Annotated in this window: 66 protein-coding genes and 1 tRNA gene; 37 read left to right on the plus strand and 30 right to left on the minus strand. The window is 69.9% G+C overall.

The genetic code is table 11. From position 1 onward, the window contains the following. Window positions 1-1,057: 1,057 nt before the first annotated feature. From dnaN to AC0T5L_RS23270, 8 genes are all read left to right on the plus strand, one after another. Window positions 1,058-2,197 carry a DNA polymerase III subunit beta gene (dnaN, locus tag AC0T5L_RS23235; protein ID WP_476167600.1) on the plus strand — a complete coding sequence of 380 codons (1,140 nt, stop codon included), beginning with the start codon at window positions 1,058-1,060 and terminating at the stop codon, window positions 2,195-2,197. Window positions 2,198-2,292: 95 nt separating this feature from the next. Then, complete coding sequence (gnd, locus tag AC0T5L_RS23240; protein ID WP_476167601.1) at window positions 2,293-3,186, plus strand: phosphogluconate dehydrogenase (NAD(+)-dependent, decarboxylating); 894 nt, start codon at window positions 2,293-2,295, stop codon at window positions 3,184-3,186. A 120-nt stretch (window positions 3,187-3,306) separates the two neighbouring features. Then, window positions 3,307-4,440 (plus strand): DNA replication/repair protein RecF, encoded by a 1,134-nt coding sequence (recF, locus tag AC0T5L_RS23245; protein WP_476167602.1) that lies wholly within the window; start codon window positions 3,307-3,309, stop codon window positions 4,438-4,440. 73 nt (window positions 4,441-4,513) lie between these two features. Further along, a complete protein-coding gene (locus tag AC0T5L_RS23250) occupies window positions 4,514-4,987 on the plus strand; it encodes a DciA family protein (protein ID WP_476167603.1) in 474 nt (157 codons plus the stop codon). Window positions 4,988-5,463: 476 nt separating this feature from the next. Next, entirely contained in the window at window positions 5,464-7,401 is a 1,938-nt protein-coding gene (gene gyrB, locus AC0T5L_RS23255) for a DNA topoisomerase (ATP-hydrolyzing) subunit B (RefSeq protein WP_476167604.1), read from the plus strand. A gap of 78 nt (window positions 7,402-7,479) precedes the next feature. Beyond that, window positions 7,480-10,065, plus strand: a complete 2,586-nt coding sequence (gyrA, locus tag AC0T5L_RS23260; protein ID WP_476167605.1) for a DNA gyrase subunit A — start codon at window positions 7,480-7,482, stop codon at window positions 10,063-10,065. A 108-nt stretch (window positions 10,066-10,173) separates the two neighbouring features. Further along, window positions 10,174-10,935: a DUF3566 domain-containing protein gene (locus AC0T5L_RS23265; RefSeq protein WP_476167606.1), complete on the plus strand. Its 762-nt coding sequence runs from the start codon at window positions 10,174-10,176 to the stop codon at window positions 10,933-10,935. Window positions 10,936-11,133: 198 nt separating this feature from the next. Beyond that, a tRNA-Ile gene (locus AC0T5L_RS23270) sits at window positions 11,134-11,207 on the plus strand. A 348-nt stretch (window positions 11,208-11,555) separates the two neighbouring features. Here the strand turns inward: AC0T5L_RS23270 and AC0T5L_RS23275 are convergent. From AC0T5L_RS23275 to AC0T5L_RS23285, 3 genes are all read right to left on the minus strand, one after another. Beyond that, window positions 11,556-12,101, minus strand: a complete 546-nt coding sequence (locus AC0T5L_RS23275; protein ID WP_476167607.1) for a transposase — start codon at window positions 12,099-12,101, stop codon at window positions 11,556-11,558. A gap of 17 nt (window positions 12,102-12,118) precedes the next feature. Further along, entirely contained in the window at window positions 12,119-12,637 is a 519-nt protein-coding gene (locus AC0T5L_RS23280) for a winged helix-turn-helix domain-containing protein (protein ID WP_476167608.1), read from the minus strand. 480 nt (window positions 12,638-13,117) lie between these two features. Further along, window positions 13,118-13,945, minus strand: coding sequence for a universal stress protein (locus AC0T5L_RS23285; RefSeq protein WP_476167609.1), 828 nt, complete (start codon window positions 13,943-13,945; stop codon window positions 13,118-13,120). A 46-nt stretch (window positions 13,946-13,991) separates the two neighbouring features. Between AC0T5L_RS23285 and AC0T5L_RS23290 the strand changes: the two genes are divergently transcribed. Beyond that, window positions 13,992-15,464, plus strand: coding sequence for a potassium/proton antiporter (locus AC0T5L_RS23290; RefSeq protein ID WP_476167610.1), 1,473 nt, complete (start codon window positions 13,992-13,994; stop codon window positions 15,462-15,464). A 584-nt stretch (window positions 15,465-16,048) separates the two neighbouring features. Here AC0T5L_RS23290 and AC0T5L_RS23295 read toward each other — a convergent pair. From AC0T5L_RS23295 to AC0T5L_RS23320, 6 genes are all read right to left on the minus strand, one after another. Next, window positions 16,049-17,848 carry a GAF domain-containing SpoIIE family protein phosphatase gene (locus AC0T5L_RS23295; RefSeq protein ID WP_476167611.1) on the minus strand — a complete coding sequence of 600 codons (1,800 nt, stop codon included), beginning with the start codon at window positions 17,846-17,848 and terminating at the stop codon, window positions 16,049-16,051. Window positions 17,849-18,772: 924 nt separating this feature from the next. Further along, on the minus strand, window positions 18,773-19,627 hold the full coding sequence (locus AC0T5L_RS23300; RefSeq protein ID WP_476167612.1) for a SigB/SigF/SigG family RNA polymerase sigma factor: 855 nt from the start codon (window positions 19,625-19,627) through the stop codon (window positions 18,773-18,775). Window positions 19,628-20,917: 1,290 nt separating this feature from the next. After that, window positions 20,918-21,148, minus strand: coding sequence for a Scr1 family TA system antitoxin-like transcriptional regulator (locus AC0T5L_RS23305; protein ID WP_476167665.1), 231 nt, complete (start codon window positions 21,146-21,148; stop codon window positions 20,918-20,920). A gap of 267 nt (window positions 21,149-21,415) precedes the next feature. Continuing rightward, window positions 21,416-22,360 carry a DMT family transporter gene (locus tag AC0T5L_RS23310; protein WP_476167613.1) on the minus strand — a complete coding sequence of 315 codons (945 nt, stop codon included), beginning with the start codon at window positions 22,358-22,360 and terminating at the stop codon, window positions 21,416-21,418. A gap of 151 nt (window positions 22,361-22,511) precedes the next feature. Further along, on the minus strand, window positions 22,512-22,877 hold the full coding sequence (locus AC0T5L_RS23315; protein WP_476167614.1) for an MFS transporter: 366 nt from the start codon (window positions 22,875-22,877) through the stop codon (window positions 22,512-22,514). Next, complete coding sequence (locus AC0T5L_RS23320; protein WP_476167615.1) at window positions 22,832-23,770, minus strand: MFS transporter; 939 nt, start codon at window positions 23,768-23,770, stop codon at window positions 22,832-22,834. The genes AC0T5L_RS23315 and AC0T5L_RS23320 overlap by 46 nt, the downstream gene beginning before the upstream one ends. A 661-nt stretch (window positions 23,771-24,431) precedes the next feature. Here AC0T5L_RS23320 and AC0T5L_RS23325 point away from each other — a divergent pair. From AC0T5L_RS23325 to AC0T5L_RS23340, 4 genes are all read left to right on the plus strand, one after another. Continuing rightward, a complete protein-coding gene (locus AC0T5L_RS23325; protein ID WP_476167616.1) occupies window positions 24,432-24,833 on the plus strand; it encodes a hypothetical protein in 402 nt (133 codons plus the stop codon). A 307-nt stretch (window positions 24,834-25,140) separates the two neighbouring features. Then, window positions 25,141-25,344 (plus strand): cold-shock protein, encoded by a 204-nt coding sequence (locus AC0T5L_RS23330; protein WP_476167617.1) that lies wholly within the window; start codon window positions 25,141-25,143, stop codon window positions 25,342-25,344. 232 nt (window positions 25,345-25,576) lie between these two features. Next, window positions 25,577-26,980, plus strand: a complete 1,404-nt coding sequence (locus tag AC0T5L_RS23335) for a DEAD/DEAH box helicase (RefSeq protein ID WP_476167618.1) — start codon at window positions 25,577-25,579, stop codon at window positions 26,978-26,980. Between the two features lie 470 nt (window positions 26,981-27,450). Then, window positions 27,451-28,818: an MFS transporter gene (locus tag AC0T5L_RS23340; RefSeq protein WP_476167619.1), complete on the plus strand. Its 1,368-nt coding sequence runs from the start codon at window positions 27,451-27,453 to the stop codon at window positions 28,816-28,818. Between the two features lie 110 nt (window positions 28,819-28,928). Here the strand turns inward: AC0T5L_RS23340 and AC0T5L_RS23345 are convergent, their stop codons facing one another. Beyond that, window positions 28,929-30,743, minus strand: coding sequence for a glycoside hydrolase family 15 protein (locus AC0T5L_RS23345; RefSeq protein WP_476167620.1), 1,815 nt, complete (start codon window positions 30,741-30,743; stop codon window positions 28,929-28,931). 4 nt (window positions 30,744-30,747) lie between these two features. After that, window positions 30,748-32,535 carry a thiamine pyrophosphate-requiring protein gene (locus tag AC0T5L_RS23350; protein ID WP_476167621.1) on the minus strand — a complete coding sequence of 596 codons (1,788 nt, stop codon included), beginning with the start codon at window positions 32,533-32,535 and terminating at the stop codon, window positions 30,748-30,750. A 327-nt stretch (window positions 32,536-32,862) separates the two neighbouring features. On the opposite strand from AC0T5L_RS23350, the gene AC0T5L_RS23355 reads away from it, so the two are divergent. The 3 genes from AC0T5L_RS23355 to AC0T5L_RS23365 all read left to right on the plus strand — a co-directional run bounded on the left by AC0T5L_RS23355 (window position 32,863) and on the right by AC0T5L_RS23365 (window position 37,644). Then, window positions 32,863-35,958: an FAD-binding and (Fe-S)-binding domain-containing protein gene (locus AC0T5L_RS23355; RefSeq protein WP_476167622.1), complete on the plus strand. Its 3,096-nt coding sequence runs from the start codon at window positions 32,863-32,865 to the stop codon at window positions 35,956-35,958. Then, the gene (locus AC0T5L_RS23360) at window positions 35,955-37,067 is read left to right on the plus strand and encodes an enolase C-terminal domain-like protein (protein ID WP_476167623.1); all 1,113 of its coding nucleotides are present in this window, start codon (window positions 35,955-35,957) and stop codon (window positions 37,065-37,067) included. The genes AC0T5L_RS23355 and AC0T5L_RS23360 overlap by 4 nt, the downstream gene beginning before the upstream one ends. Before the next feature lie 115 nt (window positions 37,068-37,182). Then, window positions 37,183-37,644: a DUF4383 domain-containing protein gene (locus tag AC0T5L_RS23365; RefSeq protein WP_476167624.1), complete on the plus strand. Its 462-nt coding sequence runs from the start codon at window positions 37,183-37,185 to the stop codon at window positions 37,642-37,644. Window positions 37,645-37,711: 67 nt separating this feature from the next. Here the strand turns inward: AC0T5L_RS23365 and AC0T5L_RS23370 are convergent, their stop codons facing one another. Together AC0T5L_RS23370 and AC0T5L_RS23375 are read right to left on the minus strand one after the other, a co-directional pair. Continuing rightward, on the minus strand, window positions 37,712-38,176 hold the full coding sequence (locus AC0T5L_RS23370) for a hypothetical protein (protein ID WP_476167625.1): 465 nt from the start codon (window positions 38,174-38,176) through the stop codon (window positions 37,712-37,714). A gap of 10 nt (window positions 38,177-38,186) precedes the next feature. Beyond that, entirely contained in the window at window positions 38,187-39,845 is a 1,659-nt protein-coding gene (locus tag AC0T5L_RS23375; protein ID WP_476167626.1) for a catalase, read from the minus strand. A gap of 366 nt (window positions 39,846-40,211) precedes the next feature. Here AC0T5L_RS23375 and fdh point away from each other — a divergent pair, with 366 nt between their 5' ends. The 3 genes from fdh to nrfD are packed head-to-tail and all read left to right on the plus strand — an operon-like array spanning window position 40,212 to window position 45,459. Then, window positions 40,212-43,466, plus strand: a complete 3,255-nt coding sequence (gene fdh, locus AC0T5L_RS23380; protein WP_476167627.1) for a formate dehydrogenase — start codon at window positions 40,212-40,214, stop codon at window positions 43,464-43,466. After that, on the plus strand, window positions 43,463-44,356 hold the full coding sequence (locus tag AC0T5L_RS23385) for a 4Fe-4S dicluster domain-containing protein (protein ID WP_476167628.1): 894 nt from the start codon (window positions 43,463-43,465) through the stop codon (window positions 44,354-44,356). Before fdh ends, AC0T5L_RS23385 begins: the two co-directional genes overlap by 4 nt. Further along, entirely contained in the window at window positions 44,356-45,459 is a 1,104-nt protein-coding gene (gene nrfD, locus AC0T5L_RS23390) for an NrfD/PsrC family molybdoenzyme membrane anchor subunit (RefSeq protein WP_476167629.1), read from the plus strand. The genes AC0T5L_RS23385 and nrfD overlap by 1 nt, the downstream gene beginning before the upstream one ends. Window positions 45,460-45,463: 4 nt before the next feature. Here nrfD and AC0T5L_RS23395 read toward each other — a convergent pair whose 3' ends face one another. Continuing rightward, window positions 45,464-45,961: a phosphoribosyltransferase gene (locus AC0T5L_RS23395; protein WP_476167630.1), complete on the minus strand. Its 498-nt coding sequence runs from the start codon at window positions 45,959-45,961 to the stop codon at window positions 45,464-45,466. A 487-nt stretch (window positions 45,962-46,448) separates the two neighbouring features. Here AC0T5L_RS23395 and pdhA point away from each other — a divergent pair, with 487 nt between their 5' ends. Genes pdhA through AC0T5L_RS23410 form a run of 3 tightly spaced genes read left to right on the plus strand, consistent with a single transcriptional unit; the run spans window position 46,449 to window position 49,922 of the window. Then, a complete protein-coding gene (gene pdhA, locus AC0T5L_RS23400; protein ID WP_476167631.1) occupies window positions 46,449-47,534 on the plus strand; it encodes a pyruvate dehydrogenase (acetyl-transferring) E1 component subunit alpha in 1,086 nt (361 codons plus the stop codon). Window position 47,535: 1 nt separating this feature from the next. After that, window positions 47,536-48,528, plus strand: coding sequence for an alpha-ketoacid dehydrogenase subunit beta (locus tag AC0T5L_RS23405; RefSeq protein ID WP_476167632.1), 993 nt, complete (start codon window positions 47,536-47,538; stop codon window positions 48,526-48,528). Continuing rightward, complete coding sequence (locus AC0T5L_RS23410; RefSeq protein ID WP_476167633.1) at window positions 48,525-49,922, plus strand: dihydrolipoamide acetyltransferase family protein; 1,398 nt, start codon at window positions 48,525-48,527, stop codon at window positions 49,920-49,922. Before AC0T5L_RS23405 ends, AC0T5L_RS23410 begins: the two co-directional genes overlap by 4 nt. A 258-nt stretch (window positions 49,923-50,180) precedes the next feature. Here the strand turns inward: AC0T5L_RS23410 and paaZ are convergent, their stop codons facing one another. Beyond that, complete coding sequence (gene paaZ / locus AC0T5L_RS23415) at window positions 50,181-52,214, minus strand: phenylacetic acid degradation bifunctional protein PaaZ (protein WP_476167634.1); 2,034 nt, start codon at window positions 52,212-52,214, stop codon at window positions 50,181-50,183. Window positions 52,215-52,345: 131 nt separating this feature from the next. Then, the gene (locus tag AC0T5L_RS23420; protein ID WP_476167635.1) at window positions 52,346-53,260 is read right to left on the minus strand and encodes an AraC-like ligand-binding domain-containing protein; all 915 of its coding nucleotides are present in this window, start codon (window positions 53,258-53,260) and stop codon (window positions 52,346-52,348) included. A 206-nt stretch (window positions 53,261-53,466) separates the two neighbouring features. Between AC0T5L_RS23420 and AC0T5L_RS23425 the strand changes: the two genes are divergently transcribed. From AC0T5L_RS23425 to AC0T5L_RS23435, 3 genes are all read left to right on the plus strand, one after another. Further along, window positions 53,467-54,996 (plus strand): GMC family oxidoreductase, encoded by a 1,530-nt coding sequence (locus tag AC0T5L_RS23425; protein WP_476167636.1) that lies wholly within the window; start codon window positions 53,467-53,469, stop codon window positions 54,994-54,996. A gap of 100 nt (window positions 54,997-55,096) precedes the next feature. Beyond that, window positions 55,097-56,530, plus strand: coding sequence for an aldehyde dehydrogenase family protein (locus AC0T5L_RS23430; protein WP_476167637.1), 1,434 nt, complete (start codon window positions 55,097-55,099; stop codon window positions 56,528-56,530). A 96-nt stretch (window positions 56,531-56,626) separates the two neighbouring features. Further along, on the plus strand, window positions 56,627-56,761 hold the full coding sequence (locus AC0T5L_RS23435) for a hypothetical protein (protein ID WP_476167638.1): 135 nt from the start codon (window positions 56,627-56,629) through the stop codon (window positions 56,759-56,761). Between the two features lie 131 nt (window positions 56,762-56,892). Here the strand turns inward: AC0T5L_RS23435 and AC0T5L_RS23440 are convergent, their stop codons facing one another. Further along, window positions 56,893-57,411: a YbaK/EbsC family protein gene (locus AC0T5L_RS23440; protein ID WP_476167639.1), complete on the minus strand. Its 519-nt coding sequence runs from the start codon at window positions 57,409-57,411 to the stop codon at window positions 56,893-56,895. A gap of 247 nt (window positions 57,412-57,658) precedes the next feature. Here AC0T5L_RS23440 and AC0T5L_RS23445 point away from each other — a divergent pair, with 247 nt between their 5' ends. Beyond that, complete coding sequence (locus AC0T5L_RS23445) at window positions 57,659-59,533, plus strand: PASTA domain-containing protein (protein ID WP_476167640.1); 1,875 nt, start codon at window positions 57,659-57,661, stop codon at window positions 59,531-59,533. A gap of 9 nt (window positions 59,534-59,542) precedes the next feature. Here the strand turns inward: AC0T5L_RS23445 and AC0T5L_RS23450 are convergent, their stop codons facing one another. The 3 genes from AC0T5L_RS23450 to AC0T5L_RS23460 all read right to left on the minus strand — a co-directional run bounded on the left by AC0T5L_RS23450 (window position 59,543) and on the right by AC0T5L_RS23460 (window position 61,282). After that, window positions 59,543-60,373: an SDR family oxidoreductase gene (locus AC0T5L_RS23450; protein WP_476167641.1), complete on the minus strand. Its 831-nt coding sequence runs from the start codon at window positions 60,371-60,373 to the stop codon at window positions 59,543-59,545. Window positions 60,374-60,472: 99 nt separating this feature from the next. Next, entirely contained in the window at window positions 60,473-61,051 is a 579-nt protein-coding gene (locus tag AC0T5L_RS23455; protein WP_476167642.1) for a VanZ family protein, read from the minus strand. Window positions 61,052-61,060: 9 nt separating this feature from the next. Next, on the minus strand, window positions 61,061-61,282 hold the full coding sequence (locus AC0T5L_RS23460; RefSeq protein WP_476167643.1) for a hypothetical protein: 222 nt from the start codon (window positions 61,280-61,282) through the stop codon (window positions 61,061-61,063). 234 nt (window positions 61,283-61,516) lie between these two features. Here AC0T5L_RS23460 and AC0T5L_RS23465 point away from each other — a divergent pair, with 234 nt between their 5' ends. The 8 genes from AC0T5L_RS23465 to AC0T5L_RS23500 all read left to right on the plus strand — a co-directional run bounded on the left by AC0T5L_RS23465 (window position 61,517) and on the right by AC0T5L_RS23500 (window position 68,719). Beyond that, on the plus strand, window positions 61,517-62,383 hold the full coding sequence (locus AC0T5L_RS23465) for an AraC family transcriptional regulator (protein WP_476167644.1): 867 nt from the start codon (window positions 61,517-61,519) through the stop codon (window positions 62,381-62,383). A 4-nt stretch (window positions 62,384-62,387) separates the two neighbouring features. After that, window positions 62,388-62,792, plus strand: coding sequence for a VOC family protein (locus AC0T5L_RS23470; protein ID WP_476167645.1), 405 nt, complete (start codon window positions 62,388-62,390; stop codon window positions 62,790-62,792). A 211-nt stretch (window positions 62,793-63,003) separates the two neighbouring features. Further along, window positions 63,004-64,179, plus strand: coding sequence for a substrate-binding domain-containing protein (locus AC0T5L_RS23475; protein ID WP_476167646.1), 1,176 nt, complete (start codon window positions 63,004-63,006; stop codon window positions 64,177-64,179). Window positions 64,180-64,181: 2 nt separating this feature from the next. Continuing rightward, window positions 64,182-65,012, plus strand: a complete 831-nt coding sequence (locus AC0T5L_RS23480; RefSeq protein WP_476167647.1) for an ABC transporter ATP-binding protein — start codon at window positions 64,182-64,184, stop codon at window positions 65,010-65,012. Next, complete coding sequence (locus AC0T5L_RS23485; RefSeq protein ID WP_476167648.1) at window positions 65,009-65,758, plus strand: ABC transporter ATP-binding protein; 750 nt, start codon at window positions 65,009-65,011, stop codon at window positions 65,756-65,758. Before AC0T5L_RS23480 ends, AC0T5L_RS23485 begins: the two co-directional genes overlap by 4 nt. Continuing rightward, the gene (locus tag AC0T5L_RS23490) at window positions 65,755-66,654 is read left to right on the plus strand and encodes a branched-chain amino acid ABC transporter permease (protein WP_476167649.1); all 900 of its coding nucleotides are present in this window, start codon (window positions 65,755-65,757) and stop codon (window positions 66,652-66,654) included. Before AC0T5L_RS23485 ends, AC0T5L_RS23490 begins: the two co-directional genes overlap by 4 nt. Beyond that, the gene (locus AC0T5L_RS23495; protein ID WP_476167650.1) at window positions 66,654-67,787 is read left to right on the plus strand and encodes a branched-chain amino acid ABC transporter permease; all 1,134 of its coding nucleotides are present in this window, start codon (window positions 66,654-66,656) and stop codon (window positions 67,785-67,787) included. Before AC0T5L_RS23490 ends, AC0T5L_RS23495 begins: the two co-directional genes overlap by 1 nt. After that, window positions 67,784-68,719 (plus strand): alpha/beta fold hydrolase, encoded by a 936-nt coding sequence (locus AC0T5L_RS23500; protein ID WP_476167651.1) that lies wholly within the window; start codon window positions 67,784-67,786, stop codon window positions 68,717-68,719. Before AC0T5L_RS23495 ends, AC0T5L_RS23500 begins: the two co-directional genes overlap by 4 nt. Here AC0T5L_RS23500 and AC0T5L_RS23505 read toward each other — a convergent pair. Next, window positions 68,645-70,681, minus strand: a complete 2,037-nt coding sequence (locus tag AC0T5L_RS23505; RefSeq protein WP_476167652.1) for a helix-turn-helix domain-containing protein — start codon at window positions 70,679-70,681, stop codon at window positions 68,645-68,647. The two genes, AC0T5L_RS23500 and AC0T5L_RS23505, sit on opposite strands and share 75 nt — an antisense overlap. Next, entirely contained in the window at window positions 70,666-71,499 is an 834-nt protein-coding gene (locus AC0T5L_RS23510; RefSeq protein ID WP_476167653.1) for a 3-hydroxybutyrate dehydrogenase, read from the minus strand. The genes AC0T5L_RS23505 and AC0T5L_RS23510 overlap by 16 nt, the downstream gene beginning before the upstream one ends. Before the next feature lie 237 nt (window positions 71,500-71,736). Here AC0T5L_RS23510 and AC0T5L_RS23515 point away from each other — a divergent pair, with 237 nt between their 5' ends. Further along, the gene (locus AC0T5L_RS23515; RefSeq protein WP_476167654.1) at window positions 71,737-73,044 is read left to right on the plus strand and encodes an extracellular catalytic domain type 1 short-chain-length polyhydroxyalkanoate depolymerase; all 1,308 of its coding nucleotides are present in this window, start codon (window positions 71,737-71,739) and stop codon (window positions 73,042-73,044) included. Between the two features lie 82 nt (window positions 73,045-73,126). On the opposite strand, the gene AC0T5L_RS23520 is transcribed toward AC0T5L_RS23515, so the two are convergent. The 5 genes from AC0T5L_RS23520 to sigK all read right to left on the minus strand — a co-directional run bounded on the left by AC0T5L_RS23520 (window position 73,127) and on the right by sigK (window position 77,499). Beyond that, the gene (locus AC0T5L_RS23520; protein WP_476167655.1) at window positions 73,127-73,360 is read right to left on the minus strand and encodes a hypothetical protein; all 234 of its coding nucleotides are present in this window, start codon (window positions 73,358-73,360) and stop codon (window positions 73,127-73,129) included. Between the two features lie 215 nt (window positions 73,361-73,575). Next, window positions 73,576-74,070, minus strand: a complete 495-nt coding sequence (locus AC0T5L_RS23525; RefSeq protein WP_476167656.1) for a MarR family winged helix-turn-helix transcriptional regulator — start codon at window positions 74,068-74,070, stop codon at window positions 73,576-73,578. A 251-nt stretch (window positions 74,071-74,321) separates the two neighbouring features. Beyond that, window positions 74,322-75,962 carry an AMP-binding protein gene (locus AC0T5L_RS23530; protein ID WP_476167657.1) on the minus strand — a complete coding sequence of 547 codons (1,641 nt, stop codon included), beginning with the start codon at window positions 75,960-75,962 and terminating at the stop codon, window positions 74,322-74,324. 185 nt (window positions 75,963-76,147) lie between these two features. After that, window positions 76,148-76,891, minus strand: a complete 744-nt coding sequence (locus AC0T5L_RS23535; protein ID WP_476167658.1) for an anti-sigma factor — start codon at window positions 76,889-76,891, stop codon at window positions 76,148-76,150. Next, the gene (sigK, locus tag AC0T5L_RS23540; protein ID WP_476167659.1) at window positions 76,888-77,499 is read right to left on the minus strand and encodes an ECF RNA polymerase sigma factor SigK; all 612 of its coding nucleotides are present in this window, start codon (window positions 77,497-77,499) and stop codon (window positions 76,888-76,890) included. Before sigK ends, AC0T5L_RS23535 begins: the two co-directional genes overlap by 4 nt. A gap of 134 nt (window positions 77,500-77,633) precedes the next feature. On the opposite strand from sigK, the gene AC0T5L_RS23545 reads away from it, so the two are divergent. Both AC0T5L_RS23545 and AC0T5L_RS23550 read left to right on the plus strand, forming a co-directional pair. Then, window positions 77,634-79,241: a molybdopterin-dependent oxidoreductase gene (locus AC0T5L_RS23545; protein ID WP_476167660.1), complete on the plus strand. Its 1,608-nt coding sequence runs from the start codon at window positions 77,634-77,636 to the stop codon at window positions 79,239-79,241. Window positions 79,242-79,324: 83 nt separating this feature from the next. Next, on the plus strand, window positions 79,325-79,600 hold the full coding sequence (locus AC0T5L_RS23550) for a hypothetical protein (protein ID WP_476167661.1): 276 nt from the start codon (window positions 79,325-79,327) through the stop codon (window positions 79,598-79,600). A gap of 149 nt (window positions 79,601-79,749) precedes the next feature. On the opposite strand, the gene AC0T5L_RS23555 is transcribed toward AC0T5L_RS23550, so the two are convergent. The 3 genes from AC0T5L_RS23555 to AC0T5L_RS23565 form a co-directional block, all read right to left on the minus strand. Continuing rightward, entirely contained in the window at window positions 79,750-80,421 is a 672-nt protein-coding gene (locus tag AC0T5L_RS23555) for a hypothetical protein (protein WP_476167662.1), read from the minus strand. 190 nt (window positions 80,422-80,611) lie between these two features. After that, window positions 80,612-81,043, minus strand: coding sequence for a DUF6114 domain-containing protein (locus AC0T5L_RS23560; RefSeq protein WP_476167663.1), 432 nt, complete (start codon window positions 81,041-81,043; stop codon window positions 80,612-80,614). Between the two features lie 71 nt (window positions 81,044-81,114). Then, window positions 81,115-81,765 carry a DUF6230 family protein gene (locus AC0T5L_RS23565; protein ID WP_476167664.1) on the minus strand — a complete coding sequence of 217 codons (651 nt, stop codon included), beginning with the start codon at window positions 81,763-81,765 and terminating at the stop codon, window positions 81,115-81,117. Window positions 81,766-82,590 lie beyond the last annotated feature (825 nt).

Here is an 82,590-nt window from a genome sequence, read left to right on the forward strand (position 1 = left end):
CGGTCCTCCCCGCGGGGAGGACCGCCCCTCGCCTTGTCGACATGCCCACAGAACGACACGCACGTTGTCCACAGGCCCTCCTCGCCCCCGGCGAGAAGTTATCCACAGGGTTGTGTGCGTGAACGCCCATGTCTGGAGGGGTTCGCCGCCCCTGTGCCCGTCCGGGGCCGTTCGTACCCGACACGCACCGAATCCCCTGGTTTCCAAGGGGTGTGGAGACCCTGTTGCTCTTCCCACAACCTGCGCAAACACCAGTCGGCGCGATCGTGTCAACGAGCGATGCACACGATATGGAAGGCGCCTGTGGACAACCCTGTGCATAGCAACTTTGCCCAGATTCGGGCGTTCTGTGGAGGGGGCCGAAAAAAAATTTGGTGTCTTCTCTCCGAAGTTATCCACAGGAGAGGGGTCAAATCTGTGGACAACCCTGTGGACAACCTGTGGATAAGTGCGCCAACCCTGTGGGTAACTCACCTCCGGTCTGTGGACACAGTGACACGTCATCCGATGACCAAACCATCGGATGTTGTGGACAACCTGGGGAAAACCTGTGGATGAAGCTGTGGACAGCGTGTGGAAAACCTGTGAGCGGCTTCGTTCGTCCACAGACAGGCAGAGTTACCCACAGGGTTACCCACAGGGCCTGTGGACAGAAATTCGCACTCTGACCTGCAAGAAGAGGAGTTATCCACACTATCCACAGGCCCTACTACTACGGCGCTCCTTCAGTAACCAAGAGGGGGCTTCACAACCGCTCCGCGGAAAATCTGTGGATAAAGCTCCGAGTCCGGTGCGACGACGGTCCGGTCCTGAGCTGGCAGCGGCAGCGGGTGAATCCAGGTAACGTGTGGTCTCGCCCCTGCCATCCGCCGCCCGGATCCGGACGGTGACCCCTACGGGATCCGAGGCAGCTCCTGCGGCACCGACGGTGCCAGCGCATCGACGCGATCACCGTCCACAGCCCTGTTGACGGAGCCCTCGGCTGACCCACAGATCCACGAGCTGAAACGTTGAGGCTTCGACCGGCATCCCGGTCGTGCGGAAAGTGAGTCGGAAAGTGAAGTTCCGGGTCGAACGCGACGTACTGGCCGATGCTGTCGCCTGGACCGCGCGCACACTCCCGACGCGCCCCTCGGTCCCGGTGCTCGTCGGCATCCTGCTGGAAGCCGGAGAGTTCGACGGCCGCCAGCAACTGCGCCTGTCCGGCTTCGACTACGAGGTTTCCACCCAGGCCGCGGTGGACGTCGACGTCGAGGAGCCGGGCAAGGTCCTGGTCACCGGCAAGCTCCTGGCCGAGATCACCCGGAACCTCCCCGCACAGCCTGTGGAGATCGCTACCGACGGCCCCAAGGTCGTCGTCACGGGTGGCAGCGCGAAGTTCACCCTGACCACCATGCCGGTGGAGGACTACCCCACGCTCCCGGAGATGCCCGGTGTGAGCGGGACCGTCGGCAGCGACGCCTTCGCCGCCGCGGTCAGCCAGGTGGCCGTGGCCGCCGGGCGCGATGACACCCTGCCGATGCTCACCGGTGTGCGCGTCGAGATCGAGGGCGACACCATCACGCTCGCCTCCACCGACCGCTACCGCCTGGCCGTGCGGGAACTCACCTGGAAGCCGGAGAACCCCGACCTGTCCGCGGTCGCGCTGATCCCGGCCAAGACCCTCCACGACACCGCCAAATCGCTCACCTCGGGCGCCGAGGTCTCGATCGCCCTCTCCAGCGGTGACGCCGGCGAGGGGATGATCGGTTTCGAGGGCGGCGGCCGCCGCACCACCACCCGTCTGCTGGACGGCGAGTTCCCCAAGTACCGGGCGCTGTTGCCGGACGCCTTCAACTCCGTCGCCGAGGTCAGCCGCTCCGAGTTCGTCGAGGCCGTCAAGCGCGTCTCGCTGGTCGCCGAGCGCAACACACCGCTGCGGCTGTCCTTCTCCCAGGGCCAGCTGGTCCTGGAGGCCGGTACCGGCGAGGAGGCCCAGGCGGTCGAGGTCCTGGAAGCGGAGCTGGAGGGCGACGACATCCAGATCGCCTTCAACTCCGGCTTCCTGCTGGACGGGCTCGGCGCCATCGGCACCGACGTGGCCCGGTTGAACTTCACCACCTCGACCAAGCCGTCGATCCTCACCGGCAAGCCCGCGGAGGAGGGCTCCTCCCCCGAGTACCGCTATCTGATCATGCCGGTGCGTCAGCCGGGCTGACCGGCGACCGGTTCGATTGACTGGTACCTGCCGGACCCGGTCCGCGGCCCGGGACGACCGGCGTCCATCCACAGGCGGCGAAGGGGAGCACCACCATGCAGCTCGCAATGATCGGTCTCGGCAAGATGGGCGGCAACATGGCCGCACGTCTGAGGGACAAGGGCCACGATGTCGTCGGCTACGACGCCTTCTCCGAGGAGCGCGACGTCGACACCCTGGCCGAGCTTGTCGACCGCCTGGCGGCCCCGCGGGTGGTCTGGGTCATGGTCCCCGCGGGCGACCCCACGGCTTCCACCATCGCGGAGCTGGGCGACCTGCTCGCGGAGGGCGACCTCGTCATCGAGGGCGGCAACTCCCACTACGCGGACGACCGGGTCCGCGCGGAGAAACTGGCCGCCAAGGGCATCGGCTACCTTGACGCCGGTGTCAGCGGCGGTGTCTGGGGCCGCCAGAACGGCTACGGCATCATGGTCGGAGGCACGGCGGACGACGTCGAGCGCACCCGTCCCGTCTTCGACTCCCTGACCCCCGACGAGGGCGGCGGCTTCGTTCACGCCGGTCGGGTCGGCGCCGGGCACTTCGTCAAGATGGTCCACAACGGTATCGAGTACGGCATGATGCAGGCCTTCGGTGAGGGCTATGAGCTCATGGCCGCCTCCGGTCTGGTGGACGACGTCCCCGGCACGTTCGAGAGCTGGCGTGAGGGCACCGTGGTGCGCTCCTGGCTGCTCGACCTGCTCTCGCGGGCCCTGGAGGAGGACCCGGAACTGTCGCGGCTGCGCGGCTACGCCGAGGACTCCGGTGAGGGCCGCTGGACCGTCCAGGCCGCCGTGGACCACGCGGTCCCCGCGCCGGCGATCACCGCCTCGCTCTACGCCCGGTTCGCCTCCCGTCAGGAGGACAGCCCGGCCATGAAGGTCGTGGCGGCCCTGCGCAACCAGTTCGGCGGGCACTCCGTGACCAGGGCGGAAACCTCCGACGACGCCTGAGAGGCGTCCGCGCCGACCACACCCCTCCTTCCTCGGGAACGGGTCCCACGGGACCGTTCCCGAGGCCCGACCCACCCTTCCCCCGCCCGTTTCCGCGCCACCGCCCAGGAGGAAGGCCGGATGTACGTATCCCACCTGCAACTGGCCGACTTCCGGTCCTACGGCGAAGCCCTGCTGGAGATGGATCCCGGTGTGAGCGTGTTCGTCGGCGGCAACGGCCAGGGCAAGACCAACCTGGTCGAGGCGATCGGCTACGTGGCCACCCTCGGCAGCCACCGGGTCTCCTCCGACACCCCGCTGGTCCGCCAGGGCGCGCCCCGCGCGATCGTCCGAGCCAAGGTGGTGCGCGACGAACGGTCCATGGTGGTGGATCTGGAGCTCAACCCGGGCCGTGCCAACCGCGCCCGGATCAACCAGGCGCCCGCTGGGCGCCCGCGCGAGATCCTGGGGATCCTGCGCACGGTGCTGTTCGCCCCCGAGGACCTCGCCCTGGTCAAGGGCGATCCCGGCGAGCGGCGCCGCTTCCTCGACGACCTGCTGGTGGCGCGCGCACCCCGGATGGCGGGCGTGCGCTCGGACTACGACCGGGTGCTCAAACAGCGCAACGCCCTGCTCAAGTCGGCCTCCAGCCAGATGTTCAAGCAACGCTCGGCGCCCGACCTGAGCACGCTGGAGGTCTGGGGCGACCACCTGGCCGAGACGGGCGCCGAGCTGTTGGCGGCGCGGCTGGAACTGGTGGAGGAGCTGCGTCCGAGGATCGCCGAAGCCTACGCCGGGCTGACCGAGTCCGGCGGCCCGGCCGTCCCCCACTACCGGAGCGGGGCGGTCCCGGAGGGCGGCCAGTTGCCGGCCGGGCGCCCACAGCTCGTGGAAACCCTGCGCACGGCCATGGCGGAGGCCCGGGACCGGGAGCTCCAGCGCGGCATCAGCCTGGTGGGCCCGCACCGCGACGACCTGCACCTCCAGTTGGGTGACCTGCCCGCCAAGGGCTACGCCAGCCAGGGCGAGGCCTGGTCGTACGCGCTCGCGCTCAAGCTGTCCGCCTTCGACCTGCTGCGCTCCGAGGGCGACGACCCGGTCCTGATACTGGACGACGTGTTCGCCGAACTCGACAGCGAACGCCGCCGCAGGCTGGCCGAACGGGTACGCGGCGCCGAGCAGGTCCTGGTGACCGCCGCCGTCGCCAAGGACATCCCCGAGGAACTGGACGGAGCGCGGTTCGGCGTGCACGAGGGGGTCGTCAAGGGTGAGTGATCGTTATCCACACCCTGTGGACCACGGGCCGGTCTCCGGTGCTGCGACCCCCGGCGGACTCCGTCCGCAGCCTGTGGAGGGAACACGCCGCTCCCCCGACCCCGGGACGCCCCCTCCCCCTCCCGCGTCCGGCGCGGACCTCGCCCGCCAGGCGCTGGCGCGTGCCCGGGCCGAGGCCAAGGACCGGGGGGCGGTGCCGCGTGGCCCACAGCGCTCGCGTCGGCGTGGCCGGTTGCGGTCACGCAACGAGCCCCAGATGTTCGGCGATGCCGTGCGCACGTGGCTGATCGAGCACGGCTGGCAGGAGCAGGTGGCCATCGGCGGGGTGTTCGGCCGCTGGGCCGATATCGTGGGCGATTTCAACGCCGAGCACCTCCGTCCGGAAAGTTACTCGGAGGGCGAACTGGTCGTGGTGGCCGATTCACCGACGATGGCCAGCCACGCGCGAGCGATGACGCGGGACCTGATCCGCCGCCTGAACGAGGAACTGGGTGACGGAACGGTGGTCTCCATCAAGGTCCGCGGCCCCGGTTCCCGGCGTCGTTGAGGCGTATCCGGGCGGGGCGCGGGACCGGGCCGTCCGGTTTCTCCGTCCACGTCCTGTGGATATCCGCAGGTGAGCCCCTGTCCTCCGGACGGTGAACGCTCCGCGGTTCGGATACTGGCCGGTAACGAGGCGGGCACGACCCGTCGTTCGCCGTAACGCCACTCAACCGCATCGGGACTTGCGCGGAGGGCATCCCGCGTGTAGGGGCTCGTCTCCCGCCCTGAACGTTCGTTGTGAGGCGGCACAGGGCCGCCAATGCCACTTTGTCGCACTGCGCGGGGTATCATGGAGGCGGTTATTCAGACGCCTGTAGCCGGTACCACGCCCCCAGAAGAGGGTGGGCGGGCGGCCCCTGCGGCGGACGGTGATCCCCCAGGTGTCGCGGCACGACGACCCTCCTGGTCACCGTGCCGTGGGATGACCGTCGTTCGCACGGCCGCGGTCCGCAGGCGTCCCCAGCAGGAGGGTGTACCCACTTGGCCTACGACGCTCGATCAATCACGGTTCTGGAGGGGCTTGAAGCAGTACGCAAGCGCCCCGGGATGTATATCGGTTCCACCGGGGAGCGGGGCCTGCACCACCTGGTATACGAGGTGGTCGACAACTCGGTCGATGAGGCACTGGCGGGGCACGCCAGTGGTATCGAGGTGACCCTGCTGGCCGACGGCGGCGTGCGCGTGGCCGACAACGGCCGCGGTATCCCCACAGACCTCCACCCAGTGGAGAAACGGCCGGCTGTCGAGGTCGTGCTCACCACGCTGCACGCGGGTGGCAAATTCGACGGTAAGTCCTACGCGGTCTCCGGCGGTCTGCACGGTGTCGGCGTCTCCGTCGTCAACGCGCTGTCCAGCGCGCTCGAGGTGGAGATCCGTCGCGACGGCCACGTATGGCGCCAGCGTTACGAGACGACCGCGCCCACGGGCGACCTGGTCAAGGGTGAGGAGACCGACGAGACCGGTACCCAGCTCACCTTCTGGCCGGACACCGGCATCTTCGAGACGACGGCGTTCACGTTCGAGACGCTCGCCCGCCGCATGCAGGAGATGGCCTTCCTCAACAAGGGGCTGTCCATCACCATCCGCGACGAGCGGCCCGAACACACCGACGGCGGACCGAGGGTCAGCACCTATCACTACGAGGATGGGCTGTCCGACTTCGTCAAGCACATCAACACCAAGAAGGAGCCGGCGCACGCGTCGATCATCTCCTTCGAGGAGGACGGCGAGGGCATCTCGGTCGAGATCGCGATGCAGTGGAACCAGTCCTACACCTCGTCCGTGCACACCTTCGCCAACACCATCAACACGGCTGAGGGCGGCACCCACGAGGAGGGCTTCCGCTCCGCGCTGACCACCCTGGTCAACCGGTACGCGCGCGACCAGAGGCTGTTGCGCGACAAGGAGGACAACCTCACCGGCGACGACATCCGGGAGGGTCTGACCGCGATCATCTCGGTCAAGCTGGCCGACCCGCAGTTCGAGGGCCAGACCAAGACCAAGCTGGGCAACACCGAGGCCAAGTCCTTCGTCCAGAAGGTCACCAACGAGCACCTGCGCGGCTGGTTCGAGCGCAACCCCGGCGAGGCCAAGGACATCGTGTCCAAGTCCAGCCAGGCGGCGCGTGCCCGTATAGCGGCCCGGCAGGCGCGCGACCTCACCCGGCGCAAGACCCTGCTGGAGTCCACCTCCCTGCCCGGCAAGCTGTCCGACTGCCAGTCGACCAAGCCGGAGGAGTGCGAGGTCTACGTCGTCGAGGGTGACTCGGCCGGCGGTTCGGCCAAGGGAGGCCGCAACCCGTACAACCAGGCCATCCTGCCGATCCGGGGCAAGATCCTGAACGTCGAGAAGTCCCGGATCGACCGCATCCTCAAGAACGCCGAGGTCCAGGCGATCATCACCGCCCTGGGCACCGGCATCCATGAGGACTTCGACGCCGACAAGCTGCGGTACCACAAGATCATCCTGATGGCCGACGCGGACGTCGACGGCCAGCACATCCGGACCCTGCTGCTCACCCTGCTGTTCCGCTTCATGAAGCCGCTGGTCGAGGCCGGCCGCGTGTACCTGGCCCAGCCGCCGCTGTACAAGATCAAGTGGGACCACCGCGGCAACGACGCGGACTACGCCTTCTCCGACCCCGAGCGCGACCGCCTCATCGAGGCCGGGGTCGCCGCGGGGAAGAGGGACCCGCGGCCGCGCGACATGGTGCAGCGGTTCAAGGGTCTGGGCGAGATGAACGCCAACGAGCTGTGGGACACCACGATGGACCCCGACCGCCGGGTGCTGCTCCAGGTCAGCCTGGAGGACGCCGCCCAGGCCGACGAGATGTTCAGTGTGCTCATGGGCGAGGACGTCGAGTCGCGGCGCTCCTTCATCCAGCGCAACGCCAAGGACGTCCGTTTCCTGGACATCTAGAGGGATCCCGCGTCCGGAGCAGGAGGCCCCGGACGGTGAACCACGCTCAAGCAAGCTTCGTAGAAGGGATCGACATCCGTGACGGATGCGAATAACCCAGGCGTCCCCGAGGGACCTGAAGGGGCGGACTCCGCTTTGGAGGCCCCCTTGCGGCAAACCGACCGGGTCGAGCCGGTCGACATTCAGGTCGAGATGCAGCGCAGTTACCTCGAATACGCGATGTCGGTCATCGTCGGCCGTGCCCTGCCGGACGTGCGTGACGGACTCAAGCCGGTCCACCAGCGCGTGCTCTACGCGATGTACGACGGGGGGTACCGTCCCGACCGCGGGTACTTCAAGTGCGCCCGTGTCGTCGGTGACGTGATGGGTAACTACCACCCTCACGGTGACAGCGCCATCTACGACACCTTGGTGCGCCTGGCCCAGTGGTGGTCCATGCGGATGCCGCTGATCGACCCCAACGGCAACTTCGGCTCCGCGGGCAACGACCCGGCCGCGGCCATGCGTTACACCGAGTGCAAGCTCGCGCCGCTGGCCATGGAGATCCTCCGGGACATCGACAAGGAGACCGTCGACTTCCGGCCCAACTACGACGGCCGCTCCTCCGAGCCCGTCGTACTGCCCTCCCGGTTCCCGAACCTGCTGGTCAACGGCTCATCGGGCATCGCGGTCGGTATGGCCACCAACATTCCGCCGCACAACCTGCGCGAGGTCGCCAACGGGGTCAACTGGTACCTCGACAACCCCGAGGCCGGCGACGAGGAGCTGCTCGACGCACTCATCGCGCGGGTCAAGGGGCCGGACTTCCCCACTCGCGGGCTCATCGTCGGCAAGCGCGGTATCGAGGAGGCCTACCGGACCGGGCGCGGCTCCATCACCATGCGCGCCGTGGTCGAGGTCGAGGAGGACAGCCGGGGCCGACAGACCCTGGTCATCACCGAGCTGCCCTACCAGGTCAACCCGGACAACCTCGCGCTCAAGATCGCCGACCTGGTCAAGGACAGCAAGATCACCGGCATCGCCGACGTGCGTGACGAGAGCAGTGGCCGTACCGGCCAGCGCCTGGTCATCGTGCTCAAGCGCGACGCCGTGGCCAAGGTCGTGCTGAACAACCTCTACAAGCACACCCAGCTCCAGGAGACCTTCGGCGCGAACATGCTCGCCCTGGTCGACGGGGTGCCGCGTACCCTGCGCCTGGACCAGATGATCCGGCACTGGGTCAAGCACCAGGTCGAGGTCATCGTCCGCCGGACGCAGTACCTGCTGCGCAAGGCCGAGGACCGGGCGCACATCCTGCGTGCGCTGCTGCGGGCCATGGACCGCATCGACGAGGTCATCGACCTCATCCGGGCCAGCGCCTCGGCCGACGAGGCGCGCTCCGGTCTGCGGAGCCTGCTGGAGATCGACGACATCCAGGCCCGCGCCATCCTCGACATGCAGCTGCGCAAGCTCGCCGCGTTGGAGCGCAACGCCCTCACCGCCGAGTACGACGAGCTGATGGCGCAGATCTCCGACTACAACGACATCCTCTCCTCGGACGTGCGCCAGCGGGGCATCATCCGCGAGGAGCTCGGCGAGATCGTGGAGAAGTACGGCGACGAGCGGCGCACGCACATCATCCCCTTCGAGGGCGACATGCGCATGGAGGACTTCATCGCCGAGGAGGACGTGGTCGTCACGATCTCCCGCGGTGGATACGCCAAGCGCACGCGCATCGACAGCTACCGCGCCCAGAAGCGCGGGGGCAAGGGTGTGCGCGGGGCCCAGCTCAAGCAGGACGACATCGTCCAGCACTTCTTCGTCACCACCACCCACAACTGGATCCTGTGCTTCACCAACCAGGGCAGGGTGTACCGCACGAAGGCCTACGAGCTGCCGGAGGCCGCCCGCGACGCGCGCGGACAGCACGTGGCGAACCTGCTCCCGTTCCAGCCGGGCGAGGAGATCGCGCAGATCATGGCCCTGCGCGACTACGAGGCCGCCCCGTACCTGGTACTCGCCACCCGTGAGGGTCTGGTCAAGAAGTCCCGCCTGGAGGACTTCGACTCGGCGCGCGCGGCCGGCATCATCGCGATCAACCTGCGCGAGGACGACGAGCTGATCGCCGCCCGGCTGGTCTTTCCCGGCGACGACCTGCTGCTGATCTCCAGCGACGCCCAGGCGATCCGGTTCCCGGCCTCGGACGAGTCGCTGCGCCCGATGGGCCGCGCCACCAGCGGTGTGATCGGCATGCGGTTCCTGGAGGGTGACTACCTCTTGAGCATGGACGTCATCCGGCCCGACGACGGCTCCACGGACGTCCTGGTCGCCACGGAGAACGGCTACGCCAAGCGCACCCCGTCCGAGCAGTACCCGATGCAGAACCGGGGCGGCAAGGGCGTGCTGACGGCCAAGGTGGTGGAGGCCCGCGGCAAGCTGGTCGGCGCCATGATGGTCGACCCCGAGGTGGACGAGATCTTCGCGATCACCTCCGCGGGCGGGGTCATCCGCACCGGTGCCGCCGAGATCAAGCAGTCCGGCCGTACCACCATGGGTGTGCGCCTGATGAATCTGGACAACGGCAACAAGATCGTGGCCGTGGCACGCAACGCCGAGGCCGCCGAAGAGGAGGCCGTCGACACGGCCGAGACCTCGATCGCCGAGGAAGGCAACCCCCCGGCCTAGACTTCGCGTTAGGTCCCATAAGGTCCGCGAGGTTCGATTCTGTGAACCTCGCGGACACCGGTAGTGCCAATCACCCGTCCTCAATGAAAGTCCAGCGGTAACGTTTCTATGTCTGACAATCAGCGGAACACCACCACGAACGAATCCGACCCGGACACGGCGGAGACCGCCGGGGGAGGGGACGTGGAGACGGCCGAGAAGGACACGGTAGAGGCGGGGGCCACCGTGACCGCTGAGGCCGACGAGGCGTCCGGCGAGAAGGGCACCACCGAGGTCGAGGAGGAGTCCTCCAAGGAGGACGACGCCGAGACCGACGAGGCGTCCGGCGAGAAGTCCGGCAAGAAGAGTGCCGTCGAGACGACGGACGCGGAACCCGCCGCTCCCGTCGAACCGGCCGTGGCGGAGGACCGCACCGAAGCGGGGGGAACGCCAGTGTCCGAATCGAAGTCCTCGGTGTCTGAGAGCCCGAGCGCCGTGAAGGCGAGCCTGTCCAGCCGGAAGGCGCACCTGACGGTCTCCCGTGTGGAGCCCTGGTCGGTGATGAAGTTCAGCTTCGTCGTCTCCCTGGTGTGCTTCATCGTCCTGTTCGTGGCGGTCGCGGTGATCTACGCGACGCTGTCGATGCTGGGCGTCTTCGACGAGCTGACCAACATGATCAACGCGCTCCTGGAGGGCGACGGGGCGGAGGACGAACTCGGACTCAACCCGTCCACCTGGTTCTCCCCGGGCTTCGTGCTGGGGTACACCGGCATGATCGGCGCGCTGAACATCGTGCTGATCACCGCGCTGTCCACGGTGGGAGCGATGCTGTACAACCTGGTCGCCGACCTGGTCGGCGGCGTGGACGTGACGCTGTCCGAGGCCGAGTAGCGCCCGTTCCGGGGCCCGGTCCGGAGAATCGCTTCCGTGCCGGGCCCCACGCGTTCGCGGCCCCGTCCCGAGCACTCCCGTACGGGGGGTAAAATAGGAGGTGAAGAGGGACGCGCCAGTCGCTTCCCATCTCGCGTCCGCCCCATGCGACCGGTTCGCCCCGGTCCTGCGGATGCGGTAGAGTTCCACTCGGAACGAGGGCGTATAGCTCAGTCGGTTAGAGCGCATCCCTGATAAGGATGAGGCCCCAGGTTCAAGTCCTGGTACGCCCACACTGTTTGTGCAGTTGAGAGCCTTGTTCTCCACGTCGGAGAGCAGGGCTCTTCCTGTTTTGACCGTATCTGGCCGTGGAACCCCACGGCATCCCCTGACCGCGACCGTCATCTGGCGAATCCCCTGGTTCGGATGCGGCGCCTCGGGCGGGCAGAGCCTGGAACGGTCGCAGACGCACACGCTAGTGGACTGGCCGCAAACGTTGCGGGTGTGGAGCAGGAGGTTTCACGCCCGTTGATCTTGTACCTATAGCGAGGTTGGGCGCCGAAACACGCTACAAGTACAAGATCAACGCGGTAGGACCGGTTCGGCGAACCTTTGCGGTCGCCGCACTACTGAGTTTTTCGTTAGTTGTGCGGGGTTGGAAAGCGGATCTCCAGCCCCGCATGGGCCAGGAAGGACCATGGGAGCCGGTCGTCTTCACAGACACGGTTGATACCTCGCTCGGCTGCGTCGGCGACATCGGCCAAGTGGTCACCGGCCACGTTGGCCAACTCTCGCCCCTTGATGGCCGACCACAACATCTCCACCGGGTTGAGTTCGGGGGCGTAGGCGGGCAGCCGCTCCAGGGTGAGCCAGTCCTGGGCATCCACCCAAGCACGCATGGTCCGGCTCCAATGCGCGCTCAACCCGTCCCAGACCAGCACCACCCGCTCGCCCTCGTAGAAGAGCTTAAGCACCGCGATCAGCGCGTCGGTGTCATAGCTGCCCGGGCGCAGGTCAAAGCACAACCGGGCGCCGCGTCCGGGGTCGGCGGCGTGGTAGCCCAGTCCGGCGGCCATCGAGGCCTTCTTCCAGTTCAACCGGTGCGTAAGGGTGGGTGTGTGGCCGCGGGGTGCGTAGGTGCGGCGCACCTGGGGCAGCAGCGAGATGCCTGATTCGTCGAAGAACATGATCCATGCCCGGTTTTTCAGAGCCCCCTTTTGATGCGTGGCCACTCGTGGGCCACCCACCGGGCGATCTCGGACTCATCGCGCTCGGTGGCCTTGCGTTGGGGGCGTTGCAGGCTCCAGCCCAACCGGACGGTCAGCAGCCGCCACACCGCCGAGGAGGACAACTCCACCCCCGTCACCCGCTCCACCACCAGGCCCACGCGTTCCAGCGTCCACAACTGGGACTCGAACCCGTGGGCCTGGGCCCCTTCCTCCAGCGCGGCGCGCACCTGTTCCACCTGGGCATAGGTCAGTTTGGGCGGGCGCCCGGTGGCCGGGCGGCGGCGCAACGCCGTTGTCCCGTCCTGCTCCCACAGACGTTTCCAGCGCCGCACACTGTCCGCGCAGACGCCGAGTAGCCGGGCGATCTCGGCATGAGAGTGGCGGCCCTGGTTGAAGAGCTTGGCCGCGTGCATGCGCCGGGCTTCGGCCAACTGCGGGCGAGTCAGCGGCGGAACGGTTTCCTCAAGGGCAGAGGGCTGGGTGGTGAGGGGCATGCCGTGATGCTCGCACGACCGAGCCCCCCACACCCGCACAACTAACGAAAAACTCAGTAGGGAGTGTTTTTTAGAAGGCTTTCGGGTCAGTGAGCGGCCGTTTGGGCCATCTCTCGCAAGACGATGTGCGAAGTTCAGCCTGGTCGTGCTTCACGAGCGCGCAGGCGTAGCGAGAGGCGGCCCGGTGCCGCGAGGGACTGGAGCCGCAGGCTCTCCCTTGAGGGTGGTGGAGGGAGACGGGCGGGACCGAAATGATGCAAAAAACACGACCTAGCTGTGGGTGAGGCCCAAGCCATCACTCAGTGAGACCCGTGCTGTCTCATACCGGACGGTCCTATAGACGCCAAGCGAGGCCGAGATCGGCCCTGAGATCGCGAACGACATCACGGACCTGGTTCTCCAGACGCTGCCGTCCCTTGTCGCTCCAGCCCGCGGATCCGGCGCGCCCTTCGGGCGAGGCCACAAGACCGCATCCTGAACCTACGGAGCTCGGGTCATGAGCAGGGGGATCGGACTGTACTCCAGCACCCTGGAGCTGACGCTGCCCAACACGAACTTGGACAGGCCCACGCGAGCGTGACTGGTCAGGGTCGCCAACGCACCGGGACGTTGGCCGAACAGCTCGGTGAGGTGCTCGGCGGGATCGGCGCTGGTCACGACCGTGGCCCGGGCCGCCAGACCGCGCTCCTCCAAACGGCTGGCCGCTGCCAGCAGTGACGTTTCGAGGTCGGCCCCCTCGGACGGGGCGACGTGCACCAGTTCCAGCCCCAGCTTGAGCTGGCGGGCCCAACTCTCAGCGGCAGCCAGACTGGCCACATCGCGCGATCCCCCGTCCTGGCAGACCACGGCCTGTTCGAAGAGGGCGTCAGTCTCGCCCGGCTGGTAGCACGGACCCACCATCAACACCGGTTCGGGGACGCGGTGCAACACGTGCTCGGTCACGCTCCCCACCACCAGGCGTGAGACCCGGTCACGGTTGTGGGTCGCCATGCACACCACCGTGCCCGTCTCTTCGGCGACCGTGTCGACGATCACCTCACCCGCCCACCCCGAGCCCACCACGGAGACCTCGACGTGCTCATAGGCAAGGTCCGCGGCGATGTCGTCGATGTCCTGGGCCCACTTGCCGTTGACCCGGTCATACACCGTCATCAGTTCCACCGGAACCTGCAAAGCACGGGCGATCTTCAGCGCCGGGTCAAGGGCCGATGCCGCCTCGCGCGAGCCGTCCAGCGGCACCAGCAGACGCGTGATCGCGGACGGTGCCACCGCAGGCGGGTGCCTGCGCCGTCCCAGCCTCACCGCCACCGATAAGCTCCTTTCGAAACCACCACACCGCTGACGACGGGGGACAATGTCCGTTCAACTGCCTGCTGATGAATGGATTCTGGCAGCTGGACTCCTGCTGATAGCGGCCATCCTAGCCGCGGGGTTCGCCAGCCGGATACGTATGCCCGGCCTGTTGCTCTTCCTGGCCTTGGGCATGCTCATCGCCGACGACGGGCTGGGTCTGGTCACCGTGAACGATCCCCGCCTGGCCCAGATCGGCGGGACCATCGGCCTGCTGTTGATCCTGTTCGAGGGCGGTTTGACCACCAAGCCCGGCGACGTGCGCCGTGCGGCGGCCCCCGGGCTCTTGCTGGCCACGGTCGCCGTCGCCGTGACCGCCGCGGTCCTGGGGTGGGGCACCTACCTGTTGCTGGACGTGGAACCGCTCACCGCGTTCTTGATCGGCGCGGTCGTGGCCTCCACCGACGCGGCGGCGGTGTTCGCGATGCTGCGCAAGGCACCGTTGCCCCGCAGGCTCGCCTCCCTGCTGGAGGTGGAGTCCGGCGCCAACGACCCGATCGCCATCATGCTCACGGTCGGACTGATCGCGACCTGGCAGGGCACTCCCACCCCTACGGACTGGGTGGTGTTCGCCCTGGTGCAACTGGGCGGGGGGATCGCGGTCGGCGTCTTGGCCGGCTTCGCCGGTAGCTGGCTTTTGACCCGTATCAACCTGGGGCCCGCGGGTGTCTACCCCGTATTGGCGCTGGGGGTGGCCGGGCTCTCCTACGGTGCCGCCGCGATGCTGGGGGCGTCCGGGTTCCTGGCCGTCTACGTCACCGGCCTGATCGTGGGGGCACGCGCACCGTTGCACCGACGAGGGATCCGGACCTTCCACGAAGGGCTGTCCAACACCGCTGAGGTGGGACTGTTCCTCATGCTGGGGATGCTGGTCTTCCCCTCCGAGCTGCCCGCCGTCGCCGCGCCCGCGCTGGCCGTCACCGTGATCCTGGTGCTGGTGGCACGCCCGATGGCGGTGGTGGCGTCCCTGGTGTGGTTCGGCTACAGCTGGCGGGAGCTGGTGTTCATCAGCTGGGTCGGTCTGCGCGGTGCGGTGCCGATCGTGCTGGCCACCTTCCCGTTCGTGGCCGGTTATCCCGATGGTGCGCTGATCTTCAACGTGGTCTTCTTCGTGGTCCTGGTGTCGGCGGCGGTCCAGGGGGTGAGCATTCAGACGGTGGCCCGCTGGCTCGGGTTGGCCCGGGACGGCGACGACCATGCCCTCACCCCGGTGGCCACGGATTTGCCCCTCACTGACGTCAACACCGAGCTCATCGAGGTGCGCGCCACGCCCGGCCTGCACATCGTGGGTAGGCAGTTGGATGAGTTGGACCCTCCGCATGGACTGGTGACCACCATCGTGCGGGGCTCGCGTGTGCTCGTTCCGACCCCGCACACCCGGATCCGCGAAGGGGATCTGATCATCCTCGCCATGCCTCGTCGCCCCGATGCCAGCAAACTCGTCACGGCATGGGCCAAGGGAGAAACAACGCCGTGAGGCCTTCGCTGGGATTGTGAACCCGCGCGTGGAGTGGAGTTCCCTTCGAAAGGACCGAGCCTTGTCGGGCTCACGCGGGACTTTCGGCCTCTCCACCGTCTACGGCTCAGAGCTCATCTCAAAAGCCCTGCGAGACGGCTCCGGCCTTGGCATGCCCACTTACTTTGAGCGATGTGTTGCCCGACGGGTTGTGAGAGACCGTCCAACCCCTGCTGCCCCGCCACCGAAGACCGGCCGACCCCGCGTGGACCAACGTGCGGTGCTGACCACCGTGCTTTTCGTCCAGACCTCGGGCCGCTCCTGGGAGAAGACCGACGGCCTGTTCGGCGTCACCCGAACCACAGCGCACCGATGGTTGAAAGACCTGGACAGAGACGGGCCTGTGGCCCCGTATTCACCAGGCCATCCTGGACGAGCTGGGCAGACGCGCCCTGCTGGACTGGTCCCGCGCCACCGTCGACTCCCAGCCGAGCCGCGCCAAGAGAAGGGGAACACACGGGGCAAACCCCACTGACCGCGGCAAACCCGGCTCCAAGCTCCACCTGCTGTGCGACGACCAGGGCCTTTGGTGACCTGTTGAGGTCCTAGACTGCCGCCCCGTCAGTCAACCGCACCGCCAACAGGACGACGTCGTCGTCATGCGCGGCACCGGCGACCTTGTCAGCGATCTCTCCCAGCAGAGCAGACAGTGGCTCGCGGGTTCCGGATGCGAGCATGTACGCGGTGTGGGAGATGGCCGCGTCCAGATCGTGTCCCCGGTGTTCGACCAGCCCGTCGGTGAACAGCAGCAGAGTGCTACCCGGCTTCAACAGCCGCTGGTGGTCGGTACGGGGCCAGTCCGGGATATCAGGGTGGAAGAGCAGGTTGTGCTCGCCCAATTGATCAGTCTTGCCTTCGGCAGTGGCGACTAGGGGCGTCATGTGGCCGACGTTGGTCCAGGTCAATAGCCATCCCTCTGGCTGTGGTCTCAAGTAAGCGTGCAGCATCGTGCCGCTGGCGTGGACGCCCAGTTCCCGATTGGCGTGCTCGAAGGCTGTGATGGCCCGCACGGGCCCGTGCCCGGTGTGGTCTATGTCGGCTTGGCGCAGCATGCTGCGTACCTGGCCCATGAGCGCGGCGGCGTGGATGTCGTGGCCGGTGATGTCGCCGACGGTGAGCGCCACCGCCTCGCCCGCGTCGTTTCCGGGCAGGGGGTAGGCGTCGTACCAGTCGCCGCCCACCATGTCCTCCTGGGCCGCGGGGCGGTAGAGCGCGGCGATCTCTAGACCGGGGATGTCGGGGAGGTCGGTCAGCATGGCCTGCTGCATCGACCGGGCGGACTGCACGCGACGGTCCACGAACACCGCCCGCTCCACCGCGCGGGCGGTGTATCCGGCGAGGGAGCGCAGCATGGCGCGCTCCACCACGTCTATCTCGTGGGGGCTGTCCCACCCCAGCACGAGCGCACCCAGGGGTATGTGCGTTCCGGGAAGCGGGACGCACACGGCGCTGGACAGCCCCAGCAGGGAGAATGCGGCGCGCGCCTCGGGGCTGTAGTCCCGCAGCGCGTCGGTGTCGGGCACCTCCACGAGGGTGTTGGTGCGCACGGACAGGGTCGTGGGCCAGTCGCTGTCCAGTCCGTACTCCTCGTAGGCCACGTCCATGGTCGAGGGGTCCTCGGCGTCGATGACGCGGCGTATCCGGTCGTCCTCGACCAGTGCCAGCCCCACGTAGACGGGTTTGAGGTCGCTGGTGACCAGGTCCTTGATGGTGCGCCGCACCTGGGCCAGGCCGGTGGTGTCGGCCAGGTCGTCGGCGGCGCGCAACAGCAGCTGGGAGCGCTCGAAGGCGCGCTGGGCCTGACCTCGGACCTTCTGGGCGCTGCGCGTGAGGATGTGCAGGCGCAGTTCCCCGCTGCAGGCCAGACCCAGGTCGCGCAGTGTCTCGCGGTCCTGATCGCTCCAGGCGCGGGGCGCGGTGTCGACCGCGGCCAGGATGCCCAGCACGTTGTCCCGGTCGTCGGTCAGCGGCATCCCCGCATAGGCCACCATTCCGAGGCCGTCGATGGCACCGGAGACGCAGCCCGAGGGGGCGGACCGGACATCGTCGCACATGATCGGCTCGTCCGGGGCCGCCGCGTGACGGCGTAGCGAGTTCGGCAGCGGGCTCTGGCGGGAGGAGGCCCACGGCTCTTCCAGGCCCACCATGCCGGGGAAGACCAGGCGGTCCTCCTCCAGGAGCGAGACCAGCGCCACCGGGGCCCCGAGCGCGTGTGCGACCAGGCGTGCGAAGCGCTCCATGTCCTCGTGCGGCTCGGCGCCCAGACCGGTACGGGCTAGGGCGCGCAGGCGTCCGACGTCCGCTGGCGCACCGGTTCCACCGGGGACCATGTCGTCGTTGTTCACTCACTCCACCATCCCACGCTGTTCGACAAAGGCGGGCGTCCAGCGCTACGTACCGAGCGTATTGGCGTCCGACAATGATCGACGGACGAAGCAGCCACGTGACGATAACGGAAAGGGTGTGAGGAGCGTTCGATCCTCGGGCGGCATGCTCGGAGGAGTAGCAGCCCACGGCCGCCGCCGACCGTATCGCTCCGAGGAGCACCCTTCCTGTGGGGCAGAGCGCCCGGGTCTGTTCGCTGACACAGAGGCCGCGGGCGTCGTCGTCCCCTGCGCGTTGTCCGAAGACCACCCCGCTGGCAAACGCGAGGACACCGGGAGCGCGGACGTAAGCCCCTCAGCACGCGGGGCCTGGGGACCCGGACTCCAGGCGGGAAAGGAGAACGAAGGAGGAGACGTGCGGAGCTCGGGAGGCTGCGGTCCGGCGGGGGCGGCCGCGGTGAGAGGAGTACGTACCCTCAGAAACGACTTCGGAGGCCACCGAGGAATATTCCTTTTACCATATGCAAACTATCGGCCGATGCGCACCCATGGCAACCTCAGTAAGACGCACGAAATGCCGCTGCGCCTGGTGGGCCACCCCCGTGCGCCCACGAGGCACAGCAGCCATTTTTCCTGTCTGCCTCAGGTGGGTTTACACGGAAAAGAGGATCCCCTAAACCATCCACGAGCATACCAGGGCACTGGTCCTATGCCTGCGACGTTTCCTTCTCGATCCGTGCGTGTACAGACCACTCCCGGCGAGATCGAGCTGAGCATGGTCTTCCCCAGCTGAATCGTGAGCCGAGCCTTCGACCTGGTGGGCATGGCTCCGGCTGGCACCCGTCTACCAGAGCCTGTACGAGGCGCGCTTCGCCACACGCAAGTGTGTGCTCTCTGCCGGAGTCCGGCCCTCGTGGCGTCCTCCGACTATGTTCGGCGCCTCCTTCATGAGCGGGCGTTGCCCTGTGCCATCTCCTCGCGCAGCTGCCCCAGGACACCCTTGAGGAGACGGGACACATGCATTTGGGAGTAGCCGAGGCGGTCGGCGATCTCGGTCTGGGTATGGTCACCGAAGAAGCGCAGGAGGAGGATCTCTCGCTCGCGTTCGGGCAGGCGGGCCAGGGCGGGCTTGATCGACTCGCGCTGGACCACCAGCTCCAGCCCCTTGTCCTCGCTGCCCAAGTGGTCCTCCAACCGTGAGCCCTCTTGGCCGTCAGAGTTGGATGCATCCGGCGCGTCCAGCGACAGGGAGCGGTAGGACTCCGAGACCTGGATGAGCTCGCTGACCTCACCCTCGGGCAACCCCATCTGTTGGGCGAGGTCGCGGACCGTGGGAGTGCGCGCATGGGTCTGCTGGAACTCACCGATCACGCGTCGCAGCTTCGTCCGGTTCTCCTGGTGGCGTCTGGGCACGCGCACGGCCCAGGTGTGGTCGCGGAAGTGGCGCTTGACCTCTCCGGTGACCGTGGGCAGCAGGTAGGAGATGAACGGTTTGCCGCGGTCGGGGTCGTAGCCGTGGATGGCTTTGACCAGCCCCACCATAGCGGTCTGTTTCAGATCGTCCAGCTGCTCTCCTCGCCCCCCATAGCGGCGCGCGATCTTGTTGACCAGTGGTTGGTAGAGGACCACAACCCGCTCACGAAGTCTGGTCGCTTGGGGATCTCCTGCCTTCAGGCGTCCGAGTGCGGACAGGAGGTCCTCGGCCGAGGAGTCCTCGTTTAGGACCGGTCTGTGTGGTCTGGGGATGACGGGTGTGTGGTCGGTGGCCTTGTGTGACGTGTGGGAAGCGATGGTGGACAAGAGGAACCCCCTGGTGCTCTGTCCTGCTGTTGCCTGATGTCTGCCTGGGCGGCAGCGGTCCGACGGCACGGCCCCGCCCTTGGCCGAGGTAAGAAGCTGCGGTCCGGCGGGATGATCGCGGTGCGAGGGTTACGTTCCCTCAGAAATGGCCTCGAAATCCATGGAGCGAAATTTTTCTGTCATATAGAAAGTATCCTGCCAAGGGAAGGCATAGTTGACCCAACTAGGCAAGCGAAAGGCCGCTGTGTCCGTGGATATTCCCCTCGTTCCCACGGGCGCAGCGACCGCATTCTTCCGCTCAGATGGCGCCTTGTGCAGGTATTTGATAATCTACCCCACACGAACAAATCCAAACCCTATTGCCACACTTTTCTATTTATCGAACGTGTGTTCGGTATATTTTTGCTGGGCATGAAAGTATTGGCTCATAATAAATTTCCCTGGGTGCCGGTGCAAGGCCCTCGTTTTGCCTGTGAGGTCGGCATGTTAGGGCTTGTCGCAGTGGGGATCTGCGGGGCGGTGCCTGCGGGGTCCTTGGGAGCGCGCCACGGGGATGTCTTGAACCAGTAGCTTGAGCGCGGTGATGCCACCTGGGCTGACCGCCGAGACCGTGCAGAGCAGGGGGGAGGCTCTGGTGGCCGCACAATAAGTGGAATTGGGGTCCGGGCTTACCGTGATCAGTCGAGTTTGTCCCCGTGGCCCGCGACCAGTCCAACAGGGCACGTCGGCCCATCTCGTTCAGGACCGCCTGGTGGATCCGGGGGCCCAGGCCGTTCTCGACCCAGGTCTGAAACCAGCGGTGAGCGGTGGCGTGCTTGGCGCCGGATAAGCCATCCGCAGGTTTCCATGAGTATCCCGATATCTGGACGGACAGCACTGTGGTCAGTACAGAACGCTGGTCCAAGCGGAGATATCCGGTCTTCGAAGGTAGTGGCAGCAGCGGCTTCATGGCCTCCAGAGCTAATTTGTCAGTATATCACTCATGTGCGGTGATCGTGCTAACTCTATGGTCCTGCCGCTGGCATTTTGAGATGAGTTCTTAGGGTGCTCCGGCGTTCTGCCCCTCGGGGCGAAATGCGGGATCTCTGATTTTCGCGGAGGAGGTCTGGCTCCGTTCGCATCGGGAGGCGCTGGGACGCAAGTACGCCCTCCACCAGCACCCCGAAGACGGGTTTCCCTCGCTCAGCGTTCGCCAGGGACTCGCCGCTGGCCTGTACAGGGAACTCGTCGGCGCACGCCCCAACGCCCTGCCCGCAGGCAGAGTCGTAGTAGGTCTGCTCATCGAAGCCCTTACCCGCAGGAGGAGGGCTGAGGAGCCCACGAAGGCTGCGGAACCAGCAGACGATGAGTGAGTACGATCCTGAGTCTTCCTTTGCCCCGGGCCGGAGCGGATTCGTTGATGAACGCCCAGTAGCGGGGTGGGTCGAAACGGTTGAGGATGCTCTGGCGCTGGATCCGCGCGTCCACGTGGCGTCGACGGCGTCGACCTGCCGCCAAGTCGACAACGTGCCGAACCACCATGTCGACCCGTCTGGACCGCCGCCTCCCCCTCCGGAGGGACACGCGGCCCGCCCGGCCGGGCGGGCCGTCCAGGCGGGCCGTGCAGTTCTCCTCCGCGACGGCAGCGGACGTAAAGTCAGCCACCGCGCTTTCGATGGTGTCGATGCCTCGTCCCGTCCGGCGCCGATCCGAGCCAGGCGGTTGACGTCTTTCGTGCGGTGGCCGCTGCCGCCCCTCGGAGCCGTGGACGTACGGTCCTCCCCGATGTGTTGAGGGGCTGGGCGCGGATCACTTTCGGACGGACGAGAGGGCGACCCCCGCCAGGATCAGGGCCGTGCAGGCGACCTGGGCGCCCGTGATGGGTTCGGCGATGGTGAAGTAGGCGAGGACGGCGACGCAGACCGGCTGTAGGTAGTAGACGACCCCGGCGCGGGTGGCGCCGACCAGCTCCACGGCCTTGTTCCACAGGAAGAACGCCAGCGCCGAGGACACGGCTCCGATATAGGCCAGGGCGGACAGGGTGCCGGTGGTGGGAACGAAGCCGCCTTCCACGACCAGGGAGACGATCTGTGCGGGCAGCAGCATGACCAGTCCGAACAGGACGGTCGCGGCGAGGAACACCACGGCGGGGATCTGCTGGGGCTTGCGCTTGAGGAGGGCGGAGTACGCGGCGAAGGTGAGCATGGCCGCGAGCATCCACAGGTCCCCGGAGGCGAATTCCATGTGGATCAGCGCGCCGACATCCCCCTTGGTGATCAGGGCGACCACACCGGCGAGGGCGATGAGCATGCCGGTGATGCGCAGGGGCGAGAGGCGTTCTCCGCCGACGACGGCGAACACGGCGATCGCGACGGGGGAGGCCGCGGCGATGAGGGCGAGATTGGTCGCCGAGGTGGTGTGCCCGGCGATGTAGACGAGGGTGTTGAAAAGCGTGACGCCGAGCAGGCTGACGAGCGCGATATAGCGAACGTGTCGGCGGATGGTGCGGCGGTGCTCCCACAGGCCCCTGGCCGCGAACGGCGCCAGGACGGCCAGGGCGATCGCCCACCGCCAGAAAGCTGTTTGGACGGGAGGGATCTCGCCTGAGACGGCACGGGCGATGACGAAGTTGCCCGACCAGATGAGCGTTGCCGCCCCCGCTAGCACAGGGCCCGCCCATGCCGCCGACCACAGGGCGCGGGAGGCCGCTGATCCAGAGGGCCGTCGGGCGGAGGGAGGTTCGGTTGCGGTCAAGAGGGGGTGTTCTCCTTCGGGTCAGTGGTGGGGGCCGTGTGTCTGTCAGCTCCACCCGGCACTGTCGGCTGGGGCCGTGGCCCCGAACGGATCCGCCTGCGCCGGACAGTGGCCTGTGGGCTTGCCGGGGCTGAGACGCCGGGCGGCGTGATCACGGGGTGGAAGGTGCCGCCGGGCTGTCGCCCTCGGAGGCCCCGGCGGACACCACCTCCGCGATCCGGCGGTTGTTGAGCCAGGGCAGGACAGCCGGGGCCAGGAGGACGACGACCGCTCCCGCCACCGCGAAGGGCCACGACAGGCCGAGCGTCCTGGCCAGGAGACCGCCGAGGAGGGCGCCGATGGCGGCCGCACCCATGGAGAGGGTGCGAAATACAGCAGTAACCCGGCCCAGCATACGGTTCGGGATCAGACGTGCCCGCAGGCTGACGGTGGTGACCGACTGCGCCGTCACGACGAATCCGTCGACCGCCATCAGGGCGGTGAGCGCCACCACGTCGTCGACGAGACCAAGGCCCATGGTCGCGAGTCCGGAGGCGAGTGTCGTCCACAGGACGGCCGTGTCAGTGCGCCGATCCTCGCACCGAACGCGCCGCCGAGGACGGCGCCGACCGCTCCGCCCGCCAGCACGAAGCCGTAGGCCGCGGCGGTCGAGCCGAGCCGCTCCACGACGGTGAGGGCGAGCAGGCCGTAGACGGCCGCGCTGGCCAGGTTGCCGATGGTGAACAGGGCGCACAGGGCGATCAGCATCGGCGCATGAGCGAACCCTCTGATGCCCTCCCGTAGGTCGGCGGAGAAGGAGGAGGCCGGGGTGGCCGCCCGCCTGCGGTACATGGCGGGTAGCAGGAGCGTCAGCGCCAGGGCGACGGCGTAGCCGGCCGAGCCGAGGACGAAGGGCGCGGCTATGGCCATCCCCGTGAGCACGCTGCCCAGAGGCGGTCCGACGAAGCTGTTGGCGAGGGTGTAGGTGGCCTGTAGACGTCCGTTGGCCCGTTCCAGGTCGCGGTCGTGGACCATGCTCGGCACCAGGGCCGAGGAGGTGTTGTCGTAAAGCGTCTCGGCGAGGCCGAACAGGAACGCCAGCCCGTAGAGCATGGCTATGTGGAGATGGCCGGTGGCCAGGGCCGCTGCCAGCAGCCCGACTCCGACGGCTCTGAGAAGGCTCGCCGCGCGGAGCAGGAGCACGCGGTCGACGCGGTCCGCCAGCGTTCCCATCGGCACGGACAACAGGAGCCAGGGCAGGTACTGAACAGCGGTGATCGCGGTGATCGCGACCGGGTCCCGGGTGAGTGTCAGCGCCACCAGGGGGACGGCGGTCAGCAGGAGGCCGTCCGCGAGATTCGAGGTCGCGGTCGCCGCCCACAACCTCCGGAAGCGCTGCCACGCGCCGTGGTCCTGTTCCTGGCCGGACATGGTGGCCTTCCGGAGTCGACGACGGGGTGACAGCGGATCCGACAACGCACGGCCTCAGGAGCCAATGGGGGCAAAGAGCACAGCCGACCAGCGTTTTCGTGTGCTTTTCACTCCCCTGGCCGGGCGCGTTTCGCGGCCTTCCCCGGTTTCCCTCCGGATCCGCCTGAGCAGAGAACGCTAAAGACGGTGCGTGTGACGCGCAAACCGTTTTCTGGGGACATGCGGCCACCCGGGCGCAGAACGCGGACCGCCTCCACCACGGAATCTCCCGAACGGGGGCTGATCGCTGTCCGTCCCGAAGCGAAGGCCGGAAACAGTGTTATTCGCTCCCATGAAGGTGCTGTTCCGGGACTGGGGCGAGACCGTTCCGGCGGGGACCGTCCGCTTGTGTCGTCCGCGTGCGTCGTCGGCGTCGACCTGCCGCCAAGTCGACAACGTGCCGAATCACCATGTCGACTCGTCTGGACCGCCGCCCCGCCCTGGCAGAGGCTCCGGGAGCTCCGCGGCCTTCCGGCGGGCGGGAGCCGGGCCTCGGCGATGACCGGTCAGCCTTCGTGCGCCGTGATGGCGTAGCCCTCGGGGCCGGCGAAGGTGAACGCCCGGCCGAAGGGGTCTCCCCGGGCGGGCTGATGACGGAGACCCCCGCGGCGGCGATCCGGTCGTGCAGCTCCTGGGCGTCCGTGGTGCGCATCCGCAGGGCCACCCCGAGGCCTGGCCGAGCGACGCTGTCGAGGTCCACGCCCGGGAGCGGCTCGCGGACGGCGGACGGGACCGGCTCGGTGGTGAAAACCACCGCACCGGGAGGTGGGGCCGGTGCCCGCCGCAGTCCGAGGCGCTCTTCGCGGAAGGCGGCCGCGACGCGGACCTGATATCCCGGCCCGCCACCACCGACCACGGCCGTGCCCTTCCCGCGCATCTCACCGAGGAGGGCCGCAGCCGTCTCGCCGCGGCCCGGTCCACCGTCTACGCCATCGAACGGCGCATGGTCGACGCGATCCCGCAGCGGCGCCTGGACGCTCTCATCTGTGATCTTGACCGCATGGCGGCGGCCCTTGGTGATTGATCAGGGGCGGATGAGGCCTGGGCGGCGACGGTTTCCGTCGGGTGGGGCGGGTCGCGAGACCGAACCGCTCACGGCTCCGTCCGAGAAAGGTCCGTGTCGGCGAAACGGGCGGGCGGCCGCGCCCTCCGAGAAGCAATCCTGTGATATGTTCAAACGAGTTGCAGTTGTGGTTCCCGCTTGACTTTTGTGTCGGTCGGCCCCGTGGTCGGACCTTCTCCATCGTTAGCACCACTCGGGAAATCATCGCAGTGGCGTTGGGAAACCCGCACGGGGCGGAGTTTCCCATACTGATGTGAGGAAAGTCATAATGACTACTGGCACCGTCAAGTGGTTCAACAGCGAAAAGGGCTTCGGCTTCATCGAGCAGGATGGCGGCGGTGACGACGTCTTCGCCCACTACTCCAACATCGATTCTTCCGGTTACCGGGAGCTCTCCGAAGGCCAGTCCGTGCAGTTCCGGGCGACGCAGGGGCCCAAGGGCCTCCAGGCCGAGAGCATCACCGTGATCTAAGGAGCTCCGCTCCGTCCGACGGGGGCCCGCTCTTCGCGAGCCGGCCCCCGTCCGGTTCTTTGTTTCGGCTTGGTTTCTGGCCGTCGTCTGTCTCGACTGGCACCAGCCTTCCGCGCCCCGCCGCGTTTTCTGCATGGGTCGTGGACCACCGTCTTCTTGGCGCGCCACGCGCGCCTTTTCAGAGTCTGGCAGGGCCCATCACGCGTCGGGCACTGCTCGCGAAAGGTTTTACATGCGTGCACCGAACGGTTCCCGAACAGGGCACAGCCGTGGAACGCAAACCAGTCGCCCCGGCAATCGTCGTGGCCCCTCCTCCCGGTCCCCCCGGCAGGCTTCCTCCTCCCATGAGTTCGCTCCCCCGGTTTCCACGACCCCCGGGCTGCCGCCGGCCAGCAGTTTCGCCGATCTGGACCTGCCCGCGCAGCTGCTCGGAGTGCTGGAGCGCCAGGGACTGAGCTCACCCTCCGCCATTCAGGCCGAGACCCTTCCGAACTCGCTCGCGGGGCGTGACGTCCTGGGGCGCAGCCAGACCGGCTCGGGCAAGACGCTGGCCTTCGGCCTGCCCCTGCTCGCCAAGCTGGAGGGGCGGACCGCCCAGCCGGGTCGGCCGCTCGCTCTGGTGCTCGCGCCGACACGCGAGCTCGCCCAGCAGGTCACCGAGGCCCTCGCCCCCTACGCGCGCTCGGTCCGGGTCCGGTCGACGACCGTGGTCGGGGGCATGTCCCTGTCCCGTCAGGCCCAGGCCCTGCGACGGGGTACGGAGCTGGTCGTGGCCACTCCGGGGCGTCTGCGCGACCTGGTGGAGCGGGGCGACTGCCATCTGGACCAGGTGGGCACCACCGTGCTGGACGAAGCCGACCAGATGACCGACATGGGGTTCATGCCCCAGGTCACCGCGATCCTCCAGCAGATCCCCGCCGACGGGCAGCGCATGCTCTTCTCCGCGACGCTGGACCGCAACGTCGACACCCTGGTCAGGCGCTTCCTCCACGATCCGGTCGTCCACTCCGTGGACCCGTCGGAGGGCGCGGTCTCCACCATGGAGCACCACCTCCTCCAGGTGACCCCCGCCGACAAGCGCAACACCGCGACGCACATCGCGGCACGGGACGGCCAGGTGCTCATGTTCCTGGACACCAAACGCGCGGTGGACTCCATGGCCAAGCACCTGCTCGCCAACGGCGTGAGGGCCGCCATCCTGCACGGCGGGCGGTCGCAGCCGCAGCGCACGCGCACCCTCAAGCAGTTCAAGGACGGCACGGTTACCGCGCTGATCGCGACCAACGTGGCCGCCCGCGGTATCCACGTGGACGGTCTCGACCTGGTGGTCAACATCGATCCCCCGGCCGACCACAAGGACTACTTGCACCGGGGCGGGCGCACGGCCCGAGCGGGTGCCTCGGGCAACGTGGTCACGCTCGTCCTGCCCCACGAGCGGCGGGAGATGACGCGGATGATGGACCGCGCCCGCATCGACGCGCACACCGTGCGTGTCAGCGCGGAGGACCCCGAGCTGGCTCGGGTGACCGGCGCACGTACGCCCTCGGGCGTCCCGGTCATCCTCCCCGCGGAGCCCAAGGCACGTACCCGTGCCCCCGGCTCGGCCACACGGGGCCGCCGCCGCCCGCGGCGCTAGAACTGATCCGCGAGGTGCCGCGAACGACGGGACCCGTAGGTGTATGGGGCCAGGACACGATCGTGTCCTGGCCCCTTCGTCGTCAGAGGGGCGGCGACCTCGATGACCGGGGAACATGTCGAAACCACAGCGTCCGCGAACCGATTCGGCCGCATGTCGACTCGTCGACGCGCGGACATGTCGTCCGCCCAGGTTCCGGTTATGGCTGGTCAGCGGGCTCGCTGAACACCGACAGTGCCCTATATCCAACCGACCGTTCGGTCAGGACATAGCCTCCGAGCTGCGAAAAGCGGGACCCACTGTAGAAAGTGGACTGAGTCACATGGCATTGTGTCCTGAGGCTCAGGCCGATGTCCTGTATCTCCCTTCTGTCGTATGGAGGGGGTGGGTGGCCCCGCCATCGCGGTCACCACGGCCAGGAGTCTGTGAGCGGACCCGACCCCCGGTCGGCAGAGAAATACGGAGCACCAATGGCAACTTCCGACCCAGCGGCCCCAGGGCCGGACGGCGCTATCACGACCAAGGAGCGGCGCCGCGTCCTCGCGGGCACCATGGTCGGCACCACCATCGAGTGGTACGACTTCTTCATCTACGCCCAGGCTGCGGGCCTGGTGCTCGCCCCCCTCTTCATGGCGCCCCTGTCCGAAGCCAGTCCGGCGCTGGCTCAGGTGTTGTCCTTCGCGACCATCGGCATCTCCTTCCTCTTCCGGCCGCTCGGCGCTATCGTCGCCGGTGCCCTCGGGGACAAGTTCGGCCGCAAGCGGGTGCTCGTCGCGACCCTCGTCATGATGGGCCTCGCCACCTGCCTGATCGGTGTGCTGCCCACCTACGCCCAGATCGGCGTGGCGGCACCCACCATCCTGATCCTCCTGCGCATCATCCAGGGCTTCTCCGCGGGTGGTGAGTGGGGCGGCGCCGCACTGATGTCGGTGGAGCACGCGCCGGTCGGCAAGCGCGGTTTCTTCGGCGCCTACCCGCAGATCGGCGTTCCCTGCGGCATGATCATCGCGACCTTCGTCGTCTGGGTGATCACCGCGGCCATCGGCACGGAGGCGTTCTTGGAGTGGGGCTGGCGCATCCCCTTCCTCCTGTCCTTCCTGCTGATCATCATCGGCCACCTGATCCGCCAGTCCGTGGAGGAGTCCCCGGTCTTCAAGCTCATGCAGGAGCGCAAGGCCAAGGCCTCCGCACCTCTGGGCCGGCTCTTCAGGAAGAACAGCCGGGAGGTCGTCCTCTCCGCGCTGATCTTCATCGCCAACAACGCGGCCGGCTACCTCGTCATCGCCTACCTGGCGACCTACGCCTCCCGACCGGTCGAGGACTTCGGCCTCGGTATGGAACGGGGCCCCGTGCTCCTGGCGACCACCCTCGCCTCGTTCGGATGGCTCATCTCCACGCTGTACGGCGGCATCCTGAGCGACAAGCTCGGCCGGGTGAAGACCTTCCAGATCGGCTACGTGCTGTTGGCCGCCTGGTCCGTGCCGATGTGGTTCATGGTCGACACCGGCAACATCTACATGTACTTCGCGGGAGTCTTCGTCTTCACGCTGACCCTCGGACTGAGCTACGGTCCCCAGTCGGCTCTGTACGCGGAGATGTTCCCCGCCGAGGTCCGCTACTCCGGCGTGTCCATCGGCTACGCCATCGGCGCGATTCTCGGCGGTGCCTTCGCGCCCATGATCGCCGAACTCCTGCTTACCGAGACCGGCTCCTCCTGGACGATCGGCGTCTACATCATCGTGGCCGCCGCGGTCTCCTTCGTCGGTGTCTCGCTGGTCAAGGAGCCCAAGGGCGTTGACCTGAACGTGGAGGACACCGAGCCCACGCCCACGCGGTAGGGCGCGTCCCCGCCGGGGCGACAGGTCGGGAAACCGGCTTGTCGCCCCCGCGCTTTGTCACCCTGTCGACATGCCGGTCGCGGCGGACGCGGACGCGCGTCCGGGCGCGGTCACCCGCCCCCGGACCCCGCCCGCTGCTGTGCCGGGCCCCTGCGGTTCCGGTCCAGCTCGTAGGCGGTGTTGACCAGGGCGATGTGGGACAGCGCCTGGGGGAAGTTGCCGATCAGCCGACCGGTGTCCGTGTCGTACTCCTCCGACAGCAGCCCCACGTCGTTGCGCAGGGACAGCAGGTGCTCGAAGATCTCCCTGCCCTCCTCGACGCGGCCCTGCATGATGAGGTTGTCGGCGAGCCAGAACGTGCAGGGCAGGAACACGCCCTCGCCCGGGGGAAGGGCGTCCACCCTCTTGCTCGTCTCGTCCATGGAGTAGCGCTGGACCAGGCCGTCGCGGCACAGCTCCCGCTGGACGGCGTCCACGGTTCCCCGCATGCGTTCGTCGTCGGCGGGGAGGAAGCCGACGGTGCTGGCCATCAGGAGCGACGCGTCCAGGGTCGAGGAGCCGTAGTACTGGGTCAGGGTCCGGCGTTCGGGGTCGTACCCGTTCTCGCACACGTCCTGGAAGATCTCGTGGCGCAGGCGCTTCCAGTCGTCCAGCGGCCCCTCCAGGCCGAACCTCTCGACTCCACTGACGGCACGGTCCGCGGCGGTCCACGCCATGATCTTGGAGTGGGTGAAGTGCCGCCGGGGCCCGCGCATCTCCCAGATCCCGTTGTCGGGCTCACGCCAGTTCGATTCCAGGAAGTCCATCAGGGAGCGCTGGAGATCCCAGGCCGGCTCCTGCGGCGGGATCCCGTGGGACCTGGCCTGGTGGAAGACGTCCATCACCTCGCCGTAGACGTCGAGCTGCCACTGCTGAGCGGCCTCGTTGCCCGTTCGCACGGGGCGTGAGCCCTCGTAGCCGGACAGCCAGCCCAGCTCCAGCTCGGGAAGCCTGCGCTCCCCCTCGATCCCGTACATGATCCGCATCTGCCCGGGTTCCCCGGCGACCGCGCGCAGCAGCCACTCGCGCCAGTTGGCCGCCTCCCTCTTGTACCCCGACTCCAGGAGCGCGAGCAGCGTCAGAGTCGCGTCGCGGATCCAGCAGTAGCGGTAGTCCCAGTTGCGCACGCCGCCGAGGTACTCCGGAAGCGAGGTGGTGGCGGCGGCGACCATGCCCCCGCCGGGCGAGTGCGTCAGGGCCTTGAGGGTGATCAGCGACCGGACGACCGCGTCACGGTACACGCCGTCGTAGCTGCACCTGGACGCCCACTCCCGCCAGATGCGGTCCGTGTGCGCGATGAGCGCGTCGGCGTCGACCGGTTCCGGTTCCGGGGCACGGGCCGGCGTCCAGGCGAGGCTGAAGTCCACGCTGTCCCCCGCGGCGACCGTGAACTCGGTGACGGGCCGGGCCGGGGCCAGGACATCGAACTCCACTCCGGAGTCCAGATAACAGCTGTCCGGGCCCGCGATGAGGTGCAGTCGCCGTCCGTCCTTGCGCACCCACGGGACGATCGATCCGTAGTCGAAGCGCAACACGGCCTCGGACCGCATGCGCACACGGCCCTCCACACCCTCGACCCGGCGTACCAGGCTGGTGTGGTCCGAGCCGAAGGGCATGCAGTCGACCACCCGGACCACCCCGTCCGCGCACCGGAACTCGGTCTCCAGCACCAGGCTGTCGGCGCGGTACCGCCGCGCTGACAGCCTGTGCTCCCCCGCGGGGGCCATGGTCCAGTGGCCGTTGCCGGAGTCGCCGAGCAGGGCGGCGAAGCAGGCGCTGGAGTCGAAGCGGGGCAGGCACAGCCAGTCGACGCTGCCGTCGGTACCGACCAGGGCGGTCGTCTCCAGGTCGCCCAGCAACGCGTAGCCCTCGATGGGGAGAGCCAACCCGTCACCCCCCTCCCGGCAGGAAGTCCTGCGCCTTGGACTTGACCCCCTGCTGGACCACCTCCCATGCCTCGGGGTCGCCCTTGGCCAGGGCCTTGGCCATGCTCTCCATCTGGTCCAGCGTCGCGTGCGGCGGGATCGGCGGGATGGTCGGGTCGGTGACGAACTCGACCACGCAGGGCCGGTCCGCGGCCAGCGCCCGCTCCCAGGCGCCCCGCACGTCCTCCGGGTCGTCGACCTTGATCCCCGCCAGACCGATGCTCTCCGCGAACCCCGCGTAGGGGAAGTCGGGGATGCGCTGCGAGGGCACGAACTGCGGCGAGTCGCCCATCGCGCGCAGCTCCCAGGTCACCTGGTTGAGGTCGCCGTTGTTGAGCACGGCGATGATGACCCGTGGGTCGGACCAGTCCTTCCAGTAGTGGCCCATGGTGATCAGCTCGTTGATGCCGTTCATCTGCATGGCGCCGTCGCCGACGAGCGCGATCACCGGCTTGTCGGGGTGGGCGAACTTCGCTCCCGTGGCGTAGGGCGCGCCCGGGCACATCGTGGCCAGGGTCCCCGACAGGGACCCGCGCATACCCTTGCGGAACTTCAGGTGCCGCGCGTACCAGTTGGCCGCCGAACCGGAGTCGGACGTCACCATCACGTCGTCGGGCAGCAGAGGCGACAGCTCGTGGAAGACGCGCTCGGGGTTGACCGGTGTGGCGTCGACGTGGGCGTGCCGTTCGAGGACCTGGTTCCAGCGCTGGACGTTGTCCTCGATCTTCTCCCGCCACGAGCGATCGGTCTTGCGCTCGACGAGCGACGACAGCATCCGCAGCGTCTCCGCGGCGTCGCCGACCAGGTTGCACTCGAACGGGTACCGCATGCCGACCATGCCCGGATCGATGTCGATCTGGACCGCGCGGGCCTGGTCGAACTCGGGCAGGAACTGGCTGTAGGGGAAGCTGGAGCCCACGACGAGCAGGGTGTCGCAGTCCCGCATCAGCTCGTAGGAGGGCCGGGTGCCCAGCAGCCCGATGGCACCGGTCCCGAAGGGCAGGTCGTCGGGAAGGACGTCCTTGCCCAGCAGCGCCTTGGCCACCCCGGCACCGAGCTTCTCGGCCATCTCGACGACCTCGTCCGCCGCTCCCCTGGCGCCCTGGCCCACCAGCATGGCGACGCGCTCACCCGAGTTGAGGATCTCGGCGGCCTGCGCCAGCCCCTCGGCGGACGGAGTGGACCGCGATTCGGGAATCCCGAGGCTGGAGGGCACCATCTTGAACTCGTGCTCGGGCGCCGAGTACGGCAGTTCCTGCACGTCCGCCGGGATGATGACCGCCGTGACCGTGTGCTTGCTCGCGGCGATCCGGAAGGCCCGGTCCAGCACGTTGGGCAGCTGTTCCGGAACGGTGACCATCTGGATGTACTCGCTGGCCACGTCCTTGTAGAGGGACATCAGGTCGATCTCCTGCTGGTAGGAGCCGCCCATCGCGCTGCGCGCGGTCTGACCGATGATCGCCACCACCGGGACGTGGTCGAGCTTGGCGTCGTAGAGGCCGTTCAGCAGGTGGACGGCGCCAGGTCCCGAGGTGGCCGCGCATACGCCCACCTTGCCGGAGAACTTGGCGTACCCGGTGGCCTCGAAGGCCGACAGCTCCTCGTGCCGTGACTGGATGAAGCGCGGCTTGTTGTCAGCTCGTTCCCACGCCGCTAGCAGGCCGTTGATGCCGTCGCCCGCGTAGGAGAAGACGTTATCGACCTCCCATTCCCTCAGACGCTTCAGTACGTAGTCGGACACCAGTTCCGCCATGGCCGCTTCCCTCCCGAGATCGACACCGTGTTCGGCACCGCGCTCGCGGCGCCCCCCGCCCGCTTCCGCGCAGGCGCGCTTTCGTCCCTCGTCCTTCGAACGCGGGGGTGCTTCGCTGGCGCGACTACCCCGCCCGCCGAGTTCGCATTCACCTCGGAGGTCATCAGCCGGTAATTCCTCCGCCACGTGTGGCGACGGCGGCGTTTGTCCGGCTTCCCGGTCGGTTAGTGGCGGTGTACGGTCCGCGGCCTCCGTGGCCACGGACCGCTCCTCTCGCGCTCCCACGTGCGACGGACCCGCACCACGTCGACGGAACGGACGACTGACATGGCCGTGGACCTGCCCGCACCCTCTCCCCGGCGGGGGATCGCGCCGACGGATGTCGACACCGAAGCGCTGTTTCGGGACCTCACCGCGCGGGTGGACGGAGAGATCCGCTTCGACCGGGGATCGCTCGCCACCTACTCGACCGCCGCCTCCAACTACCGGCAGGTCCCCATCGGGGTCGTCGTACCGCGGACGGTCGAGGCCGGAGCCGAGGCGGTGGCGGTGTGCCGTGAGTACGGCGCGCCCGTGCTGTCCAGGGGCGGCGGCACGAGCCTGGCCGGCCAGTGCAGCAACGTCGCGGTCGTGATCGACTGGTCCAAGTACTGCACGCGCGTACTCAGCGTCGATCCGGGCGCGGGCACCGCCGTCGTGGAACCGGGCATCGTGCTGGACGCCCTGGACTCCTATACGAGCGGGGTGCGGGACAGGATGGTCTTCGGACCGCGGCCCTCCACCCACAGCCACTGCACGATCGGCGGGATGATCGGCAACAACTCCTGCGGATCCAGTGCCCAGGCCTACGGCAAGACCGTGGACAACGTGATCCGGCTGGAGGTGCTGACCTACGACGGGTGCCGGATGTGGGTGGGGGCCACATCGGACGAGGAGTACGAGCGGGTCGTCGCCGAGGGAGGACGCCGCGCCGAGATCTACCAGGGCCTGAGGCAGGTGCGGGACCGCTACGCCATGGCCGTCCGGCGCAGGTTCCCCGACATCCCCCGCCGTGTCTCGGGATACAACCTCGACTCCCTGCTGCCCGAGAACGGGTTCGACCTGGCCGCGGCGCTCGTCGGCTCCGAGGGCACCCTGGCGACGGTCCTGCGTGCGGAGGTGCGCCTGGTCACCGAGCCCGCGGCCATGGCGATGGCAATGTGCGGATACTCCGACATCTTCGCCGCCGCCGACGCCGTCCCAGAGGTTCTGGAGCACGAGCCCTACGCCCTGGAGGGGCTGGACGACAAGCTGATCGGCTACGAGAGGCGCAAGCACCTGCACCCCTCGGCGGTGGCGCAGATGCCCGAGGGCTCGGGATGGCTGATGGTGCAGTTCGGCGGCGCCGACCAGGAGGAGGCGGCCTCACGGACCAGGGACTTCGTCGACGCCATGCGCGCCTCCGGCAGTGTGCTGGGGAGCCGTGTCTTCGACAGCCCCGACCGCCTGGCGGAGATGTGGAAGGTGCGGGAGGCCGGGCTGGGCGCCACGGCCCGGGTCCCGGACGAGCCCGACACCTGGGAGGGGTGGGAGGACTCCGCGGTGCCGCCGGACCGTTTCGGCGACTACCTGCGCGACCTGTACGCACTGATGGAGGCGTTCGGTTTCGCGGACCGCTCCTCGATGTACGGGCACTTCGGACACGGGTGCCTGCACACGCGCATCCCCTTCAACCTGCGCTCACGTGTGGGCATCGACGGCTTCCGACGGTTCGTCGAGCGCGCGGCCGACCTGGTGGTCTCCTACGGCGGATCGCTCTCGGGCGAGCACGGCGACGGCCAGTCCCGCGCCGAACTGTGGCCGAAGATGTTCGGCCCGGAGCTGATGCCCGCCTTCACCGAGGTCAAGCGGATCTTCGACCCGGACGACCGGATGAATCCCGGAAAGCTCGTCTCCCCGGGCGCAGGCGGTCCGGAGCGGCTCGACGAGAACCTGCGCCTGGGTACCGACTACCAGCCCGCGCGGACCGACACCTACTTCGGGTATCCGCACGACGACGCCGACTTCGGCAGGGCCGTGCTGCGCTGCGTGGGGGTGGGCCAGTGCCGCAAGGACAGCGGCGGCGTCATGTGTCCCAGCTACCGCGTGACACGGGAGGAGGAGCACTCCACCCGCGGACGCGCCCGGCTCCTCTTCGAGATGCTCGAAGGGGACGTGATCCAGGAGGGCTGGCGCTCGGAGGAGGTCAACGACTCCCTGGACCTGTGCCTGGCCTGCAAGGGGTGCAAGACCGACTGCCCCGTCAACGTCGACATGGCCACCTACAAGGCCGAGTTCCTCGCACACCACCACGCGGGCCGGCTGCGGCCCGCCGCGCACTACAGCCTGGGATGGCTGCCCGTGTGGGCCCGGGCCGCGTCCCTCGCCCCCGATCTGGTGAACGCGCTGAGCGCGGTCCCGTCCCTCACCCGCCCGGGCAAGCGGCTCGGCGGGGTGGCCGAGGAGCGGCCGGTGCCCGCGTTCGCCCCGGTCCGCTTCAGCGACTCCCTGCGTCGACGCGGTTCGAAGGACGGCGAGCGCGGTGAGGTGATCCTGTGGCCGGACACCTTCACCGACAACTTCCACCCGGCGGTCGGGGCGGCGGCCGTCCGCGTACTGGAGGCCGCCGGCTTCCACGTCAGGGTGCCGCAGCGGACCCTGTGCTGCGGGCTGACCTGGATCTCCACCGGCCAGCTGGGCGTGGCGCGCCGGGTGCTGAAGCGCACCGTCGCGGCGCTGCGCGACGACATCCGGGCGGGCACCCCCGTCGTCGGCCTGGAGCCCTCGTGCGCGGCCGTCTTCCGCGCGGACGCCCCCGAGCTGTTCCCGCACGACCAGGACGTCGAGAGACTGAGATCCCAGTTCTTCACGCTCTCGGAGTTCCTCCTCCGGTACGCGCCCGACTGGGAGCCTCCCCGACTGGGCCGCATGGCCGTCGTCCAGCGGCACTGCCACCAGCACGCGGTCCTGGGGACGGAGGAGGACAGGCGGCTGCTGGGACGTGCGGGCGCCGAGGTGGACCTCCTCGACGTCGGCTGCTGCGGCATGGCGGGCAACTTCGGTTTCGAGGAGGGGCACTACGAGGTGTCCATGGCCATCGCCGAAGCAGGGCTGCTGCCCGCGGTGCGCCGCGCCGACCCCGGCGCCCTCCTGCTGGCCGACGGGTTCAGCTGCCGTACCCAGATCGAACACGCCGACACCGGGCGCGGGGCAGTCCACCTCGCCGAGGCGCTGGACCTTTCCATGCGGGACGCGCTGCCGTCCCACCACCCGGAGCGGGCCGCGACCCGCTTCGCGTCCCCGCGCCGGGTTCCCGCCTATGACGCGGGCGAGATCCAGGAGGCGGCGGAGCGCGCGGGACAGCGCTCCAGCGGCGGGGGCCCCGGGGGGCGGGGACGCTCATGACCAGGGCACCCGACCCGGCCGTCACGGCGGTGGACACGGCCGTCTACACCGTTCCCACCGACCGGCCCGCGGCGGACGGCACCCTCACCTGGGACTCCACCACGATGGTGCTCGTCCACGTGAGCGGTGGCGGCCGCGAGGGGCTGGGATGGACCTACGGCCCCGCCGCCTGCGCCGCCGTCGTCCGCGACCTGCTCGCGGAGCACGTCAGGGGCCGTCCCGCGCTGGACGTGCCCGCTGCCCTGGAGGCCATGGTCCGCGCCGTGCGCAACGCGGGCAGGCCCGGAGCGGTCGGCTACGCCGTCTCAGCGGTCGAGACCGCGCTGTGGGACCTCAAGGCGCGCCTGCTCGACCTCCCCCTGTACCGGCTGCTCGGCGCCGTGCACCAGAGCGCGCCGCTGTACGGCAGCGGCGGGCTGACCAGCTACACCGACGACGTGTTGCGAGGACAGCTGGCGCACTGGGTGCACGAGCGGGGCTTCGACCGGGTCAAGGTCAAGATCGGGGAGTCATGGGGCAGCCGCGAGGGACGCGACCTGGAGCGGCTCCGCCTGGCCCGCGAGGTGGTCGGCCCCGAGACCGCGCTCTTCGCCGACGCCAACGGGGGATACACGGCCAAGCAGGCGATCCGGTTGGCCGCACCGATGGGCGATCTGGACGTGCGCTGGCTGGAGGAACCGGTCTCCTCCGACGACCTCGACGGGCTCCGGAGGGTCCGGGACGCCGTCCCGGCCGATGTGGCCGCCGGGGAGTACGGCTTCGACCTGGCCTACTTCCAGAGGATGTGCGCGGCCGGGGCGGTGGACTGCCTCCAGGCCGACGTCACCCGGTGCGGCGGCGTCCTGGAACTGCAACGCGCGGCCGCCGTGGCCGCCGCGCACGGCCTTGAGGTGTCCGGGCACTGCGCGCCCTACCTGCACCGACACGTGGCACTGACCCTGCCGAACCTGCGCCACCTGGAATGGTTCCACGACCATGTGCGCATCGAGACCCTCTTCTTCGACGGCACCGACCCGCCGTACGAGGGGACCCTGCGACCTGATCCCGACCGCCCGGGCCACGGCCTCATCCTTCGGGAGGCCGATGCCGAGCGCTACCGCACCGGCTGATCCCCTTCTCCGAGAGTGAGGGAAGGAGTGATAGATGTAACTCAGAGTGATTGTTTGATGGCGCCTCTGTCACCGCTGGGTGAAAGAGGCGGACGCGACCACGGTGGAGGAAACCATGTCCGAACAGATGCCATCCCAGGGCGAGACCAGCCTGTCCAGGCGGCCGGTCCGCCTCGCCGCGCTCATCGTCGGCATCGTCTTCCTGTTGGTGGGCCTGATGGGGTTCATCCCCGGCGTGACCACGAACTACGGCCAGATGCAGTTCGCCGGCCACGGCTCCGAGGCCCACCTGCTCGGGCTCTTCCAGGTGTCGATCCTGCACAACCTGGTCCACCTGGCCTTCGGCGTGGCCGGGGTGGCGATGGCGCGTACCGCGGCCATGGCGAAGCTCTTCCTCGTCGGCGGCGGTGTCGTCTACCTGGTGCTGTGGCTGTACGGCCTGGTGGTCGACCTCGACAGCGCGGCGAACTTCGTGCCGCTCAACAACGCCGACAACTGGCTGCACCTGGGACTGGGCGTGGGCATGATAGCGCTCGGGTTCGTCCTGGCACCCGTCGGCGGGGCCGCTAGGCGCTAACGCCGCCAGCGACACGCAGAACGGGCCCCGGGAGTCTCCCGGGGCCCGTTCGCGTTCTCACCTCGTGTCAGTGCCGGTCCAGCCATTCGTAGGCGGCACTGGCGGCGCAGGCGTAGACCGAATGGTGCAGCAGGTCCACCGCGATCTCCCCCGGCCCCCAGCGCCAGGCCGGGGGCGCGGTACCGGTGGTCGGAAGGACGACCTGCTCGCCGCCCCACACCAGTGCCAGGTGCGCCGCCGCCGCGGCGGGCCCGTGCAGCCCGGCGGCGCCGATCAGTCCTCGGACCGCTCCCCACGAGGTTCCGTAGCCCCAGTGGACCACGGTGTTGAACCTCTGCTCGCCCGAGGAGTCCCTGGGCCGCACGCCGAGCACCTTCCCCGCGGCGTCGGCGGGGGAGGAACTGCCTCCCCTGCCGCGCAGCCTCGCCTCGGCTGTGCTGGAGACCGTCATGGCGGCGGTGCCGACCAGACCGGCCAGCAGTCCCCTGCCCACGGCGGACGAGGTTCCCGCGAGCGCTCTCGTCGGTTTCACGCCGCCCACCTCAGCGCTCGACCCTGTGGCGCTGGTTGGGTACACAGTGGGTCATCGTCAGCCCCGACACGTCCCGGGTGCCGTTTCGGCCCAGGTTGGCCAGGCGCTGGCGGTCCTCGTCGGTCAGGGTCTGGCTCTGGAGCGGGTCCAGGTGCGCCACGTCCTCGGGTCCGATGCCCAGCCTCTTGCCGACGCGCAGTCCCAGGTCGTCCTCGACCAGGAGGAGGTGCCAGACCATCCGCTCCTGGATCGGCCGGTCGCACTGGGAGAACAGCGTCGCGAAGTTGTGCACGAGGTCGTCGCGCTCCCACTGTTCCATCAGCAGGTAGCGCTGCCCGGCCTGCTTGTAGTCGTTGGTGCGCACGATGCGCTTGCGGGTGAGCCTCCCCCGGATCTCCGGCCCCTGCTCGTCATGTGTGGGGTACTGCCCCTCGCGCAGACCGCCGGTGATGGACGGCTCGTAGTTGACGTGCGGGCTCTCCCCGTCCGTGTCCTGGTAGAAGGCCATCAGGCCGTCGCGCTGGTTGGTGTGCACGCTCGTGTTCTTGGCCTGGTTCACCGGCAGTTGCAGGTAGTTGGGACCCACCCGGTAGCGCTGTGTGTCGCTGTAGGAGAAGGTGCGGCCGACCAGCATCTTGTCGTCGGAGAAGTCCAGGCCGTCCACGAGCACGCCGGTGCCGAAGGAGATCTGCTCGTTCTCGGTGAAGTTGTTCGACACGTTGCGGTTGAGCACGATCCGGCCCACGGGCTTGGGCGGGAAGTCCTGCTCCGGCCAGGTCTTGGTGTCGTCCAGCGGGTCGAAGTCGAGCTCGGTGTGTTCCTCGTCGCTCATCATCTGTACGAGTAGCTCCCACTCGGGGTAGTCGCCCCGGTCGATGGCCTCGTGCAGGTCCTTGGTCGCGTGCCCGGTCTCGTCCGCCTGGACGTTGGCGGCGTCGGCCTCGGTCATGCTCCGTACGCCCTGCTTGGGCATCCACGTGTACTTGACCAGGACCGTCTCGCCCACGTCGTTGACCCACTTGTAGGTGTTGACGCCGAAGCCCTGCTGGTGCCGGTAGTCCGCCGGGATGCCGCGCGGGCTGAACAGGTTGACCAGCATGTGCATGCACTCGGGTGTCTGCGACATGAAGTCGAAGATGCGGTTCGGCTCCTGCCGGAAGGTCACCGGGTCCGGCTTGAGGGCGTGGATCACGTCGGGGAACTTGATGGCGTCGCGGATGAAGAACACCGCGAGGTTGTTGCCCACCAGGTCCCAGTTGCCCTCCTCGGTGTAGAACTTGATGGCGAATCCGCGCGGGTCGCGGTTGGCCTCGGAGGAGTCGCGGCCGCCGATGACGGTGGAGAAGCGCAGCGCGATGTCGGTGCGCTTGCCCTGGTCCTGGAGGAGCTTGGCCCGCGTGTAGCGGCTGATCGGCTCCTCGCCCCACTTGCCGTAGGCCTCGAAGTAGCCGAACGCGGTCACGCCACGCGCGTGCACCACCCGCTCAGGGATGCGCTCCCGGTCGAAGTGGCTGATCTTCTCCAGGAACTGGTAGTTCTCCAGAGTGGCGGGTCCCCGCTCACCGACCGTGCGCTGGTTCTGGTTGTCGTAGACGGGATGGCCCTGGCGGTTCGTGAGCACCTCGCGGTCGTCTCCCGGCGCCGACCCCTGGCTGGATACGTCGGTCATGTGACTGGTCCCCCCACCAAGTCGTCACGTTCGCTCTTCAGGCTTCCCCTGCCCACCGCCGTGTCCGGAAACCCACGGCAGAAGAAGTTCTTACCAAGTGCGGGCCGCGCGGAACCCTTTCTGACCAGGAGCTACGCGGAAGGGCCCGTCCAGGTGTTCCGACTGCGGTGTTTCACGTGAAACACCGCCACGCCGCACCTTCCCGCCGCCATGGGATCCCCACGGGTCCGCCACGGGCGGCGTGTCCTCGCCGACCGGCGAGGCTCCTCGCCGCACTGTGGAAACCCGTACTCATGGTCCTCGTGCCCGTGGGTAGCGGGATACCTGGAGACATCGACGGGCCCGGGGGCCGATGCGGAGGCGAGCATGGGGATACGCACGTGGATCGAGTCGTGGCCGGTCTACCGGCAGCTCACCGGCGAGGACCGGATGGGACTCGGAGCCGCCGCGAAGTCCGAACGGTCGGAGAACCTGGGGGCCCGCACCGAGAGCGCCGACAGGGTCGTGCAGTCGGTCTGCCCCTACTGCGCGGTGGGCTGCTCCCAGAACGTCTACGTCAAGGACGAGAAGGTCGTCCAGATCGAAGGGGACCCGGACTCACCGGTCAGTCGGGGGCGCCTGTGCCCCAAGGGGTCGGCCAGCCTCCAGCTCACCACCGGCTCCTCCCGCGTGGACAAGGTCCTCTACCGCCGTCCGTACGGGACCGACTGGGAGGAGCTCGACCTCGACACCGCCATGCGCATGGTGGCCGAACGGGTCGTCCGCACCCGGGACGAGACCTGGGAGCAGGAGCATGACGGACGCCGGGTGGCCCGCACCCTGGGGATCGCCAGCCTCGGCGGAGCCACACTGGACAACGAGGAGAACTACCTCATCAAGAAGCTCCTGACCGCGCTCGGCGTCATCCAGGTGGAGAACCAGGCCCGGGTCTGCCACAGCTCCACCGTCGCCGGGCTGGGCACGAGCTTCGGCCGCGGCGGGGCGACCATGTTCCTCCAGGACCTGCAGAACTCCGACTGCATCGTCATCGAGGGCTCCAACTTCGCCGAGGCCCACCCGGTCGGCTTCCAGTGGGTCATGGAGGCCAAGGCGCGCGGCGCGGTGGTCATCCACGTCGATCCCCGCTTCAGCCGCACAAGCGCCCTCGCCGACCTACACGTCCCCATCCGCGCGGGCACCGACATCGCCTTCCTCGGCGCGATCATCAACCACGTCCTCACCGAGGAGAAGTACTTCCGCGACTACATGCTCGCCTTCACCAACGCCGCGACGATCGTCGGCGAGGAGTTCCAGGACACCGAGGACCTGGACGGCCTGTTCTCCGGATTCTCGGAGGAGGACAAGAGCTACGACGCCAGCACCTGGAGCTACGAGGGGGCGGAGGTGGCCGCCGCCTCCGGCAACCGCAACCAGCTGTTCAAGGAACGGCTGGAGGAGTCCCTCGACACCAGCCGTGCCGGGCGTCCCGAACAGCAGGGCTCCGGCGGCGCGGTGATCCGGGAGGTTCCCCAGGAGGACCCGACGCTCACCGACCCCCGCTGCGTGTTCCAGGTCCTCAAGCGTCACTACTCGCGCTACACGCCGGAGATGGTCGAGGAGATCTGCGGTATCCCGCAGGAGACCTTCCGCAGGGTGTGCGACCACCTCACCAGCAACTCGGGTCGGGACCGCACCAGCGCGTTCTGCTATGCCGTGGGCTGGACCCAGCACACCGTCGGCTCCCAGTACATCCGTGCCGCCTCCGTCCTCCAGTTGCTGCTGGGCAATATCGGGCGCCCGGGCGGCGGTATCCAGGCGCTACGCGGACACGCCAGCATCCAGGGGTCCAGCGACGTGCCGACCCTGTTCGACCTGCTGCCGGGCTACCTGCCGATGCCGCACGCCCACGAGGAGCAGTCCCTGGACACCTACATTCTGGCCGCGGGTAACCCGCGCAAGGGGTTCTGGGACGGGATGCGGTCCTACACCGTCAGTCTGCTCAAGGCCTGGTGGGGAGAGAGCGCGACGGCTGACAACGACTACTGCTTCGACCACGTCCCCCGACTCACGGGGTCCCACAGCCACTACGACACCGTGATGGCCCAGATCGCCGGGGACTGCAAGGGCTACTTCCTCATGGGGGAGAACCCCGCCGTGGGGTCGGCCAACAGCCGGGCCCAGCGCATGGGCATGGCCGAACTGGACTGGTTGGTCGTACGCGACTTCTCACTGATCGAGAGCGCCACCTGGTGGAAGGACGGTCCGGAGATCGAGTCCGGGGAGAAGCGGCCCGAGGACATCGGTACCGAGGTGTTCTTCTTCCCCGCGGCGGCGCACACCGAGAAGTCGGGCACCTTCACCAACACCAACCGGCTGCTCCAGTGGCACGACCGGGCCGTGCTGCCCAGCGGGGACCAGCGCAGCGACCTCTGGTTCATGTACCACCTGGGCCGGATCACCCGCGAGATCCTCGCCGACTCCGACGACCCCAAGGACCGTCCGATCCTCGACCTGACCTGGGATTACCCGCTGGAGGAGGACGGTGAGCCCGACGCGGCCGCGGTCCTGCGGGAGATCAACGGCCACGACGCCGAGGGCCGCCCGCTCACCGTCTACACCGAGTTGCGAGACGACGGGTCGACGTCCTGCGGCTGCTGGATCTACTGCGGCGTCTTCAAGGACGGGGTGAACCAGGCGGCACGCAAGAAGCCCCACACCGAGCAGGACTGGATCGCCGCCGAGTGGGCGTGGGCCTGGCCGGACAACCGGCGCGTCCTCTACAACCGCGCGTCCGCGGACGAGAACGGCGAACCCTGGAGCCCCCGGAAGAGCCTCATCTGGTGGGACGCGGAACAGGGCAGCTGGGTCGGGCACGACACGCCCGACTTCGAGAACCGCAAGGCGCCCGACTACCGTCCGCCGGAGGGCGTCGAGGGGGTGGCGGCGCTGAGCGGCAGGGACGCCTTCATCATGCAGGCGGACGGCAAGGGGTGGCTGTACGCGCCCGCCGGACTGAACGACGGTCCGATGCCCACCCACTACGAACCGCAGGACACGCCGTTCGCGAACCCGCTGTACGGCCACCAGCGCAACCCGACCCGGCTGACGTACCCGCACGAGTACAACCGGTACCACCCCGCTCCCGGCACCCCGGGCGCGGACGTCTTCCCGTACGTGGTGACCACCTACCGGCTCACCGAGCACTTCACCGCGGGCGGGATGAGCCGGTGGACGCCCTACCTCTCCGAGCTGCAACCCGAGTTCTTCTGCGAGGTCGGCCCCGAGCTGGCCGAGGAGCGCGGCCTGGAACACGGCGGCTGGGCCACCATCGTCACAGCGCGAAACGCCATCGAGGCCCGGGTGATGGTCACGGACCGGATGGCCCCCCTGCGGGTGCAGGGGCGGGTGGTCCACCAGATCGGGATGCCCTACCACTGGGGGCCCAACGGGTACTCGACGGGTGACGCGGCCAACGAGCTGATGTCGATGTCCCTGGACCCCAACGTGCACATTCAGGAGGTCAAGGCGATCACGGCCGACATCCGGCCGGGCCGCCGCCCCAGAGGGCCCGAGCGCCTCGACCTGGTGCGGGAGTACCAGGAGCGGGCCGGAATCACGGAACAGACGGGACTGGAGGTGTGAGCGTGTCCTCAGAGAACGGCGGAGGCGAGAACCCCGAACGGGTCGGCTTCTTCACCGACACGAGTGTGTGTATCGGCTGCAAGGCGTGTGAGGTCGCCTGCAAGGAATGGAACATGGTCCCCGAGGACGGCCTGGACTTCACGGCCATGTCCTTCGACAACAGCGGAGGGCTCAGCGCCGACACGTGGCGCCACGTGGCCTTCATCGAGCAGCGCGAGCCCCTCGGCTTCCAGGACCCCGGCGGCGTCGGCCGTCCCGGCGCCGTAGACCTGGGCATGCCGTCCTTCGAGCTGCCCGGCGCCGCCACCGGAGCCGACGAACGGGGTGAGTTCCGCTGGCTGATGTCCTCGGACGTGTGCAAGCACTGCACCAGCGCCGCCTGCCTGGACGTGTGCCCGACCGGCGCCCTGTTCCGCACCGAGTTCGACACGGTGGTGGTGCAGGAGGACATCTGCAACGGTTGTGGGTACTGCGTCCCCGCCTGCCCCTACGGAGTCATCGACAAGCGTGAGGACGACGGTCGGGTCTGGAAGTGCACCCTGTGCTACGACCGGCTCGGCGACGGCATGGAACCGGCCTGCGCCAAGGCGTGCCCCACGGACTCGATCCAGTACGGCAACCTCGACGAGTTGCGCGAGCGCGCCGAGAAGCGCCTGGGTGACCTGCAGGAGGCCGGGGTGTCCTCCGCCCGCCTGTACGGCGAGGACCCGTCGAACGGGGTGGACGGCGCGGGCGCGTTCTTCCTGCTGTTGGACGAGCCCGAAGTCTACGGGCTGCCGCCGGACCCGGTGGTGACCACGCGGGACCTTCCGTCGATGTGGGCACACGCCGGTGTCGCGGCCGCCGCGTTGCTGGTCGGAGCGGCCGCGGCGTTTACGGGGAGGCGCTGATGAACACGTCGGACGTGACCAAGCAGGGCATGCGCGGGCAGCGCCCGGGCCGGGAGGCGATCACGGGGGCCGCGGACGTCGTCGGGGAGGAGCAGCGCCGCCAGCGCGGCGGCGGACGCCGCCGGAGGAGGGGCCGCGGTGAGCCCACCCGGGTGCCCGACGCCGAGTTCCGGTCCTACTACGGCAAGCCCGTCCTCAACCAGATCGTGTGGGAGGCCCCCGACATCGGCGGGTACCTGTTCCTGGGCGGGTTGGCCGGCGCCTCCTCGGTGCTCGCCGCGGGTGCCGAGATGACCGGACGTCCGGACCTGGCCCGGCCGCTGAAGTACACCGCCCTGGGTGCGATCTCCGGTTCCACGGCCGCGCTCATCCACGACCTGGGGCGGCCGGATCGCTTCCTCAACATGCTGCGGGTGTTCAAGCCGACCTCGCCGATGAGCGTCGGGTCGTGGATCCTCATGGCCTACGGTCCCCTCGCCGGGGTCGCCGCCGTGACCTCGGCCACCGGCTGGTTTCCGCGGACCGGCCGTGCCGCCACCCTCGGTGCCGGGGCGGTGGGTCCGCTGGTGGCCACCTACACGGCGCCGCTCGTCTGCGACACCGCCGTGCCCTCCTGGCACGACGGCTACCGGTACATGCCGTTCGTGTTCGCCTCCTCCGCCGCCGCGGCGGCGGGCGGGGCGGGCCTGCTCACCGCTCCCCTGGCGCAGAGCGGGCCCGCGCGCCGAGCGGCCGTGGGCGGTGCCCTGCTGGAGACGGCGCTCTCCAGCACCATGGAGCACCGGATGGGGCTGTCCGGCGAGCCCTACCGCGAGGGGAGGGCGGGTGCCCTCGTCCGCACCTCCAAGGCGCTCACCCTGGCCGGGGCCGCCGGCGCGGTCCTCGGCCGCCGCAGCCGCCTGGCCTCCGCGCTGAGCGGTGCGGCCCTGCTCGCGGGGTCGGCCTGCACCCGCCTGGGGGTCTTCTACGCCGGGAAGCAGTCCGCCGCCGACCCCAAGTACACGGTGGTGCCGCAGCGCCGCCGGATGGCCGAGCGGGAGGCCGCACGGGAGGGCGGAGGCGGAGCCGACGCCGTTCCCCCGGCGAGGGAGCCCGGGGACTGACGGGTCAGGCGTCGCGGACCTGGTCCGGACGGGAGACCACCGGGGGCTCCACCGACCAGGGGAAGTTGATCCACTGGTCGGTGTGCTTCCAGACGTACTCGCACTTGACCAGTGACTGCGGCTTCTCGTAGATCACGGCGCTGCGGACCTCGGCGACGTGCTCGGCGCAGAAGTCGTGGACGAGCTTGAGGGTTTTACCGGTGTCGGCCACGTCGTCGGCGACGAGGACCTTCTTGCTGCCGAGGTCGACCAGGTTGGGCACCGGAGGGAGCATGACGGGCATGTCGAGCGTGGTGCCCACTCCGGTGTAGAACTCCACGTTCATGACGTGCAGGTTCTTGACGTCGAGCGCGTACCCCAGGCCCCCGGCGACGAAGAGGCCGCCGCGAGCGATGGAGAGGATCATGTCGGGCTCGAACCCGTCGTCGGCGATCGTGTGGGCCAGGTCGCGGATCGCGGTGCCGAAGAGCTCATAGCTCAGGTTCTCGCGCTCGTCGCTCACGGAGTTCCCCCTCTTTTTCCCGGTGGTGTGGTGTGCGCTCCCGTCGGATTCCGCGCAGGTGGGGGAACCCGGGGCACCGCTTCATGCTAGTGCGGTGACCGCCTGGGTCGGGGCGCTCCCCGTCCAGGCGCCCGACAGCGATGACCTTGCCCGTACTGGCGACCTCGGCCGCCGACACTGCCAGTAGGGGCAAGATCATCCGGTGAACGCCCCACCCCGTCCGACGCGGCGCTCTGGCGACGTGTCACCCGGTACCAGAGGTACACCGCCGACACGGCCTCCTCGTGCGGTGGGTCGACGAGGACGGCGTCCTTCGACCACCTGTCCACGGTGTGCGGTGTTCTGGGTCACATGGTTGGACGAATTGCTCGAAAATCCCCGATTATGTGCGACGTTTTCTTGAACTTTTCGCCCATGTAGCGAACATATGGCAACAAACACCACCATGTGTCTGTACATATATTTCTGACACAGGAGGTTGGAAGCCATGGCTGATGACCGGGACCTTCTCCCCTCCGAGCAGCCGGTACGGCTGCTCGACGAGACCGGGAGCCCGGTGTCCGGGGCCGCCCTGCCGTTCCCGGGCCCGGAGCGGCTGCTGGCCGCGTACGCCTCCCTGGTGATCGGCCGCCGCGTCAATGACCAGGCCGGCGCCCTCGTGCGACAGGGCCGCCTGGCCGTCTACCCCTCCTCGCACGGACAGGAAGCCTGCCAGACGGGCGCGTCCCTGGCCCTGGCGGAGAGCGACTGGCTGTTTCCGACCTACCGAGACACCGCGGCCGTGATCGCGCGCGGGGTGGACCCGGTGGAGGTCCTCACCCTGCTCAAGGGCGACTGGCACGCGGGTTACGACCCCCACGCCCACAAGGTGGCGCCGCAGGCGACGCCGCTGGCCACCCAGCTGCTGCACGCGGTGGGCGTCGCGCACGCCGCGCGCCTGCGGGGTGAGGACACGGTGGCCATGGCGCTGTGCGGCGACGGGGCCACCAGCGAGGGCGACTTCCACGAGGCGATGAACTTCGCGGCCGTGTTCAAGGCCCCGGTGGTGTTCTTCGTGCAGAACAACGAGTACGCCATCTCCGTGCCCCTGGCACGGCAGAGCGCGGCCCCGTCACTGGCCCACAAGGGCGTCGGCTACGGGGTGAACGCCGAGCGGGTGGACGGCAACGACACCCCCGCCGTGCTCGCCGTGCTGGACCGTGCCGTGGCCGCCGCCCGGTCCGGAGGGGGACCCCAGCTGGTGGAGGCGCACACCTACCGGATGCAGGCCCACACCAACGCCGACGACGCGAGCCGGTACCGCAGCCAGGAGGAGGTCGACCCCTGGGAGGCCAGGGACCCGCTGCTGCGCATGGAGAGCTACCTCAGGAGGAAGCGACTGCTCACCAAGGCCCGCAAGGCCGAGATCACCGGGAAGGCGGAGGACGTGGCCACCGCCATGCGCGAGGGCGTATCGAAGGACACCGACCCCGAGCCCGCCGAACTGTTCGCGCACGTGTTCTCCACCCCCACGCCGCAGCTGGACGAACAGGCCGCCTTCCTGGCCGACGAACTGAGCAGAGAGGGCAACTGACATGGCGACCGACCCCACCAAGCTCTCCATGGCCCAGGCCCTCAACCAGGCCCTGCGCGACGCCATGACCGAGGATGAGACGGTGTACGTCTTCGGCGAGGACGTCGGCCCCCTCGGCGGGGTCTTCCGCATCACCGACGGACTCACCGCCGAGTTCGGCGAGGACCGCTGCTTCGACACACCGCTCGCCGAGGCCGGCATCGTGGGCATGGCCACGGGCATGGCGATGAACGGCATGCGCCCGGTGGTGGAGATGCAGTTCGACGCGTTCGCCTACCCGGCCTTCGAGCAGATCGCCAGCCACGTGGCCAAGACACGCAACCGCACCCGTGGCCGGGTCAGCCTGCCCATGGTCATCCGTGTCCCCTACGCGGGCGGTATCGGCGGTGTCGAGCACCACTGCGACTCCTCCGAGGCCTACTACGCGCACACGCCCGGCCTGACCGTGCTCACCCCGTCCACACCCGCTGACGCCTACTTCCTGATGCGCGAGGCGATCGCCTCCGACGACCCGGTCGTGTTCATGGAGCCCAAGAAGCTGTACTGGGGCAAGGGCGAGGTCGACCTGTCGACCCCCGAACCGCCCATCGGCAGGGCCGTGGTGCGCCGCCCCGGCACCGACGCCACCCTCATCGCCTACGGGCCGTCGGTGCCCACCGCGTTGGAGGCCGCCGAGGCCGCCGCCCAGGAGGGCCGCAGCCTACAGGTGGTGGACGCGCGCTCCCTGGTGCCCTTCGACGACGCCACCGTGTGCGAGGCGGTGCGCTCCACCGGACGTGCCGTCGTGGTCGCCGAGGCCAGCGGGTACGCCAGCGTCGCCTCGGAGATCACCGCGCGTGTGACCGAGCGCTGCTTCCACTCCCTGGCCGCACCGGTGCGCCGCGTCACCGGTTTCGACATCCCGTTCCCGCCACCGAAGCTGGAGCGCTTCCAGCTGCCGAGCGTGGACCGGATCCTGGATGCCGTCGACGACCTTCAGTGGGAGGACCAGTGACGACGCAGACCTTCGACCTTCCCGACCTGGGAGAGGGACTCACCGAAGCCGAGGTGGTGCGGTGGCTCGTCGCCGTCGGCGACACCGTGGCCGTCGACCAGCCGATCGTGGAGGTGGAGACCGCCAAGTCGATCGTGGAGGTCCCCTCGCCCTTCAAGGGCACGGTCAGTGCGCTGCACGGCGAGGAGGGCCGTGTCATGGAGGTCGGCAAGCCGCTGATCAGCGTGGCCGACGGCTCCGACGCCGCCGGGGGCGGACCCGCCGCCGCGCCGGCGTCGGCGGAGGGCGAGCGGTACCGCGAGGAGGAGCGCGCCGGAGCGGGATCGGGCAACGTGCTGATCGGCTACGGCACGCCGGAGACACAGGGCTCCGGGCGCCGCCGCCGTCCGCGCGGCCGCCCGCCAGCGGTCCCGGCTCAGCCCGCCGTGCCCGCCGCCGCCCCCGGGGACGGCGCGCCGTCCCCGAGCGTCACGCGTCCCCCGCTGGTGACCTCGCCGCTGGTGCGGCAGATGGCACGCGAGGCCGGACTGCGCATCTCCGAGGTCGACGGGAGCGGACCGGGCGGGCTCATCACCCGGCGCGACGTGCGCGCCGCCATCGAGGCGGCCCGGGCTCCGGCCGGACCCGCCGCGGAGCGCACGCGGGACGAGCCCGCCTCCGCCACGCGGCCCGAGCCCGTCCCGGCTGGTGCCGTGGACACGCGCACGGGGCTGGTCGAATCCCAGCGCGTACCCATGAGCGGGTTCCGCAAGAGCGTCGCCGCGTCGCTGTCCCGCAGCCGCAGCGAGATCCCCGAGGCGACCGTCTGGGTGGACGTGGACGCGACCGAGCTGGTCCGTCTGCGCCAGTCCGACCCGTCCGGACCCGGCTTGCTGTCCTACGTGGCGAGGTTCGTGCTCGCCGGTCTGCGCGCCTACCCCGAACTCAACGGGTTGGTGGACACCGAACGCGGTGAACTCGTGCAGTACGACGGCGTGAACCTGGGCCTGGCCGTGCAGAGCGACCGGGGCCTGGTCGCTCCGGCGGTCATGGGCGCGCACCGGCTCACCACCCTGGAGCTCGACGCGCGGATCAGGCGGCTCACCGCCGCCGCCCGGGAGGGGAAGGCATCCTCGGCCGAGATGACCGGCGGTACCTTCACCCTCAACAACTACGGGTCGCTGCGGGTGGACGGCAGCGCCGCCATCATCAACCACCCGCAGGTGGCGATCCTCGGCCTCGGCAGAATCCTGGACCGGCCGTGGGTCGTGGACGGCGAGCTGACCGCACGCAAGATCACACAGCTGTCGTTCGCCTTCGACCACCGCGTGTGCGACGGCGGGGCCGCCGCCGGCTTCATGCGCGTGGTCGCGGACGCCATGGAGAACCCGGCCGCGGCCATCGCCCGCCTGTAGGCGCGGGCCACCCAGAACGAGCGCCCCGGGGAGTCGGCACCCCGGGGCGCTTCCCGTTCGTTGACGCACCTGCGCACGTGGTGCGTCCGGGCAGTGTGTTCGCTGCCCCGGTACCCCGCCGCTCGTGAGCTTGACCGTGACGCGGGGACCGGTGGACACGGCGGTGCCCCCGGCCGTATCGCGACCGGGGGCACCGCCGTGTCGACTCGCCTACATGGACATTCGTCTACAAGGCCACCTGTCCACAGGTCCGTCTGCCTACTCCTCGCCCTTGGCGACCAGGGTGAGTACGTCGTAGGTGGCCACGGCCTCGCCGTCCTGGTCCGTGACCAGGGCGTCCCAGCGCACCTCGCCGTAGTCGGCGTTCGTGCGCGGCGTGATCTGCTTGGCGGTCAGCGTCACCCGGATGGTGGAGTCCTCCTTCACCGGGGTGAGGAAGCGCAGGTTGTCCACGCCGAAGTTGGCCAGCACCGGCCCCGGGGCCGGGTCCACGAACAGGCCCGCCGCCAGCGACACCACCAGGTAGCCGTGCGCCACGATCCCGCCGAACAGCGGGTTGGCTGCGGCGGCCTCCTCATCGGTGTGCGCGTAGAAGGTGTCGCCGGTGAACTCCGCGAAGTGGTCGATGTCGGCCCGGGTGACGGTGCGCTCCGCCGACCGGATCGTGTCGCCGATCCGCAGCTGCGACAGGTCCTTGCGGAACGGGTGCACGTCGCCCACGCTGCGCTCCGACCCCGTGGTCCAGTGGCCGGTGATCGCGGTGACCATGTCCGGGGAGGCCTGCACGGCGGTGCGCTGCATGTGGTGCTTGACGCCGCGCACGCCGCCCATCTCCTCGCCGCCGCCCGCGCGTCCGGGACCGCCGTGCACCAGGACGGGAAGCGGGGAGCCGTGGCCGGTGGACTCCTTGGCGCCGTCCCGGTTCAGCACCAGGATGCGCCCGTGCCAGGGCGCCACGCCCAGGACGACCTCGCGGGCCACGTCCGGGTCGTTGGTCACCAACGACCCCACCAGGCTGCCGCTGCCGCGGGCGGCGAGTTCCACGGCCTCGGCGACACCGCCGTAGGTGATCACGGTGCTGACCGGGCCGAAGGCCTCCACATCGTGGGGCTCCTGGGCACCGGGCTCGGCGCGCAGCAGGATCGGGGACATGAACGCGCCGGCCTCGGCGTCGGCACCGACGACCTCCACGTTCTCGGGGTCGCCGTAGACGATATCGCTGGAGGCGCGCAGCGCCTTGACGGCCTTGCGGACCTCCTCGCGCTGGTCGCGCGAGACCAGCGCGCCCAGGCGCGTGTCCGGGTCGTCCGCCGCGCCCACGACCACCTTGGACAGGCGGTCGGTCAGGGCTCCGGTGACGGCCTCGGCCATCGACTCGGGCACGATGACCCGGCGGATGGCGGTGCACTTCTGCCCGGCCTTGACGGTCATCTCGGCGACGACCTGCTTGACGAACAGGTCGAACTCGGGGTCCTGCTCGGACACGTCCGGGCCGAGGACCGAGCAGTTGAGGGAGTCGGCCTCGACGTTGAGCTGCACGCCGCCGCTGACCACGTTCGGGTGGTTGCGCAGGATGGCGCCGGTGGCGGCGGATCCGGTGAAGCCCACGATGTCCTGCGGGCCCAGGTTGTCGAGCAGCCCCTTGTGGGTGCCGACGAGGAGCTGGAGGGAGCCCTCCGGCAGCAGGCCGGACTCGATCATCCGCCGTACGACGGCGACGGTGAGGTAGGCGGTCTGGCCGGCGGGTTTGACGATGCTCGGCAGTCCGGCGAGGAACGCGGGGGCGAGCTTCTCCAGCATGCCCCACACGGGGAAGTTGAAGGCGTTGATCTGCACGGCCACGCCGGGACGGGACGTGTACACGTGCTGGCCGACGAACGTGCCCTGCTTGCCGAGCTGCTCCAGGGGGCCGTCCATGATGACGGTGGAGTTGGGCAGCTCGCGGCGGCCCTTGCTGGAGAAGCTGAAGAGCGTGCCGAAGCCGCCGTCCACGTCCACGGCGGTGTCGCGCCTGGTCGCGCCGGTCCGGTGCGAGAGCGCGTAGAACTCCTCCTTGTACTCCATCAGGTGCTTGGCGACCTCCTTGAGGAGGTTCGCGCGCTGGTGGAAGGTGAGCGCACGCAGCGCGGGACCGCCGACGCGGCGCGCGTGGTCCACCATCCCGGCGACGTCGGGTCCGTTCGCGGAGATACGGGCGACGGTCTCACCGGTGTTCGCGTCGGCCAGGGGCGTGCCCTCGTCCGTGGGGGTGAACCACGTCCCCTGCGCGTAGCTTTGCAGTGTTTCGGACACCTGACGGTCCTCTCCTCGGGCTGTGGGTCTCTTGCGAACAGTATTACAGACCGATCGGTCAGTAAATAGTGCCCGGGGGGTCGTACCGCTTCCCAGCTGGGGCTTTCGCCCCTGAAACGGGCCAGGGGCCCTCAGTCCGCCTCGGCGCGGATGTCACCTGCCGTCACACCGAACTCCGAGCGCAGCATCCGTCCCAGGTGCCCCGAGTCCAGCACCCCCCACCTCGCCGCGATCGCCGACGCGCTCCGGTCGGCCAGCAGCGGGTCCGCCAGGTCCCGCCGGATGCGCACCAGCCGCTCCGAGCGGATCCACCGTGCCAGGGTGAAGCCCTGATCGCGGCACAGCTTGTACAGGTATCGGGCCGACATCCGGTGCGCCGCCGCCACCGACTCCACCGACAGGCCCGGATCGGACAGGTTCGCCAGACAGTACGCCCGCACACGGGCCAGCGGGTCCGTGCCCTCGTCGCCGGGTGCGTCCGCGAACGCCGCGCACACCAGCGACACCAGCGCCGACGCCAGGTGGTGCCGCGCCGCGCCGCCCGCCTCCTCCTCCAGCCCGGACGCCACACCCTGGAACAGTGACGAGACGATCCCGCGCAACCCGCTGTCCGCGCGCACCGGTATCGCCACCCGGCGCCGCAGCAGGTCCGCGTGTGCCCCGAACAGGGCACTCGGCACCCCCGCCACCACGGTGTCGTACGGCTCCCAGAACGGCAGCTCGTAGGGGCGCCCCGTCTCGTACACCACCAGGTCGCCGGGGTCGAGCATGCACCGTCGCCCGGCCTGGCTCACGCCCGCACGGCCCGAGACGTGCCACGCCACCTTGATCAGGTCCGGATCCGACGAGCCGATCACCCCGGGGTCGCGCCGCACCACCACCGGATCGGCCCGGATGCGGGTCAGCACCAGCTGGTCGACCCTGGTGGAGGTGAACGCGCCGTGGAAGGGGTGGTCGCCGACGGCCCGCATGCGCAAAGGCGCGAAGGCCCGGGAGGCCTCGGCCTCGAAACGGTCGATCCAGTCGGCTGACTGCACGGTCTCCACGCCCTGCTCCCTTCCCCCACGCGTCTGACATGCGCGCGTCTCCGCGCCCGGGGCTGACCGGATGTTATCCCCGTCACTCTCGGGCGGACAAGGCGCCCGTGCCCCGTGCGGGAAACGGCGAGTGGCGGTGCGGGAAACGGCGGTCCGCGGAGGCGGCCCCGGCGTAACTTCTGCGCAGCCAGCAAAGAGCCCGGGAAGGGAACGCCATGGACACAGCCAGCCCCGCCGAACACGACTTCGTGGTCGTCGGCTCCGGCTCCTCCGGCAGTGTGGTCGTCCGACGCCTGCTGGACGCCGGGCACACGGTGCACGTCGTCGAGGCAGGCCCCGCCGACGGCGAACCGGGGATCCACGACCCGCGCGGCTGGCCGGGCCTGTGGCACTCCCCGCTGGACTGGGCCGTGATGACCGTGCCGCAGAAGCATGCGGCGGGCCGCTCCCTGCACTGGCCTCGTGGCCGGGTGCTTGGCGGGAGCAGCTCTCTCAACGGGATGATCTACGTCCGCGGACACCGGGCCGACTACGACTCCTGGGCCTACGCCGGGTGCACCGGATGGGACTGGGACTCGGTCCTGCCCCTGTTCAAGCGCTCGGAGGACCACGTCGACGGATCCGGTCCGTGGCACGGGTCCGGCGGGCCGCTCCCGGTCACGCGCATCGCCGACCCGCACCCCGCCTCCCGCGCGTTCGTGGAAGCGGCCGCCGCGCTGGGCCACCCCGTCACCGACGACTTCAACGGGGAGCGGATGCTCGGCGCGGGGTTCAACCACGCGACCATAGCGGGGGACGCGCGGATGAGCGCCTGGCGCAGCTTCGTGGAACCGGTCCGGTCCCACCCCGGCCTCACCGTCACCACCGGTGCCCCGGTCCACAGGGTGCTAATGGAGTCAGGCCGCGCGGTCGGCGTCGAGTACGAGGCCGACGGCCGCGTACGGCAGGCCAGGGCGACGCGCGAGGTCGTGCTCAGCGGAGGGACGATCGGCTCGCCCCAGGTCCTCATGCACAGCGGGATCGGACCCGCCGACCACCTCACCGAAGTGGGCGTGGACGTCGTCCTCGACCTGCCCGGCGTCGGTGGGAACCTGCACGACCACCTGCTGGTCAGCAACATCTACGAGGCCAGCCGCCCCCTTCCCCCCGGTAGCGGGAACCTGCTGGAGAGCCAGCTGTTCGCCAGCACCGACCCCGCACGCGCGGTCCCCGACCTCCAGCCCCTCTTCATCCACATGGTGCTGCCCGCCGACGGCTACCCGGTGCCCGAACACGGCTACACCATCGCGCCCGGCATCGTCCGTCCGCTCTCGCGGGGCACGCTGCGGCTGGCCTCCGACGACCCGTCCGCCCCTCCCCTGGTGGACCCGAACATCCTGTCCGAGCCGCACGACCTGGAGTGCCTGGTCGACGCGGTGGAGATCTGCCGGGAGATCGGCGCCTCGGCCGCCTTCGACGACTGGCGCGAGGCGGAGGTGGCCCCCGGGCCGGACGCCCGTACCCGGGACGACCTGCGCGACTACGTCCGGCGTGCGGTCACCACCTACCACCACCAGGTCGGCACCTGCCGCATGGGCCCGGACTCCCTCTCCGTGGTGGACCCGGCGCTGCGCGTCCACGGCGTCGGGGGGCTGCGGGTGGCGGACGCCTCGGTCATGCCCTCCGTTCCCTCGGGGAACACCAACGCACCGGCGATCATGGTCGGCGAGAAGGCGTCCGACCTCATTCTCGCCGACCACCCGTGACGGCCACCGCACACCCCGGGCCCACGCGTGGCCCGGGCACACACGGCCCGAAAGACCCACGAGCACCGCGAGCGACGCGGGCGAGAGACGAGGTGTTCCGATGAGGACCGACATGCTGATCGACGGAGAGTGGACCACCGGAACCGGCGGCGGCTCCCTCCCCACACTGGATCCGGCCACCGGCGAGACCATCGCCCACGTGCCGGAGGCCGCCGGGGCCGACGTGGACGCGGCGGTGGACGCCGCCTTCCGCGCGTTCGGGTCGGCCGCGTGGGCGGGCATGCTCCCCGCCGAGCGGGCCAGGCTCATGCTTCGCCTCGCCGACCTCCTGGAAGCCGACGCCGACGCGTTCGCCCGCATGGAGACGACCGACCAGGGGCAGCCCCTCGCCGTCAGCTCCGGGTTCGCCGTCCCCAACGCGGTGGAGCATCTGCGCTACTACGCGGGCTGGGTCACCAAGATCACCGGCGTCACCGCGCCACTGTCCGTCCCGGACGTGGACTACCGCACGCGTCGCGAACCGCTCGGTGTGTGCGCGCTCATCACCCCGTGGAACTTCCCGCTGATGATCCTGGTGTGGAAGCTCGCCCCCGCCCTGGCCACCGGCAACACCGTGGTGGTCAAGCCGGCGGAACAGACCCCGCTCACCACCCTGCGCCTGGCCGGACTGGTCAGGGAGGCGGGTATCCCCGACGGCGTCGTCAACGTGGTCACCGGAGGCCCCGAGGTCGGAAGGGCGCTGGTCCGCCACCCGAGGGTCGCCAAGGTATCGTTCACCGGTTCCACCGGGGTCGGCCGCGAGATCGCCGCCCAGGCCGGGCGCGAACTCAAGCACGCCTCCCTCGAACTGGGCGGCAAGGCCCCTTCGATCATCACCTCCGACGCCGACATCGACGCCGCCGTCGCGGGCAACCTCATGGGCGGCCTGCTCAACTCCGGCCAGGTGTGCGCCGCCTACACCCGCTTCTACGTCGACTCCGCCCGCCATGACGAGTTCGCCGAGAAGCTCGCCGCGGGTGCCGCCGCCATGAAGCTGGGCCACGGCCTGGCGGAGGACACCCAGATGGGCCCGCTGGTCTCCGCGGAGCAGCGCGACCAGGCCGAACGCTACGTGCGGATCGGCCAGGAGGAGGGCGGCCACCTGCACGAGCGCGCCCCGCTGGACGGCGACACCGGATACTTCGTCCGTCCCGCCGTTTTCTCCGGGGTCACCGACGACATGCGCATCGCGCGGGAGGAGGTCTTCGGCCCGGTCCTGTCGGTCCTGCCCTACGACGATCCCGACGAACTGGTCGCCCGGGCCAACGACACCGACTACGGGCTCGCCGCCGTCATCTGGTCCCGCGACATCGGCGTCGCCAACCGGCTCGCCGCACGGGTCCGGGCGGGAACCGTGTGGATCAACATGCCGCCGGCCCTGGACGCCGCCGCGGCCTGGGGAGGCATGAAGGCCTCCGGGCTCGGCAGGGAGATGGGATGGTCGGCGATCGAGGCATTCACCCAGGTCAAGAGTGTGTGGACCAATCTGGCCTGACCGGACTGGTGCGGCGCGCGGGGCGGGGACCGCGCGCCGAAACCGTATCCGTCCGCGGCCCGGGCCGCGGACGGATACGTCCTGGAGCGGCGGATCATGGGCGTGCCGCTCTACCACGAGACGGTCGCGGTGGAGTCGGACTCCGTCCCGGACGAGGACCTGCCGCAGGTGAACCAGTACACGGTCCTGACCGAGTCCGCGTGGGCGCCGGGGGTCGGGGACACCCTCTGACGGGGCGTCCGGGACCGTGACGACTCGTCGCCGTGTCGACATGCGCGCCGACATGGCGACGAGTCCGCAGGTCGACGTGTCGACAAGCGGTGGGAACCGCACGGCCGGGCACCGGCGCCTCCCGGCCGCCGCTATCTGGTGAGCGACAGGACCTGGGCGTTCGGGAGGTCGGCGAGCAGCTTGCCGGGCACCAGGAGCTTGGAGCGGCGCAGGCCGCTGCCCACGATCATCCCGGTCCCGTCGGCGACGGCCTCGTCCACCAGGACGGGCCATCCCCCCGGCAGGCCGAACGGCGTGATGCCGCCGTACTCCATGCCGGTCAGCCCGGTGGCCTCGTCCATGGGCGCGAACGAGGTCTTGCGTGCGCCCAGCCGGCGGCGGACGGTCCCGTTGACGTCGGCGCGCTGGGTCGCCAGCACCATGCACGCCGCGTAGGACACCTCGCCGCCGCGCTTGGCGGCGACCACCACGCAGTTCGCGCTGGTCTCCAGAGGCATCCCGTACCGCTCACAGAACTCCGCGGTGTCCGCGAGGTCCGGGTCGATCTCCGCCACCCGTGCGTCGTCGAGCCCTCGCACCGTGGCCAGGACCGGAGAGGCCAGCAGCTCCGGACGCTGGTCCGCCCTCACCCAGTGCAGTTCGTCGGACATGGCACACCTCAATGTCGTCGAGAAGATCGGAGACCGTCGGAACCCGCTCCCGCGGAAAGGCCGTCGAGGAGGATCCACGGCCAGGTTAGCGCTCCCCTGACCACTGCCCGGCGGAGCCGGTCAGGGCCCAGACCACGTGGTCGTCATTCGTTTCGAGAGGAAGGCCCGGCACCACTGGCCGTCCCTTGGCCGCAACCGGTCTGATAAAGGGCGATATGCGAGGAATCTGGGACATAGAATCCGTCGCATGGAGACCCCCGCTCCCGATCCTCTCTTCGGTATCACGCTGCACGAGCGCTACATCCTCGGCAAGCGCCTCCGCAGCTGTGCCTCAGGAACCGTCCATGTCGCGCACGACCTGGGCGCCGACCGGACCGTCATGGTCACGGTCCTGCACTCATGGCTGGTGCACGACCACGGCGCCGTGCACGCGTTCCTGGAGCGGGCCCAGACCCTGGAGGGAATCTCCCACCCGGGACTCGCGCGGACCCTCGGCCACGGGCGGGACGGCGACCACGTGTACGCCGTCACCGAGTACCTGTCGGGAGAGACCCTCGCCGACGCTCTGAGCGGCGGTGAGCTCCGCTACCCGCCCCACGCGGCCCTGACCATCGTGGCCGGTGTGCTCACCGTCCTTGACGTCACCCACGGGTCGGGCCTCGTGCACGGAGACCTGGGCCTGGACAAGGTCGTGGTGGACGGTGAGGGCGGGGCGCGTGTCACCGGCTTCCCCCTGCTCTTCGACGCCGAGGAGGACGCCGGACCGGAGACCCGCACCGACGTGCACGCCGTCGGGCGGCTCCTCCACACGCTGATGACCGGTGTGTCCGTCGGTCCGGACACCGACCAGCTGCGGCCCTCGTCCGTCATCCCCGGCCTGCCGTCCGACCTGGACATGCTGGTCGCCAACGCCACCGACCCCAACCCGCGCTACCGTCCCCGTGACGCGGGCCAGTACCTCACCGTCGTCGAACAGGTGCTGCGGTCGCTCCCCCACTCCCGCTCCGGCCCCGCCGCCGACGACACCCGGCCGATCCCGGTCGTCACCGACGCACCGGAGGAGGACCGGGAGGACCGAGGCGCGCCGGCCCCGTCGTGGCGGCGCGTTCCCGTGCTCGTCGGCGCGGGCGTGTTGGTCCTGGTGCTGTTCGCCGCCGGCTGGGCACTGGTCCCGGACAGCGGCGCCGAACTGCCCGACGTCGTGGGCACCACCACCGAGGAGGCCGAGGAGCGCTTGGCCGCGCTCGACCTGGATCTGCGGGTGCGGTTCGAGGAGACCTACAGCGACGCCGTCGACCCCGGATCGATCACCGACAGCACACCCTCCGCGGGCAGCACCGTGAAGCAGGGCGCCGAGGTCATGCTGTGGGTCTCCGCCGGTTCGCAGTTCGCCGAGGTCCCCGACGTGGTTGGCGAGACCGAGAACGACGCGCGCAACGTGCTGCGCGAGTCCGGTTTCACCGACATCGAAGTCGTCCAGGAGCACTCCGCCGACGAGCCGCCGGGCACCGTGCTGTCCACGGAACCCGCGACGGGCGCGCGCGGCGACCGCGAGGAGCCGGTGGTCCTTCACGTGAGCGAGGGCGTCATCGTCCCCGACCTGGTCGGAATGGCTCAGGAGGACGTCGTCGCCGCCCTGACCGGGCTCGGGCTCACGTGGGAGGTCGTCGAGGAACACCACGAGACCGTGTCCGTCGGCGAGGTGATCGGGCAGGCCCCCGAGCCCGGCACGATCCTGCCCGAGGAGGGCACCGTCGCCATCACCGTGTCCACCGGCCCGGACCCGGAGGAGGAAGAGGACGAGGAGGAGGAAGAAGAGGAGGAGCCGGACGAGGACACCGCCGACGCCGCCGACTCCTCCTCCGAGGACGAGGACGACGGCGACGACGGCCGGGGTGACAGGGGAGACCGCGGCAACGGCAACGGCGGTGGCCGCGGCGACCGGGGCGGGGAGTCCGACAGCCCCTGCGACGCGCCGGAGTGGGACCCGGTCACCACCTACGACCGGGGCGACCAGGTCCAGTACCGGGGCCGCGTGTACGAGGCGCGCTGGTGGCACCAGGGGGTGTCGCCGGTCGACAGCGGCGAGTGGGGAGTCTGGGAGGACAAGGGCTCCTGCTGACCCGCGGGGTCAGCGCCCGGTGAAGTCCCCGGAGCGCTCGCGCGCCCACTCGCGGAAGGTCAGCGCCGGCCGGCCGGTGACCTCCCGCACGTGGTCGAAGACCGGTTCCGGGGTGTCGACGAGGGAGGCCCAGTAGGCCATCCCGTCGGTCGCGTAGACGGCGCCCATGGTCTCGGCGATCTCGGCGCGCGCCTCCTCCTCGGGCTGTTCCTCCCAGTGCACCGGCAGGCCGGTCTCCTCACTGATGACGCGGATCTGGTCGGCCTGGGGCAGTGACTCGGGGCCGGTGACCGTGTAGATCCTGCCCGCGTGCGACCCGTCCAGCAGGGCCCGCACGGCGACCGCCGCGACGTCCCGCTCGTGGACCAGGGAACGCGAGGCCCCGCCGAACGGGGCGCGGACCGTGCCCGCGCGGACCTGGTCGGCCCAGACCAGCGTGTTCGTGGCCAGGCCGGTGATACGCAGGAAGGTCCACTCCCGGCCGGAGTCGCGCACCGCGGTCTCCACCTGTCCCCACACGCTTTCGGGGTCCTTCCCCGCCACCGCCGAGAAGTACACGACCCGCGGCACATGTCGGGTGAGGGCCGCCACGGTCTCCCTGATCCCGTCGGTACCGAAACCAGGCCAGAGCAGGTACGCCCCGGCGGTGCCCTCGGCGGCCGCCGCCACGGCCTCGGGGTCGGTGATGTCGCCTCTGACGACCTCCACCCCCTCGGGCAGCCGGGCCCTCTCCGGCTTCCGGGCGAGCGCCCGCACGGGGACCCCCTCGGCGAGCAGCCCCGCCACCACGTGGCGTCCGGTGTTCCCCGTGGCCCCGGTAACCAGGATCGGCTCTGTCATGGTTCTTCTCCTGTCGTAGTACGGGCCCGGCTCCCAACGTCCGGGCGGGCACCTCCCTGGTGCTCGGGAGCCATGCTCTTTCCTCAACTAATGTTGAGGTCAAGTCGGTGCGGGGGAGTCCTCGCCGCCACCGGAGGCAGTCGAACGGTCGCGGAGCTGGCGTCCGGACCGCTCACGCCACCAGAGCCAGGTCAGCGCCGCCCCCGCGAGTGCGCCGGAGCAGTTGAGGATCACGTCGTCCACCGAGGCGGTGCGTCCGAGGAAGTACTGGAGCACCTCCACGGTGACCGACACCGTTCCCGCCGTGGCCAGGACCCTGGGGAAACCTGCCAGTCTCCGCTCCAGGGCCAGTGGCAGCAGTGCTCCGAGCGGAACGAACAGGGCGATGTTGCCGAAGTTCTGGTAGAGCCCGGTCATGCCGAGTCCCGACTGCCCCATGTCGGAGAAGGGCACGAGCACGATGTCCTCCCCGCCGCCGCCCGGGTTCACCAGGGTGAGGACGACGACGGGCGCGAGCGCGCACAGGGCCAGGGTGTCGAACACGCTGTTGAGGACGGCCCTCCTCCACGGTCGGCCGCGGAGTATCCGGACCCCGGAGATGACGGCGGCCAAGGCCGCGGCCACGGGGGAGAGCGCGGCCGCGTCACTGATCAGGTTGGTCACCGTTGAGAACCACATGGGGGCAACCTACGGCCCGGGGGGCCGCTCCGTCAGGGCCGAGGACGCCTCCCTGTGCTCCTGGTGGAGACGGCCCGCGTAGGCGGCCCACGCCACCAGGACGACACCGGCCACGGCGTAGCCGGCGAGCCCGGACCAGGCGAGGGGGAGGTATACGCCCAGCAGGACGGAAGCGCTGACCAGGAACGCGAAACCGAGGTGGGCGAGCTTCTTCTTCTCTGGTTTTTCCATCAACTGTCCGAACCTCCATGAGGATTTGTCGACGCGGAAACCGGTCGCACTAGCCGTACCCGTGTCGGCGGCGGTGCAACGGCGCGGGCGACACCTGACGGTGCGCGGGAGCGGAGCCGCGACCGCGCGCGACGGACCTCTGGCTCGGCATCCCCGCGGACCCAGCGGAAGGCCACTGGTCACAGGCCTTTGACCACCGGATCCACTCCGAAACCGTGTGCTAGCTTCGTTGGTGTGGACAGGCAGGAACAGGCCCCGCGTTGGGATTTCGCCGTCGCCCCGCCGCACAGCGCACCGGGAGCCGTCTCGATGGTCGGCTACCGGGGCCTGGACGTGCCCGAGACTCCGCACCGAGGCCTTCCGTCGTCTTCGCTGACGTTCATCGTGGCCCTGGACGAGGGCGTCGAGGCCGCGGACACCGCCGAGGGACTGGCCCACGCTCGCCCGAACCCCCTGGTCCTGGGCGGCCTGCACGTGCGGGCAAGCCACGTCCGCCAGCGCCCCGGCCAGGCCGGTGTGCAGCTCGCGGTGCATCCCCTGGCCTCCCGCTCGCTCTTCGGGGCGCCCAGCGCCGAACTCAGCGTGAGCGACTTCGACGGCGCCGACCTGCTGGGAAACCGAGCCCTCGAACTACACGACCGCCTGACCCGCACCAGCGGCTGGCGTGAGGTGTTCACCCTGGTGTCCTCCTACCTGCTCCGGCGCTACCGCGACCACGACACCGCCGGTCCGCGCCCGGAGGTGGCGCACGCATGGCACCTGTTGGAGCGCAGCCGGGGCCGCGTTCCGGTGGATTCGCTCGCCCGCGCCGTCGGGGTGAGCCCGCGCCACCTGGGCACGCTCTTCCACCGGGAGGTCGGGCGCTCCCCCAAGACCGTGGCGATGCTGATGCGGTTCGAGCACGCCAAGACACGTGTCGTCGACGAGGCGCGGCTGAGCGGCCGTGCCGACCTGGCGGCCGTCGCCACGGAGACCGGATACAGCGACCAGGCCCACCTGAGCCACGAGTTCGCCCGCTTCACCGGGGTGCCGCCGGGAACATGGCTGGACGAGGAGTTCCGAAACATACAAGACGGCGGTCACGCGCACTCCCCAGACTGAGTTCATGGCTACTACGAATCCGACCGTCTGGGTGACTCTGCAAGCAACCGACGCCCCAGCGCTGATCGAGTACTACGTCGACACCTTCGGTCTCGTCCTCTCAGCGAGGTACGACGGTGACGGAACCGTCGACCACGCCCAGCTGAACTGGCCCGAGGGCTCGGGCGGCGTCATGCTCGGCAGCCACCGTCCCGGTCGCGACTGGTCGCGTGAGCCGGGCACGATGGGCTGCTACGCGGTGACCTCCGACCCGGACGCCCTGTACGAACGCGTCCTGGACCGGGGAGCCGACATTATCCGGCCACTCGCGGGAACCGACTACGGCGCCCGCGAGTTCGCGGTACGCGACCCGGAGGGCAACCTGTGGTCGTTCGGCGACTACCCGGGTGAGCCCTTCCGGGCGGACTGAACCTCCGCGGCGCCCGGCCCCGGCCCGCGCGGGCCGGGCGTCCCCGTTCCGACCCGACGACACATGTGGGTTCCCGGTACACCGATTCGGGACCGAATGTATGTGCTCGCTACATGTGAAACGGGTCACCCCGGTTCTACCTTCGGGTTGGCACCCATCCCCCAGCTCGGGCGGCTGTGTCGGACAGACGGGTGCCGACTGGAGGAGAGAAATGCGCAAGATCCCCCTGACCGCCGCCCCCTGCGCGGTCGTCCTCGCCATGACCGCCTGCGGAAGCCCCGGCGAGGCCGCCGGGGGAGGCGAGGACGAACCCGTCAAGGTAGGTATCGTCTACTCCGCCACCGGACCCCTCGCCAGCTACGGTGACCAGTACAAGCAGGGCTTCGAAGCCGGGATCGACCACGCCACCGACGGCACCATGGAGATCGACGGACGCCCCGTCGAGGTCGAGTACATGGACGATGCCGGCGATCCGACCAAGGCGGTCTCCGCCGCCCGCGAGCTCATCGGCACCGGCCACGACATCATCGCCGGGTCCACCGCCTCCGGTATCGCCGTCCAGGTCGCCCCGCTCGCCGAGCAGAACGAGATCCTCTTCATCTCAGGTCCCGCCGCCACCGACGCCGTCACAGGGATCAACGGCAACACCTTCCGTTCCGGCCGCCAGACCTACCAGGACATCCTCACCGCGGGCGCCTTCATGGACGACCCCGACGGCGCGGACGTTCTGGTGTTCGCCCAGCAGAACGCCTTCGGCCAGGACAACGTCGACGCCGTCACCGAGGTCCTCGAAGGGGAGGGCGCCGCCGTCGACAGCGTCCTGGCCCCGCCGGACACCACCGACCTCACCCCCTTCGCCGAGCAGGTCAGCCAGGCCGGCCCCGACCTGGTCTTCGTCGCATGGGCGGGCGAGACCGCCTCCGCCATGTGGCAGGCCCTGGACCAGCAAGGCATCCTCGACTCCACCGAGGTCGTCACGGGCCTGGACATCAAGCCGTCCTACCCGGTATTCGGCGAGGCGGGCGGGCGCATCTCCTTCCTCTCCCACTACTTCGACGGCGCCTCCGACACCGAGACCGCCCAGACCATGAAGGAGGCCGTCGAGGCCGGCGGCGGCACTGTCGACCTCTTCACCCCCGACGGCTTCACCGCCGCCCAGATGGTCGTGCACGCCGCCGCCTCCGGGGACGGCGTCCAGGACCGTGTCGAAGCTCTGGAGGGCTGGACCTTCGACGGCGTCAAGGGCGAACTCACCATCCGTGCCGAGGACCACGCCCTCATCCAGCCCATGTACCAGGTCAAGCTGGCCGGAGAGGGTGAGGACGCCCGGCCCGAGCTGGTGGCGGAGATCCCGGCCGCCGACGTCGAGCCCGCGGTCGCGGAGTAGGCATGGCCTCCGAAACCACGGAAACCACCGAAACCGCGGGGACCGCCGTACCCGGCTCCGACCCGCCCGGCACCGGTACCCCCGGTACCGTCCCGGGGCTGGCCCTGGAGCACCTGAGCTGGTCGGTCGGCGGCGCCGTCATCGTCGACGACGTCACCATGCGCGTGGACGAGGGCGAGTTCGTCGCCCTCATCGGACCCAACGGCGCGGGCAAGACCTCCCTGTTCAACCTGGTATCCGGACTGACCCGGCCCACCGGCGGCAGCGTCCGACTCGGCGGTGCCGACGTCACCCGGTACGCGCCGCACCGCCGCGCCCGGCTCGGCATGGGCCGCACCTTCCAGACCTCCAGTGTCTTCGGCGACCTCGCCGTGGGCGCCAACGTCGGCCTGGCCGTCCAGGCCCGCACCGGCGAGTCCCGCCGTTTCTGGCGCGGGGCCACCCCTGACGGCGGTGCCGAGGCCACCGCCGTCCTGGACCTGGTCCACCTCTCCCACCGGACGGACGCCCTAGCGGGCGACCTGTCCCACGGCGACAAGCGCAAGCTCGAACTCGCCCTCCTCCTGGCCCGCCGGCCCCGCCTGATCCTCCTGGACGAACCCATGGCCGGGGTCAGCGCGGGAGAGATCGGCGAGCTCACCACCGTCATCAGGGACGTGCACCGCGAACAGGGCTGCACCGTCCTCATGGTCGAACACCACATGGAGGTGCTCCTAGACATGGCCGAACGCCTGGCCGTGATGCACCACGGCGCGCTGCTGGCCTTCACCGACCCGGACTCGGCCATGGCCGCCCCCGAGGTGCAGGCCGCCTACCTCGGGGACGGGGCGTGAGCGCCGGGGAGCCGCTGCTGGACGCGGCCGACCTGCACGTGTGGATCGAGGGGTCGCACATCCTCCAGGGGGTGTCCTTCGCCATGCCGGACCGGGGCGTCACCGCTCTCCTGGGCCGCAACGGCGTCGGCAAGACCACCACCGTCAAAGCCCTGCTCGGACTGGTGCCGCGCACCGGACGGGTGGATTTCGACGGAGCGGACATCACCGCCCACCCCACACACGCCATCGTCACCAGAGGCATCGGTTACGTGCCCGAGGAACGCGGGATCTTCTCCGCCCTCACAGTCGCCGAGAACCTGCGCATCGCCGAGCGCCACCCCGGCAGGCCCCGCTACGACCTCGTCCACGAGCTGTTCCCCGAGATCAGGAAGCGGGCAGACCAGCCCGCGGGCACCCTGTCCGGCGGCCAGCAGCAGATGCTCGCCATCGGGCGGGCCCTGCTCAACGACAACAGGCTCCTCATCGTGGACGAGCCCACCAAGGGCCTCGCGCCCCGTATCGTCCGCGAGGTCGCCGACGCCGTCGCCCTCGCCGCGGAACAGGTGCCGGTGCTGCTCGTGGAGCAGAACCTGTCCCTGGTCCGCCGGGTCGCCGACCGGGCCGTGGTGCTCGACGCGGGCCACGTGGTCCACACCGGGCCCGCCCCGGAACTGCTCGACGACGCCGACCGAACCCGCGAACTCCTCGGCGTGGCCCGCGCGGCCGCCGGCCCCTCCGGAACCGAAGGGAGGCGGACCGCGTGAGCACCGTCATCCTCCTCACCGTCACCGGGCTCGGCCTGGGCGCCCTCTACTTCCTCATCGCCTCCGGGCTCTCCCTGATCTTCGGCCTGATGGACGTGCTCAACTTCGCGCACGGTGCCTTCCTGGCCATCGGCGCCTACGGAACCTGGTGGGCCGCCGGGTACCTGCCCGGGGCCGGGCCGGCCGGACCCGGCTTCCTGGTCGCCGTCGCCTTCGGCGTGGCCGCGGGCACCCTGGCCGCCACCCTGGTCGAGCTCTGCGTCATCCGCCCGCTCTACGGCAGGCACCGCGAGCAGATCCTCGCCACGGTCGGCCTGAGCCTGGCCGTCCCCGCGCTCATCCAGGCCGTCTGGGGCGCCGACCCGCTCACCTTCCCCAAGCCCGAACTGGTGAGCGGCACCGCCGCCGTCCTCGGCGTGAACATCCCCAAGGACCGCTTCCTGCTCGTTCTGGCCGCCGTCGCCGTTTTCGCCGCCCTGTGGCTGTTCAACTCGCGCACCCGCTACGGGCTCATCGTCCGCGCCGGAGTACAGGACCGCGCCATGGTCACCGCTCTCGGCATCGACGTGCGCAGGTCCTTCACCCTGGTGTTCGCCATCGGCGGCGCCGCCGCGGCCCTGGCCGGGGCGCTGGGCGGCCTGTACTTCGGCGTGGTCACCCCCACGCAGGGGATGTCCCTGCTGATCTTCGCGTTCATCGTCGTGGTGATCGGCGGGGCCGCCTCCCTCACCGGTTGCGCGGTCGCCTCCGTCGCGGTCGGCCTCATCCAGCAGTTCGCCAACTACTACACCGTCGCCGGGCTCGGCGACATCGCCGTGGTCATCGTCCTGGCCCTCGTGCTGCTCACCAGGCAGGGCGGTCTGACCGCGAAGAAGTCCGCGGAGAGGGTGGCATGATGACCGACACCGACGTGGCCGCCCAGGCCCCCGGTCCCAGCGCACGCGGCGGCGCCGCGCCGCCGGTCACGGGCGTCGTCCGCGGGCGCCGACGCCTGCCCGCGTGGGCGGTCCCGGCCGCCGTCCTGGCGGTGGCGCTGTCCCTGCCCTTCTCCACACTCCGGATACCGGGGCTGTTCGAAGGCGCCCTCAACAGTCCGCCCACCCTGCACCTGCTCGCGTTCTGCCTGGTCTTCGGCGGCCTGGCCACCAGCTACGACCTGCTCTACGGCCGGGTGGGGCTGCTCTCCTTCGGCCACGCCCTCTACTTCGCCTGTGGCGCCTACACCGCCGCGCTGCTCATGCGAGTGGTCGAACTCCCGCTCCTGTGGTCGGCGCTGATCGCGGTCGTCGGCGGAACCCTGCTGTCCCTGCTTCTCGGCGCAGTCTCACTGCGCGTCAACGGCATAGCCCTGGCCATGGTCACCCTCGCCTTCGCCCAGGCCGGGTCCATCCTCATCTCCCGGGACCCGGGCCGCCTGACCGGTGGTGAGGAGGGCCTGTCCCTCAACACCGCCATGGTCCCGGACGCGTTCGTGGGCGTGGCCAACACCGCCAACCTGTACTGGGCGGCGGTCGCCTACGCCGTGGCCGCCGTCGGCGTCGTCTGGTGGCTGACCGCCTCCCCGGTCGGCCGCGTCTGGCAGGGCATCCGCGCCAACGAGCAGCGTGTCGCCGTCCTCGGCGTCAACCCCTACCCCTACAAGCTCGCGGCGTTCACCGTCGGCGGCGGCCTGGCCTCCCTGGGCGGAGTCGCCTACCTGTTGGTCACCGGAGGCGCCACCCCCGCCATCACCACCGCCGAGTTCACCCTCACCCTGCTGGTGATGGTGGCCCTGGGCGGAGCGGGCACCCGCTGGGGCCCGCTGCTGGGCGCCGTCCTGTACACCTACGCCGACCACCGCCTCCTCCAGCTGGGCGGCTCCGACGCCTTCGCCGCGCTACCCGCGTGGATCGCCGCGCCGCTGTCCCAGCCCCTTTTCATCCTCGGCGCGCTGTTCGTGCTGATGGTGTTCTTCTTCCCCGGCGGACTCGTCGCCCTCCCCGGACGCGTCCGATCGGCCCTGCGCAACAGGAAGGACGCACGGACATGACCGACACCACCTCCTGGACGGACGGGGACGAGTACACCGTCCCCGTCCCCGGAGGCGAGCCGGGGCGTGCGGCACCCGTCGAACACGCCCTGGCCGTCACCCGCTGGGGCGACGGACCCGGGACCCCGGTCCTGGCCGTCCACGGCATCACCGCCAACGGTCACTCCTTCGCCCGAGTCGCCGCCGAACTGTCCGGGCTCGGCGGGCCGCCGCTGATCGCACCCGACCTGCGCGGACGCGGGCTCAGCGGGCATCTGGCCGGTCCGCGTGGCCTGGCCGCCCACGCCGACGACATGATCGCCGTACTCGACAGCCACGGAATCCACAGCACCGTCCTGGTCGGCCACTCCATGGGCGCGTTCGTCGCCTGCCTGGCCGCCGTACGCCACCCCGACCGGGTGTCCGGACTGCTGCTGGTGGACGGCGGGCACGGACTCCCCGTACCTCCCGGAACCGACATCGACGCCGTGCTCGGCCCGGCCATGGCACGCCTGCGCACGACCTTCGAGGGTCCCGACCACTACCGGGACTTCTGGCGGCGCCATCCCGCCTTCGAGGGGCGCTGGAACACCTGGACGGACCACTACGTCCTACGCGACCTAGCGGGAGAGCCGCCCGCCATGCGCTCGGCCTGCGACGAGGAGGCCGTGCGCGCGGACGGTGAACAGGTCCTCGCCGACCCCGACGCGCTCGGTGCCGTCCACCGCCTGCCCTGCCCCGCCCGCATGCTGTGGGCGGCACGCGGCCTCATGGACGAGAGCCCGGGGCTGTACACACCCGAGCGGCTGGCCGACCTCCCCGAGGGCCTGGTCACCGTCGAACTCACCGACGACAACCACTACAGCCCGCTGTTCTCCTCAACCGCCGTCCTGGTCGCCCGCCAGGTCCACACCCTTGTCCAGCAGTCCGTGCAGGTGCAGGGCGAGCTGTAGCTCCAGTGCCCGGCCGGGGCGCTGCCAGTCCGCCCCGATCAGCTGGCTGATCCGCTCCAGGCGCTGCGCCACCGTGTTCACGTGGATGTGCAGCTCCTCCTTGGCGCGCGACAGGTTGCCCCCGGCCGAGAAGTAGGCCCGCAGCGTCTCCACCAGGAGCGTGCCCCGCTTGGCGTCGTACTCCAGCAGCGGACCCAGGGCCGCCGACACGAACCCCGGCACGTCCCGGTCCTGGCTCAGCAGCAACCCCGAGAACCCCAGGTCCCCGGTGGCGGCCACGCCCCCCTCCCGGCCCAGCGCACGCAGCGTCTGGAGGCACCGGGACGCCTCGGCGAACGCGTCACGAAACGACGCCGGGCCGGACGTCGGACCGGCCAGCCCCGCCGTCACCGGGCCGTTCGCCGCGGCCGACAGTTCGTCGGCCACCCGGCGCCCCACCAGGGACGGGTCCGTTCCGGGCAGCGCCAACACCAGGCGGCCCGAGCGGCTCCCGGCCAGTCCCCCGGTGGTCTCGGCGACATGGGTCGCCGCCGAGCGCAACCGCCCCGGGTTCGCGCCCGGCGCCTCCGCGACCACCAGCACGTGCGGGCCGTCCAGGTCCGCGTGCAGCAGCGACGCCCGCTGCCGCAACGACACCGGGTCGCGCGCGGGCACCTCGAGCAGCTCGTCCAGCAGGTCTCCGCGCACCCGGTGCTCGGTCTCGCTCACCGAACGCCGGATGAGCAGCAGCAGCGCCGTCACCATCGCGGACCGCTCCAGTACCCGCTGGTCGGTGGAGTCCAGCTCCACCCCGCGCAGCACCAGCGTTCCCAGAGGCTCGGTCCCGGTCGAAGCCGACGCCACCCACGCCTGTCCCGCCCGTACGGCACGGCCGCTGACCAGCGACGAGCGCACCGCGTCGGTCAGAGCCCCGTCACCCGAATCCCACGGCGCACCTCCCCGAGCGGCCCCCTCCACCACGCCCCGCGGACTGGCGGTCACCGACTCGTCCGAGGTCGCGTCGTGGATCAGCACCGCGCCGCCCAGGACCTCGGCCACCGCCGCCGCGACCTCACGCACCCCGCCGCCGCGCAGCACCAGGTCGGTCAGCCTGTCGTGCGCCGCCGCCGACCGCTCCACCGACGCCGTGTGCCGCTGCAACCGCTCGTTGACGGTGTGCAGCTCGTCCAGGGCACGCCGCGTGTCGTCGATCAGGTTCGCGCTGTCGATCGCGATGGCCGCGTGTGCGGCCAGCGACGACAACAGCGCCACCTCCGAGTGCGCGAAGGGGCGTTCGCGCCGGTTCGCGGCGAACAGCACGCCCACGTCGCGCCCGTTCATCTTCAGCGGTACGCCCAGGATGGCCACCAGGCCCTCCTCGCGCACCGCGTGGTCGATGTTCTCCGCGTGCACGAACCTCGGGTCGGTGAAGTAGTTGGCCGTCACGTACGGCAGGGCCGTGGTGGCCACCAAGCCGCCCAGCCCTCTGCCCGACGCCAGCCGCAGCTGTTGGAACGACGCCGAGACCGATCCCGACGTCACCCGCATGTAGGTGCCGCCCGCCTCCGGGTCGCTCAGCGTCAGGTACGCGACGTCGGTGCTCAGCAGGTTGCGGGCCCGCTCCACGATCGCCTGCAACACCTGGTCCAGGCTGCGCATCCCCGCCAGGTCGTTGGCCGTCTCGAACAGCGCGCCCAGCTCCGACTCGCGGCGCTGCCGGTCGCGCATCACCGACCGGACCCGCAGCGCCGTCAGTTTCGCGGTCTCCAGGGCGGCCACCGCGTCCGGATCGTCGCCGCGCGCCCGCGCGCGCAGCACCGGACGCTCGTACTCCACGGCCGGGGCGTCGCGCAGCAGAAGGTCCAGGAAGAACGCCTGGCCGTCGGGGCCCGCCGGGCCGTTCTCGCCCGGAACGCCGTGGGCGGGGACCGCGGGTCCGGGGTCGGGGGTGCCGGAAGTGGTGGTGTTCAGCTTGCGCTCCATGCTCCGTCCACGGGCAGGGAGGCGCCGTTGACGAACGACGCGTCCTCACCGCACAGGTAGGCGACCAGTTCGGCGACCTCGGAGGGCTCGATCAGCCGCTTGAGCGGGGTCCTGGCCAACAGGACCTCCGAGACCACGCGCTCCTCCGGGATGCCGTGCGCCGCCGCCTGGTCGGCGATCTGCCTCTCCACCAGCGGCGTGCGCACGTATCCGGGGTTCACACAGTTGGAGGTCACCCCGTGTGCGGCGCCCTCCAGGGCGACCACCTTCGAGAAGCCCTCCAGGCCGTGCTTGGCGGTCACGTAGGCCGATTTGTAGGCCGAGGCGCGCAGTCCGTGCACCGAGGAGATGTTGACGACGCGGCCCCACCCCCGTTCGTACATGTGGGGCAGGGCGCCGCGCACCACGCGGAACGGCGACTCGACCATGAGACGAAGGATGAGGGAGAAACGCTCCGGAGGGAAGTCCTGGACGGGCGCGACCGTCTGGACACCCGCGTTGTTGACCACGATGTCCACGCCCCGGGCGGCCTCCTCGGCCGCGTCGAGATCGGTCAGGTCCAGCTGCACCGCCTCGCCGACGCCCCGGTCGGCCAGAGCGCTCAGCCCCTCCCCGTCGAGGTCGACCAGTCGAACCCCGGCCCCGGCGTCCGCCAGGCGCAGGGCGCAGGCCCTGCCGATGCCGCTGGCCGCCCCGGTCACCAGGGCGGTCCTTCCCGTGAGGTCGACCCGAGTGGTGTGGGGGACCCCCGTGGTTTCGGGGGCGGGGGACTGGGTGGCCTGCCGCGCCGTGCCCGACAGGAACTCGTGCGTCGTCATGGCAGCAAACTAGGCGTGCCCCCCCGGGAGGGGGGATAGGGGTGACGGACACACCCCAGGCCGGGGGAATGTGGCCGGCACCCATGGGTTCTGCCCGGACTGTGGGTTTCCCACCGGTGGCGGCCCTGTGACCGGGGTTACGTGGACATGTCGCACCGGTCACGGCGGGTCTAGGCTCCCAGCCACGGTTCGTCGGACCCCGCCCACCGTTCGAAAATCCTCTCGGAGGCACCCCCCATGGACTCCACAGCGTCGCCCGCCCACCACCCTCCGCCATCCTCAGCCGGCGCCTACGGCGCGGTGCTCCTCAAGCGGCGGCAGGCCGCCCTCTCACTCACAGCGGCCCTGGCCACCGTGGCCGCCATGGTCGCCGCCCTGCTGATCGCCCCGGCCCCGCGCGCCTCGGCCGCCACGCTCACCCCCGTGTCCTCGTTCGGCGCCAACCCCGGCAACCTGGCGATGTACACCTACGTGCCCGACGGGCTGCCCGCCGACGCGCCCCTGGTCGTGCTGCTGCACGGCTGCGCGCAGGACGCGACCGCCTACCACGACCACTCCGGATGGGCCGGACACGCCGACGAACACGGCTTCGCCCTCGTCTACCCCGAACAGAGGCAGGCCAACAACGCCACCAGCTGCTTCAACTGGTTCGAGCGCGGCGACACCGCCCGCGACTCCGGTGAGGCCCGGTCGGTGCGCTCGATGGTCGAGCACACCGTGTCCGCCCACGGACTGGACACCGGCCGGGTGTACGCCTCCGGGCTCTCGGCGGGAGGCGCCATGGCCGGGGAGCTCCTCGCCGCCTACCCCGACCTGTTCGCCGGGGGCGGCATCGTCGCGGGGATCCCCGTGGGCTGCGCGAGCGGCATGATCGACGCCTTCAGCTGCATGAACCCCGGAAAGACGCAGACCCCGCAGCAGTGGGGCGACGCCGTACGCGCCAAGAACCCCGGATGGGGCGGCCCCTGGCCGCGCGTCGCCGTCTGGCACGGCACCTCGGACACCACGGTGGCCCCCGCCAACGGCGACGCCAACACGAGCCAGTGGACCAACGTCCACGGGCTGTCCGGCGGACCCGATGCCACCGAGCAGCTGCCCGGCTCCACCACCGCCGCGTACTACGGAGGTGACGCCGTCAACGCGTCCGTCGCCCACTACACGGTCTCCGGCATGGGCCACGGCGCCCCCGTCGACCCGTCCACCGGCTGCGGCGCGGCGGGAGCCTACTTCCTGGCCACCGTCTGCTCGACCGGGTACACGGTCGACTTCTGGGGCATCGGTGGCGGGAGCGGCGGGCCCGGACCCGATCCCACGGACCCGCCCACGGAAGAGCCCACGGACCCGCCGACCGAGGATCCCGGACCCGGTGTGTGCGTGACCGACGACAACTACTCCCACGTGTCGGAGGGCCGTGCGGTCCAGCGTCTCGGACGGACCTACGCAGTCGGCTCGGACGACCCGCTCGGCCTGTGGAACGTCTACGTCACCGCGTCGCTGACCGAGACCTCGCCGGGTTACTGGGAGCACACGCCCGAAGGCTGCTAGACGGCGATGATCTTGCCCTTACTGGCACTCTCGACCGCCGACGGTGCCATTGGGGGCAAGATCATCCGGTGAGGGCCCCTGCCTAGAGCTCGTCCCGGCTGCGCGCCAGACGCCCGAAGTGGCCCACGCTCGCACCGAGCGCGAAGTGCGCCGCCTGGTGCTCGGTCATCGGGACCACACCGGCGGGGACGGTCACCCGGAAGGGGAACTCCTCGTCCGGCCGGATCCGGAAGTCGTCAATCACTCCCTGGGAGAGGAGCATGGTCAGGGCTTCGCGGACTCGGCCGCTGCGGTTGTCTGACGCCCAGATCGACATGGCCCCAACCCTAGTCCCGCGAGGGCCGGCCCTCAGAGGAACGGGGACACGGGCGGCGTATACGAGAACCGGTTCCGGAACGGATGAGGGCGGGCCGTGACCACGACCCGCCCACCCTTCGGGACGGACACGACCCCCGTGGTGCCCGTCCCCGCCGCCGACCGCTGCCGCCGGTGTCCCCCGACGGCGGCAGCGATGACGGAGTCCTTCCCGCCTCAACCGTCCTCGGGCAGGCGGGCCTCCCCCGCGATCACGTTCGCGGTCAGGCGGCGCAACGCCAGCCTCGTGGCCTCGAACTCCTCCTCGGGGAGGTCGATGACCCTGCCGATCGCCTCCGGAATACCCTCGGCACGCGCCCGCATCCGTCGGCCCTCCTCGGTGAGGTTGACGCGTACGGAGCGCTCGTCCTGCGGGTCGCGGCCGCGGTGCAGCAGTCCTCGGCCCTCCAGCCGCTTGAGCAGCGGTGTGAGGGTGCCGTAGTCCAGCTGGAGCACGGTGCCGAAGTCCTTCACCCAGCACTCGCCGCGCTCCCAGAGGAGCATCATCACCAGGTACTGGGGATAGGTCAGACCCAAAGGCTCAAGCAGAGGCCGGTAGAGGTTGGTGACCGCACGAGAGGCAGCGTAGAGCGCGAAGCACATCTGCTCGTCGACGGCGGGAAGAGGGAAGCCGCCCGCGGGGGCAGGGGATCGGTCGGGCATCGTCATCATGGTAGTTACCTCTCCCATGATATTCAAAGCCCACAATTACCTTGCGCACAAAGAAAAATGGTACGGAGTCCTGAGTGGAGCCCCGGTGCGTGTCCTGCCAGGTCGAAAGGGGTGCCAGCGCCGCGCCGACGTTGTGCGCCAGCGCCGCGCCGACGTTCCTCCCCGCTCCGTCCCCCCAAATCCCCCGACCGCACGCGACGGGGGAGGGGAAGGGGAAGCACCGGGGCCCGGTCCGCCAGGACCCGCGCGGCCTACCGGCGTGGCGCCTGGTACGGCAGCAGGCGTTTGACCACCTTGCCCGTCGCATTGCGCGGCAGCCCGTCCAGTACCACCACATCACGCGGCACCGAGAACCGGCCGAGCAGGTCACGCACGTGCATCCGTACCTTGTTCGGGTCCACGTTCCCGCCTTCGTGGGGCACCACGAAGGCCGCGAACCGCTGCCCGAACTCCTCGTCCGGCACACCCGTCACCACGACCTCACGCACCTCCGGAAGCGTCAAGATCGCCTCCTCCAGCGGGCGCGGGAACACGTTCTCCCCGCCCGAGACGATCATGTCGTCGTCCCGGCCCGCCACGTGCAGCAGCCCGTCCGCGTCCACGTGTCCCCGGTCACCGGTCTCCATCAGCCCGTTCGCGACCCTCTTGCCCCGGCCGTTCGTGTAGCCGTCGAAGAGCATGTCGTTGCCGACGTAGATCGACCCCTCGGCCCCTGGCGGGACCTTCGCGCCGTCCCCGTCCAGAACCTCGATCCGTGTTCCCAGAGGCGGACGGCCGGCCGTGGTGGGGGACCTGCGCATGTCCTCGGGCGTGGCGATCGTCGCCCACGACACCTCGGTCGATCCGTACAGGTTGTAGAGCACGTCCCCGAACGCGTCCATGAAGTCCGTGATCAGCTGCGGGCTCATCGCCGAACCGCTACACGCCACGACTCGCAGCGACGAGGTGTCGTACCGCTCGCGCGTCGACCTTGGCAGGTCCATGATCCGCCGCAGCATCACCGGAGCCGCGAACAGCGCCGTGCACCGCTCCTTCTGCACCGTCCGCAGCACGTCCTCGGGCTCGAACAACCGACGCATCACCAGGGTCGCCCGCATCGATATGCCCAGCTGTACGCCCGCCAGCCCCCACGTGTGGAAGACCGGCGCCGAGACCAGGATGCGGTCCGAGGAGCGAAGGGGGATACGGGACAGCACCGACGCCGCGTCCTGCGGCCCCTTCGGGGTCGGTCGCCGCGCACCCTTGGGCGTTCCCGTCGTCCCCGACGTCAGCACGATCAACCGGCCCGGACGCTCCGGCGGCTCCGGTTCGGCCTCCGTGGTCTCCTCCGCCCGCCACGGCAGCCGCGGCCCCTCGACCGACGGCTCACCCCAGGCCGCCACCCGTGCCACCTCCGGTGGCAGCTCCGCGCACAGGCCCTCGAACTCCGCGTCCGCGATGATCACCGACACCCCGTTGTCCGCCACCGCGGCGGCCAGCTGGTGCGCCGACAGCCCGGTGTTCAGCAGCACGGTGTCCGCGCCGAGGCGACCGCAGGCAGCCATCGCCTGCACGAAACCACTGTGGTTGCGGCACAGCACGCCCACCCGCGCGTCCTGTCCCACCCCCGCGCGGTGCAGTTGCCGGGCCAGCTCGCTCCCGCGCAGGTTCATCTCGCGGAAGGTCGCGGGTCCCCGCTCGTCCACGATGGCCACGGCGTCGGGCACGCGCTCGTTCGCGGCGGCGTAGCCGCCGGCGATCGTGGCGCCCCAGGTGCGCAGGGCCCGTAGCTGGCGAACGATCCTGTCGGGGCGTCCGGGGCTGAGCACACCGGCGCGGACCAGGATCCGCACCGTCCTGAGGGCTTGGAGCAGTCGTTGGGTCGCGGACGGTTCTTCGGCGTTGGGCGCCATGGTGTCTCCGAGGGGCGGACGGGGACGGGCGAAGCGTTCCGCGCCTGCCCGGGGAGCCTTCGCCTCGTGACTCCCCGGAAGTACTGCGACCGTAAGTGAGGAGCCCCCGCCGTTTCTCCGTCCCGGGGTGAGTCCCTACCCGCGCGTAGTTGTCACCCCGGGACGAGACCGCGGGCCCACCTGGGTCACATGTCGATCGACATCTGCTTCCCCGTCGGTTCCGGGGTGCCCTCCTCCGACTCCAAGGACACGCGCAGCTGGTCCGGACTCCCCATGTCCTCGGCCATCCCCGAGTGCCGGTCGTCCGCCGACGGCTCGAGCATCCCCGCCGAACGCACACCGCTCTCGTCCGCCCACCACATCTGGTAGGCCATCCCCGGCGGCGCGGACGGCAGTCCCTCCACCACCAGCATCGCCGCGTCCATCTCATAGGAGGCGAAGAGCGTGGCCCGCGCGTCCCCGAGCGGGGCCTCCACCATGTTCGTGTCGGAGGCGGCGAGCAGCTTCTCCATCTCCGCCGCGTGCCGGGCCTCGGAATCCATCCGCTGGCTCACCGACACCAGCGACCCCGCGAGCACCACGGCGAGCAGCGCGCACGCCGCCGCCACCGTCCACGGCAGCCACCGGGACCGATCCGGCAGGAGTACCACCCCGGCACGCGGGCGACGCCGCCTGCGCTTCGGCTCACCGGCCAGCGGAGGAAGCTGGCGGGTCCGTAGGGCGGCCTCGTGGATCGCCTCCCACACTTGTGGCCGCGGCTCCCGTGTCTCCGACCCGGCCAGGCGCACCGCCGTCTCCCGGAAGTCCGCCAGGTCGCGGCGGCAGTCCTCGCACTCCTCCAGATGCCGCTCGGCGGCCTCCGCCTCCTCCGGGTCCAGGGCGTTGACCGCGTACCCCGCCGTCAGCCCGTGCGTACCCGCCTCGCTCATATGCCCACCCCCAGGCAGTCGCGCAGCCTGATCAGGCCGTCACGCAGTCTTCCCTTGACCGTGGTCAGCGGGACATCCAGCAGGTCGGCCGCCTGCCGCTGCGTGTACCCCGTGTAGTACGTGAGCCGGACCGCCTCCCGCTGGGTCTCGGTGAGCCTGCGCAGGCACCGCCGTACCTTCTCCCGCTCCAGCCGGTGCTCGACCTGCTCGGGGACCGAGTCCAGCGGGGTCGTCCTGGGCTCCAGGCGCCCGGCGGCGGCGAGCCGGGTCGACGCCGCCTGCTCCGAGCGCACCCGGTCCACGGCCCGCCGGTGCGCGATGGTCAGGATCCATGCCGACACGCTCCCCTTCGACCGGTCATAGCGGGCACAGGTCCGCCAGATCTCCAGGAACACCTCCTGGCAGATCTCCTCGGCTTGAGCCTCGTTCAGCATGACCCGGCGGGCGATGCCGAAAACCGGACCGGACAGCCGCTGGTAGACCCCCTCGAACGCAGCCAGGTCGCCGATGGCGGCCTGCTGGAGGAGCCGCGCCAGGGGTTCGTCCCGCGCGCCTCCGCTGCCGGGGGGTTCGGCCTCCCCGTGTTCCCACTCGGCCGTCCGCTTCATCGGCCACCACCTCTTCCATGCCCTCCACAGGCATTCGGCGCCGTTGTCGTGCCGGTGACCCCAGAATGGCGGACTTTACCTACTCGTTATCATTTTGGCCGTCGCCCCCTTCGGCTCCGCACCGAACCGGGGGTATGTCCGACACCATTCGCAGCACCCGCCGAGGACCGGCCGCCGTCGCAGGGCTCGTGGCCGCCGCCTCCGCGCTGGCCGTGGCCGAGGCCGTTGCCGTGGCGCTGTCGCGTCCCACCAGTACGCCCCTGCTGGCGGTCGGGGACGCGGTCGTCGACCTCGTGCCGCTGCCCGTGAAGCAGTTCGCCGTCGACACCTTCGGCACAGCGGACAAACCCGCCCTGCTCATCGGAACCGCTGCGGTCCTGGCCGCGGCGGCGGCCCTGGTCGGGGCGGCCGCCGGAAGCAGGAGGGCCCTCGGCTCGGCCGGGATCGCCGTATTCACGGCAGTGGGCCTGGCAGCCGTGCTCACCCGACCCGTGAGCGGACCGCTCGACGCACTGCCCACCCTGGCGGGGGCCGTCGCCTGCACTGGAGTCCTCCTATGGCTGCTCAGCGCCGCGGCTGACCGTGGCACGCCTCTCCGGGGCGCGGGCGGCCCCGGCCCGTCCACCGGTGGCGAGGACGACGTACCCGCCGGGTTCGACCGTCGCCGGTTCGCACTCCTGGCCGGGGCCGCGGCCGCCGCCTCCGCGGGCACGGGTGCCGGCGCACGGCTTCTGACCGGTTCGGCGCACGCCGCCCACCTCACCCCTGACAGCGCGGTGCTCCCGCGCCCGGGTGACCGGGCCGCTCCGCTCCCCGACGGCGCTGACCTGGAGCTGGACGGACTCGCGCCCTTCTTCACCCCCGACACCGACTTCTACCGGATCGACACCGCCCTGTCGGTGCCGCGCATCGACGCCTCCACATGGTCCCTGCGCATCCACGGCTCGGGGATCGGGAGGGAACGGGTCATCACCTACGCCGAACTGCTGGACCATCCCGACCTCAGGGAACGCGACATCACCCTGGCCTGCGTTTCCAACCCGGTCGGTGGGTCCTACGTCGGCAACGCGCGCTGGATCGGCGTGCCGTTGGCCTCCCTGCTCACCGAGAGCGGAGTCCGCTCCCCCGCCGACGGCGGACCGGCCGACCAGCTCGTCTCGCGCTCCCATGACGGGATGGCCATCGGCACGCCCGTCGCCGACGTCATGGATGGCAGAGAGGCCATGCTCGCGGTCGGCATGAACGGGCATCCGCTGTCCTACGAGCACGGCTTCCCCGTCCGCATGGTCGTCCCGGGTCTGTACGGATACGTGTCCGCCTGCAAGTGGATCACTGACATCGAGCTGACCACGTTCGATGCCTTCGACGCCTACTGGGTGCCCCGGGGCTGGTCCGCGCGCGGACCGGTCAAGACCCAGTCGCGCGTCGACACACCGAGCGGCGGCGCGGACCTCAGACCAGGACAGGTCGCCATCGCCGGAGTGGCGTGGGCCCAGAACACCGGTATCGACCGGGTGGAGGTGAGCGTCGACGGCGGGCCGTGGGCCGAGGCGCGTCTCGCCGAGGAGGACACCGCCGACACGTGGCGGCAGTGGGTCCTCGAATGGGACGCCGAACCCGGAGAGCACCGGATCGCCGTCCGCGCGACCGACCGCGACGGACACACCCAGACCTCCGACGAGGCGCCGCCCGCGCCGGACGGAGCGACCGGCCACCACGCCGTCACCGTGACCGTGGCCTGACCCCGGCCACCACCACAGACCACCGGGCCGGAACGGGCCCGGTCAACCCATCGCGGCAGCGATGACAAGGAGACGAGAACACCATGCGCACGATCCCCGCGAACCAGCTCAGCCGACTCCTCGCCACCGGAGCCATCAGCCTCGTCGCGGTCTTCGGCCTGGCGGCGTGCAATGACGGTGCCGCCGAGGGGGGCGACACCGTGGAGAACGAGGAGATGTCGGAGGACTCCATGGACGAGGAGACGTCCGAAGACATGGAGGGCGACGACATGTCCGACGAGGAGATGTCCGAAGGCGAGATGTCCGACGACTCCATGGACGAGGAGATGCCGGAGGACTCCATGGACGACGACATGTAGGGCGACGACCGGGGCGTCCCCGTACGACGGGAACGCCCGCGAGGGGCCGCCGCGTTGCGGCGGCCCCGGCCGACATACCGGCGTTTCCGGGATACGGGGGCGATCGCGTACGCGTACCCGTGCCCCGGAGAGCGGGGCCGGTCCCCCGGCTAGCCGGTCACGGTGATCGGCGTGGACGGGTCGTCGACGTTGGTCACCTCGTAGGTCGCCTGGAAGGGCGCCTCAGTCGCGTCGGTCGGGCAGCCGAACCCGCCCGTCACCTCGACCGGGGCCGCGGTGTCGAAGGCCAGCGTCGAGGTCGGGTCGCCGTTGGACCACGTGCCGCCGATGTCGGCCGGGCCGTTCGGGCTGACCGTCGCGGTGCACGAGGACAGGCCGCTGGTGTTCACCACGATGCCCCCGGCGGGGATCACCATGGTGCCGACGGACGGAGAGCCGTGCTGCATGGTCATCTCCCACACCGCGTCGTTCACGGTGACCGCCGCGTTCACGAACGGCACGTTGGTCGAGCAGTCCGTGAAGCTCGGGGCGTTGATCGTGGAGGAGACCGCACCGGCGGGGTTGTGGTTGTCGGGCGCCTCGGGCACGAGGTTGTTGCCGCTGCCCGGGGAGGTGGACGAAGCCTGGCAGGTCACGACGACGCTGCCCGCGGTGAAGGTGGCGCTGCCGCTCAGCGAGGCCTCGAAGGCCGCACCGGCGGGCGCCACGGTGGTCGGACCCTGCTGGGCGGCGGCACCGCCGCCCCAGGACAGGGCCAGGACACCGGCCGCCGCGACGGCGGTGAGGCAGCGGGCGGGGGATACCGGTCGCAGAACCGACATGTGTACTCCTTGTGTGTGACGGCCGGAGGGCACACGGACGTGCCGTCCGGCGGAATCCGGGGGTACGCGCCGACTCGGTAGACGTGGTTTTCCTTACGGACGACCGGGAGCACGCGGGTCCAGGTACCTGCTCCCGCGTGTCCCCGGTGGTCGGGGAGGCACGGTTCGAACGTCCTGTGCCTTCGAGGAGTCACCCCTCGAAGCGGGGGGCGGTCGAAGGCGGGGAGGCCGGTACGCCCGGATCCTCCTCGTCATCCGTGTCCGCTTCCCCGGACGTCTCCTCCCGTGCCGGGTCATGTGAGTGCCGTTTCCGGAGCAGCCGCCGCCTGCGTGGAGGCCGGGCCACGGGCCGCCAGGAGAAGGCCAGCCCGCCGCCGACCAGCGCCAGCAGTGTGCCGATCACCAAGCCGCCCAGGTTGGAGAGGATGAGCGCGCCCAAGCCGAGGAATCCGGCCAGTGAACCGGTGATGACGTGCTGGTTCGGGGTGAACCAGGTGACCAGGCCGAGGACGGCGAGCATGCCGCCGAACATCAGCGAGGAGACCCCGCCGACGCCGGTCTGGAGCATCAGCTCCACCGGCATCATGACGAAGGACGTCATGACGGCACCGGAGAGGATCATCAGGAGCCCTCCCGCGAAGGGGCGGCGCTTACACCATCGGCGCCAAGCGGCCCCCAGGCTCCGCGACGACCTCAGAAGCACTCATCCTCCCCGAGGCTGATGCCCAGGCTCAGCCCGGAGAGGCGGAAGGTGCCGGCACTGGCCGCTCTGGCGGTCTGCTCCAGGTCCTCCACGACGATGGTGTCGGACTGCATGCCGAACAGGTCGTTGAAGCCCTGGGCCCCGGCGGGCCCCTGGTCGAGGGTGCCCGCGTCGCGGCCGATCTCGATGTTCTCGAATTCGGCGTCGCCGTCCATCTGGGACATGTCGATGACCAGGTTCTCCGCCTCCACAGGGGTGCCCTGGTCACCGGCGGTCAGCTGGAGCGAGATCACGCCGATGATGGGGAACTCGGTGAGGACCGACTGGCACAGGCCGTCGATCTCCGCGTTCCTGATCCCGGCGACGGCCACGGGCACGGCGTCCTCGCGGACCGTCTCGTCCAGCCAGCCGTACTGGACGAAGCCCTCACCGTCCAGCCTGTCGGCGGAGATCTTGAAGTCCTGACCGGAGACGGTGAACGAGGCGGCGAGCGCGCCCTGGGCCATGGCGATCAGAATGCCGCCCACGGCGACGCCTGCCGGGACTGAGAAGAGCGCGAAGCGCTTCCAGCTGGTGTGGCTCTCAGGAGCCTCGGTGGTTCCGACGGAGTCGCCGGCCACGTCGGGGGATGTGGTGTCCATGCAGGTCCTTCCATGGGTGCATGGCCGCGCTGCGCCTGCCGTCCCCCCGAACATCCGGCACGCGGCCTGGTAGTGGTTGTCCCCGTCCAGCGGGGTGCCACCGGACCAGAATCCGTTCCAGTAACGCTGCACATCATGTATCGGCCCCAGAAGGATTTCAAGGGTGTTTCGGAAACTTTCCCAGCCTTTCTGCGTGTTTGCTGGTAAACGCCCTATGTCCTGGTTCTCTGGCGCCCTGGCCTGCGAGAACGATGCGATTGGGGCGATGGGCGAGGTAGGGGCAGAGGGTTTCGCTATTCAAATCAGTGCTCGTGTTCCGGATCGGTTACAGCTTGGTCCGGAAGGTCATCCGGAGCACGTTCGGTCTTTGTCATTGCGGTGAGCGGCCGCCCGGGTCGTTTTCCTCAACGAGGTGAGTATCCCTTCGGTACGTGGTGAGGAAGTGGCCCCTGGTGCTGGTGTGGGTAGCCCTCGTGAGCGGGGAGCGGCGAACTCCGCCAGCGGTCGAGGAAGAGGGGCGCGGGGTGGCGGCGGATGAGAGGGGCGTCGCGTGCGGGGGCGGGCGCGCGAAGAAGGCGGGAGGAGGGGCACGGGTCCCGAATGAAGGTGTGAGTGGCGACACAGGTGTTTCGGTTTGCTCGGTGTTCCGGCGGGGGGTAGTGTTCCTCGAGTCGCCACGGAGCGGTGAGCGGTCCTCAGGGCCGACTCGCAACCGAGACGGATTCGGCGGCAATCTCCTCCTCCGAGTCGAACTGGTTCAGGCAGTGTTCTTGATCCGGTAAGCTCAGGGGGCGCTCCCAAGGAAACGCGGAAGCGAAACGGGCT

This window comes from Nocardiopsis sp. TRM 82005 (genome assembly GCF_056312425.1).

Excerpts from the sequence above, each read along its gene's own strand:
- AC0T5L_RS23510 (WP_476167653.1), bottom strand. The coding sequence starts at position 71,499 with ATGACGACGCACGAGTTCCTGTCGGGCACGGCGCGGCAGGCCACCCAG.
- AC0T5L_RS23480 (WP_476167647.1), top strand. The coding sequence starts at position 64,182 with ATGGCCTCCGAAACCACGGAAACCACCGAAACCGCGGGGACCGCCGTA.
- AC0T5L_RS23450 (WP_476167641.1), bottom strand. The coding sequence starts at position 60,373 with ATGACAGAGCCGATCCTGGTTACCGGGGCCACGGGGAACACCGGACGC.
- pdhA (WP_476167631.1), top strand. The coding sequence starts at position 46,449 with ATGGCTGATGACCGGGACCTTCTCCCCTCCGAGCAGCCGGTACGGCTG.
- sigK (WP_476167659.1), bottom strand. The coding sequence starts at position 77,499 with ATGAAGCGGACGGCCGAGTGGGAACACGGGGAGGCCGAACCCCCCGGC.
- AC0T5L_RS23515 (WP_476167654.1), top strand. The coding sequence starts at position 71,737 with ATGGACTCCACAGCGTCGCCCGCCCACCACCCTCCGCCATCCTCAGCC.
- AC0T5L_RS23335 (WP_476167618.1), top strand. The coding sequence starts at position 25,577 with ATGCGTGCACCGAACGGTTCCCGAACAGGGCACAGCCGTGGAACGCAA.
- AC0T5L_RS23430 (WP_476167637.1), top strand. The coding sequence starts at position 55,097 with ATGAGGACCGACATGCTGATCGACGGAGAGTGGACCACCGGAACCGGC.
- AC0T5L_RS23470 (WP_476167645.1), top strand. The coding sequence starts at position 62,388 with ATGGCTACTACGAATCCGACCGTCTGGGTGACTCTGCAAGCAACCGAC.
- AC0T5L_RS23355 (WP_476167622.1), top strand. The coding sequence starts at position 32,863 with ATGGCCGTGGACCTGCCCGCACCCTCTCCCCGGCGGGGGATCGCGCCG.
- AC0T5L_RS23535 (WP_476167658.1), bottom strand. The coding sequence starts at position 76,891 with ATGAGCGAGGCGGGTACGCACGGGCTGACGGCGGGGTACGCGGTCAAC.
- AC0T5L_RS23475 (WP_476167646.1), top strand. The coding sequence starts at position 63,004 with ATGCGCAAGATCCCCCTGACCGCCGCCCCCTGCGCGGTCGTCCTCGCC.
- AC0T5L_RS23315 (WP_476167614.1), bottom strand. The coding sequence starts at position 22,877 with ATGGGCCTTGGTCTCGTCGACGACGTGGTGGCGCTCACCGCCCTGATG.
- AC0T5L_RS23530 (WP_476167657.1), bottom strand. The coding sequence starts at position 75,962 with ATGGCGCCCAACGCCGAAGAACCGTCCGCGACCCAACGACTGCTCCAA.
- AC0T5L_RS23435 (WP_476167638.1), top strand. The coding sequence starts at position 56,627 with ATGGGCGTGCCGCTCTACCACGAGACGGTCGCGGTGGAGTCGGACTCC.
- AC0T5L_RS23375 (WP_476167626.1), bottom strand. The coding sequence starts at position 39,845 with ATGACCGACGTATCCAGCCAGGGGTCGGCGCCGGGAGACGACCGCGAG.
- recF (WP_476167602.1), top strand. The coding sequence starts at position 3,307 with ATGTACGTATCCCACCTGCAACTGGCCGACTTCCGGTCCTACGGCGAA.
- AC0T5L_RS23440 (WP_476167639.1), bottom strand. The coding sequence starts at position 57,411 with ATGTCCGACGAACTGCACTGGGTGAGGGCGGACCAGCGTCCGGAGCTG.
- AC0T5L_RS23360 (WP_476167623.1), top strand. The coding sequence starts at position 35,955 with ATGACCAGGGCACCCGACCCGGCCGTCACGGCGGTGGACACGGCCGTC.
- AC0T5L_RS23525 (WP_476167656.1), bottom strand. The coding sequence starts at position 74,070 with ATGATGACGATGCCCGACCGATCCCCTGCCCCCGCGGGCGGCTTCCCT.
- fdh (WP_476167627.1), top strand. The coding sequence starts at position 40,212 with ATGGGGATACGCACGTGGATCGAGTCGTGGCCGGTCTACCGGCAGCTC.
- AC0T5L_RS23455 (WP_476167642.1), bottom strand. The coding sequence starts at position 61,051 with ATGTGGTTCTCAACGGTGACCAACCTGATCAGTGACGCGGCCGCGCTC.
- gnd (WP_476167601.1), top strand. The coding sequence starts at position 2,293 with ATGCAGCTCGCAATGATCGGTCTCGGCAAGATGGGCGGCAACATGGCC.
- AC0T5L_RS23560 (WP_476167663.1), bottom strand. The coding sequence starts at position 81,043 with ATGATCCTCTCCGGTGCCGTCATGACGTCCTTCGTCATGATGCCGGTG.
- AC0T5L_RS23275 (WP_476167607.1), bottom strand. The coding sequence starts at position 12,101 with ATGTTCTTCGACGAATCAGGCATCTCGCTGCTGCCCCAGGTGCGCCGC.
- AC0T5L_RS23500 (WP_476167651.1), top strand. The coding sequence starts at position 67,784 with ATGACCGACACCACCTCCTGGACGGACGGGGACGAGTACACCGTCCCC.
- nrfD (WP_476167629.1), top strand. The coding sequence starts at position 44,356 with ATGAACACGTCGGACGTGACCAAGCAGGGCATGCGCGGGCAGCGCCCG.
- AC0T5L_RS23350 (WP_476167621.1), bottom strand. The coding sequence starts at position 32,535 with ATGGCGGAACTGGTGTCCGACTACGTACTGAAGCGTCTGAGGGAATGG.
- AC0T5L_RS23320 (WP_476167615.1), bottom strand. The coding sequence starts at position 23,770 with ATGTCCGGCCAGGAACAGGACCACGGCGCGTGGCAGCGCTTCCGGAGG.
- AC0T5L_RS23520 (WP_476167655.1), bottom strand. The coding sequence starts at position 73,360 with ATGTCGATCTGGGCGTCAGACAACCGCAGCGGCCGAGTCCGCGAAGCC.
- AC0T5L_RS23545 (WP_476167660.1), top strand. The coding sequence starts at position 77,634 with ATGTCCGACACCATTCGCAGCACCCGCCGAGGACCGGCCGCCGTCGCA.
- AC0T5L_RS23405 (WP_476167632.1), top strand. The coding sequence starts at position 47,536 with ATGGCGACCGACCCCACCAAGCTCTCCATGGCCCAGGCCCTCAACCAG.
- AC0T5L_RS23445 (WP_476167640.1), top strand. The coding sequence starts at position 57,659 with ATGGAGACCCCCGCTCCCGATCCTCTCTTCGGTATCACGCTGCACGAG.
- AC0T5L_RS23505 (WP_476167652.1), bottom strand. The coding sequence starts at position 70,681 with ATGGAGCGCAAGCTGAACACCACCACTTCCGGCACCCCCGACCCCGGA.
- AC0T5L_RS23555 (WP_476167662.1), bottom strand. The coding sequence starts at position 80,421 with ATGTCGGTTCTGCGACCGGTATCCCCCGCCCGCTGCCTCACCGCCGTC.
- AC0T5L_RS23565 (WP_476167664.1), bottom strand. The coding sequence starts at position 81,765 with ATGGACACCACATCCCCCGACGTGGCCGGCGACTCCGTCGGAACCACC.
- AC0T5L_RS23425 (WP_476167636.1), top strand. The coding sequence starts at position 53,467 with ATGGACACAGCCAGCCCCGCCGAACACGACTTCGTGGTCGTCGGCTCC.
- AC0T5L_RS23495 (WP_476167650.1), top strand. The coding sequence starts at position 66,654 with ATGACCGACACCGACGTGGCCGCCCAGGCCCCCGGTCCCAGCGCACGC.
- AC0T5L_RS23305 (WP_476167665.1), bottom strand. The coding sequence starts at position 21,148 with ATGGTGGTTCGGCACGTTGTCGACTTGGCGGCAGGTCGACGCCGTCGA.
- AC0T5L_RS23280 (WP_476167608.1), bottom strand. The coding sequence starts at position 12,637 with ATGCCCCTCACCACCCAGCCCTCTGCCCTTGAGGAAACCGTTCCGCCG.
- AC0T5L_RS23550 (WP_476167661.1), top strand. The coding sequence starts at position 79,325 with ATGCGCACGATCCCCGCGAACCAGCTCAGCCGACTCCTCGCCACCGGA.
- AC0T5L_RS23460 (WP_476167643.1), bottom strand. The coding sequence starts at position 61,282 with ATGGAAAAACCAGAGAAGAAGAAGCTCGCCCACCTCGGTTTCGCGTTC.
- AC0T5L_RS23330 (WP_476167617.1), top strand. The coding sequence starts at position 25,141 with ATGACTACTGGCACCGTCAAGTGGTTCAACAGCGAAAAGGGCTTCGGC.
- AC0T5L_RS23265 (WP_476167606.1), top strand. The coding sequence starts at position 10,174 with ATGTCTGACAATCAGCGGAACACCACCACGAACGAATCCGACCCGGAC.
- AC0T5L_RS23290 (WP_476167610.1), top strand. The coding sequence starts at position 13,992 with ATGTCCGTTCAACTGCCTGCTGATGAATGGATTCTGGCAGCTGGACTC.
- AC0T5L_RS23365 (WP_476167624.1), top strand. The coding sequence starts at position 37,183 with ATGTCCGAACAGATGCCATCCCAGGGCGAGACCAGCCTGTCCAGGCGG.
- AC0T5L_RS23340 (WP_476167619.1), top strand. The coding sequence starts at position 27,451 with ATGGCAACTTCCGACCCAGCGGCCCCAGGGCCGGACGGCGCTATCACG.